The following is a 115343-nucleotide window of genomic DNA, read 5'->3' as shown; positions in this document are numbered from 1 at the left end:
ATGTCCTGCGCCATCTGACGGATGTTGTTGCCGTAGTCGAGCGTCGGAATGCCCTGCGCATGGAAATCCAGCATGGCCTGGACGTGCTCGACCATCGACGTCTTCGAGGCGCGCTCCACTGCCTTCGGATCGGAGGCGCGCTTGGCCTCCCAATCGGCCAGCGTCCAGCCTTTCGGCAAATAGCCGTTGATCGGATCATGCGCGCTGGTCTGGTCGGTGACGATGTCGGGCTTGACGCCGCGGCGCACCAGCTCCGGGAAAATCTCGGCGGCATTGCCGAGCAGGCCGACCGAGACCGCCTTCTTCGTCTTTGCGGCGTCCGCCATGATCGCAAGCGCTTCGTCGAGCGTTGCGGCCTGCCGATCGAGATAGCCGGTGCGCAGACGCATCTCGATGCGGCTCGGCTGGCATTCGACCGCGAGCATCGACGCGCCGGCCATAGTCGCGGCCAGCGGCTGCGCCCCGCCCATGCCGCCGAGACCGGCCGTCAGAATCCATTTGCCGGCAAGGCTGCCGCCATAATGGCGACGGCCGACTTCGACGAAGGTCTCGTAGGTACCCTGCACGATGCCCTGGCTGCCGATATAGATCCAGGAGCCCGCCGTCATCTGGCCGTACATCATCAGGCCCTGGCGATCGAGCTCGTTGAAATGGTCGAGCGTCGCCCAGTGCGGCACGATGTTGGAGTTTGCGATCAGAACGCGCGGCGCATCGGAGTGAGTGCGGAAGACTCCGACAGGCTTGCCGGACTGCACCAGCAGCGTCTGGTCGCCTTCGAGCTTGCGCAAGGCCGCCGTGATCCGGTCAAAGCTCTCCCAGTCGCGCGCGGCGCGGCCGATGCCGCCATAGACGACGAGCTCGCTCGGGCGCTCCGCCACATCAGGATCGAGATTGTTCATCAGCATGCGCAAGGGCGCTTCCGTCAGCCAGCTCTTGGCGCTGATCTCGCTGCCGCGGGGAGCACGGATGGTGCGGTCATTGTCCAGTCGGCGGTTCATGTGGACCTCTTAATCAAGTCGCGGAAACGGATCGGATTGAAGCGCGGAAAGCGCTGCTGCCGGCAATGCGTCGGCTTCGATCAGCGCGGCGGCCTTGGCGAGATCGCCGGCCATGTAGCGGTCCGCGCCGAGCGGGGCGACCTGCTCGCGCAGCGCGGCGATGACGCCGATCAGCGGCACGCTGGTCGCATGCGGCGCACGCAACGTGATGCCCTGTGCCGCGACCAGCAGCTCGATGCCCAAAATGGCGGCGAGATTGTCCGCCATGTCGGAGAGGCGCCGCGCGGCATGCGCGGCCATCGAGACGTGGTCTTCCTGATTGGCGCTGGTCGGCGTCGAGTCGATCGAGCAGGCGAGCGCGCGCTGCTTGTTCTCGGCATAGAGCGCGGCTGCCGTCACTTCGGCGATCATGAAGCCGGAATTGATGCCGGGATCGGGGGTGAGGAACGGCGGCAGGCCGAAATTGAGCGCAGGATCGACCAGCGTCGCAATGCGCCGCTCGCTGATCGCGCCAATCTCCGACAGCGCCAGCGCGAGCGCATCGGCGGCGAAGGCGACCGGCTCGGCGTGGAAATTGCCGCCGGAGACGATCTCGCCGGTCTCGACCAGCACCAGCGGATTGTCGGTGACGGCATTGGCCTCGACGATCAGCGTGCGCGCGGCCTGCGTGATCAGGTCGAGCGCGGCGCCTGCGACCTGCGGCTGACAGCGCAGGCAATAAGGATCCTGCACCCGCTCGTCACCTTCGAGATGCGACAGGCGGATGTCGCTGCCGTCGAGCAGCGCCGTCAGGGTCGCGGCCGCGGCGATCTGGCCGACATGGCCACGCAACGCCTGGATTTCGGGACGGAACGGCGCCGTCGACGCCATCGCCGCATCGACCGACAGCGCGCCGGTCACGAGCGCGGCACGGGCGAGGCGAAATGCACGCAGCACGCCCGATATGGCGTAGGCGGTCGAGAACTGCGTGCCGTTGATCAGCGCGAGGCCTTCCTTGGGCCCGAGGGTCAGCGGCGCGAGACCGGCCGCAGTGAGCGCCTCGCTGCCGGACACAGTTTCCCCGCCAACGATCGCCTGCCCCTCGCCGATCATCACCGCGGTCATATGCGCGAGCGGCGCGAGATCGCCGGAGGCGCCGACCGAGCCCTGCTGCGGCACCAGCGGATAGACGCCCCGCGCCAACATTCCCTGCAACTGCTCGATCACGTCGCGCCGGACACCGGAGGCGCCGCGCCCGAGCGAGACGATCTTCAACGCCATCATCAGCCGCACGATCGGCTCGGGCGTCGCCGGGCCGACGCCGCAGCAATGCGAGACGATGAGGTTGCGCTGGAGCAGCGTGGTCTGATCGGGCGGAATGCGCTTCGATGCGAGCTTCCCGAAGCCGGTGTTGATGCCATAGACGGGGACGTCGGCCTGCGCGGCCTGCGCAACGATCTGCGCAGCCGCCTCGACGCGCGGCCAGAATGACGGATCGAGGACGACAGGGGTGCCTTCGAGCACGCGCACGAGATCGTCGAGGCTCACTGCTCCCGGCTTGACGACGATCGCTGTACCCTGCTCCGTCACTGTGCCCTCCACACCCGCCGATGCAGCGGATTGAAGCCGATGCGGTAGACGAGCTCGGCGGGCCGCTCGATGTCCCAGATCGCGAGGTCGCACCACTTGCCGGCTTCCACCGTACCGGTCTCGGCCAGCACACCAAGCGCCCGCGCGCCTTCACGGGTGACGCCGGCAAGGCACTCGGCCACATTCATCCGGAACAGTGTCGCCCCCATGTTCATCGCGAGCAGGAGCGAGGTCAGCGGCGAGCTGCCGGGATTGCAGTCGGTCGCGAGCGCCATGGGAACGCCATGCTTGCGGAACGCCTCGACCGGCGGCTTCTGCGTCTCGCGAATGAAGTAGAACGCGCCGGGCAGCAGCACGGCCACCGTTCCGGCTTTCGCCATCGCCGCCGCACCGGCTTCATCCGTATGCTCGAGGTGATCGGCCGACAATGCGGAGTATTTTGCGGCAAGCGCGGCACCGCCGAGGTTCGACAGCTGGTCGGCATGCAGCTTCACCCGCAGGCCAAGCCCTCTCGCGGCCTCGAACACAAGCGCGGTCTGCTCAGCCGAGAACGCGATCCCTTCCATGAAGGCATCGACGGCATCGGCAAGGCCCGCCTTGGCGACGGCGGGCAACATCTCCTTGCAGACGCGATCGATGTAACGGTCCTTGTCGCCGTCGGCCTCCACCGGCAACGCATGCGCGCCGAGAAAGGAGGTGCGGATCGCGACCGGCCGCTGACGGCCGAGGCTGCGCGCGGCCGCGAGCTGACGCATCTCGGTCTCGGTATCGAGGCCGTAGCCGGACTTGATCTCCACCGTAGTAGCGCCCTCGCCAATCAGTGCATCGAGCCGCGGTAGCGCACTCGCAACGAGCTCGGCTTCGCTCGCCTTGCGCGTTGCCGCCACCGTCGAGACGATCCCGCCGCCGGCGCGGGCGATCTCTTCGTAGCTTGCACCCTTCAGGCGCAGCTCGAATTCATGCGCGCGATTGCCGCCATAGACGAGATGGGTGTGGCAGTCGACGAGGCCCGGAGTGATCCAGCGCCCCTCGCAATCGATCCGATCGATCGCGTCCGCATCGACAGGAAAATCCGCCTTCACGCCTGCATAGACGATGTGGCCGCCGCGCGCGGCGATGAGCCCGTCCTCGATCTCGCCGAGATCGGGACGGTCGGCGCGCATCGTGGCGAGCCGGGCATTGTGCCAGATCCGGTCGAAGCGCTCTGCCATGCGGGTATCCATTCGCCCTGGGATGCTTGACTTATATGTCTAGACATATAATCGTAAGGCGGTTCTGTCCAGCCGGCGTGTCATCATGTCCCGACTGCATTTCGCTTCCGCGCTCCTGCCTTCGGGCTGGGCCAATGACGTGCAGGTGGTCGTCACCGCCGGCGCGATCGCGGAGGTGACGCCGGGCGTGGCGCCGGCCGCCGGCGACGAGCGTCACGAAATCGCGCTTCCGGGACTTGCGAGCCTGCACAGCCACGCCTTCCAGCGCGCCATGGCCGGGCTCGCGGAACTTCGCGGCGATTCCACCGACACGTTCTGGACCTGGCGCGAGACGATGTATCGCTTTGCGCTGGCGATGACGCCGGACGATGTCGCGGCCGTTGCGACGCTCCTTTATGTCGAGATGCTGGAGCAGGGTTTTACCCGCGTCGGCGAATTCCATTACCTCCACCACGACCGCGACGGTTCGCCCTATGCCGATGTCGCTGAGATGGCCGCGCGGATCGCGCAGGCTGCCGAGGCCTCCGGCATTGCGCTCACGTTGCTGCCGAGTTTTTATGCGCATGGCTCATTTGGAGGCGCTGCACCCCATGCCGGACAGCGCCGCTTCATCTGCTCGGTCGATCAGTTCGCCGCGTTGATGACTGCCTCGCGCAAGGCCATCGCAACATTGCCGGACGCCAATATCGGCATCGCGCCGCACAGCCTGCGCGCGGTGACACCGGACGAACTGACCGCGATCATTCCGTTCGCCGAGGGCGGGCCGGTGCATATCCATGCCGCCGAGCAGGTCAAGGAAGTCGAGGATTGCCTGGCCTGGTCGGGCCGGCGCCCAGTGCAATGGCTGCTGGAACACGCTCCCGTCGATCAACGCTGGTGTCTCATTCATGCGACCCACATGACAGATGAGGAAGCGGCGGCGTTCGCAAGGACCGGGGCAGTTGCCGGCCTCTGCCCGATCACGGAAGCAAGCCTCGGCGACGGCATTTTTGCGGCACGCGAGTTTCTCGACGCTGGCGGCCGTTTCGGCGTCGGCACGGATTCCAACGTGCTGATCGGCGCCGCCGACGAATTGCGCCAGCTCGAATACGGCCAGCGGCTGAAGCACCGCCAGCGCAACGTCCTCTCCGGCGGCGCAGGTCGCTCGACCGGACGCACGCTGTTCGACGATGCGCTTGGCGGCGGCGCGCGGGCGCTGGCGCAGCCGACGGTCGGCCTCGCGCCCGGCGCGCGTGCCGACATCGTCACGCTCGACGCCGCGCATCCGTCGCTGGCGGGGCGTATGCATGACGCTGTCATCGATGGCTGGATCTTTGCCGCGGGCGGCAGCGCGATCGATTGCGTCTGGGCGGGCGGCAACAAAGTGGTCGAAGGCGGTCGGCACAAGCTGCGTCAGGCCGCGCGCGAGCGCTTCAACGCCGCGGTGCGGAGGCTCGTCGCATGAGCCTCACCGCAGACGCAGCCGACCAGCCGACGCTCTACAAGCGCATCCGCGCCGACATCGAGAAGCGTATCCTGACCGGCGAATGGCCGCCCGGGCATCGCATTCCGTTCGAGCACGAGCTGGTCGCGCGCTACGGCTGCTCGCGCATGACCGTCAACAAGGCGCTGTCGGAACTCGCCCAGGCCGACCTGATCGAACGGCGGCGGCGCGCCGGCTCGTTCGTGCGACGGCCGCAGCATCAATCCGCCGTGCTCAAGATCGCCGACATCCGCGCCGAGATCACCGCGCTCGGGCGCGCGTACGGCTACGAGCTGATCGGCCGCAAGCTGCGCGCGGCGACCGCTGCCGACCGCGACCGTCTCGGCGTCAAGAAGGCGGGCAAGGTGGTCGCGATCACTTGCCGGCACAGCGCCGACAACGTGCCCTTCGCGGTCGAGGACAGGCTGATCGATCTCGCCTCCGTGCCGCATGCGGCGACCGCCGATTTCTCGCGCGAGCCGCCCGGCTCCTGGCTGCTTCACCATGTCCCATGGACAGAGGCCGAGCATACGATCAGCGCCATCGTTGCGGATGATCGCACGGCGGAAGCGCTCGACATTGCCGTCGGCGCGCCCTGCCTCGTGATCGACCGCTACACCTGGCGCAGCGCGCGCACCATCACCGCAGTGCGCCTGCTCTATCCCGGTGACTCTCACCGCCTTGTCGCCCGATTCAAGGGAGGTTGAGAGAACGATGTCGGCACAATTTGTGCAACGCTTCGGGCAACGGTTCCCACAGACCGACAGAGATCAACAGGACGTCAATCCATCGATCGGCAAGAGGACGACAAACATGCGTAATTCAAAAGTATTTGCGACAATCATTGCCCTTACGGCCTCCACTCCGGTGCTCGCCGACGACGTCAAGGTCGGCGTCGGCATCTCCGGATGGACCGGCTTCGCACCGCTGACGCTGGCGAAGGAAGCCGGCATCTTCAAGAAGAACGGTCTCGACGTCACGATCAAGAAGATCCCGCAGAAGGACCGCCACCTCGCGATTGCCTCCGGCGACATCCAGTGCGCAGCGACCACGGTCGAGACCTGGATCTCCTGGAACGCCAACGGCGTCGCCACCAAGCAGATCTTCCAGCTCGACAAGAGCTACGGCGCCGACGGCATGGCCGTGCGCAACGACATCGCCGCGATCAAGGATCTGAAGGGCAAGACGGTCGCGGCGTCCGCGCCGGGCACGTCGCCCTATTTCGCGCTGGCCTGGATGCTCAAGAAGAACGGCCTCACCACGAAGGACGTCACCATCGTGAACCTCGAGCCCGCAGCGGCCGCACAGGCCTTCGTCTCCGGCCAGAACGACGCCGCGATGACCTATGAGCCGTATCTGTCGACCGTGCGCGCCGCACCGGACAAGGGCAAGATCATCGCGACCACGCTGGACTACCCGATCGTGATGGACACCTTCGGCTGCACGCCGAAATTCCTGAGCGAGAATCCGAAGGCCGCGCAGGCCCTCGCCAACAGCTATTTCGAGGCGCTCGACATGATCGCCAAGGACCAGGCCAAGGCCTATGAGATCATGGGCGCCGACGTGAAGCAGACCGGCGAGCAGTTCGGCAACTCGGCAAAGTACCTGCGCTGGCAGGACAAGGCCGCGAACCAGAAGTTCTTCGCCGGCGACTTCCTGACCTTCAACAAGGACGCCGCCGAGCTCCTGCTCGAGATCGGCATCATCAAGTCCGCGCCGAAGGTCGAAGACCTCTACGACGCCAGCTTCATCAAGTAAGCTCCGACAAGCTGCCGGTCCCGCCGCGAGGCGGGGCCGGGCCTGATCGACCACCCGGATAGATAGTTGATGCGTCCCCTGGATCCCGTGACTTCAAGGCAGCGCATTGCCTATGGCCTTGCGTTCTTCGTGCTGTTCGTTGCCCTCTGGTCGTGGGCGACCTTCGGCGGCCATGTGTCGAAGACCTTCCTCGCCAACCCGCTGACCATGGTGCAGGAAGGTTACGACCTCTTGGCCAAGCAGGGTTTCGTCTACGACATCGGTATGACGATCTGGCGCGTCGTCGGGGGCTTCGCGCTCGCGGCGATCATCGCGGTGCCGCTTGGTGTGCTGATGGGCGCCTACAAGCCGATCGAAGCGTTCCTCGAACCGTTCGTCTCCTTCGCGCGCTACCTGCCCGCCTCCGCCTTCATTCCACTGTTGATCCTGTGGGCCGGCATCGGTGAGCTGCAGAAGCTGCTCGTCATCTTCATCGGCTCGGTGTTCCAGGTCATCCTGATGGTCGCGGTGACCGTCGGCGCCACGCGGCGCGATCTGGTCGAAGCGGCCTATACGCTGGGCGCCAGGGACCGCGGCATCATCCGTCGCGTGCTGCTGCCCTCCTCCGCGCCCGAGATTGCGGAGATCCTGCGGTTGGTGCTGGGCTGGGCCTGGACCTATGTCATCGTCGCCGAGCTAATCGGCTCGTCCTCCGGCATCGGCCACATGATCACCGACAGCCAGGCCCTGCTCAACACCGGCCAGATCATCTTCGGCATCATCGTGATCGGGCTGATCGGGCTCGTCTCCGACTTCCTGTTCAAGGCGTTCAACGCCTGGCTGTTCCCGTGGAGGCTCGCATGACGATCCTCAAGGTCGAACAGGTCTCGCGCACCTTCCCCGCACGCCACGGCAACGCGCCGACCCGGGCGCTGGAGCCAACAGACCTCACCATCGGTAACAACGACTTCGTCACCATCCTCGGCCCGTCCGGCTGCGGCAAGTCCACGCTGCTGCGCATCGTCGCGGGCCTTGACCGCCCGACCGGCGGACGCGTCACGCTCGACGGGCGCGAGGTGACCGGTCCGGGCGCCGATCGCGGCATGGTGTTCCAGTCCTACACGCTGTTCCCCTGGCTGACCGTGCGCGAGAACATCGCTTTCGGCCTGCGCGAACGCGGCGTGTCCGAAGCGGAGCGGAACAAGATCGCGGATGCCTTCATCCGTCAGGTCGGGCTGTCCGGCTTCGAGAACCACTGGCCCAAGCAGCTCTCCGGCGGCATGCAGCAGCGCACGGCGATCGCGCGTGCGCTCGCCAATGATCCAAAAATCCTGCTGCTCGACGAGCCCTTCGGCGCACTCGACAATCAGACCCGCGCCCTGATGCAGGAAATGCTGCTCGGGATCTGGGAGCGCGATCAGAAGACCGTGCTGTTCGTGACCCACGACATCGAGGAGGCGATCTTCCTCGGCAGCCGCGTCATCGTCATGAGCGCCCGTCCCGGCCGCATCAAGGCCGAGATTACCGTGGACCTGCCGCATCCACGCTCGTACAAGATCAAGACGACGCCCGAATTCGTCCAGCTCAAGGAGCGGCTGGTCGAGGAGATCCGCACCGAGGCGCTGAAGGTTGCCGAACATGCCTGACACTCAATCCCACGCCAATGGCGAGCGCGTCCTCGCCGACCTCAATGCGTTGCGCGCCATCGGCGCCTACAAGACCGGCGTGCACAAGCCGACCTTCTCCGAGCCGCACCGACAATCGCTGGACTGGCTGGTTCAGAAGCTGCCCGGCGCGGGCCTCTCGGCTGCGATCGACGGCATCGGCAATGTGTTCGGGGCGAGCACGAAGCCCGGGCCGAAGCTGCTGGCAGGCTCGCATCTGGAGAGCCAGAACTACGCCGGCTGGCTTGATGGCCCGCTCGGCGTCATCTATGCGCTCGAAGCTGCCCGCGTACTCAATACCGATCCCTCGGTGAAGGGCGCTGTCGAAGTCGCCGCCTGGTGCGACGAGGAAGGACATTTTGGTAGCTTTCTCGGCTCGCGCTCCTATGTGGGGCAAGTGTCTGAGGCTGAAATCGACGCCGCGCGCGATCGCACCGGCGGTCGCGCCATGCGTGATGCCCTCGCCGAGATGGGGCTCTCGGGGCGAGCACGTGTCGCCGTCGAGCCGGGCCGGCACGTCGGGTATCTGGAGGCGCATATCGAGCAAGGCGACACACTCGAGAGCAGCCATCTTGCGGTTGGTGTCGTGACCTCGATCGTCGGCATCTGGCAATACCGGATCAATTTCAGCGGCGAGCAGAACCACGCCGGCACCACGCGGATGGCCGTGCGCAAGGACGCCGGTCTCGCGCTGGCGAAGTTCTGCGTCGCGATCGACGAACGTTTTCCGGCCGCATGCGGTCCGCGCACGGTGTGGACCACCGGCCGCATCACGCTCGAGCCGGGCGCGCCGAGCATCATCCCGGGCGGCGCCGAGATGCTGTTTCAGATCCGCGATGACAATCCCGCCGTCATCGCACGGCTGGAGGAGCTGCTGCGGACCATCGCGGATGAAGCCAATGCGAAGGGCCCCTGCACCGTCACCGTGGAGAAGATTCGCACCGGCGCGCCCGCGATGATGAACGCCGGCTTCCAGGACGCGATCGAAGCTGCGAGCAAGGCTCTTGCCGACGGACGCTCCATCCGCATGCCCAGCGGCGCCGGCCACGATGCGCAGATGCTCGCGACTGTCATGCCGGCCGGCATGCTGTTCGTGCCGTCGATCGGCGGCATCAGCCATCACTGGACCGAGAATACCGCCGATGCCGATATCGTCACCGGCGCGCAGGTCTTCGTCGACGCCTGCCGGCGCATCCTCAGCGGCTAGGCGGCCGATGCCGGCATGACCGCGGGCGAAGCTTATACCGAGACGACAACCGGCTATTGGCAGGAATTGACGCCGGACGTCCCGGCGCGCTTCTCGGCAACGGCACCCTATCGCTTCGGCTACCCTGTCACCCTGCCCTGCGGCCGCATCCTGGTCCTGCCGTTGCGCCGACTACCCGATGGCGATCACGCGGTCGCCTCGCTCATCGCCAACCAGGCCTCGCACCTCGTTGTCGCGACGCTCGCCGACCACATGGCGACACAGGCGCGCGCATTCGACGCCGAGATCATCGTGGGACTGCCGACCCTCGGTCTTGCCTTCGCGTCGCTGGTCGCCGAACGGTTCGGACAGCCGCGCTATGTCCCGCTCGGCTATTCGCGCAAGTTCTGGTACGACGACGCGCTGTCCGAGCCCGTCACTTCGATCACAAGCCCCGAGGCCGGCAAGAGGCTGCGGCTGGATCCGAACCTGCTGCCGCTGCTCGAGGGACGCCGGGTCGTGCTGGTCGATGATGCGATCTCGACCGGAACGACGGCGATCGCCGCCGTGCGGCTGCTGCAGAAGATTGGCGTCGACATCGCCGGCATGGTCGTCGCGATGAAGCAGACCAATCGCTGGCAGGCCCTGGTCGCGGCGCTTCCGGTTCGCGCCGTCTACGGCTGCCCGCTATTCCAGCGTAGCGAGGCCGGCTGGATGCCGCTCGTCGAGACGCAGCCTGCCATTCCCTGATTGGCCGGGGCGCCGATCGTAACGTTCCCGGACGCCGCAAGGCAGGTTGTCTTGAGCAGGATCGGGCAAATCCCGGCCGCTTTGGGCAAGACGCTGGTTCGCACAACACCTAGCCTGCTCGCCCCACGCGAGAAGGTTTACATGCCCGATGTCTCCGCCGCGACGCCTGTTTCGATCGTCGAAGCCCTGAAGGCGGTCGCCGGCAATCCGCCGAAGGTCCGCGCCAGCTTTGCCAAGGGCTGGTGCGTTCGCGGCACCTACACGCCGTCGGACCGCGCGGGCGAAGTCACGAGATCTCAGAGTTTTACCAAACCATCGCGCGTGCTGGCACGCTTCTCGGTCGGCGGCGGCAACCCTGCCGTCGCTGACACCAACAATCTGGTGCTGCGTGGCTTCAGCTTCAAGCTCGGCGACGACGATCACCGCTCGGATATCCTGGTGGAGAGCGCACCCGTGCATTTTGCGCGAACGCTCGACCAGATGCTGGCCTTCCTCGAGGCGCGCATGCCGGGGCCGGATGGCAAGCCGGATATGGCCAAGGTCGAGGCGTTCTCGGCGGCCAATCCGGAGACGCTCAACCAGGCGAGCTACATTGCCGCGCGTCCGCTGCCCGGCAGCCTTGCCGGCACGACCTATTGGGGCGTGCACTCCTTTCCAGCGACCAATGCGGAGAATGAGACGCGATTCATCAAGTTCAAGGTGGTCCCGGCCCGCGGCGAGATCGCGCTGAGCGCCGAGGAGGCCAGGACGAAGCCGGCCGATTTCCTGCGCGACGATCTGGGCGGCCGGATCGCTGGCGGCCATGTCCGCTTCAACGTCATGGCGCTGCTCGATCGACCCGGCGATCCCACAATGGACGTGACCATGCGCTGGCCGGATGAGGATCATCGCGAGGAAGTGCGGCTCGGCACGATCGTGATCACAGGCTTCGAACCGGATCAGGCCTGCGACGGCTCCATCTTCAATCCGGCCAACCTCGCCGACGGCATCGGCCACCCGCCGGACGAGATCTTTGCGGCGCGGCGCGCGGCCTACACCATCTCACTTGCAAAACGACGCTGAGTGCCAGCTTCGCGCGCGTCACCCCTCGCCGCCTGAGGCGTCGAGCGCCTCGCGGCGCCACGCTGCGGGGCTGAGACCGGCGATCGCGGAGAACACGCGCGTGAAGTGGCTCTGGTTGGCGAACCCGGCCGAGATCGCGATCTCCGACAGCGGCAGGTCGCGGACGCCCATCAACTGCTTGGCCGCCTTCACGCGCTGATGCAGCAGCCATTGGTGCGGCGGCATGCCGACGGAGATTCGAAATGCGCGCGAGAAATGGCTGACCGACAGATCGAGCTCGGCCGCAATCTTCTCCAGCGAAAGCTTGCCGCCGAGGTCCGATTCGAGCCGCTCGCAGGCGCGTTTCGCCTGCCACGGCGCGAGCCCTCCGCGCGCAAGTCCGGCCGGGCGCTGAAGTCCGCCATAGGTCCGGGCGACATGAGCGGTCAGCGCGAGCATCATGTGATCGACGAAGAGCTGGTTGGCCTCGTCCGGCCGACGCAGCCCGTCCTGCAGCGATGCGCCGATGTGGCGGACGATTGCATCGTCATGGCCAACACCGACCTGGCAGTCGAGCTGGTCGACCCGCGGCGCATTGCTCTGGCGGGCGATGCCGTCGAGCGCCGAGCGTGGAATATAGAAGAACAGCGAGTGGAACGGCTTGTCGATGACGTAGCGCGGATCGTGCTTGAGGTCATAGAGGTAGGTTGTGCCGGCGCGGACGTCCGCCTTCATGATGGATTTGCCGCGCTCCCAGAGCTCGCAGTCAGGATAATCGTGAAGCTTCAGGCTGACGAGAAAGGCGTCTTCAGCCGCCAGCGAGCCGGACAGACCAGGCACCGGGCGGTCATTCCGCGTCTCGGTAACGGCGAGCTCGGCGCTGTGCAGCGACCGCGCCACCAGCGCGGGCGGCGCATCCTTCAAGCGCAGGAAATGCCCGAGCCTCTGTCCGTAGGCGCCTGCCTGTGTCATCGGTCAGCCCTTCTGTGGCAGTCCAAGTGCAGGCCACAGCGTCCCGCAATTTCCACGGCGTATTATCGGACATCCGGCAACGACTGTCCACGCAGGCGCACGGGAGGCTCATCACAGATTTTCACAAATGCACGACAGATGCGGGAACTTTCCGCGGCCGGCGCGCAGCGCTAGAACGAGGTGCCCCCTCCGAACCTGAACTCCTGGACCATGTCGTATTTGCCCTTCGTGATCGGCACAGCGTAGTCGAAGCGCAGGGGTCCGAACGGCGAGGCCCAGATCAGGCCGACGCCGACCGAGGAGCGCACCACGTTGCCGTCATCATATTGCAGTCCGCAGGTCGGACAGGCCTTGGTGTTGACCTCGCCCGTGGCCGTCCACGACGTCGGCCCCTGATAGCCCCAGAGCGAACCGGCGTCGGCGTAGACCGCGCCCTTCAGGCCGACCTCCTTCGGCAGGAACCAGAACGGCATCTGCAATTCCATGGACGCGCCCCAGTATTTCGTGCCGCCGAGCGCATCACCGCTCGCGCCGTAATTGTAGTAGGTGATGTCGCGCGGGCCGATGCCGTTGGAGGCGAAGCCGCGCACGAGGTTCGGGCCCATCTGGAAGTGATCGAGCATGCGCAGATCGTTGTTGCCGATCTTGTTGAGGATGCCGCCCTGCAGGTGGATCACGTTGACGATCTCGGACACCAGCGGCGTGTAGTACTTGGTATCCACCGCGGTCTTGAGATAGGTGACGTCGCCGCCGACACCGGCGAAATCCTGGCGGAAGTCGACCAGCAATCCGTCCGTGGGGTTCTTGGTGTTGTCGAGCGTGTTGTAGTTCAGCGTGTAGCCGAGCGCCGACGTCCAGGTCGCGCCGTTCGCCAGTTCTTTCCGGACCGGCAGGCTCGACTCGCCGTCGCCGTAGCAGCCATAGCCATAGACGCCGGAATCCGTGGCATTGGTCGGGTCCACGCCGCCCAGGACATTCTTGATGTAGGCCGGCGTCGGGTTGTAGGCGAGCGAGGTATTCGACGCGTTGTTGTTGCAGTTATTGTAGGCGCTCGCGAGCGTGATGCTCTGCTGATAGAGCGAGTAGCGGAGCTGGAGCGAGAGATCCTCGCGCAGTGCAAAGCCCAGGCGCGGCGAGAAGCCCAGCGTCGTCACGCCGTAGCTCGTATAGCTGTTCGACAATTGCTGGCGCCAGTAGGTGTCGAAGCCGAGCGCCAGCCGGTAGTCGAGCAGATACGGCTCGACGAAGGACAGCGAGATGCCGCGCGAATACTGGCCGTAGCTGACGGACGCCTTGGCGTAGAGGCCCTTGCCGAGCAGGTTGCGCTCGGAGACCGAGACCTCTGCCAGCGCACCGTCGGTCGTGGAATAGCCGCCGGAGATCGAGAAGTCGCCGGTCGACTTCTCCTCCATGTCGACGACCAGGACGACGCGATCGCTGGAGGAGCCCGGCTCGGTGACGATCTTGACGCTCTTGAAATAGTCCAGGTTCTTCAGGCGCCGCTCGGCACGGTCGACCAGCGCGCGGTTGTAGGCATCGCCTTCCGAGATGTCGAACTCGCGGCGGATGACGTAGTCCCGCGTGCGGGTGTTGCCACGCAGATTGATGCGCTCGATATAGGTGCGCGGGCCCTCGTCGATGTTGAACACGACGGACACGGTGTGCGCCTCGAAGTTGCGGTCACCGCTCGGCCGCACCACGGCGAAGGCGTAGCCGCGACGAGAGGCCTCGATCTGCATCTCCTCGGTCGACTTCTCGACCGATTCTACGTTGTAGAGCGAACCGACACCGACGCGCGAATAGGAGCGCATCGAGGTCGCGTCGAAATTGGCGATGCTGGAGCGGAAATCGACCGAACCGACGCGATACTGCTGGCCCTCCTCGATCTTGAAGGTGACGTTGAAGCCCTTCTTCTCCGGATCGTATTCGGTGAGCGCGGCCACGACCTGGGCATCAGCGAAGCCGTTCTTGAGGTAGAAGCGGCGGATGAGGTCGCGATCGGCCTCGATGCGGTCGGGGTCGTAGATGTCGTTGTTGCCGAGGAAGCTGAGCAGATTGCTCTCATGAGTCTTGATCACGTCGCGCAGGCGCGCGGCCGAGTAGGCGCTGTTGCCGATGAACTCGACCGACTTCACGCCGGTCTTGACGCCCTCGACGATCGTGAAGATGAGATCGACGCGGTTGCTCGGCTGCTCGATGACCTCGGGCGTGACGCGCACGTCGTAGCGGCCGGAGCGGCGGTAGATCTCGGCGATTCGCAGCGTGTCGGACTGCACCAGCGCCCGCGAGAAGGTCCCCCGCGGCTTGGACTGGATCTCGGCCGAGAGCTGCTCGTCCTTGATCTTCTTGTTGCCCTCGAAGGCGATGCGCCCGATCACGGAATTCTCGACCACCGACACGACGATTCGGCCGCCAGCCTGGTTGATCTTCACGTCCTGGAATAAGCCTGTCGCGATCAACGCCTTGAGACCTTCATCGATCGCCGGTTGATCCAGACGCCCGCCCGGCCCGGGCCTGAAGTAGGAGCGCACGGTTTCGGCCTCGACGCGGCGATTGCCCTCGACGACGATCGTCTCCACCGCCTGCGCAGCCGCCGGCTGCGGCAGCAGCGCGACAGGGACTGAACTCGCAATCGATACACCGCACATCACCACCGCGATCAGCCAGGGCCGCAAAAACGACATTCCACACCTCAAGAGCACCTAGCCTGCTCTGAAACGAGACGGCTGTGGCCGCGGTGTGGCTTTGTGATTGCTGCATTGTTTCTGGTCGTTCAATTTGATTGGCGGATCGGCACGCAATCGTAGCAGCCATGGCGATCGGGCGTGCCGGCCGCGGTGACTGAACGGCATCGAGCCCGCTGCGAACACGGCTTGCCCATGCAGGCCTTCAGCAACATCGCGCAACGCCCGGATTCTTTACACAGACTTAAGCCGATGCGAGAGGCGGCGACATCAGGAACTCGCATGGGTATTCGTCGATGAACACGCTTGTCATGACCAGAACGGTGCTGGTCGCCTTCCTCGCCTCGACCTTGGCCGCTCACGCCGCGACCACCGGCAAGCGCGATCGACAACAGACAACACAAAATACGGTCTATGAGTACGGGCCGCACGGCCCCAACCAGTCCTATCAGTCCGGTCCGCACACGCGCATCTATGTCAGCAAGCGGTCCTGGCTGGATGGAGGGACCGAGCTGCTCCCCGGCGAGCGCAAGTTCAGCGACTACGCCTTGCCGCCCGGCACCACGTTCGCGCGCGAGAACAACAACCGGCCGCTCGATCGCCAGCCGCTCAGCCCCGACTCGGATCTGGGCGGGTTCGTGCAGAGAATCCCGATCTCGTGGTGACCGGCTTGCGGAAACTCTAGCCATCGTCTCGCTGAGCGAGACGATGGCTATGCTGTCGCATACCCTGATATTCCGCCGCTCGAAAGCCGGCAATCGCGCGTCAGCGGATATGATGTCCGCGTGTGCGCATCTGCCGCACGCGGCTCGACGTTCTCCACACTCATCTTGAACCATTCCAAATTCGCTCATCGCAACTTCAAGCAATTCTATTTTGCGCGTGTGGAATTCCGATCGCGTCACCAATAGAAGTCCGCGTCGTTCGACGTGCGCCAGCATGCAGTTGCGCGCGTTCGATCGATATCAGTTCGGCGAAATTGGGGATCATCATCGGTGGGCGTTGCTTTGTCGGAGAGGAAACATCGTTGGTTTGGAAGCGCAGCTGCGATCAACGCCACGATGTTCGGTTCGGTCGTATTCGTATCTGTTGAAATCCTGGCCTCCCAGGCGCAGGCCCAGAACAGCAACCTGCCGCCAGTCACCGTCGAAGCGCCGAGCGCGCCGAAGGCGCGCAGCAGCAGCACTGCGTCCAATCAGCGCACGCGGTCGCAACGCGCAGCCACGGCGAATCGCCGGGGCAATTTGGCAGCCAATCAGAATCGCGCGCCGCAGGCGGCTGGAGGCGCGGCTGGTGCGACGACAGGTTACGTCGCGACCAGCGGCACTGCGGGCACCAAGACCAACACGCCGTTGATCGAGACGCCGCAATCCCTCTCGGTCGTGACGAAGAAGGAGCTCGAGGATCGTAACGTCCAGACGCTGAAGGACGCCGTCAACTACACGCCCGGCGTCACGACCACGGCGTTCGGTTACGATCCGCGCTTCGACGCCTTTTCCATCCGCGGCTTCGACGTGACCTATACAGGCATCTATCGCGACGGCCTGCGTCAGGGCGGCGGCAATTTCGCCATTCCCAAGATCGAGACCTATGGGCTGGAGAGCGTGTCGATCCTCCGCGGGCCGGCGTCCGGGCTCTACGGGCTCGGCTCCCCCGGCGGCATCGTCGACGTCACGACGAAGCGGCCGCCGCAGACGGCGTTCGGCGAGGTGCAATTGCAGGCCGGCAATTACGATCGCTACCAGGGCGCCTTCGACGTCGGCGGACCGGTCCCCGGCAGCGACCAATTGTATTACCGGCTGACGGGCTTGCTGCGCGACGCCAAAACCTGGTTTCCCGGCAACGACGACGACCGCGCCTATATCGCCCCTGCCCTGACCTGGAAGCCGGACCTCGATACGACGTTCACGATCCTCGGGGAATATCAGACCAGCCGCACCGCCGCGAGCATCGGCAACGCGCGCACGGCCGATGGCAAGCTGACCAACATCTACTCGAACGATCCGGCGTTCAGCGCCATGGACCAGAAGCAGTTTCGCGTCGGCTATGCGTTCGAGCACAACGTCAATGACACCTGGACCGTCCGGCAGAATTTCCGGTTCTATCAGGTCAACACCGACGCGAAGTATACCCAGATCGATAGTCTCGACTTCGCGACACAAACCGCGACGCGTTCGGCCTGGCGAATCCTCGACAATTTCAAGACCGCCACCCTCGACAACCAGGCCGAAGCCAAGTTCATGCTCGGTGCGGTCAAGAACACCGTCCTGTTCGGCGTCGACTACAGCAATTCCCGTTACGACGACAAGATCGGGTACGGGCCGGCGCCCGATCTCAATCTTGCGACCATGAACTACGGCACGCAGGCGATCGCCACGCCGGCATTCTCGATCTTCACCAAGCAGTCGACCAACGAGATCGGAGTCTACGCGCAGGAACAGGCCAGGCTCGGTGGATTCATTCTGACGCTCAATGGCCGTCAGAGCTGGGTCTCGCAGAGCACGACGACGACGCTGGACGGAACGCCGCAGACCTCGGAGCCTTCGGCCTTCACCGGCCGCGCGGGCCTGAGCTATGTCTTCGACAATGGTGTTGCGCCCTATGTCAGCTATGCGACGTCGTTCAGCCCGCAAACCGGGGTCGACGTGACGGGTGCCACGTTCAAGCCGACCACCGGGGAGCAGACCGAAGCGGGCATCAAGTATCAGATGCCGCACGTTCCAGTGCTGCTGACCGGCGCCGTGTTCGACATCAAGCAGGACAATGTTCTGCGCACCGATCCCAGTGCGGTTGCATTCCAGGCCGCAACCGGACAGATCGAGTCCAAGGGCGTGGAGCTCGAGGCCAAGCTGTCGCTCCAGCCGGGCTTCGATCTCACGGCGGCCTACACCCACCTCAACGTTGTGATCACGCGTGGCAATACCGATACGACCGGCAACGAGTATTCCGGCATTCCGAGAGACTCGTTCGCGGCATTCGGCAAGTACACGTTCCAGTCCGGCATGCCCGTGGAAGGGCTGGGACTGGGCCTCGGCGTGCGCTATATCGGCGCGAACTTCGGCAACGACCAGAATACGTTCGAGAACGCCGCTGTCACGTTGTTCGACGCCGTGATCGACTACGATCTCGGCAAGCTCGACCGCAGCTTCCGCGGCGCCTATATGCGCGTGAATGCCACCAACCTGTTCGACAAGAAGTATGACACTTGCCAGTCGGGCTATTGCTACGCCAGCGCACGGCGTCAGGTGATCGGGACGTTGAGCTACCGGTGGTAGCTGAAGTCGGCAAGTGTCGTAGGGTGGGCAAAGCGAAGCGTGCCCACCAATCATCAGTGGTGGGCACGGCGCTTTGCGCCTTTGCCCACCCTACGATTCCGCACTTGTGGCACGCAGCCTCCTCAATCTCGTCATTGCGAGCGCAGCGAAGCAATCCAGACTGCTGCCGCGGAAAGATTCTGGATTGCTTCGCGCGCTCGCAATGACGGAGTGTGTGGCAGCACCTCAGTTCTCCGACATGCATTCGTAGGATGGGTAGAGCGAAGCGAAACCCATCACGCATCCTCCTCGCCGAAGCATGATGGGTTTCGCAAGTGCTCTAACCATCCTACGGCGTCGCAGACGCGACTTTGCATCCTCGCGGCCTAATTCGCCCGAGCTTTGCTTCATCTTTCCACCCTCTTATCCAAGAGGGCGCAGGGAAGGCCGGGTGCCGGCTGGCACCCGCGGTCCGCTGCGCAAAAATGTAGCGCAAAAGAACCGCACAGCAGCATACAGGTGAAGCCCAACACACGGCCTTCCCTGCGCGATGGTCGGACGGCTTATGCCGTGCTCTCCCGGGAGCCGAGTTCGTTCTGGCCTCCCTCACCCCAGCGAAATTCGCCGGCGCCGCGCCGGTTGACGCGATCACCGCCTCCGCCAAGGCTTGACCGTAGCAACGACGGCCAGGACCACACGGTTTTGCCGTACGCACGGTCCGCCATTTCGCCGCAGTTTTCCCAGCCCTGTCGACGGAGCCGGAAACTTACAGACGAGACGAACCTGAGAGCGCCGTTCGTCCGCACGAAGCCTTGGGGCTCACGGAGAGCAATCCGCCCTGCCCTCAAGCTCTCGCGCCCGACGCTGCCGCGTCCACCGCAAGCCCGGCTCGCGACAATGACGACCTCATGATCGCCCCTCAAGGATGAGCCGGGATGGGTAACACATACGCCATTTCCGAATTTCGGTAAAGTGGAAAGTTTTTGCTTCGTGCCCTTGACTCCGCAGCGAAACAGGGCCGATGTTGCCCCCGCCGCCGGCGCCGAGATGCCGCGCAACATCTGTTTACATTCAGCAACATTCTGGCTGCCGAAAGGCCACGATCCCTAGGCTAGTGGTTCCTGCCTCGTCCTGCCTCTCCGAGGGCCATGAGCGCCCTCCTCCTTTCGAGGCGAGGCCAGTGAACTTCAGCCGATTTGATGCCGTCACACTCGTCCGTCGAAATCCCCGCGCCTTCCGCAAAGGAGAACCGTCATCCGACGCCCCGCCCGCTGCGCAAAATCCTTTCCCGTGCCGGATCGGCGTGCCTCGCGCTGGCGCTGATCGGCTCATTGGCCGGCTGTGCCGTGGGCCCGGACTATGCAGGGCCGCCCCGGTTGGAGCTGCCGTCGCACTGGAGCGGCAACACTGCGCGGCGCGGCAGAGGCACGCTCGATCGCTGGTGGCTTCGCCTGCGCGATCCCTTGCTCAACCGGCTGATCGAACAGGCCGTCGAGGCCAATCCCGATGTAGCAAAAGCAAAAGCGGTGGTGCGCGAAGCGCGGGCCGCGGTGCAGCAGACCAGCGCCGGCCTGTTCCCGTCTGTCAGCGGTTCGGCCTCGGCGACCGACAACAAGGCGAGCTCGGGCTCCGCATCAGTCGTCGTCGACAGCGCGCCCTACGCGCTGCACCAGGCGAGCTTCGATTCGAGCTGGGAGCTCGACCTGTTCGGCGGCACACGGCGCAGCATCGATGCGGCGGTGCGCGGCGCGCAATCGGCCGAGGAGGACTTGCGCGACAACCTCGTCACCCTGATCGGCGACGTTGCCGCCTATTACGTCGAGGCACGCGGCTATCAGGCCCGGATCGCGCTGGCGCAGCGCACCGCGGTCTCGCAACGGGACACCGAAAAACTCACCCGCAGCAAATACGAGGCCGGCAGCGGCAACGCCGTCGATCTCGCCAAGGCCACCGCACAGGCCGCGAGCACCGAAGCCAACGTTCCGACCTATCAGGCCGCGCTCGCCGCCGACATCCATCGGCTCGGCATCCTGCTCGGGCGGCCGCCCGACGGAGTCGCCACGCTGATGGCGCGGTCCGCACCCGTGCCGGCGCCGCGCATGCCGCTGCCGACGGGCCTGCCCGCCGATCTTCTGATGAGCCGTCCGGACGTTGCCAGCGCCGAACGCAAGCTGGCACAGGCGACCGCCAAGATCGGCGCGGCCGAAGCCGACCGCTACCCGGCGGTGTCGTTGACCGGCTCGGTCGGCACATCTGCGTTGCGCGCCGGCGATCTCGCCAAATATTCCAGCGTGAGCTGGTCGGTCGGTCCTTCCGTCACCGTGCCGGTGTTCGACGCCGGCAAGCGGCTGGCAACGGTCAGGATCGCGGAAGCACAGCGCGACCAGGCGTTCGCGACGTTCCATTCGACGCTGCTCACCGCGCTCGAGGACGTCGAGAACGCACTGGTGTCGCTGTCGCAGGAACGCGTGCGCACAACCAAGCTGACCGAGGCGGCGAAGAACTACCGCGAGGCCGCGAAGCTGTCGCGATCGCTGTTCGAGACCGGCAGCGCCAGCTTCATCGACGTGCTGGACGCCGAACGCTCGCTCTATTCGGCCGAGGATTCGCTGATCCAGAGCAAGGTGTCGGCGGCCAAGGACTACATCGCGCTGGCCAAGGCGCTCGGCGGCGGCTGGACCGATCCGGTCGACGTGTCGACACCGATCATCGTGGACACCAACACGGGACCTCACGTCCGGGAGGCGCAGAAGTGACCGAGATCATCACCGTCAAGCGCGTGAAGATCGCCGCCGCGGTGGTTGCCGTGGTCGCGACCGGCATGGTGCTGGCGACGCGGGCCCCGGGGACATCGAGCAAGGCGCAATCCTACATCACCGCGCAGGTCGCGGTCAGCGATCTGCGCGAGGAGGTGCTCGCGAGCGGCACGCTGAAGCCCGCGCGGCTCACCGCGGTCGGCGCGCAGGTGTCCGGCCGGATCACCGCGCTCAACGTGCGCGTCGGCGACACGGTCAAGGCCGGCGACGTCATCGCCCAGATCGACCCCGTCACCAAACAGAACGATCTGCGCAACTCGGAAGCCTCGCTGAAGAATTATCGCGCGCAGAAGGTGGAGAAAGAGGCCGCCCTCGTGCTGGCCGAGGCCAACCTCGCGCGCCAGCAGGCGACGCTGGCGCAGCGCGCGACCTCGCGCAGCGATTTCGACAGCGCAGAGTCGACCGTGCGCCAGACCCGCGCCCAGATCGCAGCGCTGGAGGCGCTGATCGTCGGCGCCGAGGCCAGCGTCGAGACGTCGCGGGTGAACCTGGAATACACCCGCATCACCGCGCCGATCGACGGCACGGTGCTCGCCACCGTTGTGCAGGAGGGCCAGACGGTCAACGCGGTGCAGTCCGCGCCGACCATCGTCGTGCTCGGCCAGCTCGAGACCATGACGGTGCGGGCCGAGATCTCCGAGGCCGACATCGTCAAGGTCAGGCCGGGGCAATCGCTCTACTTCACCATCCTCGGCGACCAGGATCACCGTTACGAGGCCCGGCTGGAACAGATCGAGCCAGCGCCCGAATCGATCAAGAACGACGCCAGCTTCTCCTCGACCACCACGACCTCGAGCTCAAGCTCGAGCACGTCGAGCTCGACCAGCACGGCGATCTACTACATCGGCGTCTTCAACGTTCCGAACAAGGACTATGCGCTCCGAACCTACATGACCGCGGAGGTGCACATCATCACCGGCGAGGCCAAGCGGGTGAAGGTCATCCCGGCGCTCGCCGTGATGCGAAAATCCGACGGGCGCAGCACGGTGCGCACGCTCGGCACGTCAGGCGACGTTCGCGAGCGCGAGGTCAAGACCGGCCTCAACGACCGCACCACCGTCGAGATCAGATCCGGCCTCGACGAGGGCGAACGGGTCGTGACGGGCGAGGCCAGCGAGCAGACCGCATCGCGCGGCATGCCCGGCGGCCCGCCCGGCGGCGGAGGTCCCTGACATGACCAATCCGATCATCGATCTCCAGAATGTCCGCCGCGAGTTCGCCGCCGGCGACACCACAGTGGTGGCGCTCGACGATTTCTCGCTGAGCATCCAGCCCGGCGAGATGGTCGCGATCATCGGTCAGTCCGGGTCGGGCAAATCGACGCTGCTCAACATCCTCGGCTGCCTCGACCGCCCGACGTCGGGCGCCTATCGCGTCGCCGGCAGGAACGTCTCCGAGCTCGATGCCGACGCGCTGGCGGCGCTGCGCCGCGAGCATTTCGGCTTCATCTTCCAGCGCTACAACCTGCTCGGCGATCTCACCGCCGCCGCGAATGTCGAGATGCCCGCCGTCTATGCCGGCATCAATGCACGCGAGCGCCGGATGCGCGCGAACGCGCTGCTCGAGCGGCTCGGCGTCGGGCCAAGAGGCGGCCATCGCCCGAACCAGCTCTCCGGCGGGCAGCAGCAACGCGTCTCGATCGCGCGGGCGCTGATCAATGGCGCCGAAGTGATCCTGGCGGACGAGCCCACCGGCGCGCTCGACCGGCGCAGCGGCGAGGAGGTGCTGAAGATCCTGAGGGAGCTGCACCGCGAGGGACGGACGATCATCATCGTCACCCACGATGCCGATGTGGCTGCGCAAGCCGAGCGCATCATCGAGCTGCGCGACGGCAGGATTGTTGCCGATCGCCGTACGGAGACCGCGGGCGCATCGGAGCCGGTCGCCCGCACGGCATGGGACAGCGGTGCCGGCTGGACCGGCGCGCTGGGACGCCTGCGGGAAGCATCGCGCATGGCATTGGTGGCGATGGCCGCGCACCGGCTGCGCGCGTTCCTGACCATGCTCGGCATCATCATCGGCATCGCCGCGGTGTCGTCGGTGGTTGCGCTCGGCAATGCCTCGCAGCGCAAGGTGCTTTCGGACATTTCCAGCCTCGGCACCAACACCATCGAGGTGTTTCCGGGCAAGGATTTCGGCGATGCCCGCGCCGGCAAGATCAAGACGCTGGTGCTCGACGATGCCCGCGCGCTCGACCGGCAGGGTTTCATCGCCGGCGTCACCCCGACGGTGTCGACCAGCACCACGGTGCGCTATCGCGGCAATGAATCCAATGTGCTCGTGAACGGCGTCGGCGAGAGCTATTTCCTGGTCAAGGGCGCCAAGCTGGCGAAGGGCCGCCTGTTCGACGCGGACGCCGTCCGCAACATCGAGAGGCAGGCCGTCATCGACGACAACACCAGAAAAACCTTCTTCGCCGACGACCAGACCTCCGGCATCGGCCGCGTGATCTGGCTCGGCAAGGTGCCGTGCCGCATCGTAGGCGTGATCGCCCAGCAGCAGGGCGGCTTCGGCTCGAATCAGAATTTGGCGGTGTACCTGCCCTACACCACCGTGCAGGCGCAGTTCACCGGCGACCGGGCGCTGCGCAGCATCCTCTTGCGGATCAGCGACGAGATCTCGACCAATCTGGCGCAGGACGCGGTGACCACGCTCCTGACGCAGCGGCACAACACCCGCGACTTCGTCATCCTCAACACCGACGACATCCGCCGCACCATCACCAGCACGACGCAGACGCTGGCGTTCCTGGTCGCCGCGATCGCGGTGATCTCGCTGGTGGTCGGCGGCATCGGCGTCATGAACATCATGCTGGTGTCCGTCTCCGAGCGGATCAGCGAGATCGGCGTGCGCATGGCGGTCGGCGCGAGGCGCAGCGACATCCTGCAGCAATTCCTGGTGGAGGCGACCCTGATCTCGTCGATCGGCGGCATCGCCGGCATCCTGATCGCGGTCCTGCTCGGCGTCGCCATCAACGTCGCGGTGCCCGGCTTCCAGGTCAGCTATTCCGCATTCTCGATCGGCGCGGCGTTCCTGACCTCGACCGGAATCGGGATCGCGTTCGGCTTCTTCCCCGCCCGCCGTGCCGCCTTCCTCGACCCCGTGGTGGCGCTGAGCCGTGACTGACCGTAGGATTGCACCATGACCGTAGTTCTTCGGACGAGACAATCGTCCGCAAATCGACCAACGATCGGCGCCCCCGATGCGATCTCAACCATGACCAACGGCACGCCAAACATCCTGATCGTCGAAGACGACCAGCCGACCCGCGACCTCATCTCGCGTTATCTGCGCGAGCACGCGTTCGCGGTCGGCGCCGTCACCAACGGCAGGGAGATGGACCGGTACCTGTCGCAAAACCGCGCCGACCTGATCGTGCTCGATTTGATGCTTCCAGGCGAGGACGGCCTCAGCCTCTGCCGCCGCCTGCGGATGGAAACGGCGACGCCGATCATCATTCTCACCGCGAAAGGCGAGGATCTCGACCGCATCCTAGGCCTCGAAATGGGCGCCGACGACTATCTGCCGAAGCCGTTCAATCCGCGCGAGCTGCTCGCCCGGATCAACGCGGTGCTGCGCCGGCACGCGAGCGGCCTCACGGCGGCCTCCACGACGACGCGGCTGAAGTTCCAGGGCTGGACCATCGATCTGCGTCTGCGTGAATTGCGCGATCCTGAAGGCGCGCAGGTGCCGCTGACCAGCGCCGAGTTCGACCTGCTGCAAGCCTTCTGCGAGCGCGCCGGCCGTGTTCTCGGCCGCGACAGCCTCTTGAACATGACGCGCGGCCGACCCGGCGGAAGTTTCGGCCGCAGCATCGACGTGCTGGTCAGCCGTCTCCGCCGCAAGCTCGACCGCACCGAAGACACGTCCATGATCAAGACCATCCGGACCGGCGGCTACATCTTCACGCCAAGGGTGGAGGAAGCATGAGCCGCGCCGCCGACATCCTGGCGCTGTTCAGCTTCAGGCGGATCAGTGGCCAGATCGCCGCCCTGATCCTGGTCTCACTGCTCCTGATCCACCTCTCGATCGCCGGATATTTCCTGCTCAACCGGCCGAAGCTGCTGACCGACACGCCCGTCGAGCAGTTCGAGCTGATCGCGCGGATCATCACCAACACACCCAAGACGGAACGTGCTCTCGTCCTCGACAGCATCAGCCGGACCTTTCCGGCGCTCAAGCTGCAATTGCGGGACGGTGTTTCCACTTCCGTGACGCCGCTGCCGGCGCGGACACCCCTGCCCATCCCGTCCGCGCTCGGCGGCCGGGCCGAGCTCATTCGCGGCACCGGCGCGGAAGATAATCGCGTCTGGTTCTACCTCGCCAAAGACGACGTGCTCGAAGCGACGATGGGATCGCCCCAGATACCGGCCTTCGTCAGCGGCCTCTGGACCTCGACGCTGCTGTTCCTGGTGGCGAGCGTCACGCTGCTCGGCGTCTGGGCCGGCCGCGCGCTTTCCTCGCCGCTGTCGGCCTTCGCGCGCGCGGCGGAGAACTTCAGCCTGAACCGGACCTCGCCGCCGCTGCCGGAGAATGGGCCGGAGGAGATCAGGTCCGCGGCCAGAGCGCTGAATCGGATGCGCGAGCGCATCACTGCGCTGATGAACGACAGGACGCGCATGCTCGCGGCGATCAGCCACGACCTGCGCACGCCGATCACGCGGCTGCGGCTGCGCTCGGAATATATCGAGGATGCGGCGCAGCGCACGCAGACCGTCCGCGACCTCGACCAGATGCAGTCGATGCTGGAATCGGTGCTTTCCCTGCTGCGCAGCGAAAGCCCGGTGAAGCCGACACTGGTGGACGTCGCGGCGCTGCTGCAGATGGTCTGCGAGCAGTTTTCCGATTGCGGCCATGCAGTGACTTATTCGGGCCCCGATCGCGCCGCCTTCGTGCTGCGGCCGGACGAGATCATCCGCGCGGTCACCAACCTCGTCCAGAACGCAACGCGCTTCGGAACCAGGATCGACGTCGCGCTGTCGATATCGGGGGATCATCTCGTCATCGACGTGTCCGACGATGGACCCGGCATTCCCGACGACAGGAAGGCGGCGATGCTGGAGCCCTTCGTCCGCGGCGAGGACGCCCGCACCATGGACGAGACGACCGGATTCGGCCTCGGCCTCTCGATCGCACAGTCGATCGTGACCGCGCATGATGGAACCCTCGAGCTGCTCGACAATACGCCGAAAGGCCTGTGCGTTCGCTTACAGCTCGCCAAGACCGGCAACGCGCCGGAGGCGTCGCGGCCATAAAGTCGCGGCAATCGTCGGGCTTTTCGGCCTCGCCTCCTTCATCGCGCTTCCCCGGAGTTCCAATGTCTTCCGCCGACCGGCCGGCGACACGCCTTGCGACGCGGCTTGCCTTCCTTGTCGCGGGCTTCGGCATCGCGTGCTGGGCGCCGCTGGTGCCGTTCGCGAAGACGCGGCTCGGCGTCGACGACGGCATGCTCGGACTGCTCCTGCTCAGCCTCGGCATCGGCTCAGTCGTCGCTATGCTGCTGACCGGGATCATGAGCGCGCGCTACGGCAGCAGGCCGATCATCGTCGCCGGCGGGCTCGGTCTCGCGCTGGTGCTGCCCTTGCTCGCGATCGCGAACTCGCCCGCATCGCTGGCCCTGGCGCTGTTCGCATTCGGCGCCGCGCTCGGCTCGATCGACGTCGCCATGAACATCCATGCGGTGGAGGTGGAGCGCGCCGCAAAAATTCCGCTGATGTCCGGTTTCCACGCCCTGTTCAGCATCGGCGGTTTTGCCGGATCGGCGCTGATGACCGCGCTGCTCTCGCTGGGGCTCGGCGCGCTCGCCTGCACGCTGATCTGCTCGGTCCTGATGCTGATCGCGATGATGGTGACGTCGCCCCGGCTGCTGCGCTCCGTGCAGGTGCAGGACGGGCCGCTCCTGGTGCTTCCGCACGGCTCCGTCCTCCTGCTCGCGCTGCTCGGCGCCATCACCTTCCTCGTCGAAGGCGCGATGCTCGACTGGGGCGCGCTGCTGGTGATTGGTGCAGGCCTCGTCCCGGAGGCGCAAGGCGGGACCGGCTACATCGTGTTCTCGATCGCGATGACCGTGGGGCGGCTCGGCGGCGACGCCGTCGTCGCGCGCATCGGAGACCGCGCGACATTGTTCTGGGGCAGCCTCATTGCGATCGGAGGCTTCGTGGTGCTGCTCACAGCGCCCATCGCGGCGGTTGCGATGACCGGCTTCCTGCTGATCGGCCTCGGCGCGTCGAATCTCGTGCCGGTGCTGTTCCGCCGGGCAGCATGGCAGACGGTGATGCCCACCGGCCTCGCCGTCGCCGCGATCACGACTGCGGGCTATGCCGGCATCCTGATCGGTCCTGCCGGCGTCGGCTTCGTCGCGCGTATCGGCGGATTGCCGACGGCGTTCTGGCTTCTGGCCGCGCTGATGGGTCTGGTCACATTGTCGGCGCGCATCGTCACGCGCCCCACCGGTTGAGTCGTCTCAAAACCTGTTCAGCCCGATCGATTTGATCATGCGCGCCAGGCTCGCCGAAGTCGCCTCGACGAGACGCTGGAATTCGGCCGGATTCGAGTCGCTGTCCGGCTCCATGCCCTCGGCACGGTAATTGGCCTGCATCGCCTTGTCGGCCATGGCAATGCGCGTCGCCTGGGCGATCCGGTCGATGATCGCATCGTTGGTCTGCCGGGGCGCGAACAGGCCGAACCAGCCGTCATAGCGGAGGCCCGGCATGCCGGATTCGATGGCGGTCGGGATATCGGGGGCCACGCTCAGCCGCTTTTCGGTGGCGACCGCGATCATCCGGATCTTGCCGGCCTCGCTCCACTGCTGCAATTGCACCGACATCACGGCAATGATGAGAGGGATCTGGCCGGCGAGAAGGTCGTTGCTAGCCTGCGCGATGCCCCGATACGGGACATGGACGATGTCCAGTCCGCCCGCCTGCAGCTTGAAGGCTTCGCCGACGAGATGATTTCCGCTGCCGATACCGGGTGTCCCGTAGGACAGCTTTCCCGGATTGGCTTTCGCGTAGGCAATCAGCTCACGCAGATTCGTGACGGGGACCGACGGATGGACAACGAAAACAAGCGCGCTGGTGATGAGGCGGCAGATGGCGCGGAAATCGTCCATCGCATAGGACGGATTTTGCGATAGCAGCGGAATGGCCGCCTGCGTGCTGTCGTTTCCGAGCAGCAACGAGTAGCCGTCGGGCTTCTCGCGCGCGACTGCCGCTGTCCCGATTGCGCCGCCCGCGCCGGTGATGTTTTCGATGAAGACGGATCCGAGCAGCGACGACATCCTCTCTGCCCAGGGGCGCCCGATCTGATCGCCCGATCCGCCAGCCCCGTACGGGATCACCAGGCGAATCGGACGGGATGGATAGTCGGCGGTCTGTCCACTGCGCGGAATCGCCGCAAGCGCAGCTGCGCCCGACAATGCATGGACGATCTGTCGCCGCGAGAAGGAGGGCATATTGGAATCCGGAAGTCGATTGTCACGGCCCGAGGCAAGACCCGCTCCCGGACGATCCGCTTCGCAGCAATCGGCGACCGACGTCAATGCTCCGTCCGGACTAGCGGCGGCGTCACCGCCATGTCATGTGCTCTAAGCCGTTACTTTTAAAACAATATTTCGGAAGACGGCCGACCCACGCGGTCCACGCAGGGCTGTTGGCCCTGCCCACTGCTTTCGGCCAGTTTACTGTACGGTTCGTTCTGATAAACCACAAACGAATACCTTTTGACTCCCGTCGCGGGGGCAATGGCGCGTGCCAGATCGTAGCGAAGACTCGGCCATTTCATTTGGGCCCTTTCGACTGTTTCCAAAGTCCCGGCTCCTGGAGAAGGAGGGGTCGCCGCTCCATGTCGGCGGCCGCGCGCTCGACATCCTCATTTTCCTGGCCGAGCGGCCCGGCGAAGTCGTCGACAAGAGAGAGCTGGTCAAGCGCATCTGGGCCGACGTCAATGTCGACGAGGGCAGCCTGCGCTTCCATGTCGCAGCGCTGCGCAAAGCGCTCGGCGATACCGGCAAATCGGCGCGCTACGTCGTCAACGTGCCCGGCCGCGGCTATTGCTTCGTCGCCTCGCTCGCCCCGCCAGCCGCGCAGCCTACCATCGACATCCTGCCGCCCCGCGCCCTCCCCGCGCCGCTCTCGAAAATGGTCGGACGGGAGGAGGTCGTCGAAAAGATATCGAGTGGACTCTCGCTGCATCGCTTCATGACCCTGGTCGGCCCGGGCGGCATCGGCAAGACGGCCGTCGCCATCGCTGTCGGGCATCGCCGCTCCCAGGATTTTGGCGGACGGGTCTTCTTCGTCGACTTCGGCCCGCTACGGGATGCCGGCCACGTCGCAACCACCATCGCCTCCGCGCTCGGCCTGACCATCAGCGCCGAGAATCCGACGCCGGCCCTGTTGACGTTCCTCAAGGTCGGCCCGGCCCTGCTGATCCTCGACAGCTGCGAACATGTGCTGGACAATCTGGCCCCGCTCGTCGAGCACATCGTTCGCGAGGCGCCGCAGCTTCGCGTTCTCGCAACCACCCGCGAATCGTTCCGCAGCGAGGGCGAGCGCATCTTCCGGCTGTTCCCGCTGGATTGTCCGCCCGAGCGCGAGGGGATCGAGGTCGCCGAGGTCCTCACCTATCCCGCCGCCCAGCTCTTCGTCGAGCGCATCGCGCAGAGTTCCGGCCCGTTCCAGCTCAGTGCGGACGAAGCGCCGCTGGTCGCGAGCATTTGCCGGCGCCTCGACGGCATTGCGCTGGCGATCGAACTCGCGGCGGGGCGGGTCAACGCCTACGGCATCGCCGGCACCGCATCGCTACTCGACAGCCGCTTCTCGCTGCAATGGCGTGGCCGGCGCACGGCCGTGCCGCGGCACCAGACCCTCGCCGCCGCGCTCGACTGGAGCTACGACCTTTTGCCTGCGGCCGAGAGCGCGACCCTGCGCCGGCTCTCGGTATTCGCCGGGCCTTTCGCGCCGGAGGCGGCTGCCGCGGTTGCATCCGGTGACGGCCTCAGCGCATCGGAAACGTTGGAGGCCATCGACAGCCTGGTCACCAAGTCGCTGATCTCACCATCCGGCTCGCGGACGCTGCGCTATCGCCTGCTCGACACGACGCGGGCCTACGCTCAGGGAAAGCTCGGTGCGCTCGGCGAAACCAGGCAGTTCGCACGCCGCCATGCCGAGCATTTTCGCGACTTCTTCGCGCACGCCGAGGCCGACACATCGACGCCGCAGCCCGAATGGATCGGCATCTATGGCGCGGAGCTGGACAATGTGCGCGCGGCGCTCGACTGGGCTTTCGCGCCCGATGGCGATGCCGAGCTGGGAATCGCGCTGACGGCGGCCGCGGTCACGCTGTGGGTGCGGCTTTCCCTGTTCGCCGAATGCCGCGAACGATGCAGGACGGCACTCGCGGCGCTCGGCGACACCGGCGACGACCGTATCCGCATGCAGCTCCTGTCGGCACTCGGCTGGTCGCTGATGTATGGCGAAGGCCGCGCGCGCGAGGCGCGCCCGATCCTGGAAACGACCCTCGAACTTGCCGACCGGCTCGACGACAAGGATTTCCGGCTGCGCGCGCTGTGGGGCCTGTGCATCGACCAGTTCAACAACGGACAGTTCGGCAAGGCCCGTGCGTTCGCCGATCGTTTTGCGAACGCGGCGGCGAACTCGACCGACAAGACCGATGTGATGCTGGGCGACCGGCTGACGGCCGTCGCGCTGCACTATCTCGGCGACCAGAACGACGCACGGCTGCGCATCGACCGGGTGCATGCCTCGCTGCATGTGCTGGCGGAGAAGCCGAAGATCTTTCCGCTCGATCTCAGGATCTCTACGCAATATTTCCGCGCCCGCATCCTGTGGCTGCAGGGTCTCGCCGACCAGGCCCAGGCGCTCGCCGCCAGAAACATCGAGGAGGGCCGTGCCAACGGCCACGCCCTGACCTTCTGCAGCGTGCTGGGGCAGGCCGCCTGCCCGATCGCCTTCTGGGCCGGCGATTTCGACGCTGCGGAACGCCACGGCACCGAGCTGCTCGAGCACACCGAACGTCACGCGATCCGGCTGTGGGGATTGTGGGCGCGGGCCTTCAACGCGGCGGTCATCGCCAGGCGCGGCGACGTTGCGACCGGCCTGCCGCTGCTGCGCGAGGAGCTCAACCGCGCCGGCGATGCGCGCTTCCTGCCGCGCTTCCTTCCTTTGCTCGGCGAGCTTGCAGCGTGCTCTGGCGAGGCCGATCAGGTCGACCGCGGCCTCGACGTGATCGAGGACGCCCTGACCCGCTGCAATGACCGGCAGGAGCTGTGGTATCTGCCGGAGCTGATCCGCATCAAAGGGGAGTTGATGCTCAGGAGCGCGAGGAACTCAGAGGGCGCCGAAGCGCACTTTCGCAACGCCATGGATATGGCCGTCCGGCAGGACGCTCGCTTCTGGGAATTGCGCTGCGCGATCAGCCTCGCGCGGCTGATGGGCGGGGCCGGCCAGAGCGCCGAGGCTCTGGCCGTTCTGGAGAACGTCTCCAGATCGTTCACGGAGGGAACCGAGATCGCCGACAAGCGCACCGCGCGCGAATTGATGGCGCAACTACGGAACTGACCGCGCACCGATGCGCGCTAGCCTCCTACCGCCGTCGCGCGGCGCGGCAGCTTCCAGTCCGGCCGGATGAAGTGGCAGGTGTAGCCGTCGGGATAACGCTCGAGATAATCCTGATGCTCGGGCTCGGCTTCCCAGAACTCGCCTGCGGGCGCGACCTCGGTCACCACCTTGCCGGGCCACAGGCCGGACGCCTCGACGTCGGCGATGGTGTCTTCGGCAACCCGCTTCTGCTCGTCGCTGGTATAGAAGATCGCTGAACGATAGCTCGTGCCGAGATCATTGCCCTGGCGGTTGAGCGTGGTCGGGTCGTGGATCTGGAAGAAGAACTCCAGCATGGCCCGGAAGCCGGTCTTCGCTGGATTGAAGATGATCTCGATGGCTTCGGCGTGGCCTTCATGATTGCGGTAGGTGGCATTCTTCACGTGGCCACCGGTGTAGCCGACGCGGGTGGAGATCACGCCCGGCTGCTTGCGGATGAGATCCTGCATGCCCCAGAAACAGCCTCCGGCCAAAACTGCGCGCTCAGTCGTCATCTGTCCACTCCCACTTGACCACTCTGTCCGTTCTGCATCGGACTCATCATATGCCTTCGGCCGCCCGGCCGAAAGCCAAGCGTGTCCACCCGGTTCCCAGAACCGGATGGACCCGGAATATAAAGCGCGCCTCTAGCCCAATTTGGCGTCGAGCGTGATCGCGGCGTTGAGCACCTTCGACACCGGGCAATTCTTCTCGGCTTCGCCGGCGATGCGGGCAAAGCCGGCGTCGTCGAGGTTCGGCACTTTTGCGCGCAAGGTCAGCGCCGACTTGCTGATCTTGAAGCCCTTGCCTTCGGGCTCGAGCGTGACGGCTGCCTCCGTCGAGAGCTCGTCCGGCGTGAAACCCGCCATCTGCAGGCCGAAGGCCAGCGCCATGGTGAAACAGCCGGCATGGGCCGCAGCGATCAACTCTTCGGGATTGGTGCCCTTCTCGTTCTCGAAGCGGGTCTTGAACGAATAGGGCGTGCCGGCAAGCACGCCGGATTCGCTCGACAGATGGCCCGCGCCATCGCGACCGGTTCCCTTCCAGACTGCTGTTGCCTTGCGGATCATCTCAGTTCTCCTTGCTTGTTGTTGGCACCGACGCTCCGTACCGGCTGAAGGCGACATCAGCGTGACCGCCTGTCGCCGGCGCGCGAAGCCCAAATCATCGCGCGCCGTGGTCCGAGAATGCGGTTGCTTCAGGTTGGCAGCTCCTGACCGGCCTGCTCGCGCACGATGTAGTCGGCGTACCAGTCCGCCCAGTTCTCGTCGTGTCCCCCAGTGCGCTTCTCGTGCTCGCCATGCGCGACTGAGGCGCGACGCAGTGCCGCCGCCAGATCGGTCGTCGAAGCGAACGTCGTGCCGCCGCTCTCGATGCGTCCCGGCAGTCGCGTCGTGACCTCCTGGAACAGCCAGCCATTGCCGTCGGGATCGCTGAACGAGGCGAATGAGCTGTAGCTGCCACGCTTCGGGTCAGCGCCGCTGACCCGGACGCTGCCGAACAGATACGGCTCATCGGGGCCTGCGTGGAGATCGCCGGCACCGTGGAAGGGTTCGCTGACAGCAACGCCGCGGTCGAGCAGATCCTTCCGCGCGGCCTCCAGATCGGAGACGATCAGATACAGACCGCGTGCCGAGCCGGGCGCCGCCGCCGTGACATTCTTGCCGAAGATCACCGAGCAGGCCGACCCCGGCGGTGTGAACTGGATCACGCGCCACTCGTCGCCCGAGGCGAAATCGGCGTCCATTCGCCAGCCGAGGCGCGCGTAGAACGCCTTGGCGCGATCCACGTCGGACACCGGAATGACGACGACTTCGAGCTTCATGTCAACGCTGCGCGATGTCGAGGGCCTGGTCCCGGCGTCGCGATCGATTTCGAGTGTGGTCATGTCGAACTCCCGTGGTGTGAGTGAGGGATCCTTCAAGCGTCGGCCGGCATCACGATGCTCACCCGCGTGCCGCCCTGCCGGGCTTCGCCATGCAGCCGTGCATGAACGCTGCGGGCAAGCGCTTCGAGGATGAGGCTGCCGGTGCCCTGGAGCGGACCGATCGCACCAATGCCGTTGTCGGCCACCGTGCAGACCCAGGCGCCGTCGCGGCGCGCGACGTCGATGCGGATCAGGGCGCCGTTCTTGTTCGGGAAGGCGTGCTTTGCCGCATTCGTGACCAGCTCCGTCAGCATCAGTGCGAGGCGATGACATCGTGATGCAGACAACACGCCACCTTCGATGGCCACTTCGCAGCGGATGGCCGCCGGCTCCAGCACCGCCTCGGAGAGCGCCCCGCACAGATTTTCAAAGAAGGGCGCGACGGAGACCGCCAAGGGATCGTCGTGGTCGGACAAGAGCTGATAGAGCCTGCCAAAGGCAACGATGCGGCGCTCGAACCGATCCACCGCCAGCGACATGTCCCTGCTGCCGGCCCGCGTGAAGTCGCGGCGGACTGACGCACTCAGCAGCGTCAGCGTGTTCTTCATGCGGTGATGGAATTCCCGCAACACGAGCTCCCAATCACGCGATCGATCGTCGAGACCTGTGACAAACTGAGGTCGAACGGCGCTGCCGTGCGGCATCGAACCGATGGCGGACATGATAACCTCCCCGTTGGAACAGGATCTAACTCGAAGGCCATACTGGATGCGTCGCGCGCGTTTTGCCCGTTAGACGTTGCAAGATTCTGTTATGATCGACGGCGTCACAATCCGGCAGCGGAGACTGCCGTCGCGACGGTCAAGCACACTGACGAATTGTCGCGGGCTGCGTCATAAGCCGCTCGCGTTTAAGCAAAATTTGCCGCGGTTATTCTCCGGAGACTGCGGCGATCGCCACGCGATTCCGCCACTTTCGACCAGTTTACTCGCAACGTCGTTCTGCTAGACCAAAGTTGCAGACAGCAACCCTCCACTGGAACCATTGACTCGTGCCGGATACAAGCGACCAGGATTCGGCCATTTCCTTCGGACCATTCCGGCTGTTTGCAAAGTCGCGGCTGCTGGAGAAGGACGGCGTCCCGCTTCATCTCGGCGGCCGCGCGCTCGACATCCTGATTTTTCTTGCCGCACGCGCCGGCGAGGTCGTGGACAAGCGGGAGTTGATCAAGCAGGTGTGGTCCGACGTGAATGTCGACGAAGGCAGCCTGCGCTTCCACATCACGACGTTGCGCAAGGTGCTGGGCGATTCCGGCGAAGGCTCGCGCTACGTCGTCAACGTTCCCGGACGCGGCTATTGCTTCGCGGCCCCGCTGCTCCGCCCTGCTGCTTCTGACGGCCGGGCCAGCCCCGTCAGTTCGCGCCACGCGCTGCCGTCGCCGCTTGCAAGGATGATCGGGCGGGACGACGCCATCGCGAAAATTTCCGCCGGGCTCGCCCTGCATCGCTTTGTCACCATCGTCGGCCCCGGCGGGATCGGCAAGACCTCGGTCGCACTCGCCGTCGCCCATCGCGAGCTGGAGGCCTTCGACGGCCAGGTGTGCTTCGTCGATTTCGGCGCGCTCACCGATGCCGGCCTCGTCCCCGGAACGATCGCCGCCGCCCTCGGCCTGACGGTCAATTCCGACGACCCGATGCCGGGCCTGCTGACTTTCCTGCGCAGCCGGCGTTCGCTGCTGGTGTTCGACAGCTGCGAGCACATCCTCGACGAACTCGCCCCCGTGGCCGAGCGCCTCGTCCAGGAGGCCGGCGAGCTGCACGTTCTCGCCACCAGCCGCGAATCCTTTCGCACCGAAGGCGAACGCGTGCACCGGCTGTTTCCGCTGGATTGCCCGCCCGACCGCGACGGACTCGGCATTGCCGACATCCTTGCCTATCCTGCAAGCCAACTCTTCGTGGAACGCATTGCCGAGAGCCTGAGCGAGTTCGAGCTCAGCGAGGAGGACGCGCCGCTCGTCGCCGAAATCTGCCGGCGGCTGGACGGCATTGCGCTCGCGATCGAGCTCGCAGCCGGACGCGTCAACGCCTACGGCATCGCAGGGACCGCCTCGCTGCTCGACAGCCGCTTCTCGCTGCTGTGGCGGGGACGGCGCACCGCGATCCCGCGGCATCAGACTTTGAGCGCGGCGCTCGCCTGGAGCTACGATCTGCTGCCAGAAGCCGAGAGCGCGACGCTGCGCGGATTGTCGGTGTTCGTCGGGCCGTTCACGCTGGAGGCCGCACTTGCGGTCGCATCCAGCCAGGGCATCGGCGAAGCCGAGGCGGTCGAGGCGATCTCGAACCTGCTTTCCAAATCGCTGATCGCAACCTCGCCTGCGGAGCGGCGGCTGCGCTATCGCCTGCTCGACACCACCCGCACCTTCGTCGGCGACAAGCTCGTCGAGAAAGGGGAAGCGGACCGCATCGCGCGTGCACACGCCGAATATTTCCGCGATGTCCTGCGCGACATCGCACTCAAATCCTCGGGGCTGCGGACCGCGGGCGGTTTTCTGCCCTATGCCGACCATTTGCCCAATGTCCGGGCCGCGCTGACCTGGAGCTTCTCGGACGGCGGCGACCGGGCAATCGGCGTCGATCTCGCAGCCTCGGCCGCCCAGTTCTTCCTCGAGCTGACCTTGCTGACGGAGTGTTTTCGCTGGACGCAGCAGGCTCTCGCGTCTCTCGATACTGATACGATCGACAGCCGCCAGGAGATGACGCTGCAGGCCGCGCTCGGCGTCTCCGTGATGTTCACGCAAGGCAATACGGAGACGGTCCGCGCGGCATTCACGCGCAGCCTGCAGCTTGCCCGCGAGCTCGAGGATTTGCACTGGCAGCTCTGGCTGCTGCGCGGCTTGCACATCTACCTGACCAGGGTCGGAGATTTCCATGGCGCGCTCGGCACCGGCGAAGATAGCGAGAGTGTTGCGCGCAAGCTGAACGATCCCGCCGCAACGCTGAACGTGGAATGGATGCTCGGCGTCGCGCACCATTTGATCGGCAACCAGGACAAGGCCGTGCAGTTCTGCGAGAGCGCGATGGTGCACAATCCCGGCTCGCAGCGGCTGAACATCGGACATCTCGGCTATGACGACCGCATCGTCGCGCTGGTGGCGCTGGCGCGCGGGCTGTGGCTCACCGGCCGACCCGATCGCGCGGTCGAGGCGGCCAGATACACGGTGCGCGAGGCCGAGCTGCTCGAACAGCCGCTCACGCTCGGCATTTCCCTGGTCTGGACCATCTACGTCTTTCTCTGGGTCGGCGACTGGGCCAACGCAGAAACCTTGATAGAGCGGCTGATCGAGCATTCGGCGCGGCACTTCCTCGGTCCCTATCACGCCGTCGGGATCGGCCAGAAGGGCGAGCTGCTGCTGCGCCGCGGCGACCTTGCCGGCGGCATCGAGCATCTCCGCCGCAGCCAGGCGACGCTCTATGCGACGCGGCACCGGATCATGACGACGGTGTATGCGACGGCGCTCGCGGAGGGTCTCGCAGCGCAGAACCAGACCGGCGAGGCCCTACGCACGATCAATGAAGCGATTGCCCAGATTCCCGATCACGGCGAAGCCTTCGACATGCCGGAGATGCTCAGGGTCAAGGGCGATATTCTGGCCCACTCGGGCAACGCGGCGGAAGCCGAAAGCTGCTTACTCAAATCGCTAGATCTGTCGCGCCGGCAATGCGCTCTCGGCTGGGAGCTTCGCGGAGCGATCAGCCTCGGCCGCATCTGGCGCCAGGCAGGAAAAGCCCGCGACGCACGCGACCTGCTCGCCCCACTCGTGGCGCGCTACCAAGAGGGCCTCGCGACTCGTGATCTGGTCGCCGCAACGGGACTGCTGGACGCGCTGAATTAACAGCGTGTTCAACGGGATACCGACTAAATCCCCGCTCGCAACTCCTAACAACTTCTAACACGCCAATCCGCAAGCGCCCCGCCATGGTGGTGGCACCTCACGGTGAATATGGCGCGACATGGCTCTCCTTGACGATGTAATCGATGCCAGCGGCGGTTTGGCCCGCTGGAACAGCTTGAACCGGTTCACGCTCCATTTGTCCGTCGGCGGAACACTGTTCGCAAGCGCCGGACATGCCAGGGAGTTCAAGGATGTGACCGCGGAAGGCTCGACGCGAACGCAGTCCGTCCGTTTCACCGGCATCACTGGCGGGGAGTACTCGGGCTCCTTTCAACCGGACGCGATCACGATCGAAAGCCCCGATGGCGAGGTGCTGCGGACCTGGCGCAATCCGAGCCTTGCATTCCCCGAGGCCGGCTCTGCTGCGCTCGCGGACGAGCTGCACCTCGTGTTCTTCTGCGGCGTCGCGATCTGGAATTATCTGATCCATCCATTCCTGCTCGCCCATCCCGGTGTCGTGCTGGAAGAACTGCCGCCGTGGCGCGAGAACACCGAAACCTGGCGGCGGCTGCGCGCGCAATTCCCCCCGAGCCTGATCACGCTCGCGTCCGATCAGACCTTCTATTTCGATGAGAACGCGCTGCAGCGGCGAACGGATCACGATCTCTTCGGGATGAAGGTCGCTCATTACTCCTGGGCCCATGACAGTTTCGGCGGCATCGTGGTGCCGACGCTGCGGCGTGCACAGGCGCTGCAGCCTGACGGAACCGTGATCGCAAAACCCGTGCTCATGGATGTCGAGATTTTTGATGCCGTCTTCGAGTAGCAGCGGCGACGCGCCAACGAACGTACGGGCCCCGGCAGATGATCTGCGATCAAGCCGTCGCTCGATCAGCTATCACAGCGTCGATGTGAGCGGCCTGAAGATCTTCTACCGCGAGGCCGGGCCCGTGGACGCGCCGGCCGTGCTGTTGCTCCACGGGTTTCCCTCGTCATCGCGGATGTGGGAGCCGTTGCTGCCGCTGCTCGCCGACAGACATCACCTGATCGCGCCGGACTATCCCGGTTTTGGCCACAGCAGCGCGCCGCCGCCGTCCGAGTTCAGCTACACATTCGACAACATCGCCGACGTGATCGGCGAGCTCATCGCGAAGCTCGGCCTCACCAGCTACGTCCTGTTGATGCAGGACTATGGCGGTCCGGTCGGCTTTCGCATCGCGCTGGCACATCCCGAACGTATCCGCGGCCTCATCATCCAGAACGCCGTTTCGTATGAGCAAGGTCTGAGCCCGCTCTGGGAAGCGCGCCGCAAATACTGGGCCGATCCCGCTCATGAGCTCGAGGCGCTCAAGGCCAACTTCACGTCTCTGGAGGCGACGCGCCAGCGCCACCTCGGCTCCAGTGCGCATCCGGAGCGCTACGACCCTGACACCTGGATCGACGAATACGCGTTCCTGACGCGTCCCGGCCAGGCGGAGATCCAGACCACATTGTTCCTGGATTACCGGACCAACGTCGCGTCCTATCCGAAGTGGCAGGACTGGCTGCGCAGGACGCGGCCGCCGATGCTGGTGGTCTGGGGCAAATACGATCCCTCCTTCACCGTCGCCGGCGCCACCGCCTATCGCGACGATGTGCCGGATGCCGAGGTCCACATGCTCGAAGCCGGTCACTTCGCACTGGACGAGGCGACCGACGAGATCGCTACGCTCGTGCGCGGATTCCTCGCGCGGCTCGGCACAACGAATTGAAAAGCTTGATGAAGTCAGACCAACTGCGACGAGCTGTCACACCATGTGCGCTCGCACAAAATCTAACACATCCTAATCACCACTAACGGGCTTCTTGCCGGGCCCACGCCTATCCTCCGAGCATGGAAAGCCTTCTCGAAAGTCTGGTGAAGGCTTTGGGCTTGAAAGTTTGCCGGTCGCCAGCGACCGCGATGCGGAGAGAATGAGCGATGTTTACCGACTTGCAGGCGGCACATGCCTGGATTGATCTTCAGGCCGGCCCGCGGGATCACCAGGTGCATCAGGCCGCACAGCCGATTTCCAGCGAGAGCGGATGGCGCCGGCTCGAGCGCGGCCCGAATGCGGCGACGGAGGACATCGCGATTTCGCGATGGGAAGATTTGAGAGACAGCTCGTCGCATGTCGCGACGACCCCGGAGGATCGCTATTTCGTCGGCATCGCCCTGAAGACCACCCGCGCGAAATTGACGCGTGATCGCCAGATCATTTTCGACGGCACCATGCCCGCAGGCACGCTCTATGTCAGCGCGCCGTCAAAACCTCTCTGTGCGCAATTCCAGGCGCCCTGCGCCTTCCTGCACTTCCACATCGCGGTGGACCAATTCCCGATGCAATCGCCCGCGACCGACGGGCTTGGCGATCTCGTCCTCCTGCGCGATCCGCTCGCCGCCGAACTCGCCAAGGCGCTGATCGAGCGTGGCGATGCCGCGGACCATCAATTCGCGCGCTGTATCGGCCAGACCCTTGCGATGCATCTCACGCGGCTCGAGCCGCCACGCGCGCGGGTCAATGCGCTGCCGAAATGGCGGCTGCGACGCGTCGAGCAGCATATCGCCGAGCATTTCGACCGCAGCATCAGCCTGTCCGAACTCGCGGGCGTCGCCGGGCTTTCCAGGATGCACTTTGCGGCGCAATTCCGTGCCGCGACCGGCTATCGTCCGCGCGAATATCTGCTCAATCACCGGATCGAACATGCGAAGACGCTGCTGGCGACGACCGGGCGGCCGCTGGCCGAGATCGCGCTTGCCGTGGGCTTCTCTACGCAGGCGCATTTTTCGACCGTCTTCAAGCGCATCAGCGGCGAGTCCCCGGCACGTTGGCGCCTCGCCAGCAAAAGCGAGCGCTGTGAGATCGAAGCGCTGCCGCGGCATCGACCCGCTGCGGACAGGGACTGGATCGCCAGCGCGGCCGCTTAACTCGTCACTCGCTGCCTTTGGCGCAAGCGCCCTGCCGCTTGCGCCGGCTCACACCCTCTTCCTCCCGGGTCTGTGAGCCAGTTGGGGCCGTCCCTGCTCCCACACAGGACGGCCCCTTTTTCCTGGCCTGGTGAATCACCCATGCGCGCCGGTGCGGCCCGACTCGTACAGGAACCAGACCCGTCGCTCGGCCTCGTCGATCCAGTTCTCGATCAGGCTTGCCGTTGCGACATCGCCATATTCGTCGCAGAGCTCGTGCACGCGCCGCATCTCGCGCGTGAGCTGCTGGTTATCGCTGCGCAACTCCGCCAGCATGTCCAGGGGATCAACATAGTCAGCATCGTTGTCGAGGATGCGCTGCTCGCGCGCGATGTGGCCGATCGAGCGCAGCGTCGTGCCGCCGATCTTGCGGGCGCGTTCGGCGATGTCGTCGGTCATCGCAAAGATCTGGTCCGCCTGCTCGTCGAGCAGCAGATGATAGTCGCGAAAATGGCTGCCCGACATGTGCCAGTGGAAGTTCTTGGTCTTCAGATAGAGCGCAAAGACGTCAGCGAGCAGAGCGCGCAGCGCGGCGGGGATGTCGCGGTTCGCGTTGGCGCCGAGATCGGTCGGGCTTTGAAGGTCTGCCTTGGTCATGTTCGTTGATCCTTCGGTGAGGAGACGAACCCTTAGCAGCGCCGCGCACGTGGTTCTTTCGTCATGCGCGCGACGATTTCGAATTCGCACGGGGGATATTCCAGCGTCAAACTCGCCTCCAATTCCGTCATCCTGAGGTGCGAGCCATGGGACGCAACGCGTTCCATGGAGAGCCTCGAAGGATGAACGGCCGAGGGGATGCAACCGGGCCGTCGCCCTTCGAGGGCCGCTGAAGAGGCGGCCACCTCAGGGTGACGGGGATGGACTGGAGTTAGCTGCCCCACACCGCCATCGCGAGCGCAGCGAAGCAATCCCTACACCGGATCGAATGCCCGGATCGGCGGCAAATTGCCGGTGAACTTCTCGACCTCGACCGTCGTCAGCTGCCCGGTGCAGCCCTGCGCAAAGGAGGAGGTGCCGATGTCGCGGGTGAGCACGTTGGGATTGCCGTGAACGCAGAGCGGGGCGTCGTCCTCGGGATCCATCGGATCATACCAGGCGCCGGTCGGAAGCTGCACGACGCCGGGCGCAATGCCGTCGGTGACGTGGACGGCGGCAAGGCACGCGCCGCGGTCGTTGAACAGGCGGATGATGTCGCCGTCCTTGATGCCGCGCGCGTCGGCGTCAACCGGGTTCATGCGCGCGACCTCGCGGCCGCGGTGCTTTGCTCCAAGCGAATGGCCGCCGAAATCGAGCTGGCTGTGCAGGCGCGTCACCGGCTGGTTGGCGACGAGGAAGCACGGTGCGCCGGGCTTGGGCATGTCGGTCTTCTCCAGCCAGACCGGATGACCGGGACAATCGGCATCGCCATGGGCGGCGATCTTCGCCGAATAAATCTCGATGCGCCCGCTCGGCGTCGGCAGTGCATGATTGACCGGATCCTCGCGGAAGCGGCGCAGCCGGCCGCCGTCATCCGGCTGCTGCGGCACGACCAGGCTGCCGCGGCGCCAGAATTCGTCAAAGCTCGGCGCCTCCAGGCCGCGCTTGGCGAGCGAGGCGCGGGTCGGCTCGTAGAGATGCTGCAGCCACTGACGGGACGTGCGTCCCTCGGTGAAGGGTTCACGCGCGCCGAGACGATCAGCGAGATCGGCGAAGATGTCGTAGTCGTCGCGCGCAAGGCCGAACGGCTCGGCGATCTGATGCATCGCGACCATGAGAGGATCGTTGGTGGAATAGCCGATGTCCTCGCGCTCGAGCGTCATGGTCGAAGGCAGCACGATGTCGGCGTGCCGCGCCGTCGCGGTCCAGGCGAGCTCGTGCACGACGAAGGTGTCGAGCTGCGCAAAGGCCTTGCGCAGCCGGTTGATGTCCTGGTGGTGGTGGAAGGGATTGCCGCCGGCCCAGTAGACCAGGCGGATGCCCGGATAGGTCCGCGTCTCGCCATTGTAGCGATAGGTGGTGCCGGGATTGAGCAGCATGTCTGCGATGCGCGCCACCGGAATGAAATCGGCGACACCGTTGCGGCCCTGCCCCAGCGTCGGACCCGGCACGTCGTTGACGCGGCGGCCGTAATAACCGATCGCCCCGAGAGAATAGGCATAGCCGCCGCCAGGAAGGCCGATCTGGCCGAGGGCCGCCGCCAGCACCATGCCCATCCATACCGGCTGCTCGCCATGTTCGGCGCGCTGGAGCGAGTGCGAGACGGTGATCAGCGCGCGCTTCCCGGCAAGGCGGCGCGCCAGCTTGCGGATCGTGCTCGCATCGACGCCCGAGATCGCGGCAGCCCATTCGGCGTGCTTCGCCTGCCCGTCGCTCTCGCCGGTGAGATAGCGCAGGAAAACCGGCCAGCCCTCGGTGTAGCGATCGAGAAAGGCCTGGTCGTGGAGGTTCTCGCTCACCAAGGTATGGACGATGCCGAGCATCAAGGCGGTGTCGGTGCCGGGCACGCAGCTCATCCATTCCGCACCGGCCTCGACCGGCAGATCGTCGCGCAGCGGACTGACCAGGATGAACTCGCAGCCGCGCCGGCGCGCAGCTTCCATGGCGCCGCGCTCGACATGTTTGCTGATCGAACCGCCGGCCACCATGGAGTTCTTCAACGCCATGCCGCCGAATGCCAGCACGATGTCGGTCTTATCAGCAATCTGCTCCCAGGTGACGTTGCGCTTGGTGATGTCCTCGTAACCGCAGAGGATCTGGGGCAGCAGCACCGAGGATGCGCCGGAGGAGTAGGTGTTCACCGAACGCACATAGCCGCCCATCGCAATGTTGAGGAAGCGATGCACCTGGCTCTGGGCGTGATGGAAGCGGCCTGCGCTCGACCAGCCATAGGAGCCGCCGAACACGGCGCCGGGCCCGCGCGTGTCGCGGATGCGGCAGAGCTCGTCGCCGAGAAGGTCGAGCGCCTTGTCCCAGCTCACCGACACGAACTCGTCACGACCGCGACGGTCGTCCGGGCCCGGCCCGCGCTCGAGCCAGCCGCGGCGGATCGCCGGCTGCGCGATGCGCGCCTGGTGGCGGAGCGCGCCGGGGAAATTATCGATGATGCCGTTCGGATCGGGATCGCCCGCATAGGCCCTGACCTCGAGCCCGGCCGCGCCGTTGCGCGCCGAGAATACACCCCAATGGGAGGTGTGCGGCTTGAAGCCGTCCGAGAGGTCGAGGCCGGGGTCGGGGAAGCCAATCGTATCGTCCATCGCGAGATCCTTGTTCCGGGACATGGCACGGTTCAGCCGCGCCCCGAGTCAATTCCGGTGGCAGTATACCGATCCACCCCCTGATGTCGTCGGACTCAGGGTCGGCGGAAATGCTGGGCTCTCGTGCGCAACTGCATCTTGGTGAACATTCGGCGGGCAATCGACGACGATTCTACCGTAAATTTATCCTTTTATTTTCAAAGCCTTATCTGACCACCTTCGGAGGCCCCGGTCGAACCATTTGCAGGCACGCGAGATCTCCTGCAGCGACAACGACAAGGAAATGTGCGATATGCCCGCCCATCTCCTTAAACCAACATCGGCGTCATCATGATCCAGCGCGTCTTGCCCTACGAAGGACTCCTCCATGAAGTGGTCGAGCACAACGGTGCGCTCTACATCGGTGGAATCGTCCCCGAGGACACCAGCCTCGATATGTCGGGCCAGGCCAACGACGTCCTCGGACAATTGGCGCGCCTGTTGAAGACGCTCGGATCCGACCTCGCCAACGTCCTGCAGGTGACCATCTACATGACCGACCTGAAGGAGAAGGCGCAGTTCAATGCAGCCTGGAAGGCGCATTTCGCAGAAGCGCATCTGCCGGCGCGGGCCGCAATCGGCGTGGCCGATCTCGGTCCGGGCGTCAAGCTCGAGATGACCGCGATCGCTGCCCGGCAATAGCCGCGCGCGGGCGGTTCATCAGATGACCTTCGCCTGCGCGAGGCGAGCGATCTCGTCCTCCGACAGGCCGAGCCAGCGCTGGTAGATTTCGCGATTGTCCTGGCCGATGTCGCCGGCCGAGTTGCGGAGCTGCGCACGGTCGGCCGTGAAACGCGGCACGACATTGGACATCGCCACCGAGCCGAAATGGCGATCGGGTACGCGAGTGATCATCTCGCGCGCCAGGGATTGCGGATCGGCGGCGATCTGGTCGATCGCGTAGATCGGCGCCAATGTGCCCTCCTCGGCCGCAAAAGCGGCAAGCACCTCTTCGAGCGTATGATCGCCGCACCATTGCGCGAAGATAGCGTTCAACTCCGCCGAATGGTTGACGCGCCGTGCATTGTTGGAAAAGCGTGGGTCGTCGATCAGATCCGGCCGGCCGATCGCCCGGCAATTCGCGGCAAACAGCGCATTGGTCGAGCCCGCCAGCGTGACCCAGCGGTCATCGCGGGTCCGGTAGACCGCCGCCGGCGCGGAATAGGCGTTGCCGTTTCCGATGCGGCCGCGCACGTCCCCTAACTGGTCGAACTCGATGGCGGAACGTCGAGCAGCCGGAACACCGCCTCGGTCAGCGCGAGATCGATCTCTTCGCCCGGCGCGTCCGGATTTTTCGCCCGCTTCCACAGGGCCGCGAGCGCGCCGACCGCGCCGAACAGGCCGCCGATCGCATCGCCGAGGGGATAGCCGGGATGCATCGGCTGGCCATCGGCCTCGCCCGTGATGTAGGTGAGCCCGCCCATCGCCTCGAAGATCCGCGCGAAACCCGGCCTGTCGCGATACGGCCCATCCTGACCGAAGGCGGTGGCACGCAGGATGACGAGGCGCGGCTGGATCTGCCACAGCACCTCCTTCGACAATCCCCAGCGGTCGAGCGTCCCGGGCCGGAAATTCTCGATCAGCACGTCGAAATGCGGCAGCATCCGCTTGAACAGTTCGACGCCTTCCGGCTTGCGCAGGTCGAGCGTCGCGAACTTCTTGTTGCGGTTCACGCTCTTCCACCACAACGGCTTGCCGTCCTTGAACGGCGGAAAGGCGCGCACGCCGTCGCCCTGGCCCGGCATCTCGATCTTGAGCACATCGGCGCCGTAATCGGCCAGCAGCGTCGCGGCGAACGGCGCGGCGACGATGGTCGCGATATCCAGGACCTTCAACCCTTCGAGCGGCCCGCTCATTTCACTTCCCCGAACCCATTGAACTTGATTGACGGCTCACACCGCATCCCGCAGCAGCAGGCGCGCGATGTTGAGCTGATGGATCTGGCTGGTGCCCTCGTAAAGCCGGAACAGCCGGACGTCCCTGTACCAGCGCTCGATCGACGAGTGATCGGCGATGTAGCCGGCACCGCCGAACATCTGCACGCAGCGATCAGCCACGCGGCCGCACATCTCGGTCGCAAAGTATTTGCACATCGACGCTTCGAGCGCGACGTCCTCGCCGCGGTCGCGCTTGCGCGCAGTCTCGAGGATCATCGACTGCGCCGCGAAGATCTCGGTCCGGCAGTCGGCGATCATCGCCTGGACCAGCTGGTAGTTCGCGACCGGCTCGCCGAACTGAACGCGGTTGCTGGTATGGCGGATCGCCATATCGAGCATCCGGATCGCCGGTCCGGTCGACAGCGCGGCGAGGTGAATGCGCTGCTTGTTCAGCACCTTCACGATGATCTTGAAGCCCACGCCTTCGCGGCCGCCGATCAGATTGGCCGCGGGCACACGGCACTGGTTGAAATAGACCGCGCTCACGGGCGAGCCGGCCTGCCCCATCTTGCGATAAGGCGCACCGGTCGCAAGGCCTGCGCTGCCGCGATCGACGATGAAGGCCGAGACACCCGTCGCGCCTTTCGACTGCGGATCGGTTCGCGCCGTGACCGTGAAGACATCGGCGACGGGCGCGTTGGTGATGAAGCACTTCTCGCCGTCGAGAACATAGTAATCGCCTTCGCGGCGAGCGGTGGTCCGCACATTCGAGGCTTCCGAGCCGGCGTCGGGCTCGGTCACGGCGAGACAGCCAGTCCATTCGCCGCTGGCAAGGCGCGGCAGATAGGCCTGCTTCTGCTGCTCGGTCCCATCGGCGACGATGCCCTCCGAACCGATGCCGGTGTTGGTGCCGACGCGGGCGCGAAAGGCGACCGAGCATTGCGACAGTTCGAACGCCGCCAGCACGAGTTCTTCCGTGGTGAGCCCGGTCCCGCCATAGGCCTCGGGGATGCTCCAGCCGAAGAAGCCCTCTTCGCGCATGGTGGAGACGATGTCCGCCGGGACCTCATCGCCGTCTTCGACGCGCGCCTCGGCCGGAATGGCGATGTCGCGGACAAAGCGCCGGACGCGTTCCAGCAGGGCCTCGAAGGCGGCAGGTTCACGGATCATGGCACGGGCCTTCCGATGTCACTCATTCCTGGAGCGCTTCCTCGCGCCGCGCGCGGATCGTCGGCAGCATGATCAGGATGATCGCAATGACGGCCGCGGCCAAGAGGCTCGCCGAGATCGGCGACGTCAGCAACACGGTGGCATCGCCCCGCGACAGCACCATGGCGCGGCGGAAGTTCTCCTCGATGGCCGGGCCCAGGACCAGGCCCAAGAGCAGCGGCGCCGCCGGCAATTGCAGCTTGATCAGGACGTAGCCGAACACGCAGAACATGGCCGCCTCATAGACCTCGAACGTTCCGCTGTTGATGGAATAGACGCCGATCGAGCAGAACACCATGATCGCGGGGAAGAGATAGCGATAGGGAATGGTGAGCAGCTTCACCCACAGCCCAACCAGCGGAAGGTTGAGGATCAACAGCATGAGATTGCCGACCCACATCGAGGCGATCAGGCCCCAGAACAGGGTCGGGTTCTTCGTCATCACCTCCGGGCCCGGATGGATGTTGTGGATGTTCATGGCGCCGACCATCAACGCCATCACGACGTTGGAGGGAACACCTAGGGTCAGCAATGGGATGAACGAGGTCTGGGCGCCGGCATTGTTCGCGGACTCCGGGCCCGCAACGCCTTCGATCGCGCCCTTGCCGAACTGCTCGGGATGCCGCGACAGCTTCTTCTCCAGCGTGTAGGACGCAAAGGACGACAGCACCGCGCCGCCGCCGGGCAGCACACCCAGCAACGTACCCAGCGTCGTGCCGCGCAGCATTGCCGGCACCATGCGACGGAAGTCGTCGCGGGTCGGGAACAGATTGGTGATCTTCTGGGTGACCAGCGACAGCTTGTCGTCCTGCTCGAGATTCTTGACGATCTCGGCGAAGCCGAAGATGCCCATCGCCAGCGGCACGAAATCGAGACCATCGAACAGCTGGGGGATGCCGAAGGCAAAACGCTGGCTGCCGCTGTTCAGGTCAGTCCCGACGAGGCTCAAGAGCATGCCGAGCACGACCATGCCGATGCCCTCGATGAACGGGCCGCTCGACAGCACCGAAGCCAGGATCAGGCCGAGGATCATCAGCGCGAAGAATTCCTTCGGGCCAAACAGCAGCGCGGTCGCAGTCAACGGCCCCGCGAGCGCTGCAAGAGCGAGCGTCGCCACGCATCCGGCGAAGAACGAGCCGATGGCAGCGGTCGAAAGCGCGACGCCGGCGCGGCCCTGCTTGGCCATCTGGTAGCCGTCGATCGTGGTCACGACGGATGAGGACTCGCCGGGCAAATTGACGACGATGGCCGTGGTCGAGCCGCCATACTGCGCGCCGTAATAGATGCCGGCGAGCATGATCAGCGCGGCGTCCGGTTGCAGCGCATAGGTGATCGGCAGCAGCATCGCGATGGTCGCGAGCGGACCGAGCCCTGGAAGCACGCCGATCAGGGTGCCGAGCAGGCAACCGAAGAAGGCGTAGAGCAGATTGGCGGGCTGGGCGGCCGTGGCAAAGCCGATTGCCAGGTTGTGGAAGAGATCCATCGGCCGGCTCGCTCAGTTGAGAAGGGACGGCCGGACGGGCAATGGCAGCCCGAGACCATAGACGAAGACGGCAAGGCACAGCACGATGAGCACCGCCGCGTTGGTCAGCGCGCCGGTCCAGGTGAATTCGTGACTGGCCCTGCTCGACACCATGATCAGCACGAACAGCGCACCGATCAGGCCGAGCGGAAACAAGAGGGCGCCGAACAGGACCACGGATCCGGTGATCCAGGCGAGGCCCTTGAGGTCCCATGCGCGCAGCGCCTCCCGGCCCGCAGCCGGCTTCATCGCACCGAGGATCACGACAAGACCGATGGCGGCGAGCACGATCGCGAGCAGGCGCGGGAAATAGCCCGGCCCCATCTTCGCGGCCGTACCTGCGGGATACTGCAGCGCCGTCACGAAGAAGAAGATGGCAAAGGCGAGGAACAGGGCGCCGGACGCAAAGGCCCTGTGATTGCGGATCGCCAATCCCTTCATGTCCGTCCTCCCTCACCCGGTCCCTTGCTACCGTTCGCGGAGCGCTCCTCGAGTGCCTCCATCAGAACCGGCACGCCGATGGCGCAGGCATGCACGCCGAGATGCGCAGTCATCTGGAGGACCTGACGGATCTCCCGCTGACCGATGCCGAGCCGCAGCGCCCGCTTGATCTGCACCCGCAGCCCTTGCGGATTGAGCGCGGTGAAGCAGGCGTTCAACGCAAGCGAGATCAGACACTGCGATCGCCGGTCGAGACCGTCGCCTGCGGACCTGTCTGCGAGGAGATCGAGCAGGACGGCGAAATAGCCGGGATCTGACCGCAGCCATTGCTCGCAGAAGTCCGGCCAGTCTCCGAATTGCGCGACATAGGCATCGCGCAACGCCTGCTGCTCTTTGGTGAGTTCGGAACGATCGGCCTGGATTCCGGCGCTCGCCAATTCCTCGGCAAGGATGCCGATGCCGACGTTGCAGCCGTCCAGCCCCTGCATCGTCGCGAGGCGAAACACGCCGATGATCTCCCGCGCGGTGGCACCCTCCTGAAGCGCGAGGCGCAGGTGAAGCGCGAGGCCAGAGCGGAACAGATGCGTCGACGAGCCGTCGAGGGCGACGTAGATCAGCTCGCACATCTTGCGAGACAGCGGTCCGTTCTCTGCGGCATAGCCGCCGTATTTGCCGTAGGCTTCCAGAAACGCCGGATCGAGCCGCAGCAGGCCCTCGGTCCAGGGCCGCCAATAGCCGCGCGCCTTGACATAGGCTTCCTTCAGCACCTGCTGTTCCGGCGTCAGGTCGGACATCGCGCTTGTCCCGTCAGGCAATGTTGGTCAGGGTGATGCCGCCATCGACGGTGAGCACCTGCGCCGAGATGAAGCCGGCCTCGTCGCCGGCGAGGAAGCAGATCGCCTTGGCGATGTCATCGACCGTGCCGAGCCGTCCCAGCGGCGTTCGTGCGACCCGGCGCGCGTCGAGCTCGGCATTGCGGTTGCGCATCGTTCCTTCGGTCGGAATTGCTGAAGGGGCGACAGCATTGACGCGGACGTTGCGCGCGCCGAGCTCGGCGGCGGCAGCCCGCGTGATACCCATGACGCCGGCCTTGATGCCGCTGTAGACGATGCTGTTCTTGGCCGAGATCAGGCCGGCGACCGAGGCAACGTTGACGATGGCGCCGCCGCGTTCCGCATCCATGACCTCCGCGGCGGCCTGGATTCCCCAGATGATCGCCTTGAAGCCGATGTTGAGCATGCGATCGACGGTCTCCGGAGCGATGTCCGGAACGGATTGATAACGCACCCACGCCGCGTTGTTGACGAGGATGTCGAAACGCCTCTGCTGCTCCGCCAATCCAAGCACCGCCTGCCGCATGCCGTCGCGGCTGGAGACGTCCTGCGTAACGGCGACCGCATTGCCGCCGGATGCCTTGATCGCCTCCACGGTGTTATCGACGAATTCGGGCTTCAAATCATTGACGCCGACGATCGCGCCGCGCGCGGCGAGCTTGAGCGCGGTTGCGCGCCCGATGCCGTTTCCGGCGCCGGTGACGAGTGCGACGCGGCCTGCGAGCGTCTGATCCCTGGTTTCGGTCATGGCTGTCTCCCTCACGCTCCTGTCCTTCAAGCTCCTGCCTCGGCAAACGGAGCAATTTCCGATACGTAACGGCGGCCGAACGTGCTGATCAGGCCGCTGGCGTCACCCTGGGCCTGGAGCGTGCGGATGCGGCGCAGATGGCGATGCACCGGCACGTCCCAGGTGAAACCCATGCCGCCATGGATCTGCAGCGCGCCTTCGCTGATCGAACTGCCATAGGTCACCGCGGCCAAGAACGCGGCATCGCGCTGCACGGGACCACCATCCTCGGACAGGCTGCGCGTGATCGCGTGACGAATGCTCTCGAGGCCGAGCTTCTGGCGCGCCAAAGCATGGCGGATGGCCTGGTTGTAGGACAAGGCGTGGCCGAACTGGCGGCGCGTCGATGCATGCTCCTGCGCGAGCGCCAGACACGCTTCGGCCGATCCCAGGATGGCCGCGGCGCGGAGCACATTGGCGTCCGAGCTGAGCAGATCCCAGGTGCCGGCCGGCAGGATGGAGCCGATGGGAACCTCGACCTTTTCCAGCCGCACCACGTGCTCCGGCACCGTCAGATCGAGCCCGGCCGCGTCCTCCACCACAACGCCTTTGGCATTGGCCGGAATCAGCGCCGCGGCACCGCCACTCATCCGCACCAGGATATGGTCAACCGACGCCGCGCAAGGGGCGCGCGCGAGCGAACCATTCAGCAGCGACAACCCGCCGTCCCGCTCGGGAACAGCCTCACCCTGCCACGCGATCGTTGCCAACTTCTCGCCGGACACGATCGCAGCGGCAAGACGCGTCAGCGATGACTGGAGCAGCCGGCCGACGAGAATGGTCTCCAGCAGTGGAAAGCCGAGCAAACCCGAGTGAGCGGCAGCGATCACCGGCACCGCGAAACCGAGCGGCAGGGCTAGTCCCCCCACCTCTTCATCCGCGATGATCCCGAGCAGACCATCGCTGGCGAGATTTTGCGCCTGTTCGCGCACGCCCAGACCGGCACATGCGGTCACAGCGCGTGAAGCGGTTGCCGCGAACTCGTCGGGCTGAAGTCCTTCGGCCATGCTCATCATCGTCCTCTTCGAATAGCTTGCGACTACGTTCGTTCACTAGGCGAGATAACCGCCGTCGACCGGCAGGATGACGCCGTTGACATAGGATGCCATCGCCGATGCCAGAAAGATCACCGGCCCCGCGATCTCGTCGGGCTGTCCCACACGCTTCATCGGCGTGCGCGCCATCAGCCCGGACAGCCGCGCCGGATTGTCGCGCGTGATCTCGCTCATCTCGGTCGCGATGATGCCGGGCGCGACGGCGTTGACCCGGATGCCATCAGGCGCGAGATCGCGGGCGAGCGCCTGCGTGAACAGCCTCACCGCCCCCTTGGACGGCGAATAGCCGAGCGCACCATTCATGCCGCCAAAGGCCGCGACCGAGGCGACATTGATGATGGCCCCGTGTGTCTTGCGCAGCGCTGGGATGAAGGCATGCACCACGTTGAAGGTGCCGTTGACATTGACGTCGAAGACCTGGCGCCAGTTCTCGTGGGCGCGCGGGCTATCGATCGGCTCGCGGATGATGATGCCGGCATTGTTGACGATCACGTCGGCGGGGCCGATCTCCTCGTCGACACGCTTCGCCACATCACGACAGGCCTCCGCATCCGTCACATCGAGGGAATAGGCGGCCGCCTCTGTGCCTCCGTCCCTTATCTCGCGAGCGGCGGACTCTGCGCGGTCCTGGCGCAGATCGGTCAGGACCACCCTCGCCCCGGCGGCCGCGACGCCGAGCGCGATGGCACGTCCGATCCCCTGGCCCGCCCCAGTCACCACGATCAGACGATCGTGCAGCAGGCCCCCGACCTTGCCCTGGGAGGCCACTATTTGCCTCGCGACAGCTGGAGGATGCGGTCGGCGATGATGCCGAGCTGGATCTCGGTCGTGCCGGCATAGATCGTCTCAGCGCGCGCCTGCAGGTAGATGGCTTCGAACCGTCGCCGCGCCACCTTGACCGCGGGATTCTGCGGCAGCGATGACTGCGACAGCAATTCGATCGCGAGCGCGGCAAAGCGTTGATGCGACTCGCTCCAATAGAGCTTCGCAAGACTGCCGCGCGCCCCGATCTTGTCGCCGCTCGCGAGCGCCTCGACGGCGGTCTCGACATGCGCCTTCAGCACCTCGATCTCGACGGCGACCTCGCCGAGCCTGACCGCGTAGTGCCGGTCCGCAACCATCGCCGACAGCGCCGTGTCGGCCTTGCAGGCCGAGATCAGATGGCGCAGCTCGTTCTCGAAGCGCCAGGCGCGATACATGCGGTTGGTCGCCCGCTCGATCTCCAGCACGCGGATGGCCGCGGCCCAGCCCTCGTCGGGCGCGCCGATCGCGTCTTGCTGGGCGACCTCGACCTCGTCGAAGAAGACCTCGCAAAAGCTTTCGCGACCGTCGATCGACTTGATGGTACGCACGCGCACGCCCTTGGCATCGAGCGGCACCGCGAACATGGCAAGGCCGCGATGGCGATCCTCCAGCGGTCCGGTGCGAGCGAGCACGAGACAGCGCTGCGCGCGATAGGCGCCGCTGGTCCAGATCTTCTGGCCGTTGATGCGCCAGCCGTCACCGTCCCGCGTCGCACGCGTGCGCAGGCCCGCAAGATCGGAGCCGGCCTCGGGTTCGGAAAAACCCTGGCACCAGATGTTGCGCATCTCGAGGATCGCGGGCAGGAAGCGCCGCTTCTGCTCTTCGGTGCCGACCGCCAGGATGATCGGGCCGGCGAGCTCCTTGCCGATCGAATTGACGCTCTCCGGCATCGCCAGCCGGCCGATCTCCTGATTGGCGATGAGATGTTCGCGCAAGGAGCGACCATGCCCGCCATAGGCCTGCGGCCAAGTGATGCCGGTGAGGCCGGCGCGGTACATCGCGGCCTCCCAGGCCGCCGACTGCTGCAGCGTGGGCGACGCGAACGCGGCGCTGTCGCTGCGGAAGCTGGCAGGCAGATTGGCATGCAGCCAGCGACGCATCGCATCGCGATAGGCTTCGCCCGTCAGGTTCTCGCCCGCGATGGATTTGGTCGATACCGCTTCAAGTACACTCATCGCCTGCTTCCCGCTTTCGCCATACGTGCCGTCATGTCCTGCCGGCTATTCGTTCTTCACTGCGACTTTGAGAAGGTCGCAGGCGCTCTCCGAGGCCGGCCGCCACGCATCCTCGGGTGCGATCGTGCCGGTGATCTCGTAATAATCGTAGGTGTATTTGGATTCCGCCGGCGTCTTGATCCGCGCGACGTAGAGCGGACGCATCACCTGGCCGTCGGCCCTGATCGCGACGTTCTTCATCTCGAAATCATTGACCGGCGTGTTCTTCATCTGCCGCATCACGGCATCGCCATCATCGGAACCGGTGGCGGCGACCGCCTTGAGGTAATGCGTGATGGCACTGTAAGTCGCCGATTTGCCCTCGTTGAGCAGCTGACCATTGGTCGCCTCGGCATATCGCTTGGCGAAGGCCCGGCTCTCCGGCGTCATGTCCCAGTAGAACGGCGTCGTCAGCCGCACGTTCTGGAGATCCTTCAGACCGATCCCGTGGGTCTGGCTGATCATGAGACCGAGCGGGACGAGCAGTTGCGACTTGGTCAGCCCGAACTCCTGCGCCTGCTTGATCGTATTGGCGAAATCAGAGCCGGAGTTGGCGAGTGCGATCGCCTTGGCGCCGCTGGCCTGTGCCGTCAGCAGGAACGAGGACAGATCCGACGCATTCAGCGGATGCAGCACCGAGCCGACCACCTTGCCGCCGCCGGCCTTGATGAAGTTGGTCGCATCGGCCTGCCAGGCCTTGCCGAAGGCGTAGTCGACGGTCAGGAAGAACCAGCTGTCGACGCCCTGCGCGAGCAGCGCTTTCACCGTGGCCTTTGGCTGCGCGTAGGTATCGACCACCCATTGCGTGGTCATCGGCGAGCATTTGTCGTTGGTGAAGAACGAGCCCGCCGTGCCGGCCAGCATGTAGGGCTTCTTGCGGTTCTTCATGATCTCCTGCACCGCAAGCGCGATCGAGGAGGCCGAGCAGCCGACGATGGCATCGACACCTTCATTGTCGACCCAACGCATGGCAATGGCAACGCCCACATCGGGCTTGTTCTGGTCGTCGGCAATGACGAGCTCGATCTTCTTGCCGCCAACGGTTCCGCCGAAATCGGCGACCGCGAGCTTGGCGGCCGCGACCGAACCGAGACCGCAATTGTCGGCGTAGGGACCGTTCTGGTCGTTCATGATGCCGATTCTGACGACGTCGCCCGAGACGCCCTGTGCCGACAGCGGCGCGTGTGCGAACAGCAAGGCCATCATGCCGAGCGCCGCAATCGTCCATCCCCTCATGTCATCCTCCTTTTTCTACGCGTTTCCTCTGGGCCTGCTTCTGCAGCCTCTTGTCATTGAGTTCAGTGACCCTGGACCTGCCGCTGTCCGTGCGGGATCAGCAGCGCATCGAGCGCCACGGCGCCCTCGCCCCTGACACGGAGCAGCAGCGGGTTGACGTCGATTTCGGCGATCGTGTCGGCATGCGCGGCGGCAAATCGCGACAACGCAGCGACGGCCTGCGCCGCGGCGTCGAGGTCGGCGCGCGGCCGCCCGCGCGCGCCATCGAGCACGGCGAAGGCCTTCAGCGACTTCAGCATCGCCATGGCCTGCGTCTCGCTGACCGGCGCCATCTGCACCGCGGAGTCCTGCAGGATCTCCGCGAAGATGCCGCCGAGACCGACCATCACCACCGGCCCGAACACGGGGTCGATGCGGCTGCCGAGGATCAGCTCGGCGACACCCTTGGCCATCGGCGCCACGATTACACCATCGATCGCAGCGTTTGGTGCCTTGGTGGCGACGCGGTCGCGCATCTGCGCATAAGCGCGCCGGACGTCGGCTTCCGAGCTGAGGCCCACGACCACGCCACCCGCTTCCGTCTTGTGCGGCAGATCGGGTGAGGCGATTTTCAGCACCACGGGATAGCCGATCTCGGTGGCGGCACGCGCGGCGGCGTCCGCATCCTGGACCAGACGTTCGGCCAGCACCGGAACGCCGGCGTCAGCAAGCGCGTGCTTGGCGCCAAGCTCGTGGCGGAAGGCGGCGGCGGCAAGCGGCGTTGCTTGCGCCACCGCAGCGGGCTTGTCCTGCGGTCGCTGCGCCGCGGCCTGCAACCGCACCAATGCGGCAACGGTCGCACAACAGCCGTCGAAGCTTTCGATCGTCGGGAATCCCAGCGCGTGCAGCTCAGTCAGCGCGTCCTCCGGACCGTCGACACACAGGACGATCGGACGGTGCGGAAATTGCGCGCGCATGTTGCGCAGCGTGTCCATGTAGATCGAGCGCAAGCGCGGCAGATGCAGCGAGAACGGCAGCGGCAGGATCACCGTGTCGGTGCGCTCGTCCGCGACGACGGCGGTCATGATCTTCTCCAGGAGATCAGGACGGCTCGACATCTGCGCGGTGGCATCGACCGGGTTGCGGGCCGACGCAAAGGGCACCAGCTCCAGGATTTGGCGCTGAGTCTCCTGTCCGAGCTCCGGCAAGGTCAGCCCGACCGACTGCGCGGCGTCCGCGAGCAGCACGCCGAAGCCGCCCGACGCCGTGAGAATTGCGATGCCCGGCCCCTTCGGCAACCGGTCCGGCAGCAGGATCGATGCGGCATGACCGAGATCGATCAGCTCGTCGATGCTGCGCACACGCACCGCGCCGCAACGGGCAAACAGCGCGTCGAACACGGCATCCGATCCCGCCATCGCGCCGGTGTGCGAGGCGGCTGCGGCCTGGCCTGCCGCGGATGTGCCGATCTTCATGGCGATGACGGGCTTGCCGGCATCGCGCGCCTCTTCCAGCGCGGCGATCAGGCGGCCGGCGTCGCGGCAGGCCTCGAGGCAGCACAGGATCACCTTGGTGGCGGGATCGCGCGCCATCCAGGCAATGCCGTCGGCAACGTCGATGTCGCACTCGTTGCCGGTGGTGATGAAGCGGCTGACGCCGACGCCGCGCTCGCTGGCAAGGCGCATGGTGTAGCTGCCGAGATTGCCGCTCTGCGACACGATGCCGAGCGAACCGGCGGCCGGCATGCCGTGCTCGAGCACGATCGAGAACGTCGCGATGCTCTTCTCGGCGATGCTGACCGCGCCGAGGCAGTTCGGCCCCAGCAGGCGCATGCCGCTGCTCCGCGCGGCAACGCGGAGCCGGTCCTGCATGGCGCGGCCCTGCTCGCCGAGCTCGGCGAAGCCCGACGAGAAGACGACGACGCTGCGGACGCCGCGGGCAGCGCACTGCTCCACGGCCTCGCCCGCGCGCTCCGCATCGACCGCGATGATGGCGAGGTCAGGCGCCTCCGGCAGGTCAGCGACGGAGGCGTAGGCCTGCAGCCCCTGCACCGTCGCGGCCTTGGGATTGACCGGATAGATGCGGCCGGCATAGCCGTGCCGGCGCAGCAGATCGACGGGCCGCCCGCCGATCTTGGTCGCCTCCTGCGAGGCGCCGATCACCGCGATCGATTGCGGCGACATCAGCGCGTCGAGACCTTCTCCCGGCCGCATCTCAGCGCCCCTTGAACACCGGCGCGCGCTTCTCCAGGAACGCCATGCGCGCTTCCTTGGCGTCCTCGGTCTTGGACAATGCCATCGTGATGTTCTGCTCGAAGCGGTAGGCATCGCGCGGCGGCATCAGTTCGACCATGTTCGCCGCGTTCTTGGCGTATTCCATCGCGATCGGGCTCTTCGAGGCGATCTCGCGGGCGAGCTTCATCGCTTCGGGAAGCAGGTTTTCCTTGGTCGTGCAGGCCTCGATGATGCCGAGACGATAGAGCTCGGCGGCCGGCACGCGGTAGCCGGTGAAGAACATCCGGCGCATCAGGGAACGGCCGAACAGCGTGTTCAGCATGGCCGCACCGCCGGCGAGACCCACGTTGATCTCGGGCATGCCGAAGACGGCTTCCTCGCAGGCGTAGAAGATGTCGCAGGAGGCCATCAGGCCGACACCCGCGCCCAGCGCAACGCCGTTGATCGCCGCGATGACCGGCTTGGCGCATTCGCGGATGCAGTTGCCGGTCTCGCGCGTGATCCGGTTGTGGCTGTGAAACGCGCCGATCTTGGTCGGATCCGGCCGGTCCTTCAGATCTGCGCCGCTGCAGAACACCTTTCCGGCGCCGGTCAGGATCGCAACCCTGACATCCTGGCGCTCGGAAATCTCGTCGAACACCGCCACGATGCGGTCGCGCATGGCGCGATCGAGCGCGTTCACCGGAGGCCGGTTCAGCGTCACCAGCGCGATGTTGTCGGACACTTCGAGGGTGACGATATCTCCTGACATGGCTTCCTCCTTGAGCTTCTGTTCGTCTTGCTTGTGGTCGTATCGCTACGCCTGACCGATCGGTCAGCTTTCGGTGCTGATAACACCAACCGCTGTCGCTTGCAATATCCTCTCGCCGTCCTATTGACCGACCGATCGGTCAGCCATTAGATTTCGCCGCAAGCAAGAACGACCTTGAGGAGGATTTCCATGCCCAGGATCAGCCGACGCCGGGCGACAGCTCTGATCGCCGGCGCCCTCGCCGCGCCGCTTGGCGCGCCTGCAATCGTCCGGGCGCGCGCGTCGCAGATCTTCATCATCGTGCCCTATGCACCGGGCGGCTCGATCGACAGCCTGATGCGCTCGATCGCAAAAGCCATGGCGGAAAGCCTGGACCAGCCGGTCCTGGTCGACAACAAGCCGGGCGCCAACGGCATCGTCGGATCACAATACGTCGCGCGGGCGCCGAAGGACGGATCGGTCCTGCTCGCCGGCGGCACCGGGCCGATCTCGCTGAACGTACTGTTGCGCAAGAACCTGCCCTATAAGCTCGAGGACTTTGCCTCCGTCGCCATGCTCTGCAACGGGCCGCTGTCGCTCACCGTGAACGCGCGCACGCCAGCCACCGACGTCAAGAGCTTCGTCGCCTACGCCAAGGGCCGCGACAAGCCGCTGTTCTACGCCACGCTCGGTCCGGGCAGCGTCACGCATTTGTTCGGGATCATGATGGGCAAGTCGATGGGGTTTGCCGTCACCGAGGTTGCCTATCGCAACAATCCGGCCTCCATCATGGAGACGCTGTCGGGAGAATGCGACCTCAATTTCGCAACGCCCGCTGCCGTGATCGAGCATGCGCGCGGCGGTCAGCTCCGCATCCTCGCGGTCTCATCGGAAAAGCGCATGGCGACTCTCCCGGAGATCCCGACGCTGGCGGAATCCGGCTATCCCGACCTCACGGCCTCGTTCTGGACCGCGCTGCACGCGCCGGCCGGCACGCCGCGCGACGTTGTCGCACGGCTGAACGCGGCGGCCAACGCTGCGATGCAGAAGCCGGAGATCGCAAAGCAGCTCGAGACCGACGGCCTGATGGTGGATACCGGCGCGCCGGAACGGCTCGACGCCCAATTGACCAAGGACGCGGCGCTCTGGGGGCCGGTGATCAAGGCGCAAAACATCGTTCTGGAATGAGGCGTGGCTGCCGCCCGCCGGTCAGCGCGATTTGCGCCGACCTGCCTTGGGCGGCTCCGCCGTCGGAAGCTCGACCAGCTCGCCGCTGCGCAGGCCGTTGAAGATCATGTCGAAGAAGATGTCCGCGATCTGCTCGGGCGTTGCGGACTTGTTGGGATTGTACCAGCGATGCATCCAGTTGAGCGAGGACAGGATCAACCGGCCGGTCATGGGAACATCGACCTTGCGGATCTCGCCGGCATCGATCGCCTCCTGGATCAGGCCGCGCAGAAAATTCTCGAAGCGGTCGCGCCGCGTCAGCCGTTCCTTGTGCCTGTGACGGTCGGGATCGTTCCAGAACGCGGTCGTCGAGGCGATCCAGGCCCAGCGGTAACGCCGGAAATATTCCGCCGTGGCGACCATGAAAGCGCGGATCTTCTGCGACGGCGGCCCGTCAGGGATGCGATCGCGCACGAACAAATAGAGTTCGAGGGTCGAGCCGACCGCGACACGCGCGTAGATCTCGTCCTTGTTGGAGAAGTGATGATAGAGCAGCGACTTGGAGATGCCGCAGGCGAGCGCGATGTCGCGCATCGATGTACCCTCGAAGCCCTTGCTGGCGAACAGCCGCCCGGCCTCGGCAAGGATCTGCAGCACGCGGTCCGAGGCCTCGGCCTGGTTCGCAACGCCATCCTTCATCGTTGACAGTTCAGTCATAAACTCCGCAATCCATTCGTCAGCCAGAAGAGTCTTTAGAATGAAACTAGGTTTTCACCGACCGATCGGTCAAGCCCGGCGATTCCCGCGGAAGGAACCATGAGCACAATCCGCATCAGGCGCATCGGCACGACCAGGGACCGGCTTGGCGAGAGTCCGGTGTGGGACGAGCGCCGGCAGCGCCTCTACTGGATCGATTCTCTGGCCGGATCGATCCATGCGCTCGATCCCGTCAGCGCTGCAGCCGAGCAGTTCACTGTGCCCGCGCCGATCGGCTCGCTGGCACTGCGAGGCGACGGCGGCGCGGTCCTGGCCTTGCGCAACGGATTTGCGGCTTACGATTTCGACAAGCGCGCACTGACCGAAGGCCCGTCGATCGGGCTCGACCACCCGAAGGTGCGGCTCAACGACGGCAAGGCCGATCCCCATGGCAACTTCCTGGCGGGCACGATGCATGGCGACCGCGCGCCGGATGAGGCACCGCTCGGCGGCCTCTATCGGCTGGACGCATCGGGCTCCCTGCAACTGCTGGAGACGGACCTTGCCGTGAGCAACGGACCGTGCTTCAGCCCGGACGGCCGCACCTTCTACATCGCCGACAGCGCAAGGCGGATCATCTGGGCCTATGACTACCGGGCGGATGGCCCCCTCGCGAACAAGCGCGCCTTCGTCGATACGGAGGCGCAAGGATCCGGCTGCGACGGCGCAACAGTCGATGCGGACGGTCATCTCTGGTCCGTGCTCGTGCGCATCGGCAAGATCGCGAGGTTTGCGCCGGACGGACGGATCGTGCGGACCATCGACGTGCCGGTTCGTCATCCGACCAGCGTGAGCTTCGGCGGCCCCGATCTCGACATTCTCTACGTGACGTCGATTTCACGCAGCCACGCTCTCAGGGACGACCACCCCGATGCCGGCGGCCTGTTCGCCATCGAGGGCCTCGGCGTTCGCGGCCTGCCGGCGCACAGATTTGGCGCGGACTGACGGGGCTCTCCACTACCGCGTCGATCTCTTGACCTGCTTCGGCACGTTCTCCGCCATGTAGTCCACGAACACCCTGATCTTTTCCGGCAGATAGCTGCTCTGGAGAAACGTCGCGTACATGCCCTCGTCAAAGGTGGAATTCGTCACCCGGAAGCCCGGCAGCAGACGTATCAAGCGGCCACGCTTCAAATCCTCTGCTACGGTGTAATCATCCAGCAGGGCGATGCCGTGCCCGCCGGCGGCGAGATCGCAAAGCACCACCCCGTTGTTGCTGCTGAACGACGACGGCACGACGATCTCGCGTAGCCTGTTTCTGTGCATGAACTTCCAGACCACGTCGTCCGGCCCCATCCAGTAGGTCAGGCAATTGTGGCGGGTAATGTCCTCCGGCTCGCGCAATTTCGGCATCCGGGCGACATAGTCCGGTGAAGCCACGAGAATCCGCTCGCTCCTCAGCAGTCTTCGCTGCATGAGGGCCGGGTCCTTCGCCGCCTGGATCTGGAAGTCGACGTCGAATTCATCTTCGCGAAGCTGGGGACGCCGCTCGGACAGGCGCAGCTCCACCTTCAATTCCGGATAGAGCTTCTGAAAGCCCGGGATCAGCGGCGACAGCACCTTGATGCCGAACAGCGTCCGCGAATGCACCCGCAGCGTTCCGCGCGGCGCGGTCTGGAGGGCGAGCGCGGCGGCTTCGGCATCCTCGATGCCGTGCAGCACCTGCTCGGTCCGCTGGAAGAAGATCTTGCCGGCATCGGTCAACCCGAGATGGCGCGTGCTGCGGTTCAGAAGCTGCACGCCGAGTTGCGCCTCGAGCTCGCCGATATAGCGCGACACCGACGCCGGCGAGAGCCCGACGCGGCGCCCGGCAGCCGAGAAGCTGCCCTCGCGGACGGCGCTGACGAACAATTCCATGGCCTGGAGGCGATTCATCGATCTTTTCAAATTCTGCAAAGGACATGATCAGATTACGTCAATTGTTCGAAAATGCTCAAGCCCCTAACGTCATGAGAACGCGTCGCAAGAGCGACCAAGGTGGAGGAAGCAATCGATGGAATTCGGCGTATTCATTCTGGCGCAGCAGCGCGGCTATCATCAGAGCTCGCAGCAGGTCATCAACAACGCCGTCGAGCAGACCGTCACCGCCGAGCAGGCCGGCTTCGATACGGCCTGGTACGCCGAACATCACTTCAACAATTACAGCCTCTGCCCCTCGCCGCTGATGATGGTCGCGCATTGCGCCGGCCTGACCAGGCGCATCCGCCTCGGCACTGCGGTCTGTGTGCTGCCGCTGTACAATCCGGCGCGACTGCTCGGCGAGATCGGCTTTGCCGACACCGTCTCGAACGGCCGCCTCGATCTCGGCATCGGCTCGGGCTACCAGAAATTCGAGTTCGACCGTTTCGGCGTCGATCTCGACCATTCGCATGCGCTGTTCGCCGAATTCTACGACGTGCTCGAGGCCGGCATGCGCGAGCGCATCTTCTCCTATGACGGCGAGCATCTGAAGATGCCGCCGACCGCGATCGCCGTACGCACGGTGCAGAAACCGATGCCGCCGATCTGGGTCACGTCCGGCCACGGCGAGACCCTCGGCCGCGCCATTCGCGACAACCACAACCTGTTCGTCACCGCGCTGCTCAACGGCCTCGACGCAATCAAGGCCTTGCGTGAACGTCTCGAAGGGATCGCGGCCAAGGAAGGCCGGTCGATCGACGACACGCATTTCGGTTTCCTGCGCTGCGCCTATGCCAGCGACAATGACAGCGAGATCCAGTCGTATCTGGATAACGCGCGCTTCCAGCGCCGGCTGTCCGAGAGCCTGAAGTTCCGGCGCGCCCAGAGCGACGACGGTTACCTGATCAAGGAAGAAGCCGGGCCGAACGACATGAGCCTTGAGACGATGCGGAGCAACCTGCCCGTCGGCAGCGTCAACCAGGTGATCGACCGCATGCTGGAAGAGATCAGCATCCTCAAGCCGACCCACATCGCGCTGCAGACCCAGCTCGGCGATTTCGATCAGCGCACGATGCTGCGCCAGATCGAATTGTGGGGCAGCAGGATCATCCCCGCGATCCGGAAAGAACTGAAATCCGGCCGCGGCAAGGTCGCAAGCGAAGCGGTTTCGGCGTAAGCGCAACCGGCGAGGCGCGAGGTTCGGAGGCACGCCATGGGATGCCAGATGTCTCAAATGACCGATTTCCGCTCGGTCGAAGCCGCCGAATTCCGGCTGGCCATGCGCAACCTCGCGAGCGGCGTCGCCATCGTGGCGACGGGAACGGAAACTACACGGCGGGGGCTGACGGTCAGCTCCGTCACCTCGCTGTGCATGGACCCGCCCTGCATTCTCGTCGGCGTCAATTCAAGCTCCGAGACGCATACCGCCATCCTCGCCAACGGCGGCTTCGGGATCAGTCTCCTCGGCAGCGGGCAGGAGGATCTGGCGCTGCGCTTCGCTGGCGGCGCCAAGGGCATCGATCGCTTCGCCACGGCGCCGTGGGAGCAAGGCATTCTCGACGTGCCGCTTCTGGAGCCGGCGATCGGCGCGCTGGAATGCGTGCTGCATCATCACCAGGTGGTCGGCACGCACGGTCTCTTCATCGGCCGGATCGTGGCTACCCGCGGCGGCAACGGCGATCCGCTCGTCAATTTCCAGGGCGCATTGCGCGCGCTGCCGCAAGCCTAAAGCGCGATGAGATCTGGATGAATCGTCATCGCGCTTCAGGTTGTTGTCTACGCATGATCTTTCCGGAAAACCGCTTCGCACTTTTCCGGATCATGCTTTAGCCGCTTCCCTGGTGGCGATCCTGGCATCGTCACCAACCAGGTCGAGAGCGCAAGAAGGAGCCGCGTCGTGATCATCGAATGCCTGGACGGCGGCGCCGTCCGTCTGACCGAGCCATCCGACTTCAGAAAGTTCAAGCTGGTGCTGCGCGCCGAAGTCCGCACCGACACACAGAGCTGGAACGGCATCACGCTTCTCGACGATCGCAATGCGCTCGTCTCGATCGATCTGGTCCCGACCCTGCCGGGCCGTCCCGACGATGCAAGCTGGGATCAGGGCTACGCGGTGATGGTGGCCAAGGCCCGCGAGCATGGCTGGATCGATGCCGAGCGGCAGGCGATCCGCGCCCATGTCGAACGAGTGCCCTAGCCGCAGTTGCCCCGAGTCAGTCCAGCTTAATCCACACACCCTTCGTCTGCAGATATTCGTCGAGCTGTTCGGTGCCGCCCTCGCGGCCATATCCGCTCATCTTGTAGCCGCCGAACGGCATGGCGGGATCGATTGCGTGATAGGTGTTCACCCACACCGACCCTGCACGGAGGCTGCGCGAGATCACGTGCGCCTTGCTGACGTCGCGCGTGAAGACACCTGCCGCGAGCCCGTAGGGCGTCGCATTGGCTCTTTCCACGGCCTCGTCGAGCGTGTCGAACGGCAGAGCGGAAATGACCGGGCCGAAAATCTCGTCGCGGGCGATCTGCATCTCATCGGAGACACCGGCGAACACGGTCGGCTCGACGAAGTTGCCCTTGGCAAGACTGCCCTCCTTTGCGCGCCGTCCGCCGGCCACCACCTTCGCGCCCTCGTCGCGACCGCTTTGCAGGAAGCCCTCGACCTTGTCGAGCTGTCGCTGGGAAACGAGAGGCCCGATCTCCGTCGTTGGATCCGCGCCATCGCCGATCTTCAGCGCAGACGCGAACTTGCCGAGCCGCTCGACCAGTTCATCATGGATTTTACGCTCCACAAACAGGCGCGAGCCGGCAATGCAGATCTGGCCTGAATTGGCGAACGCGGCCATCGCGGCGATCGGCACGGCCTTGTCGAGATCAGCGTCGGCGCAGACGATGACCGGTGACTTGCCGCCAAGCTCGAGAGAGACCCGCTTGAGGTTGCCGGCCGACGCCCGGATGATCGCCTGGCCGGTCGCGGTGGAGCCGGTAAAGACGATCTTGTCGACACCGGGATGTTCGGCCAGAGGCGCGCCGGCCTCCGGCCCGGTTCCGGTCACCACGTTGACGACGCCGGGCGGCACACCAGCCTCGTTCATCAGATCCGCGATCAGCAGCGGCGTCAGCGGCGCCTCTTCCGACGGCTTGAGCACGATGGTGCAGCCGGTCGCGAGCGCGGGTCCGATCTTCCACACCGATGCCGCCGTCGGCGCATTCCACGGAATGATGGCGCCGACGACGCCGATGGGCTCCTTCCGGGTGAACGAGACGATATCCCCTGGCAGCGAATTATCGATGGTCTGCCCGTGGAGCGCGGTCGCCATGCCGGCGTAGTATCGCAGCATGCCGATCACGCGGAGCTTGTTCGCCCGCGTCCGGACGATCGGCATTCCCATATCGGCCGTATCGGATTGGCTGATCTCTTCCCAGTGCTGCTCGAACAGGTCGGCGATACGCAGCAGCAGCGCCTGCCGCTCGAACGGCTTGAAACGGCTCCACGGTCCGACGAAGGCGCGACGGGCCGCGGCAACCGCTGCGTTGATGTCGGCCGCTTCGCCACGCGGCACGCGACCGATGACTTCGCCGGTCGCGGGGTTGCGCGTCTCGAAGACCTTGCCCGAGCGGGCTTCCACCCAGGCGCCGTCGACGAACATCTTTCGGGTTCGGCCGTCGACCGGAAATCGGATGTCAGCTTTCGTCATCGGTGTACTCCTGTGTCGACGGAGGCGAGGGACGGATGCCCGCCACCGTTTGCTTTCGCGCTTTCATAGCGGTGATTCTGCGCCTCGGGCAGGCGTCAAACCGAATGTCAGGGCTGACCGGCCTTGGAAGGGTCGATCGAGATCTGGCGCTTCAGGGTGCGCAAGCCGAACGTCGTTCGCGACTGCCGGATGCCCGGTATCCTGTACAAAGCCTGTCGCAGGAAGCGCTCGTAGTGATCGGTATCCCGCACCACGACCTTAATGAGGTAGTCGTATTCACCGGTCACCAGATAGGCTTCCATCACCTCCGGAATACGCGACAGGGCGGCGCCGAAGCGCTCGAGTACCTTCTCGTCATGCTTGTCCAGCGTGATCTCGACAAAGGCGATATTGTTGTAGCCGAGATGGGCGTGATTGAGCACCGCGACATATTTCTCGATGGCGCCGTTTTCCTCCAGGCGCTTCACCCTGGTCCAGCACGGCGAGCTCGAGAGCCCGACCTGCTCCGCCAGCGCACTCGTCGTCAACCGGCCGTCCTCGCAAAGCGCCGAGAGAATCCGGCGATCCAGTTGATCAAGCTCCTCGACAGAGCTGCGCTTGGAGGGCATCGGTAAATCCTTCTGTCATTTGGTATTTTGCCGGGAAGACCTTCCGCCATTTTGGCACACCTGCCTGAATTTTGGGAAATTTTCTTGAAACAGGAGATTATCATGGGCCGCGAGAGAACGTGACATGCAACCTCAGCAGCCCCGGCGCGTCAGCGTGATGGCCACCACGCCCGACCCCTTTGACGGGATCGTCCGGCTTGTGCTCGACGCGGCGCGTTTCGGCTTCGGCCTCGACCAGGTCGCGATGACGACGCGATCCGATGGGAACCGAACGATACGGATGGTTCTTGAAGTCCAGCCGTCGGCCGACTGCGCGGACCTGACGGAACGGCTGTCACGCCATCCGGCGATCACGGACCTTCAAGTCGTGGAGCTCGCGTGCGAGGGCGCAGATCGGCCTGTCTCTCCAGGACCTGCAAACGAGCGGATGCTGCCATGACCAGCCCCACCCCCCTTCATTTTCACGTTCCTGAGCCTGCAAGCCGACCGGGAGGCAAGCCGGATTTCTCTGGCGTCTCGATTCCGAAGGCAGGCTCGGTCCGGCGTCCGCCGGTCGACGTGCTCCCTGAGGAGGTTCGTGACCTCGCCTACTCGATCATCCGCGTGCTCAATCACGAGGGCCGGGCAATCGGGCCATGGGTGCCGGACCTCTCCCAGGACGAGCTGGTCGCCGGCCTGCGCCACATGATGACCCTGCGCACGTTCGACGCGCGCATGCAGATGGCGCAACGGCAGGGCAAGACATCCTTCTACATGCAGCACACCGGCGAGGAAGCGGTGAGCTGCGCGTTCCGCATCGCCCTCGGCCCCGACGACATGAACTTCCCGACCTACCGTCAGGCCGGCCTGCTGATCGCGCATGACTATCCGCTCGTCGACATGATGTGCCAGATTTATTCCAACGAGCATGATCCGCTAAAGGGCCGGCAATTGCCCGTGATGTACTCTTCGAAAAAACACGGCTTCTTTTCGATTTCGGGCAACCTCGCCACGCAGTTCGTCCAGGCGGTCGGCTGGGCCATGGCGTCGGCGATCAAGCGCGACAACCGCATTGCCGCCGCCTGGATCGGCGACGGCTCGACGGCGGAGTCGGATTTCCATGCGGCGCTTGTCTTCGCCTCGACGTACAAGGCGCCGGTCGTCCTCAACGTGGTCAACAACCAGTGGGCCATCTCGACCTTCCAGGGCATCGCGCGTGGCGGCTCCGGCACCTTCGCGGCGCGTGGCCTCGGCTTCGGCATCCCTGCGCTCAGGGTTGACGGCAACGACTATCTCGCAACCTATGCCGTCGCAAAATGGGCGATCGAGCGGGCGCGGCTCAACCTCGGGCCGACACTGATCGAATACGTCACTTACCGCGCCGGCGCGCATTCGACGTCGGATGATCCTTCCGCCTACCGGCCGAAGCACGAATCCGAGGAGTGGCCGCTGGGCGATCCCGTGATCCGGCTCAAGCAGCATCTCATCGCAGCCGGCGCCTGGTCGGAAGAACGCCACAAGCAGACCGAGGCCGAGATTCTTGCCACCGTCATCGCCGCGCAGAAGGAAGCCGAGGCCTTCGGCACCCTGCATTCCGGCGGCAAGCCCTCGGCGCGCGATATCTTCGAGGATGTCTATGCCGAGCTGCCGCCGCATCTGCGGCGCCAGCGCCAGCAGATCGGAGTTTGATGCGATGCCGCGCATGACGATGATCGAGGCAATCCGTTCGGCGCTCGACGTCTCGATGGCTCGCAACGACGACGTCGTGGTCTATGGCGAGGACGTCGGTTTCTTCGGCGGAGTGTTCCGCTGCACGCAGGGCCTGCAGCAGAAGTACGGCGTCTCGCGCTGTTTCGACGCGCCGATCAGCGAATGCGGCATCGTCGGCACCGCGATCGGCATGGCCGCCTACGGCTTACGCCCCTGCGTCGAGCTTCAGTTCGCCGACTACATGTATCCGGCTTACGACCAGATCGTCTCGGAGGCAGCTCGCTTGCGTTATCGTTCGGCCGGCGACTTCACCTGTCCCCTGGTCATTCGCATGCCGACCGGCGGCGGCATTTTCGGCGGACAAACCCACAGCCAGAGTCCCGAGGCGCTGTTCACGCATGTCGCGGGACTGAAGACCGTAGTGCCGTCCAATCCCTATGATGCGAAGGGCCTCCTGATCGCGGCCATCGAGGATCCGGACCCCGTCATTTTTCTGGAGCCCAAGCGGCTCTACAACGGCCCGTTCGACGGTCATCACGATCGCCCGGTCACCGCATGGGCGAGGCACGAGCTCTCCGAAGTGCCGGACGGACATTACACCACGCCCCTCGGCAAGGCCGTGACGCGTCGGGCCGGCGAGGCTGTCACCATCCTTGCCTACGGCACCATGGTTCACGTCGCTCTCGCCGCCGTCGAGGAGACGGGAGTCGATGCCGATGTCATCGACTTGCGCACCCTGCTTCCGCTCGATCTCGAGACGATCGTGGCTTCGGTCGCCAAGACCGGCCGCTGCATCGTACTGCATGAGGCCACCCTGACTTCCGGCTTCGGCGCGGAGCTGACGGCGCTGGTGCAGGAGCACTGCTTCTATCATCTCGAAGCGCCGGTGATGCGCGTCACCGGCTGGGACACGCCCTACCCGCATGCGCAGGAATGGGACTATTTCCCCGGCCCAATCAGACTCGGGCAGGCGCTGCGCGACATCGCGGAGGCACGCTGATGGGCGAGCGCAGCGTCAAGCTTCCGGACATCGGGGAAGGCATTGCCGAAGCCGAGCTGGTCGAATGGCACGTCAAGCTGGGCGATCTCGTCCGCGAGGACGATTTGCTTGCCACCGTGATGACCGACAAGGCTTCGGTCGAAATTCCCTCGCCGCTCGCTGGCGAGATCAGCTGGATCGGCGCCCAGATCGGCGAAGCCGTGGCGATCGGCTCGACGCTCGTGAAGCTCAAGGTCGCCGGCGACGACGCCGCAGAGCCCAAAGACGAGGCGCCGGCGAAGGACGCCCCAGCGCCACCGGCCGCGACGAAAGCCGAAGCCCCGGATGCTCGGCCGGAGCCCGCCGCCCGCGTTCACCCCGCGGCGATCGAGACCCCGCCATCACCCACATCTGCGGTCCGCCGCGCGCCGGGCGAGAAGCCGCTGGCCTCGCCCGCGATACGCCTCAAGGCGCGCGAAGCCGGCATCGACCTGCGTCAGGTTCACGGCACGGGCCCCGCCGGACGCATCACCCACGAGGACATCGACGGCTTCCTGTCGCGCGGACCGGCGCCGGTCCACGGTCGCGGCCTGAGCCCGAAGACCGCCATCACCGACGTCAAGGTGGTGGGCTTGCGCCGCCGCATTGCCGAGAAGATGGCGCTGTCGAAGTCACGCATTCCGCACATCACCATCATCGAGGAAGTCAACGTCTCGCCGCTGGAGGATCTTCGCGCGTCGCTGAACAGGAAGCCGACGCCGGAGCATCCCAAGCTGACGCTGCTGCCGTTCCTGATGCGTGCCATGGCCAAGGCGCTTGCCGAACAGCCCGCGCTCAACGCGCTCTATGACGACGAGGCCGGCATCGTGCATCAGCATGCCGGCATCCATATCGGCATCGCGACCCAGACCCCGTCGGGCCTCGTCGTGCCCGTGGTGAAGCATGTGGAGGCGCGAGACCTCCGCGATTGCAGCATCGAGCTGAATCGCCTCGCGCAGCGCGCCCGCGAGGGCACCGCGACGCGCGAGGAACTGACCGGCTCGACCATCACCATCACCTCGCTCGGCGCGCTCGGCGGCCTTGCGACCACGCCGGTGATCAACCATCCCGAAGTTGCCATCGTCGGCGTCAACAAGATCGCGGTGCGTCCGCTCTGGGACGGCACGCAGTTCGTGCCCTGCAAGATGATGAACCTCTCCTCCAGCTTCGATCACCGCGTCATCGACGGATGGGACGCGGCCGTCTTCGTGCAGAGGCTCAAGGAGCTGCTGGAGAATCCGGCGACGATCTTCGTCGATCCCTGAGACGGAAGAAGCAATGACCGAGATCACCTGTCAGCTTGTCGTTATCGGTGGCGGCCCCGGCGGCTATGTGTGCGCGATCCGCGCCGGCCAGCTCGGCCTCGACACCGTCCTCGTCGAACGCGGCAAGCTGGGCGGAAGCTGCCTGAACGTCGGCTGCATTCCCTCCAAGGCGATGATTCACGTTGCCGAGGAATTCGAGAAGCTGACGGAGGCCGCCAGCGGCAAGACACCGTTCGGCCTGACGGCCGCGCAACCAGCACTGGACTTCAAGCAGGCGATCGCCTGGAAGGACGGCATCGTCCAACGCCTGAACAACGGCGTCGCCGCGCTGCTCCGCAAGGCCAAGGTCAAGATCGTGCAGGGCCATGCACGCTTCCGCGACGGCAAGACGATCGTCGTCGAGACCGAGACCGGCCCGAAGACGATCAAGGCCGAGACGGTCGTGATCGCGACCGGCTCGGCGCCCGTCGAGTTGCCGTCGCTGCCGTTCGGCGGCAGGGTCATCTCCTCGACCGGCGCTCTCTCGCTCGCAGAAGTGCCAAAGTCCCTTGTCGTCGTCGGCGGCGGCTATATCGGGCTCGAACTCGGGACCGCCTTCGCCAAGCTGGGGAGCAAGGTGACCGTGGTGGAGGCGCAGGACAACGTCCTGCCGCTCTACGATGCCGAGCTGACCGCTCCGATCACAAGACGCCTGAGCGCGCTCGGCGTCGAAGTGATGTCCGGCGCCAAGGCGCTCGGCCTCACCGCTAAGAGCGACGGATTGCGCGTCGAGACGGCCGACGGCCGCGAGCGCAGCCTGAAGGCTGACAAGATTCTCGTCACGGTCGGGCGCGCGCCGGTCACTGCCGCATTGGGGCTGGAGCAGCTCGTGCTCGACATGGACGGCGGCTTCATTCGGATCGGCCAGCATTGCGAGACCTCGATGCGCGGCATCTACGCGATCGGCGATGTCACGGGAGAACCGATGCTGGCCCATCGCGCCATGGCGCAGGGCGAGATGGTGGCGGAAATCGCCGCCGGCATGCCGCGCGCATGGGACAAGCAGTGCATCCCGGCGATCTGCTTCACCGATCCCGAGATCGTCTCGGCGGGCCTGTCACCGGAAGAGGCTCGCCGAGCAGGCATCGACATCAAGGTTGGGCAATTTCCCTTTGCAGCCAACGGCCGCGCGATGACGCGCCATGGCGAGCCCGGCTTTGTGCGCGTCGTCGCCAGGGCCGACAATCAGCGCGTCCTTGGTATCCAGGCGGTCGGCCAGGGCGTATCGGAGCTTTCTGCCGCGTTTGGCCTCGCGATCGAGATGGGCGCGGTCTTGCAGGACATCGCCGGCACGATCCACGCGCATCCCACGCTGGGCGAAGCGATCCAGGAAGCCGCCTTCAAGGCGCTCGGCCACGCCATCCACGTCTAGCTTCGTTACCGCTCCGATCAGGAGAACCGCCGGTCGATGCCGTCACGCAGGTGATACCAGGCGCTGACGATCGGGAGGAACCATGGTCGACCGCCATAGTAGAACTCGGTCGGAAACTCGGGCGCATCGAACGCAACGCGCCTGTTCGCCTTGCCGAGAATCTTGAGCGCGGTCTGATGGCCTAGATAGGTCATCAGCGCGACGCCGTTGCCGTTGCAGCCCATCGCGAAATGGACGCCTTCGTCGGTCCCCATATGCGCGACCTTGTCGAAGGTCATCGCGACCTTGCCGCGCCAGGAATGCGTGATCCGGAACTTGGAGAGCTGCGGCCAGACCTCCTCGAGCCGGGCGGCGAGCGTCGTCGCCGCCGTGCGCTCGTCGACATCGACGAAGCTCGGACGGCTGCCGAACAGGATCCGCGTGCCATCGGGCGAAGGCCGTGTATAGTACAGCTCACGCTGGCTGTCGGAGATCATGCGCCGGCCGGGATTGATCGCATCCATCAATTCGGGCGGGAGCGGTTCGGTCGCGATCTGGTAGCTGTAGACCGGAATGACCCGCTTGCGCAGCCGCGGCGTCGCCTGGCCGGTATAGCCGTTGGTCGCCACCACCACCTCGCGCGCACGCACTTCACCCCGCCCGGTGACAACGCGAAAGCCGCCCTCCTCGCGCTCGATCGCCTTGACCGGCGCGTGCGAGAACAGGCGGGCACCGCAGCGGCGCGCGAGGTCACGCAGTGAGCGCGCATAGAGTCCCGGATGCAGCCCGCCATAGTCGTCGACCACGATGCCGCCGTGATAGAACTCGGTCGCCGTGATGCGCTGCTGCTCGCTGCGGGGGATGGTGTGCACGGTCACGCCCGTCATCTGGTGCAGCAGTTCGCCCTGCCTGCGCAGGCGATCGAAATGCTTCGGCACAAAGGCAGCGAAGTAGCGGCCGCTCTTGTGATAGCCCGCGTCGAGCTTCTCCTGGGCGATCAGGTTCTCGATGTGCTCGAACGATGCGACGGAGTCGGCCAGCAGATCCGACACGCGCTCGCGCGCCTTGCCGCGCACGGCGCCCGTCATCACCATCTTCTGACCGCTGGAGACCATGCCGCCGCTACGCGTGCTCGCGCCGGCGCCCAGCGCTTCGGCATCCAGCACCACCGTGTCGGTACCGTTCCTGGCGAGCTCGGCCGCGGCTGACAACCCGCTATAGCCGCTGCCGACGACGACGACGTCGGCTTTGGCCGGAAGCGGATCCCTGGCGTCCTCGGGAGGCGCGGCGTCCCACCAATAGGGGTCCGTGATGAGCTGCGAAACGTCCATCTTCATCTCCTAGATCAAGGGGCCCTGCGGCGCGCAGAGCGCGTCGAAGCATCGGGCCGCATCGGCAAGCGCATCGGCGCCAAGCAAGGTTTCGAAGGTCGAAGCCGCCGCCGCGCCAAGCACGCTGCCGGCATTCGCGAGGAACTTTTCGCGCAACCGTGCGCGGCTGAGCCGATGCCGGCGGCTGCCACTCGGCTGCTCCGTGTAGCGCTCGACGATCGAGCCGTCCTCAAAAATGATCCGCAGGCGACTCGCCAGCGAGATGCCGCCGCCGGCCTTCGGCAGGCTGGCGTCGGGCTTCATCACGATGCGCGCCATCAATGCACGCACGCGATCGTCGGCGGCGAGCGCGTCGTCGAATTCGGCAAGGCCGAGCCGGCCGCGCATCAGCCCGACGGCAAGGCAATAGGGCATGCTGAACTTGCCCTCCAGCGCGGTCCTCGCGCCGTCATGGATCAGGATGCCCGGCGCCGCCTCGTCGACGTCGACCTCGATGGAGCGGATCGCGGCCGGATCGAGGTTGCGCTCCGACATCAGGGCGAAGAGCGAATCGAGCGCGGTGTGCGCGCAGGTGCAGCAGGGATAGGCCTTGATCGTCACGCCGGGAGAATCGAGCAGCCAGGGACGACCGAAATCGGCGGGCTCCATCTGCAAGGCCTGGCCGCCGAAGACCTTCACAAAACCCGTCGGGCCGAACAGGCTGCCGGGCGTCGACGAGAAGCCGCCGCGGGCCAGTTCTGCCGCCATGACTCCGCTCCGCGCGGCGTTGCCGGTCTGGAGCGATTTCGTGTCGCTGCCGAAATTGCTGCGTAGGCCGCCAGCGAGTGAGGCCGCAATTCCGAGCGCATGCCGCATGCGCTCGGGGGCCAGATCGAAAACGAGGCCCGCGGCCGCGGCGGCGCCAAGCGCACCCAGCGTCGCGGTCGCGTGGAAACCGCGCGTGTAGTGCGAGGGGTTGAGCAACGGTCCGAGGCGCATGATCAACTCGACGCCCGCGACATAGGCCTCGACGAGCCTGGCTCCGGAGACGGACGCGAGCTCGACTGCGGCCGCCGCCGCAGTCAGCACCGTGACCGTCGGATGCGACAGCGACAGTTCCGCCTCGTCGTCGTCGAAATCATCGATATGGCCTGCGACCGCGTTGAGCAGCGCAGCGTCGCGCGCCGGCAGAAAGCCCGCTCCGCCCCAAATTCTGGTGTGCCCGGGCGCAGCCGACGGCCGCGGCGCAAGTACGTGTGAAACGCGCAGAAAGGTCTCGGAGCGCAGGCCGGCCGCAGCCACGCCAACGAAATCGGCAATATGCTCCCAGGCGAGGGTTCGGATCGCGGGCGGCAACTCAGGCGCTCGCGCAACGATCGCGGCGGCGAGACTGGCTTCGAGAGTTGCGGCGTCAACGGTCATGGCACATTCGCTGGATACGAGTGGAAGGAGATGCTCAGCCGCGCGGGACCTGCGAGAGGCGGGTGAGAGACGGCTTATCGGCCTGCGCGCGCTCATGCCGGCCGAGCCCGGCCTCGAGACGTCCGCTGGCGAACGACAGGGTAGAGCAAAGCAAGAAATAGATGACGAGCACGACGCCATACAGCGTGAAGGGCGAGAGACCGCCATCCATGATAGTGGTGCGCTCGATGACGATCTGGGCGGTCTTCAGCAGTTCGCGCACACCGATCAACGCGCCGATCGAGGTCCCCTGCACGAGTTGCGTGACGAGGCCGAGATAGGGCGGCAGAATCGGCCGCAAGGCCTGCGGCAGGATGACGAACCGCATCGCCTTGAGCGGATGCAGCCCCAGGGCCGCGCTGGCATCGAATTGCCCTCTCGGAATCGCCTTGATGCCGGCACGGATGATGATCGCGCCGTTGGCGCCGCCCCATGCACCGAGACCCGCGACCGTTGCGCCGAACGGATTGAGGCCGATGCCGACGGCGGGCGCCACGAAGTAGACCATCATGATGGTGACGAAGAGAGGAATGTCGCGCATCACTTCAACGAGAATCCGGGACGGCCATTGCAGCCAGACCGACCTCGACAGCATCCCCGCGGCGAGCAGGACGGCAACCGTCGTCGCAGCGACGATGACTGCGAGCGTCAGCGCCAGGGTCAGGGCGAGCCCCTGCGCCAAGATCTCCTGGTTGATGAGGATGGTCTGCATCGCTATCGCGCCAGGAACGGTCGTTGCAGGTAGGATTCGAGCCTGGTCGCTCCGGCCGACATCGCCAGCACGAGGACGAGATAGAAGATGCAGATCGCGGCGAAGAGCTCGATGGTGCGGAATTCGAGCGAGTTGCGGTCAATCGCCACGAAGGTCAGCTCGGCGAGCCCTATGGCCTGCAGATAAGACGAGTTCTTCAGCATCGCGATGCTGGTATTGGCCATCGATGGAACGGCGGTGCGCAAGGCGATGGGAAGCGCGACCAGGAGCGCGTATTGCCAGGTCTTGAGCCCGAGCGCGCGCGCGGCATCGCGCGTGCCCTGGGATACCCCGACATAACCGGCGCGAAAGCTCTCGAGGTGATAGCAGCCACCCCAGACGGAGAGGCAGAGGACACCCGACCAGAACGCCGACAGCCTGACACCGATCACAGGCAGCCCGTAGAAGATGAAGAAGAGCTGGACCAGGAGCGGCGTGTTCCGGATGAAGGCAACATAGCCGCGGGCCGGCCAAACGAGGAAAGGACGGCCCGAGAGGCGCATGACGGCCCCGATCGCGCCGATCGCGAGCGAAAGCAGGATCGCGATCACGCTGACGATCAATGTCGTGCGCAACCCACGCAGCAGCGCCGGAAGCGTATCGTAGAGGTAGGCCCAATCGAAGCCGTCGATCATGCTGCGTCACCTCGAGGACGGCCGCGCGAGGCGGCCGTCATCCAGCAGGGCTGGCTCACTTCTTCGGTGCGTCGCTCTCGTAGAACTTGATCGTCTCGTCGCGAACCATGACATCGGAGACGACGGTCGGCACGACCTTGGAATAGAATTTTTCGTCGCGCAGCTTGCCGAGTTGCGCATCCAGCCAGGCTTTCCATTCCGGCTCGTTCTTGCGCACGCCCGCACCGATGAACGCGACGTCGAAGACTTCCTGTTCCGGCAGGATCGCCAGATCCTTGTTGGCCGAGAGGATCGGAAACAGCACCGAGGTGTCGCCTGCGTAACCGTCCGCCCTTCCCTGGCGCATCGCCTGAAGCGCTTCGGCGACTGTGTTCAGCCGCAGCGTCTGGACATCAGGCATGTTTTTCTCGAGCCAGACCGCCTGCGATGCGCCCTTGAGCACGGAGATGGTCTTGCCCTTGAAGTCCACGAGCGACTTCGCAGCGCCGCTCTTGAGCTGGATGACGCCGCTTGCGCCCCAGCAATAGGGAGTGGTGAAGTCGATCACCTTCTGCCGCTCGGGGTAGATGCCGAGCGTTGCGATGATCAGATCGACCTTCTTGGCGTTGAGCGTCGGAATGCGTGCCTCGGAGGTGACGCATTGCAATTCGGCCTTGTCGGGCGAACCGAACGCAATCTCGGCGATGCGCTTCGCCATCTCGACCTCGATGCCAGCGAACTTGCCCTTCTCGTCCAGGAAACCGGAGGGTGGGTAGTCGCATTTGACGCCGACCTTCAGGACACCCTGGCTCTTGATGAAATCCGGAAGCGACGGTTCAGCGGCGCGCGCGGCACCGAGGCCGGCCATGAGAACCCATACGCAGGCAGCGATCAGGCGGCCCGCGCCGCCGATGGTGGAAAGACGCATGACGATCCTTTCGATCGGTGTAGGCGCCGCCCCGGCATCGCAGCGTGACCGAAAGATTGACCGCCTCCCGGAACCGCGTCAACAAAAATTCGTATAGTGATTGAAATTTATAATTACTTCCATAATATGGATTTATTGGAGGCCAAATGAAAAAACAAAGCGGAGCACAGGCGCTGGAACGAGGGCTCGCCGTGCTCGAAGCCGTTGCCGCTGCGCCACCGGAAGGAATGCGGCTCACCGAAATCGCCGAGACCTGCGGACTGGAGCAGCCGACGGCGCATCGTCTCGTCGCGGCCCTCGAACGCGGCGGCTATCTCACCCGCGTCGGCGATACCAAGCGTCTCCGCCTCGGGCTCAAGCTATTTCAACTCGGCGCGACGGGGGCCGATGCCGGAGGTCTTGCCGCCGCGGCGCGCCCCGCACTGGTCCGACTTGCGGCAGCCTCGGGCGACTGCATGTTCCTGATGGCGCGTTCCGGCTTCGACGCCGTCTGTCTCGACCGCCAGGATGCGAACTACACGATACGCAGCCTCACCGGTCATGTCGGCGGGGCGACCCCACTGGGATTGGGTCCGGGCAGCACGACGATCCTTGCGCATCTGCCGGAGGCCGAGCGAGCGGAGGTGCTCGCCGCAAACCGCGACCGCATCCTCGCTCTGGGTCACGACGTGCCGTCGAAGGCGGATCTGGCGGCAATCTGCAAGCGCGGCTTCTGCCATGAGGTCAATCGCTCGGTCGCCGGCATCGTCGGAGCGGCCGTTCCGATCATGACCCCAAAGGGCCATCCGATCGCGGCGATCGCGATCGGCGCGACGGAAGCCCGGCTGCCGGAGACGCGATTGATCGACGTCATCGCCACGATGAAGGAGGAAGCGCGCAGGGTCGAGGCGATCATCGCTTCATCGCGAGACGGGCTTCTCTCGTGAGGGAGCGGCCGGCAGACGATCAGGCGCCGATGACCTCAGCCATTGGCGCCAGCGTCACTCCCGCTGCGGCAAGGCGCGCCTTCAGGCGCTGCGCCATCGCAACCGCGCCGGGCGTATCGCCGTGGACACAGACACTGTCGATGCGGGTCGGCAACCGCGCGCCCGACAGGCACGTAATCGCGCGGTCCTCGATCATGCGAATGACCCGTTCGGACGCGACCTCAGCATCATGAATGACGGATCCGGCGAGGCGGCGCGACACCAGATTGCCGTTGTCGGCATAGGCACGATCGGCATAGATCTCGCGCACCAGCGGCAGGCCGAATTTCTCGCCGGCCCGCTCGGTTTCCTGGCCGGGCATCACCACGAAGATCAGGTTGCGGTCGATGGTGCGGATCGCACGCGCCACGGCTTCGGCGAGGTCGCGATCCTCCGCGGCGATGTTGCCGAGCGCGCCGTGGGTCTTGACGTGGCGGACGGGGTGACCGGCGTCGGAGGCCAGCGCCATCAGCGCGCCCACCTGGTAGAGCACGATCTTCTCGATGTCGGCGGGGCGCTCGCCCTGGATGGGCCGGCGGCCGAAACCCCAGAGATCGAGAAAGCCGGGATGCGCACCGGCCTGCACGCCATTGGCCTTCGCCTCGCTCAAGGTGCGATGCATGACCAGCGGATCGCCGGCATGAAAGCCGCAGGCGATGTTGGCGGAGGTGACGGTCCGCAGCATCTCGGCGTCATCGCCGAGGCTATAGACGCCGAAACCTTCGCCCATGTCGCAGTTCATATCGATCAGAGTCATCGTCGTCCTCATTAGGCGTGCAGGTTCGATATACCCATGATACGGGGTGTGCGTCACGAAAAATCCGGCGCGCCGCTTGCATGGGGCGGTGACGCTTTTCGAAGGGCATGCGTAGCTCCAACACCTTTGCGACGGCATGAACGAGCATGTTGAATGATGCACTCTACGCGGTGCCGCGATTCCGCCGATCCGGCGACGCTGCGCTGACGGTCGAAGTCGGCGACGGCATCCACGCCGATGTCAACGCGCGCGTCGTCGACCTCGACCGTGCGCTGACTGAGCGTGCGCTGCCCGGCATCGTCGAGATCGTGCCGACCTACCGCACGCTGCTGGTCTGCTTCGATCCGGTCATGCTGTCACGGCGCGACATCGAGACCGAGATCATGGCACTGTGGCCGCCGGTCGCCCCGAAGGGACAGGCCCGCCGCCGCTGGACCGTTCCAGTCGCCTATGGCGGCGACAACGGCATGGACCTGGACTGGCTCGCACAGCGGCTCGACACCACCACGGACGAGATCGTCGCGCGGCACAGCGCAGCCGAATACCGTGTCTACATGATCGGCTTCATGCCGGGATTTGCCTATCTCGGCGGGCTCGATCCCGCACTTCATGTCGATCGGCGTCCGGAGCCCAGGCTCGTGACGCCGCCGTGCAGCGTCTCCGTCGGAGGCCAGCAGGCCGCGGTTGCGCCACCACTCGCCGCGCCCAGCGGCTGGCACATGCTCGGCCGCACGCCGGTGCGCTCCTATGACCCGCGACGCACGCAAGAACCCTTCCTGTTCCGCGCAGGCGATCTGCTGCGGTTTCATCCCATCGCCGCTACCGAATTTGCCGCGCTGGAGCGCGCGGCTGAAACGGGCGCGATCATCGCCGAGAGAGAAGAGTTGAAGGTCTGAGCGGCGCAATGTCTGTTGATCTCGAAATCATCGAGCCCGGTCTCGCAACGACCCTCCAGGATCTTGGCCGCAGCGGCTTCCAACGCTTTGGCATCTCGGCGTCGGGCGTGATGGATCCGATTGCGCTCGCAACCGCCAACGCTTTGGTCGGCAATAAGCTTGAGACGGCCGCCCTCGAAATCACCCTCGCAGGACCCACGCTCACCTGCGCCGGTGCCGATATCCGCTTCGCGCTTGCAGGTGCGGACTTCGCTATCGCCATCGACGGCCGGCCGGTCTCATCCCACGAAACGCACGATCTGAAGGCAGGCCAGCGCCTCTCGATCGGGACCGCGCGGGATGGCGCGCGCGCCGTGCTCGCCGTCTCCGGTGGATTTCAGATCGCGCCGATGCTCGGCAGCGTCTCGACGCATTCGCGCAGCCAGCTCGGCGGGCTCGACGGTGGTCCGCTGCGTGCGGGCGATCGGTTGCCGCTGGCAGCTCCCGGACTGCCGCCGCGGCCGCATCTGATGGTGTCCCCGGCGCACCGCCGCCGCACGCAAGGCCCCATTCGCGTCCTCCTCGGCCCGCAGGACGATGCCTTCAGCGCCGGAGGAATCGCAACGTTCTTTGCCTCCGACTACACCGTCACGCCCCTGTCCGACCGCATGGGATGCCGGCTCGAAGGGCCGCGGGTTCAGCACGCGGGCGCGGTCGGTATCGTTTCCGACGGCACAGTGTTCGGCAGCATCCAGATTCCGGGAAATGGCCAGCCGATCATCCTGCTCGCCGATCGCCAGACCACCGGAGGATATCCAAAGATCGCAACCGTGATCTCGGCGGACCTGCCGCGGCTCGCTCAGCTCCGCCCCGGCGAACGCATCCGCTTTCAGGCGATCGAGGAAGACGTTGCCGTGCAGCTCGCCCGCGACATGCGCGAACGGATCAGGCGCATCGATGCATCCCTGGTCGAGATCCAGCGTACCGCCGCACCGACGAGCGACCATTTGCTGGCGTGCAATCTCATTGGCGGCGTGATTTCCGCGTTCGATTGAACAGAGGCGAGCGCTGAACGGCCTCGCATCACTTCGGGTTTGGCTCCTCCAAACCCGCGCCCGGCTCATCGAACCGGCCGCCCCTCGCGAGCCGGACCGCATTTCCGAGCGCGCGCGCCACGTTCAGCACCTCCTGCTGAAATTCGCGGTCTTCGTCCAGCTCCTGATGCGACGTCGCATATTTCTCCATATAGCCGACATAGCCGTCGAGCTCACCGAAGCGACCCGCCGAGATCAGGTGCATGTCCGTCAGCCAGTCAGAGAGGGTTCTACGCACCCCCTCGGCGCCGACGCTGTCGCCGTGAACCACGAGGCCAAAATGGCGGCCGGCGAGATGACGCGGATAGGGCCAGCCTTTCAGCTCGATCGCCTTGGCCTCGTCCGCCTTCTTGCCGTGCGTCGAGGTCGGATCGGGATTTCCCCCATCGGCGCACACGAGCCGGTCCATCATCGCCTTGAATCCGGCCGGGACATGGTACCAGTTCACGGGCGTCACGATCAGGATGCCGTGGGCCGCGACCCAGAGCGGATAGATCTCGTTCATCCAGTCACTGGTCTGGCCCAGCGCGTAGTTCGGATAGCAGCTGCACGGCCAGTGGCAGAGCGGCATGGCGGTGGAAACGCAGGCTTTGCAGGGATGGATGTTCTTGCCGAACTCCGAGGTCAGGCGGGAAAGATCGAGGATGTCCACGGCAAAGCCCATCTCTATGAAGACCGGCTCGGCCATCTCGACCATGCGCCAGGTCTTGGACATTTCGCCAGGACAGGTGTGCTCGCTCCGGGCTGATCCGTTGATGATGAGGACGCGGAGAGGCGCACTGGCGTCATCATGCCGCCGCTGAGCCTCGATGACTGCAGAGCGGGCATTCAGCCAGTCGACCGCGAGATCGTAATCCGGATCGGAGAAGCCTGCCCCTGCCTTTCGGGTCACCGGCGCCTTGCGCGAATGACTGTAGGCATCCCAGGCCGCTCCGATCACAGCATCCAGCTCGTGCTGCAGGGGCGCAAACGAGGGATCAACGAACTGGTCCCTGTAGCGGCGCTCAAACTCCTGGCGCGACAGTTTGACGGGCGGCATTCCCTTGCGAACGTCCGGTTGCGTCATGCTGTCTCCTCTGGATATCGGTGCGATCCAATCAACCGGAGAGTGCTGCGTGCGGTTCCTAAGGCAGGAGGCGTCGCTGCTATAGGCCGCGCAGTACCATCTTGCTATTCAGGCCAGAATTCCGCGAGCTCCTCGGCGGTCACCAGATCGACCTGACCATGGAAGCGCGTGCGATACATCGTCATGAGCGCGTCATGGCCAACGTCGGATGAGCTGCACAGGGCGTCCTCCACGATGACGACCCTGAAGCCGAGATCGACCGCGCTCAAGACCGTCGACAGGACGCAAACATCGGTTTCGGCGCCGGTGATGACCACCGTGCCGATTCCTTTTTCGATCAACGAGGCAGCCAGCGCCGGATTGCTGAACGCCGAATAGGCCGGCTTGTCGATGATGCGAGCGGGCGGAACGTGGCGTGCCAGGGCCGGGACCAGGTCAAGCGCCGATGCCGGGAGATGGTTGCGGGTGGCCTGCTCCCAACGCCGGAAATAGCTGCGCCATTGCCCGGGACGGTCCTCCGGGTGTTGCGGCGTGATGAAGCGCGAAAACGCGGTTCGCGCCTCGTGGCGCGACACGATCGTGACGATCGCTGGCAGGACGCGCTCCATCCATGGAGTCTCCCAGAGACCGCCGGGCGCAAAGATGTTTTGCATGTCGATGCAGAGATGAACGGCATCGCGAATCTCCGCGACCTCCGACTTGCTATCCCTCATTGTCTGTCACCGACGGCCTGTATGACCCGTAGTCACGAGTCCGATCGATCCGTTTGCAACGCTCACGCCTGAGGTGCGTTGCGGCGCGCGGACTAGTTTCCGGCCACTGCAGGCCTGCCCAAGAAACCTGAAACAAGAACGCTGGTTCCAAGACGCGTCCGCGAGGAACAAGCAGGAGCCTGCCTTCTTAACCGGACAGAACGACGTCGGAGGTCAGCATGGGCGACACCACGATCAAGAAAGTTTCGGCGAGCCACTCCCCGATCGGGGAGATGGGACAGACGTACCTCGTCTCCGGAAAGCACGTTTCAATGCGCTTGTGGCAGAACGAGGCGCCGCAACAGGGCGCCACGACGCAGCGAGAGTACGAGACTGTTGGCTATGTCATTGCGGGGCAGGCCGAGCTCACGCTTGAAGGGCAAACGATCAATCTGAAACCCGGCGATTCCTGGCTTGTTCCAGCGCAGGCAAAGCACGCCTACCGGATTCAGAAGACCTTCACCGCGGTCGAGGCGACAGCACCGCCGGCCCAGGTGCACGGGCGCGACGATTGAACGGCCGCGCCGACCGGCGCGAAAGAGCACCGACCAAGCTGTCAGCGACGCTCCTCGCGCCGATCGTTTGGCGTTGGATGTAGCCGGCAGGCCGCCTCCTCTGCTCGAAGGTACGTAACCTTGACCGCTCCATGAGACGACCGTACCGCCACGGGGCGTGACGTCGTGTGGGCAGCGTCCTGGATCACCCACGGTCCTGAATAGGAACCCCCGCGACGACACCGAATTGGTACCGCACAATTCGGAGGACTTCGCATGGATGGGATCATTTATCTCGTTGGGTTGATCGTAATCATCATGTTCATCCTGTCTCTGTTCGGCTTGCGGTGATCATCATGGAAACGCTGGTGAGAGCCGAAGACGCGACGGTGCGCGAGCAAGGCCGATTGCGACCATGGAGCCTGCAATGGACGCCTGTCATCGCCGGCGCCTTGGCAGCATCGGCGCTTTCGCTGATCCTGATCTCGTTTGCAGCCGCCCTCGGGCTTGGCGTGGCCTCGGCGGCACCGACGTGGCGAGACGCATCGTTTGCACTTTGGCTGCTCTCGGGCGTTTTTCTGATCTTTCAAGCCCTCATCAGCTTCGGCTGTGGCGGCTATTTTGCCGGACGCATCCGGGCGCCCTATTCTTCCGTCAACGAGGACGTCGCGACCCGTGACGGGATGCATGGTGTCGCCTCCTGGGCACTCGCCGTCGTGATTGGCGCCGTCCTGACCGCATTGGTTGCCGGGGCGGCCAGCAAGCCATCATCATCGATGATGCAGGCGCCTTCGTCTTCCGAACCATCGGTTCTGAGTTACGAGGTCGATCGCCTGTTCCGCGCGCCGCGTCGGCCGCCGAACGTCGATTTGAGCGCCGAAAGAGCTGAGGCCGCGCGCATCCTGATGACGTCGTCCAGCCACAACGGCGTTGCCACCGACGATCGCGCCTACCTCGTCCAGCAGGTCACCGCGCTGACCGGCCTGACAGGCCCGGATTCGGAAAAGCGGGTCGATGCGACGATTGTGAACGCCAAGCAGGCGATTTCCAGGGCGCGCGCGGCCAGCATCATCCTGGCTTTTTCGGCGGCCGCTGCACTGCTGTTTGGAGCCGTTGCCGCCTGGGCCGGCGCCGCGGCGGGCGGACGGCACAGGGACGGCGCACCACTTTCCACCTGGATGACGCATTCGAACCGCTGGTCAAGCCGGCCGGCGGAGACGCCGCAGTCCATGCCTTAGAACGAAGAGGACGATCGCATAAACGGGCGCCCCGGTAACGGGGCGCCCTCGTTCATCAGAACCACAACGACCCCAGTCAGCAGCCCTCGTCGTCGGCAGCGGTCGACTTGCTGGCGTCGGCCGCAGTGGACTTGGTCGATTGCTCGGCAGCCGTCGGCTGGCTCTGCATCTGACGCTGGGCATCCTGCGACGAAGCCGCGGTGCCCTCGGTCGCCTTATTCATGGCCGAGGTCGGCGGATGCTCCTTGGCATTCGATGAAGCAACTCCCGTCGTCTCACCGGCTTTCCCTGTCGTCACCGGCCCGGAGCCGGCATCGCGGCTGGCCGTATTGCAGGGCCCGCCGAGCGCAATGGTCGAACTGAGCACGAGCAGAGTGCCGGCCAGCATTGATTTTCCAAGCATGACAATCTCCTTCCTCGCATTCACCGGCTAGTGCTTGGCGGAGCCGGGTCCCGCCATCTTGCGATGCGACCTCAACGTCGTCCCGCACCCCACGTTCCAGGCGCGGACGAGCGCCGCTATCGCTCATCCGGCTTTACGCCCCTTGCCTTACGGATTCGACTTGCATCGGCTCCATGGTCAACACTCGCAAAACGCCTCGATCAGCGAGACGTTGTTCGTCCCCGTTCAAACAGGTTTGGCAGGATGTGCCGTACCGTACGCGGATGACGGTCGTGAAGCAGTCGCGCGAGCGCTTCCCGCTCCGAAGCATGCCCCTTCATCGCCGTCTCGAACAGCGCCTCCTGGACATCGCGCGGCATATCACCCCACACGTCCATGGCAGCCTGACCCAGCAGATAGGCAAAGCGTTCGTCGGCCATGTCGACCCTCCCTCTCACGCCTGAGGATAGGAACTGCAGGCGCCTGCCCGCGTTCCAAACCCATTATTTCGAGGCGGGGGAATTGCGGACACGGGACTGTTCACTGAGGACATCCAATTGATGGATGACCCGCCGATCCACGGTTTGGACGATCTCTATCGCGGCCACCAATTCAGTCGGCGAACTCGGCGATGCAACCGGCCTTCAAGGCGCCCGAGCCGTCGGTGACGATCCGTGCCAACCCAAAGCTTTGAACCGCCAGGTTCTCGGCGAAATAGCGGGCTGTCGCGATCGTGTCATGCAGGAACCTATCGTCCGGATGCTGCTTCAGGCTGTCCGCGGCAGCCAGCGCTGCCTTGGCAAGATAGGCGGCACCGGCAGTGACGGCGAACAGACGCAGATAGGGCGTAGCGGCCGCCAACCGCTCTTCCATGGAAGTTCCGCCGTGCAGGAGATGGGCCGAGGCTCGCCGGAGATCGGCTACGGCGTCGCATAGCGAAAGGCCTGTCCGCCCGAAGAGAGCGTCTGCACGCTTCTCGATCGTGCGTCCGTAGCTCTCGTATTCGTCGAACAGCTTCGCCGCGGTCGCCCCGCGGGGAAGCTTGCGCGTCACGAGGTCGATGGCCTGGATTCCATTAGTCCCTTCGTAGATCGGCGTGATCCGGGCATCACGATAGAGCTGCGCCGCTCCGGTTTCCTCCACATAGCCCATGCCGCCGTGAACTTGCAGGCCGATCGACGCGACTTCGACGCCGACCTCGCTGCAGAACGCCTTGGTGATCGGCGTGAGCAGGCCGGCAAGGGCGGCAGCGTCTTCGCGCGCCGCGGCCGAGCCGTGTTCGGCCTGATCAATGGCCGCCGCGGCGGCATAGGCGATCGCGCGGCCCGCGGCGGTGAGCGCCTTCATCGTCATCAGGTTCCGGCGAACATCCGGATGCGCGATGATCGCGCAGGGCTGCGAGCTTCCCGGCGCGCGTCCCTGGCGTCGGATCTTCGCGAAGGCGAGCGCATGCTGATAGGCCCTCTCGGCGACTGCCACGCCCTGGATTCCCGTAAAGAGGCGCGCCTTGTTCATCATGGTGAACATGCAGGCCAAGCCCTCGTTCTCCTTCCCGACGAGCCAACCCAACGCGCCGCCATCCTCGCCGAAAGACATCGCGCAGGTCGGGCTCGCGTGGATGCCGAGCTTCTCCTCGAGCCGCGTGCATTTCACATCGTTGCGCCGGCCGATGCGCCCCGCCGCGTCGAGCAGAAATTTGGGTACGAGAAAGAGGGAGATGCCCTTCGACCCTTCAGGCGCATCGGGCAGGCGCGCGAGCACCAGGTGCACGATGTTCTCCGTCAGATCGTGCTCACCATAGGTGATGAAGATCTTCTGGCCCGTGATGCGGTAGGTCCCATCGCCTGCGGGTACGGCCTTGGCCTTGAGCGCACCGACATCGGAGCCGGCTTGAGGCTCCGTCAGATTCATGGTCGCCGTCCATTCGCCGCTGACCAACTCGGGGAGATAGGCCGCCTTGAGCGCCTCATCCGCGTGAAGGAACAACGCTTCGCTCGCACCCTGGGTCAGAACCGGCCCGAGCGCGAACGACATGCAGGCGCTCGTCCACATCTCCATGCAGGCCGCGGCGAGACGGGTCGGAAGCCCCATGCCGCCCCACTGCTCCGGCAGGTCGATCGCGTTCCAGCCCGCCCGGCTCCAGGCGGAGTAGGCTTCGCGCCAGCCATCCGGCAGAGTGACCCGGCCATCGGCGAAACGGGCGCCGATGAGATCGCCTTGCCGATTGAGCGGGCCGAGAACTTCGCTCGCGAACGTGCCGGCTTCGTTCAGCACGCTGTCGATGGTGTCGGCGCCGGCGTTCCCGTGCATGCCCGCGCGGATATGCTCGCCGAGATCGGCGACCGCATCCAATGCAAACGCGATCGATCGTACCGGCGCAGCATAGTCCATGTCTTCCTCCTTACGCCGTCGAGACGACCTGCCTGCGGCACTTCGCGCCGGTCGATTTAGTTATTAAATATAACTATTACGTGTCAATTGCATTTGTGGACGGGTTGGCCGGGAGAGCCTCGCGGACGTCGACGTGTGCAGAGACGAGCTGCACAACTCGCGCGCATGTCTTCCTCGCGAACGCCCCTCGCCGGCCGGAGGCGTCGCGCAGCCGCGTCGGCGTCACCTCCAGGTGCTCGGAGCGATCCAGCGGCTCAGAATTCGGTGTAGCCTTCGGCGCCCCGCGAATACCAGGTCGCCGGATCGGACGACGAAGGTGGGAGACCTCGTGCAAGTCGGTCCGGCAAGTCGGGATTGGCAATAAAGAGACGCCCGAACGCGATTGCATCGGCCTGGCCCGCATCGAGCGCGGCCTGCCCCTTCTCCGCGTCGTAGTCGGAGTTGAGCACCAACGGGCCGTTGAAGGCCCTGCGCATCAGCGGCGCGACGGGCAGCCGATCCGCCTTGCCGTTGGTCCCGTTGAAATCCGGTTCGCGCACCTCCAGAAACGCGATTCCAAGCGTGGAGAGCATTTTCGCCGCGACGACGAAGAGCCCCTCCGGATCATCGTCGTTCACGCCCTTGATCTCACCGTTTGGCGAAAGACGTACCGCCGTCCGGTCGGCGCCGATACTTTGGATAACCGCAGCCGTCACCTCCTGAAGAAGCCGAATACGGTTCTCGGCGCTTCCGCCATACCCGTCGCGCCGCAAGTTGGAACTGCTGCGGAGGAATTGATCGAGGAGATAGCCGTTCGCCGCATGGATCTGGACGCCGTCGAAGCCCGCGCGCACTGCGTTGCGGGCCGCGCTTGCGAACTGATCGACCAAGGCGGGAATCTCGGCGACGTCCAGCGCCTTCGCCTCCTCGTAAGGCAGCTTGCCGTCGTAGGTTTGAGCGAGACCCGGGGCCGTCGTTGCGGATGCGGACACCGGGCGACCGCGTCCCGGGAAGCTCGAATGCGTCAGCCTGCCCATGTGCCAGAGCTGAGCGACGATGCGCCCACCGGCTTGATGCACCGCGTCGGTGACGGCGCTCCATCCGTCGATCTGCTCCTCGCTCCAGATTCCCGGCGCGTAGGGCCAAGCCAACCCCTCGAGGCTTATGCCGATCGCTTCGGTGAGAATGAGCCCCGCCGATGCCCGCTGTCCGTAGTACTGCGCCATGATCGGCGTCGGCACGTGGTCGGGCGTGGCGCGGCCTCTCGTCATCGGCGCCATGAATATCCGGTTGGCGGCTTCGATGGAGCCGAGCCGGATCCGGTCAAACAGACTTGCCATTCGTCATCAACGCTTCAGCAAAGGACACTTCGATTCCGAGATCGGCCTGAAGGCATCTTCACCCTTCACCGTCTTGACGATCTCGAGATAGTCCCATGGTTCCTTGGACTGCTCCGGTTTCTTCACCCGGGCAAGGTACATGTCGCGGATGACGCGTCCATCCTCACGCAGCTTGCCTTGATGCACGAACGCGTCCTCGATCGGCAGTTCGCGCATCTTCGGCATAACTTTGGCCGGATCATCACCGCCCGCCGCACTGATGGCCTTGAGATAATGAAGCACGGCGCCATAGACGCCGGTCTGGATCATCGAAGGCATGACGCCGGTCCGGGCGTAGAACTTCTTCGACCAGGCACGGGTCTTCTCGTCCATGTTCCAGTAGGACGCCGTCGTCATGTAGGTGCCCTGCGCCTCGCGCAGGCCGATCGCGTGAACATCGGCATCGAACATCAGAAGCCCGACCAGTTTTTGACCTCCGCCGACGAGGCCGAACTCGTGCGCCTGCTTGATCGCGTTCTGCGTGTCCTGGCCGGCATTGGCGAAGGCAACGACGTTCGCTTTGGAATTCTGCGCCTGCAGGGCAAAGGATGAGAAGTCGGATGTGTTAGACGGATGACGCACGCTGCCAAGTACGTCGCCGCCGGCCTGCTTGATGAAACGCGTCGCGTCCTGCTCGAGCTGGTGTCCAAACGTATAATCCGCGGTGACGAAGAACCAGGACTTGCCTCCCTCCGCCACCATTGCCGACGCCGTCACCTTCGAAAGGGCATAGGTATCGTAGGTGAACTGCACGGTGTTGGCGCTGCACAGCTCGTCTGTCAGCGAGCTCGCGCCGGCGCCCGACAGCAACAGGACCTTGTTGCGCTCCCGCGCCATGTTGTGAAGCGCGATCGCGATCGCCGAGTTGGGAACGTCGACGATCGCGTCGATCTTGCCGTTGTCGAACCAGCCGCGCGCGAGCTGGGTGCCCACATCCACCTTCATCTGGTGGTCGGCGCTGATCAGCTCGATTGGCTTGCCGAGCACGGTGGATCCGAACTCCTCGATGGCCGTCTTGGCCGCTTCCACAGATCCCGGCCCGGTGTTGTCCCGGCCCCAGCTCGACAGATCGGTCATGACGCCGATCCTGACGGCATCGTCGGAGACCTGCGAAAGCGCCGGCGCGCATGCCCCTGACGAGATCGCCAGAGCACAAAGCAACCGTTTCATCATCCCAGCCATGCCCCTCCCCACTCTCCCGCACTTGCTGCGCGGCTTCTGATATTGTTCATAACATGAACAGTTATTGTCAAGAACAAATGAGAAAGCATTTGCACCACAGGACGAACCAAGCGAAGAACAAGTCCAACAGATGGAGCAAAGGAAAAGCGTGTCCGACCAAAAGCTTCGTCCGGCGCCGATGCGGGTCCGAGAGCAGGTCGCGGGGTCGGGAGCAGCGCCCCGACATGCAAATCCCGGGAACGAGTCGTCTGCACCGGTCAGCCTGAAGAAGCTGAACGGCCTTGCCGGCTACCTGATCCGGCAGGCTCAGCTATGGGTCTTCGAGGACTTCAATGCGACACTCGGCCCCCTCGAATTGCGGCCCGTGCACTTTTCGATCCTGACGATCGTTGGGGAAAACCCCGGCTTGTCACAGATGGCGCTATCACATGTTCTGGGCGTGGTGCGATCCGCCCTCGTCCCGATGCTGGATGGCCTGGAATCACGAGGCCTGCTGAAGCGCACCCCCTCGAAGACAGACCGTCGATCCCATGCCCTTTATCTGACCGCCGAAGGAAGGATGCTGCTTGAGCGTGCCGAGGTTCTCGTTCAGGAGCACGAGAAGAGGCTCATGAAGAAAGTCGGCGTCGCCGGCCACAAGCAGTTGCTGCAGATTCTTGCGACGTTTGGCAGGCAGAAATAGCCGCACCATGTCCGATCGGCCGATATCCGGCGGCCAGGACGAGACTTCAACAATCTCAGCCAAGCGCCTGGCTTGCAAGCGCGTAGGTTACGGGCGTCTGTCCAGAGCGATCATTCGGATCATGAAACTCTCCCCCCAGCGACATCGTCGTGACGGTGTCGAAAAAGACGAGCCCACACCTAGCCAGGAAGGAGCAGAACTCACCGTCGGCCAGATGCGTGTCGATCCTCAGAAACTGCCCGTCATGAGCGGCGACATGCGGCGCGACGACTAGGATCGCATCTTCGTCGCTTGACGCGACGACAGGCCCCACGACGTGCCCTCGCCCAAACGGACGACACAATGCGAACGCTTCGAGACGACCATGCCGATAGAGTCCGAACCCGGCGGATTGTCCGAGGAGCGCCGCAAGCAAATCGGGCCGCGCGGCGCCAAATGCCTGCGCATCCAGTTGAGCGATGGCCCGTAGATCCTTCCGAGCCAGCTTCCGGAGCTCACCCCCTTCGGAAGGACTCGGCACCTCACCGGATCGCTGCACCTCGGCTTGCCGCTGGAACACCGTTCGTTCGCGATGAAAGCCGAGCGAAAGATAGAGCTTGCGCGCTGCATGCGTTGCATTGAGGCGGAGATTGCGCCCCTTGGAGGCGGACAGAATGCGCTTCATGAGCCACTGGGCTGTGCCAAGCGCCTGAAGACGGGGCGAGGTGATGACCATGCCGACAGTTGCAAAATCCGCCCCATGAGGAAACCACATGGCCGATCCCAGCACCCGTCCGATTTCATCATGAACGGCGATGCCGTGGCCGGTGTCACGCAGAAACTGCCAGTCCTCCGGGCGGTGCGGCCAGCCGACGCCGATCGAGAGGGTGTAAAGTTGATCGAGCTCGACCGTGTCGATGTCGACCGCACGCGCATCGAATGCGTCGATGGTCAGCGAACGGGTCGTGCGGGACTTCATGTCTTCCCCTGATCGGCCTGACATTGGTCGCAGTAACTTCTTCTAAGTTCGCTCCAGAGCCGCGGTAGCGCTCAGCATAAACCGAGCCTCGCCGCAGATTACGTTTCAGAACAGCCATCTGGCGAAACAATCCACCAAATCGCGATTGCATTCGGCACCGGATGGAACACCGCTCCGATAGCATAGCGCAATCGGGTGAACCCGCCATGCCCTGCGTGTCCAAAGCCCCTGCGGACAGCGCCGCTCGCGCGGTCATCGACAACATCAAGCGATATGAAGCGGGCCTCGACCTCGTCGGGCTCTTGGATCGGACTTGTGGTTACTGAGAGGAGCCCAACTTGCTGCTGAAACGGATTGATCCCAACCCGACTTTCGCCCCGAAGGAATCCGGCCCGATCCCGGAGCGGCTCATTGCCGGCGCGCCGCATTTCAAGACCTGGGCGCAGGACGAGGCCAAGGGTGAGCTGGTGCATACCGGCGTGTGGGAAGCGACGCCGGGCGAGACGCGCTCCATCAAGGGTGAGACCTTCGAATTCTGTCACATCCTCGCCGGCAGGATCGAGATCACGCCGGATGGCGGTGAGCCGATCACGTTCAAGGCCGGCGACAGCTTCGTCATGAAGCCCGGCTTTACCGGCGTTTGGAAGACCCTCGAGACCGTCCGCAAGATCTACGTCACGGTGTCATGAGCCTGAGCTTCGATCCCGACCGGATTCCGCTGCCGATCGGCCATTTCATCGGTGATCGATTGCTGGAGACGTCCGGTCAGCTTCCGCTGCACCGGCCTTCGGATGGCGCGCTCTACGCCGAGTGTCCGGTTGCCTCGGCGGAGACCGTGGACGAGGCGGTCCAAACCGCCAGGAGGGCGTTGAAGACCAGCAACTGGGGCGGCGTGCGCCCGCGCGAACGAGCCAACGTCCTCAAGCGCTGGGCCGACCTCATCGAGAGCGAAGCCCAGATGCTCGCCAAGGTCGAGGCGATTTCGTCCACTCGTCCGGTCGGTCAACTCGTCGCGGGAGACATCGCGATCACCGCGGAGCAGATCCGCTTCTTCGCCGAATTCGCCGACAAGGAGGGCAGCGACCTCGTGCCCACCGACGACGAGCACCTCGGCATGGTCATGACCGAGCCATATGGGGTTGTCGGCGCGATCACGCCCTGGAATTTTCCGGTGAACATGGCGGGATGGAAACTCGGGCCGGCCCTCGCCGCGGGCAATGCGGTCGTGCTGAAGCCGTCCGAGATGACGCCGTTCTCGTCCATCCTTCTCGCCCAACTGGCCGTTAAGGCAGGCATGCCTGCGGGGCTCATCAACATCGTGCTCGGCGACGGGCCGACCACCGGCGCAGCCATCACCGGACATCCCGACATCGCCAAGGTGAGCTTCACCGGATCGACCCGCGCGGGCGCTGCCATCATGGCCAATATCGCGCAGACGGGCATCAAACCCATGACTCTCGAGCTCGGCGGCAAGAGCCCACAGCTCGTCTTCGCCGATGCCGATCTCGACCAGGCCGCCACTGCGATTGCGGGCAGCATCCTCGCAAATGCCGGCCAAGCCTGTGTCGCGGGATCTCGGCTCATCGCCCACAGCCTCGTGGCCGAGCCGCTGGTGGAAGCCATCATCGCCCGTATGCAAGCTGTCCAGGCCGGCCCCACTTGGGAGGCCGCATCGACCTATTCCCCGATCATCTCCGAGAAGCAGCGATCGCGGATTGACGCGATCGTGCAGGCGGCCCGCGCAAAGGGCGCCGAATGCCGCACGGGCGGCGGACCGATGGAGGGCAAGGGCTATTTCTATACGCCGACGCTGCTTGCAAAGGTGGATCAATCTTCTCCCGCAATCACCGAGGAGATCTTCGGACCGGTGCTGACGCTTCAGACATTCACGACCGAGGAGGAAGCCCTGGCACTCGCCGACCACCCTACCTACGGCCTTGCCGCCGGGCTCTTCACCCGTGACGTCGCGCGCGTCATGCGGATCACGCGCGCCCTCCCGGCAGGCACCGTCTGGGTCAACCGCTACGGCCGCTCGCGTGATCACATCCTGCCGACGGGCGGCTACAAGCACTCCGGCATCGGCAAGGATCTCGGGCGCGAAGCCTATCACGCCAATCGTCGCTCCAAGAGCGTGCTCATCCACGTCGAGAGGCATTCATGAAAGCTTATACGATCGCACTCATTCCCGGCGACGGCATCGGCCGCGACGTCACCGACACCGCGTGGACGGTGCTCGAAGCCGCCGCCAGGCATTCGGGCTTTGCACTCAGCGGAAAGACGTTTCCGTGGTCCTGTGCGTTCTACAAGGAGACGGGCGCCATGATGCCTGCCGACGGCATCAAGACGCTCGCGACGTTCGACGCGATTCTGCTTGGCGCGGTCGGCTGGCCGGCGGAGGTGCCCGATGCCGTGTCCCTGCACGGCCTGCTGCTGCCGATCCGGAAAGGGTTCACGCAATATGCCAATGTCAGGCCACACCGCCTGCTTCCGGGCGTCAACGGCCCGTTGAAGACCACCGAGTTCGACATTCTCTGCATCCGCGAGAACACCGAAGGCGAATATTCGGGCGCCGGCGGACGCGTGCATCAGGGCACCCCCGCGGAGATCGCGGTCGAGACCTCGGTGTTCACGCGCGCCGGCGTCGAACGGATCCTGCGGTTCGGCTTCGAACAGGCCCGCAAGCGGCGCAAGAAGCTTGCCTCAGTCACCAAGTCGAATGCGCAGAAATACTCGATGGTCTTCTGGGACGAAGTAACGCGACTGGTTGCTGCCGACTATCCGGACGTCGAATGCACGAGCTACCATGTAGACGCGCTCTCGGCGCGCATGGTCATGGCGCCGGAGAGCCTCGACGTCGTCGTCGCGTCCAATCTGTTCGGCGACATCCTGACCGATCTCGGTGCAGCCATCCAGGGCGGGCTCGGCTTCGCCGCCTCCGCCAACATCAATCCGGAGCGTAGTGCTCCGTCGATGTTCGAGCCCGTTCACGGCTCGGCGCCCGACATCGCCCATCTCGGGACGGCCAATCCGATCGCAGCCATCTGGTCCGGGGCCATGATGCTCGAACATCTTGGCGAGGCCAAAGCCGCTGTCCGCATCATGTCCGCCCTGGAGGCCACGACGTCCAGCGGCATCGGTACGGTTCCAGGCAAGGAGCGCACCGAGGCCATCACGACAGCCGTACTTTCCCGTCTCTCCTGAAACGACAAGGCGCAACAGATGCAGAACCTGAGTGACCAGCAGCTCTTCCGCCAGCAGGGCTTGATCGGCGGCCAATGGCAAGCCGCGCTTTCGGGCGCGACGATCGACGTGATCGACCCGGCGACGCAAGCCGTGCTGGGGACCGTGCCGGATATGGGACGGGACGACACACGCGCCGCCATTGCTGCTGCCGCGAAGGCCTACACCGCCTGGCGCGCGAAAACCAATGCCGAGCGCGCCGCGCTTCTGGAAGCCTGGCATGGTCTCATGATCGCGCATCTCGACGATCTCGCGCGCATCCTGACGCTCGAGCAGGGCAAGCCGCTGGAGGAGTCCAAGGGCGAGATTCGCTACGGCGCCTCCTTCGTCAAATGGTTCGCGGAGGAAGCCCGGCGGATCGGCGGCACCACGATCCCCTCGCCCACGCCGGACCGGCGCATCGTCGTTCTCAAGGAACCGGTGGGCGTGTGTGCGATCATCACGCCCTGGAATTTCCCGAACGCGATGATCACCCGCAAGGTGGCACCGGCACTCGCGGCGGGATGCACCGTCGTGATCAAGCCATCGGACTTCACGCCCTATTCGGCGCTGGCTCTCGGCGTGCTGGCCGAGCGCGCCGGCATTCCCGCCGGTGTCATCAACATCGTCACCGGCCTGCCGATGGAGATCGGCGCCGAGATCATGGCCAACGAGACGGTGCGCAAGATCTCGTTCACCGGCTCGACCCGCGTCGGCTCCCTGCTCATGCGCGGTGCTGCCGAGAGCGTCAAGCGCGTGAGCCTCGAGCTCGGCGGAAATGCGCCCTTCATCGTCTTCGACGACGCCGATCTCGACCTCGCTGTCGACGGTGCAATCATGTCGAAGTTCCGTAACGGCGGCCAGACCTGCGTCTGCGCCAACAGGATCCTCGTGCAGTCGGGCGTCTATGACGCCTTCGCGGCCAAGCTCGTCGCCCGCGTCAACTCAATGAAGGTGGGATCGGGCCTCGAGCCGGGCGTGGCGATCGGGCCGATGATCAACGAAGCGGCGATCAGCAAGATCAACCGCCATGTCGCCGATGCGCTGTCCAAGGGCGCCCGTATTGCCGCGCAACCGGCGAGCCTGCCCAGGGGTCCGCAATTCACTGCGCCGATCGTCCTGACCGGGGCCACCACCGACATGGTGCTGGCGCATGAGGAGACATTTGGTCCCGTTGCGCCTCTCTTCCGCTTCGAGACCGACGAGGAGGCGATCACCATCGCCAATGCGACGCCCTTCGGCCTCGCCGCCTATTTCTATACGCGAGACCTGAAGCGGTCCTGGCGCGTTGCGGAGGCGCTCGAAGCCGGAATGGTCGGCCTCAACACGGGCATGGTGTCGACCGAGGTGGCGCCGTTCGGGGGTGTGAAGCAATCCGGCCTGGGGCGCGAAGGCGCGCAGATCGGAATCGAGGAATACCTCGAGATGAAGGCCTTCCACATCGGCGGATTGGGCTAGGCCGCAATGGAGAGGGCGCGGGTGCGCGCCCTCTCGCGCATCTGATTGACGGCCCGCGACGGGGCCCAGTGTCCGACGCTACTGAACGCGATCCAGCATCTTGTAGTACATCCCCACCAGCGGCAGGAACCACGGCTTGCCGAAATGACCGGGCACCGCAGGCCAGTCGAGACCTTTCATGGGATTTCGGTCTTCGCGTCCGAGCATCGCATCGGCGATGATCATGCCGAGATGGGTCGACAGTTGCGCGCCGTGACCGGCATAGCCCATCGCATACCACAACCCGTCCTGATAGCCGGCGCGCGGGAAACGGTCGCTGGTCATGTCGACCAGCCCGCCCCAGCAATAGTCGATCTCGATGCCGGCGAGCTGCGGGAAGAGTCGCGTGAGACCGTCGACGAGAATGGCGCCGCTCTTGCCGTCGGAACGCTGGTCCGACGTCGCCGAGAAACGCGCCCGTCCGCCGAAGATCAGACGATTGTCGGGTGCCAGGCGGAAATAGTTACCGACGTTCATCGAGGTGACGCAAGTGCGATTGCCGGGCATGGTGGCCGCGATTTCGGTTGCATCCAGCGGCCGTGTCGCAATGATGAAGCTGCCGACGGCGACGAGGCGTCGCCGGAAGTAGCCGAAATTGGGCGTGGTGTAGGCGCCCGTCGCCAGCAGCACCTGATCGGCGGTGACGCTGCCGCGCGGCGTGGTCAGGCGATGGCGCGATCCTTCGCGCGCCTGCGCGGTGACCGGTGCCTGCTCGAAGACGATCGCGCCGCGGCGCTTGGCGGCCTCGGCCAGCCCGACGCCATAGCGTCCCATATGCATCATCGCGCTCTTCTTCGAGAGCATCGCGCCAAAGAAGGGTGAGCCGATCTCTGCGCCGAGATCCCGGGCGGACAGCAATGCGGTGTCCGGGTCAACCTCGCGATGGACCGCTTCGAAATTGCGCGCGATGGCGTCGAGATGCTTCGGCTTGGAGGCGAGCTTCAGCTTGCCGGCACGGCGAAAATCGCATGCGATACCCTCCTCCGCGATCAGCGCCTCGAGCGTGTCGATCGAGGAATCGAGCGCGTGGTAGAGCGCGACGGCTCGCTCCTTGCCCAATTCCGCCTTGGCGGCGAGATAGCTGTGGGCAAGACCATTGTTGAGATGCCCGCCATTCCGACCCGATGCGCCGCCGATCACCCGGTCCGCCTCGAGCACGACGACCTTCGTTCCCGCCTTGGCGAGCTGGCGCGCAGCTCCGAGGCCGGTGAAGCCACCGCCGATCACCGCAACATCATAATGTCCTTCGACGGGACCTTCGGCGCCGCCGGAAAAGCGCGGTGCGGTATCGTGCCAGTAGGAGACGTATTTCACCGCAGATCCCGCCGGCTCAAAGTCCGAACACACCGGGCAGGCCGCCGATGTCCTTGATCTCGACATAGCCATAATAGGGATTGGCGGGCTCGTGCCCCCGATTGACCCATACCTTGTTCTTGATGCCGAGGTCGTGCGCGGTCATCAGGTCGTAGCGGAAGGACGAGGAGCAGTGCACGACGTCCTCAGGCCCGCAACCCAGCGTATCGAACATGAATTCGAAGCCCTTCATGCGGGGCTTGTAGGATCGGGCCTGTTCGGCCGTGAGCGCAGCGTGAAACGGCGCCCCGAGCTTGGCAACGTTGGACGGCAGCTGCGCATTCATGGCGTTGGAGAGGATGACGAGCGGAATCTCCTTGGCGACCTTGGCGAGCCCGGCAGGAACGTCGGGATGCGGCCCCCAGCTCGGCACGCGGTCATAGACCATCTGCCCATGCTCGGACTTGAAGGCTACGCCGTTGCGCTTGCACGCACGCTCCAGCGCATTGTGGATCACGTCGGCATAGGGCTTCCAGTCGCCGAGAATCTCGTCGAGCCGATACGCCGCGAAATCCCGCACGAGCGCGGCCATTTGCGCTTCAGGAAGATGCGCGCGATAGATGTCCTGCGCCGCTTCCGCCATCTGGAAATTCGTCAGCGTGCCGTAGCAGTCGAAGGTCACGTATTTCGGGCGAAACTGGCTCATCATCCTATCCTGGTGCGCTCGCGCAATGTCAGGGCTGCAACAATAGAACGTCAACGCGGCATAAGATGCGGCTTTTGCGCCGGCTGCGGTGGAAGATATCGTTCCCGCCGGGCGCTTCAGACGATCTGCACGTCACCAAGATAAGAAACTGGTGCCGGACAGGAACACGAGTCGATGACCCAGAGCACCATATCGCTCACGGCCTTTCGCCCCGATCATCTCGAGGGCGCGTTACGTCTTTCGCGCCAAGCCGGATGGCCGCACCGCCGCGAGGACTGGCAACTGGCGCTCGATCTCAGCGCGGGGTTCGTCGCCCTGGATGCGGATGCTTCAACCGTCGTCGGAACGATCCTGATGACGCCCTACAAGCGGGATGTCGCGACCGTCAACATGGTCATCGTCGATGAAGCCGCCCGCGGCCGCGGATTGGGACGCCGGCTCATGGAAGCAATCATCGAGCAGGCAGGATTGCGCGCGCTGAGGCTGGTTGCGACCGGCGAGGGCCTGCCGCTCTATCAAAAGCTCGGCTTTCACCGGACCGGAACGATCATCCAACACCAGGGCATGGCATTGCCCGTCGCCGCGCCCGCCAATGTCCGGCCGGCCGAGTCACACGACATCTTCGGCATCCTCGAGCTCGACCGAACCGCGTTCGGTGCCGACCGCAGATGCCTGCTGCGCACGCTCGCGGAGGTCGGCCAACTCGCCGTGCTCGATCGTGGCCACGGGATCGCCGGATTTGCGGCGTCGCGCGCCTTCGGCAGAGGTGAAGTGATCGGACCCATCGTTGCAGCGAATGTCGATGACGGAAAGGCTCTGCTCAGCTTTTTCATGACCCGAAGCGAGGGACGTTTCGTTCGCGTCGATACTGCCGAAGCCTCGCAATTGAGCGCCTGGCTCTCCGAGCACGGGTTGGGCCAGGTGGGCGACGGCATCGCCATGCAGCGCCCCGTCGCGGTGGGGTCCAGTCCCTCCACATTCACCACATTCGCCCTCGCCAGCCAGGCCTTTGGATAAGCGGAGACTTTCTTGCTTAGCAATTCGCTCATCGAGCTCGACCGGGCTCACCTCATCCATCCGGTCGCATCCTATCGGGGTCACGAAGCGGCCGGCGTCAAGGTGCTGAAGTCGGCCAGGGGAGCGACCGTGACGGACGCTTCCGGACATCAGCTGATCGACGGCTTCGCCGGCCTCTGGTGCGTCAATGCCGGCTACGGGCACGAGAGCATCGTTGCGGCCGCTACCAGCCAGATGCGGGAGCTTCCCTACGCGACGGGCTATTTCAGCCTCGGCTCGGAGCCCGCGATCCGGCTTGCGGCCGAATTGGCACAGCGCGCGCCCGGCGATCTCAACCATGTCTATTTCACGCTCGGCGGCTCGGATGCCGTCGACAGCACGGTCCGCTTCGTCCGCTATTACTGGCACGCGCGGCGCGAGCCACAGCGCGAGCATTTCATCTCGGTCGAACAGGGTTATCACGGGTCTTCGACCGTCGGTGCCGGGCTGACGGCCCTGCCCGCCTTCCATGCCGGCTTCGGCGTGCCGCTCAGCTGGCAGCACAGGATCCCCTCGCACTATGTCTATCGCAATCCGGCCGGCGAGGACGACGACGCCATCATCGCAGCCTCGCTGGTCGCGCTCGACGCGAAGATCGAGGAGATCGGCGGCGCGCAACGCGTCGCTGCGTTCTATGCCGAACCGATCCAGGGCTCGGGCGGCGTGCTCGTACCACCGAAGGGCTGGATGAAGGCCATGCGCGCGCGGTGCAAGGCGCATGGCATCCTCTTCGTCGCGGACGAGGTCATCACCGGGTTCGGCAGAACCGGGCCGCTGTTCGCATGCAGCGAGGATGACATCATCCCCGACCTCATGACGGTCGCCAAGGGATTGACCTCGGGATACGTCCCAATGGGCGCGGTCTTCATGTCTGATCACGTCTACGACACGATCGCCGATGCGGCGGGCGCCAGCGCCGTCGGCCACGGTTACACCTATTCCGCGCATCCGGTCAGCGCCGCCGTCGCCCTGGAAGTGTTGCGCCTCTACGAAAACGGCCTGCTCGAGAACGGCGCGAAGGCGGGCGCACGTCTGATGGCGGGCCTACAATCGCTCAGGGATCATCCCCTGGTTGGAGACGTGCGCGGCCGCGGCATGCTGGCCGCCGTCGAACTCGTCACCGACAAGCAACGCAAGACGCCGCTTCCTGCCGCGGCCGAGCCAGCGAAACGCATCTTCGACCGCGCCTGGAAGAACGGCCTCGTCATCCGCGCTTTCCCAACAGGCGTGCTGGGTTACGCCCCGCCGCTCTGCTGCTCCGAGTCGGAGATCGACGCCATCATCGAGCGCACGGCGAGGACGCTCGACGATACGCTGGCTGATGCCGAAGTTCGCGCCGCACTGCGATAATAATAGGCATGCACAACGAGCCGGCTGCAAGCAGGTCCGAAACACTGGAAACAGAGACATCTTCGCAATTTTGTGCCGCCGCTCGCCGTTTTTTCGGCCAAAGCCGCGGAACTATCCTGCGAGACTTTGATCGCAGGAAAGAAGTGCAGTTCTGAGTGGAAACACGGCACCGTCGTTACGACGGACCGCGCCGGCATCCACCACAACGGCGCGGCAGAACAATCTGCCGCTCACCGCAACACGAGTCGTAGCCTTAATCAGCGAGGGGATTGACATGAGCGACACGACGAACTGGTCCTGTTCAGACGATGCCACGATCGAGAACGCCATTCGGCGCGGGGCTTCGCGCCGTGATCTTCTGAAGTTGATGCTCGCCAATGGCGTGGCCATGGCTGCAGCCGGCACGATCTTCGGCCGCGCGTCGGACGCGGTGGCGGCGACGCCTGTGAAAGGCGGCGCCCTGAAAGCCGCGGCCTGGTCCTCGTCGACCGCCGACACGCTGGATCCGGCCAAGGCCTCGCTCTCGACCGACTATGTTCGCTGCTGCTCCTTCTACAATCGCCTGACCTTCCTCGACCAGACCGGCGTGCCCCAGATGGAGCTCGCCGAATCGATCGAGAGCGGCGATGCCAAGACCTGGACAATCAAGCTCAAGAAGGGCGTCACCTTCCACAACGGCAAGGAGCTGAGCGCCGACGACGTCATCTTCTCGCTGAAGCGCCATCTGGACAAGGCGACCGGATCGAAGGTCGCTGCGATCGCGTCCCAGATGACCGACTTCAAGGCCGTAGACAAGACGACCGTCGAGGTCACGCTGGCGAGCCCCAACGCGGACCTGCCGACGATCCTGTCCATGCATCACTTCATGATCGTGGCCGACGGCACCACCGATTTCTCCTCGGGCAACGGCACCGGCGCGTTCAAGTGCAAGCAGTTCACCCCCGGCGAGCGCTCGATCGGCGTGCAGAATCCCAACTACTTCAAGGCCGGCCCGAACGTCGATTCATTCGAGTTCTTCGCGATCCCCGATGAAAACGCCCGGATCAATGCCCTGCTGTCCGGAGACATTCATCTCGGTGCCTCGATCAACCCGCGATCGGTCCGCCTCCTCGACGGTAAGGAAGGCTTTGCGCTGTCCACGACCACGTCGGGCACCTACACCGACCTGAACATCCGCATGGACATGGCGCCCGGCAACAACCGGGATTTCGTCGAGGGCATGAAATACGTGGTCAACCGCGAGCAGATCGTCAAATCGGCCCTGCGCGGCTTCGGTGTCGTCGGCAACGACCAACCCGTGTCACCCGCCAACACCTACCACAACGCGGCCCTCAAGCCGAAATCGTTCGACCCGGACAAGGCCAAATTCCATTTCCAGAAGGCCGGCGTCCTCGGCCAGACCATCGAGGTCATCACGTCAGAGGCACCCGGCTCGGCGATCGACATGGCCATGATCATCCAGGCCAGCGCCGCCCAGATCGGCATGAAGCTCGATATGAAGCGCGTGCCCTCCGACGGCTACTGGAGCAATTACTGGCTGAAGGCGCCGATCCATTTCGGCAACATCAACCCGCGTCCGACGCCCGACATCCTGTTCTCCCTGCTCTACAAGTCGGATGCGCCGTGGAACGAGAGCCGTTTCGTCTCGGAGAAATTCGACAAGATGCTGGTCGAGGCCCGCGGCTCGCTCGATCAGGCCAAGCGTCGCGAGATGTACAACGAGATGCAGGTCCTCGTGTCGGAGCAAGCCGGCACCATCATTCCGGCCTACATCTCCAACGTGGACGCCATCTCTGCCAAGCTGAAGGGATTGGAGCCAAATCCGCTCGGCGGCATGATGGGCTACGCCTTCGCCGAATACGTCTGGCTGACCGCCTGACCGGTGCAAGGCGAGGTCGCGGCTCGGGGCCCCGGGACCGGAACCCGAGCTGACCCAAACGAGCGGCGTGGCGTGGGAGGACGAATGTGAGAGGACAAGTTTCGTCGCTTGTGGTGAGGCGTCTTCTCATCGCCTTGATCACACTCGTGATCGTTTCCTTCGCCGTCTTCTTTGCCACGACGCTCCTGCCGGGCGATACGGCCACGATTCTGCTCGGGCAGTCCGCGACACCTGAAGCCGTCGAGGGGCTGCGCAAGGCCATGCATCTCGACGATCCCGCGATCATCCGCTTCCTGAGATGGATCGCCGGCCTGTTCCAGGGCGATTTCGGCAAGTCCTACGCGAACAACGTCCCGGTCGCCACGCTGATCAGCGGACGGTTCGTCAACACGATGAAGCTTGCAGGATTGACCGCTGCGATCGCCGTGCCGCTCGCGCTGACCCTCGGCATCACCGCTGCGATGTGGCGCGGCACGCTGTACGACCGCATCGTGACCGTCGGGACCATCGGCATCATCTCGGTGCCGGAGTTCATGATCGCAACGCTGGCGGTGCTGCTCTTCGCGGTTTACCTCAAATGGCTGCCGGCCCTGTCCCTCACCAACGAGGTCAAGTCGCTCCATGATCTGGTACGGATCTACGCGATGCCCGTCATGACGCTCACATTCGGCGTTTCGGCGCAAATGATCCGCATGACCCGCGCCGCCGTCGTCGAAACGTTGAATACGCCCTATGTCGAGATGGCACTGCTCAAGGGCGCCTCGCGCCCCCGGCTCGTGCTGCGACACGCACTGCCGAATGCGCTCGGTCCGATCATCAATGCGGTCGCGCTCTCGCTGTCGTACCTGCTCGGCGGCGTCATCATCGTGGAGACCATCTTCAATTATCCCGGCGTCGCAAAGCTGATGGTCGATGCCGTTTCGACCCGTGACCTGCCGCTGATCCAGACCTGCGCGATGATCTTCTGCCTCGGCTATTTGGCGCTGATCACGGCCGCCGACATCATCGCCGTCCTGTCCAATCCGAGGCTCCGATGACGAATCCGACCTCGTCAGGCCGGCTCAGCATGCGATTGGGCTATCGCTTCAATCTCGTGGGCATGTCGGCCCTTGGCATCATCCTCCTCTGGGCCGGCATCGCCCTGTTCGCTCCACAGATCATTCCGCATTCCGTGGGCGAGATCGTCGATACCGACTATTTTGGCCCGATGAGCCGGGAGCTCTGGTTCGGCTCCGACTATCTCGGCCGCGATATCTTCTCGCGCATCCTGATGGGCGCGCGTTATACGCTCGGCATCTCGCTTGCAGCCGTCTCCATTGCCTGCTTCAGCGGCGTCGCGCTCGGCATGACTGCGGCAGTCGCCGGAGGGTGGTTCGACAGCATGCTGAGCCGGTTTCTCGATGCGCTCAACTCTATACCCAGCAAGCTGTTCGGCCTCGTCGTGGTCGCCGCGGTCGGCTCGTCGATCCCGGCACTCATTGCGACGCTCTCGGTGATCTACACGCCCGGCGCCTATCGCTTCGCGCGCGCTCTCGCCGTCAACGTCAATACGATGGACTTCATGGTGGTCGCCCGTATCAGGGGCGAACGCCTGCCCTATCTCATCGCCTCAGAGATTCTACCAAACATTCTCGGCCCCGTGCTCGCCGATCTCGGCCTGCGCTTCGTCTTCATCGTGCTGCTGCTCTCCGGCCTGTCCTTTCTCGGGCTCGGCGTGCAACCGCCCTACGCGGACTGGGGCGCACTGGTTCGCGAGAACATCGGCGGGCTGCCCTTTGGCGCGCCGGCGGTGATCTTCCCCTCGCTCGCGATCGCAAGTCTCACCATCAGCGTCAACCTTCTGATCGATAACCTGCCGAGCAGGATCCGCGACCGGAGCGCCGAATGACGGGAAACCTCGTCGAAATCCGCAATCTGAGGGTTGAGGCAACGACCGACGCCGGCCGGCGGGTCGAGATCATCAAAGGCGTCAGCCTCGACATTGCCGAAGGCGAGATCGTCGCCCTCATCGGCGAGAGCGGCTCGGGCAAGACCACGATCGCCATGACGCTGATGGGCTACGCCCGGCAGGGCTGCGCGATCACCGGCGGCGAGGTACGGGTGGGCGGCGTCGACATGGTGAAGCTTTCGGAAGCGGAACGCGCCGGCATCCGCGGGACGAGCGTCGCCTATGTGCCGCAGAGCGCTGCCGCCGCCTTCAACCCTGCGCTCACCATCATGGATCAGGTCATCGAGGTGGCGCGCATCCACAGGCTCATGTCGGCCGCCGAAGCGCAGGCGAAAGCCCTCTTGCTGTTCAAGGCCCTGTCGCTGCCGGAGCCCGAAACGATCGGCAACCGCTACCCGCACCAGGTCTCGGGCGGTCAGTTGCAGCGTCTCGCCGCCGCGATGGCCCTAATCGGCCAGCCGAAGGTGGTCATCTTCGACGAGCCCACCACGGCGCTCGATGTCACGACGCAGGTGGAGGTGCTGCGGGCGTTCAAGTCCGTCACGGCGCAGCACAACATCGCCGGCGTCTACGTCTCGCACGATCTGGCCGTGGTCGCCCAGATCGCCGACAGGATCGTCGTGCTCAAGGACGGTACGGTCCAGGAAGTGGGGACGACCAACGATATCCTCGAGGAGGCCCGGCATCCCTACACCAGGGAGTTGCTGGCCGCGTTCAGGCCGAAGACCCAGCAGCGGCAGCCTGACGGCGAGGGCGTGACGAAGCGCCCGTTGCTCGAGGTCGACAATCTCACGGTCGGCTACGGGCCTCGCTCGCGCGATGGACAGCCGCTGATCAATGCCGTGCAGGCGGTCAGCCTCAAGCTGGATCAGGGGCGGAATCTCGGCATCATAGGCGAGTCCGGCTGCGGCAAGTCAACGCTTGCCCGGGCGATTGCCGGTATCCTGCCGGCTCATGCGGGCGACATCGTCTTCAACGGGCGCGAATTGGGAAAGGCCGGCCGCAACCGCACCCGCAACGAGCTCCGCCAGATCCAGATCGTGTTCCAGCACGCGGACACCGCACTCAACCCGGCAAAGTCGGTGGAAGATATCCTGAGGCGTCCCCTCACTTTCTATCATGGCATGAGGAGCAAGGCCCGCGACGCGCGGGTCAGCGAGCTGCTCGATCTGGTCCGCCTCCCCAAATCCGTGCGGCATCGATTGCCGGGAGAACTTTCGGGCGGCCAAAAGCAGCGGGTGAATTTTGCCCGGGCGCTCGCGGCCGAGCCGATGCTCATCCTGTGCGACGAGATCACGTCGGCCCTCGATACGGTCGTGGCGGCCGCGGTGGTCGAGTTGCTGAAGGAGTTGCAACGCGAGCTCGGCATCTCCTACATTTTCATCAGCCATGACCTGTCGGTGGTCGAGGCGATCTGCGACGAGATCATCGTGATGTATCGCGGTCAGAAGGTCGAACAGATCGCGTCGACCCGCCTGGCTGCACCGGAGCACCCTTATACGCGGCTACTGTTCTCTTCGGTGCCCAAGCTCGATACCGGCTGGCTCGACAATCTGGAACAGGACGCCGAACAGGTGCGGGCCTATTGCCATCCGTAGGCGCAGCCGGCAATCAAGCCGGAAACAGGCTGGTCAGCGGCATCTGCGAACGGACGATGGGCGACTTGAGGACGACGAAGCTGAAATACTTGTCGATGCCGATATCCATGTCCGTCAACCGCTCCATGATGGTCTGGTACTCGCCGATGCTGGCGGTGACGAATTTCAGCATGTAGTCGTACCCTCCCGAGACCAGATGGCATTCAATCAGCTGGTCGACTTTGTCGACGGCCGACAGGAAACGAGCGAAGTCGATCTGCCGATGGTTCTTCAAGGTCACTTCGGTGAACACCGTCAGCGTCTGTCCCAGCTTGCGCACGTTGATCTGGGCGGAATACCCCTCGATGTAGCCCTCGGCCTGCAGTCTCTTCACGCGCATGAGACACGGGCTGGGCGACAGATTCACCAGCTCGGCAAGTTCGACATTGGTGATGCGACCGTTCTTCTGGAGTTCGTGGAGGATCTTGATGTCGATCCGGTCCAGCTTCATGGGTGACTCTCCATTGAGCACGCGCCGGGAGGCGCAGCAGAAAATTGGGCACAACGAGCCAGAAGCTCACTTATCCTGCATCCATTGTCCACCACAGACATCATACCGCTCTGCTAGAACACAGTTTTGCAGCCGCCCGAGGATGCAGCATAAAGTGCTGAGCTTCCATCGAATCCGGCGCCGCGCGGGGCGATCCGCGGCTTACGATGCGCCCAGCGAAATCTAGGAAGCCAGGATGCCCGCACCACTCAGCCACATCGAGACCTCGCCGGAGCTCCCCCGCAGCGCCGACGTGGTGGTCATCGGAGGCGGCATCATCGGGGTGTTCGCGGCTTACTATCTCACCCTGCGAGGGCTCGGCGTCGCACTCGTGGAGAAGGGGCGGATCGGAGCCGAGCAGTCCAGCCGCAACTGGGGCTGGTGCCGGCAACAGAATCGCGATGCCCGCGAGTTGCCGATGGCCACGAAGAGCCTGGACCTGTGGGAAAAGTTCGGCACTGAAAGCGGCGAGAGCACCGGCTTCTCCCGCTGCGGCCTTCTGTATCTCAGCAACGACGAGGTCGAGCTCGAGGGCTGGGCGCGCTGGCGCGACTTCGCTCGGACGGTCGGCGTTACCACGCACATGCTCGATGCAGCCGCAGCAACGCAGCGCGGCGCGGCGACGGGACGCGCCTGGAAGGGTGGCGTCTTCTCGCCGACCGACGGCATCGCCGATCCCGCCAGGGCTGCGCCCGCGGTGGCGCGGGCGATGCTCAGGCGCGGGGGCACCGTGCATCAGATGTGCGCGGCACGCGGACTGGAGACCGAGGGCGGCCGCGTGAGCGCGGTCGTGACGGAGCGCGGCACGATTCGCACGCGTGTGGCTATATTGGCGGGCGGCGCGTGGTCCTCGTCCTTCTGCCATCAGGCCGGCATCCGACTTCCGCTCGCCTCGATCCGCGCGTCCATCCTGTCGGTGTCGCAAGGCGCGAAAGGCCTGCCGGACGCGCTCCACACCTCCGCCGTTTCGGTGACGAGGCGTGGCGATGGCGGATACACGCTCGCCATCAGTGGCCGCGGCCGCGTCGATCCGACTGCGCAGCAGCTGCGCTTCTCCCCGCAATTCCTGCCGATGTTTCGGCGGCGCTGGCGCAGCCTGCTTCCGGGCGGCCTCGAAGGCATCAAGTCCGGACATGAAACGCTCCAGCGTTGGCGCGTGAGCGAGCCGACACCGATGGAGCGCATGCGCATTCTGGATCCCACGCCCGATCAGAACACGATCGCGCTCACGCATCGGCGCGCGCTCGAGCTGTTGCCTGCCCTGAAGGACACCAAGATCACCGCCGCGTGGGGCGGCTACATCGACTCGACGCCAGATGGCGTGCCGGCCATCGGAGAGACGTCCGGCCTGCCTGGGCTGATATTGGCCGCAGGCTTCAGCGGCCACGGCTTCGGTATCGGTCCCGGAGCCGGGCATCTCATCGCGGATCTCGTGACCGGCGCCGCGCCGATCGTCGATCCCCAACCCTATCGACCAGATCGCTTTGCCGGACTTGCTGTCGGAAAAGTCTCTGACTTCTAGGGATCGCAACCGAGCGGCGCGTTGCTGCGGGGACATGCAACGCAGGCTCAGCCGATACTGATCTTGCGCGCCGTCGCATTGACCATGTCGCCCCAGACCTTCTCGTTCTGCTCGACGTAGCGGGAAGCCGGCATGGAGATGCAGAGGCCGCCGACCGGCCGGCCCTGCGAATCGAGAATGGCGGCGCCGATGGCGCAGACGGCCGGACGATAGCAGCGAAGATTCAGCGAATAGCCGCGCTTGCGCACACGTTCGAGCTCCGCGTGCAATGCCTCGGGGTCCGTGATCGTGTTCTCGGTATAGCGCTTCAGACCGCGCTGGATGATGGCTTCGATTTCCTCCGGCAAGAGGTGCGCCATCACAGCCGTGCCGATGGCGGTCGCATGAATGGGCGATCGATCGCCAATCGGACTGAAGGTCCTCACACTCTGGGTACAATCCGCGCGATCGATCAGAAGCATCACATCGAGCCCATCCAGGATCGACAGATGCACGGTCTCGTTCACCTGGTCGCGCAATTCCTGCATCGGCTTGCGAGCCACGGCGTACAGCTGTCCAGCCTGGAGCTCGGGCACCTGAAGGTGGAGCACGCGATGGCCGATCTGCCAGCGGGTCGCCTCGCCGCCGACCGGGCGCAGCCAGCCTGTCGTCGCGAATGTCTGCAGAATGCGCTGCGTGGTGGATTTGGGCAGATCGAGGCGGCGCGCAAGCTCGCTCACGCCGACCGGCTGCATCTCCGCGACGGCCTCCAGAACTTCCAGGCTCTTCAACAGACTCTTCATCACCCTGACCGCGATTTCTGCGGAGCTGTCCAGCCGCGTTCGCCATCCCGCGGGAATGGCCCCGAGCGCGGCCCATAGCACAGAGCCGGCTTTCCTCGACAGCGCTTGCCATCCCTCCAGGTCCTTGCTAGCTTCATAAATGGAACGACGTTCCGTATTGTGGCACAGCTGCTCGGCCGGGGCAAGACGTGCATGCGGCGCTCGTCCTCGACGGTCCGCGCAAGCGGACGGGTCCAACAAACAAAAGGAGTACTGGCCTTGACCCGAGACGGAGCGACTGCCCCCGGCCCAATCACCCGCCGCCTTCAGCTGAAGGCGATTTCCGGCGCCGTGGCCGGAAATCTCATCGACTTCCTGGATTTCGCGATTTTCGGCCTGCTGGCGAAGGTGATCTCCACGACATTCTTCCCGCCCGGCGATCCGACCGTGGCCTTGCTGCAGACAATGATGATCTATGCGTCGAGCTTCCTGATCCGGCCGCTTGGCGGGATCGTCATGGGGCGCGTAGGTGATCGCCTGGGACGCCGCTCTGCTCTTTTCATCTCGGTAAGCGGCATGTGCGTCGTGACCGCTCTCACGGCATTCCTGCCGAGCTACGCCGTGGCCGGCAGCTTTGCGACCGCGGGTCTCGTGTTCTGCCGACTAGCGCAGGGCTTCTTCGCCGGTGGCGAGTACACGGCCGCGACCGCCTATATCGTCGAACAGGGAAGCAGCCAGCACCGGGCGCTGCGCGCCTCTTTCTCTCCTGCTGCCGCCTATTCCGGCACCGCAATCGCAGTCGGCATCTTCACGCTCGTCTCGGCCGTCATCGGCGCGGAGAGCATGGCCAGTTGGGGCTGGCGCCTGATGTTCGGGCTTGGCGTGCCGCTTGGGCTGCTGGGTCTCTGGATCCGCACCCAGATCGATGAATCGCCGGAATTTCTGGCGATCGAGGAAGAGCGCCGTCGTCTTCGCAGAGAAGCGCCGCCGCTCTCGGCCGTGGTCCGCAGCCAGTGGCGGCGCATGCTGTTCTTCATCAGCATTCTCATGAGCCACACACTGTCGAACTATCTCGTGCTCGGCTTCCTTGCGACCTATCTCACCAACTTCGTGAAGATCAACGAGACGCATGCATCCCTGGCGATCTTCATTGCGCAGCTGGTGCTGATGGCGAGCACCATCTTCTATGGCTGGGTCAACGACACCGTAGGGCGGCGGCCAACCCTGCTGGCCGGCTGCGTGCTCGTGATCCCCGCGATGTTCCTTTCCTTCTATGTCGCAGGCTTCGCCACGCCGGCGAGCGCGATTGCCGCCGCCGTCATTCCGGTGCTGGTCTATCCGCTGATCACCAGCGGCATGACGATCGGGCTCGTCGACATGTTCCCGCGCGAGATGCGCGTGACCGCGAGCGGCATCGCCTACAACACGGGCACCGCGCTGTTCGGCGGGACTGCACCTCTGGTCGCGTCATTTCTCATCGAGCGGACCGGAACGCCCTACGCCGTTCCCTGCTATGTCGCAGTGATCGCGAGCATCTCCTTCATCAGCGTCCTTCTCTACTACGACCAGAGACGCTCCGCGCCCTATGTCGTCCCGGCCGCGGCCGTTGCCGATCCTGTGTCGTAAGCGCGGGAAAGATGCAACGATGACAGCTCGGTCCTCCATCTTCGCTTCGGACTTTTCCGAGACTCCCTATTGGTGGGACGACTGGCGTCCGAACGACGCCGGCGACGGCGGCGTGCCGCGCGAGGCCGATGTCGCAATCATCGGTGCCGGCTATGCAGGCATCTCCTGCGCCCTCGAACTCGCCGCTCACGGCACCGAGGTCGTCGTGCTCGAGGCCGAGCTACCCGGCATCGGCGCCAGCACGCTGAGCGGCGGCCAGGTCACCGGCGGCGTGAATGTCGGCAAGAGCATGTCCAAACGCGTCAGTGCGGCGGCCGCGGCCGCCGGCAAGGCCACCGTGGAGGACAGGCTACGCGAGGCCGCAGCCGGCTATCGCTTCCTCGAGACATTGATCGCACGACACGGCATCGACTGCGACTACCGCCGTGCGGGCCGCATCGCCGCCGCATGGACGGCCGCGCAGGTCCGCACCTGGGAAGGACGGATCGCCAGGCTCAACGCGCATACCGACAGCGACGTGCGAATGCTGGAGCGCAGTGAACTGCGCAGCGAGCTCGCGAGCGACGTCTATGTCGGCGGCGCATTGATCAACGGCGCGGGACATCTGCATCCCGCAAAGTTCTTTGGCGGGCTGCTCGCAGCCTCCCTCGCTGCCGGCGCGAAGCTAGCCTGCCATGCGCCCGTCACGTCGATCGAGCGCGCCGGCGCCGGCTACCGGATCGTGACCGGCCGCGGCGAGATTCGCGCAAGACGCGTCGTCATCGCGACCAACGGGTACACGGGCGCGGCCACGCCCTGGCTCAAGCGGCGTCTCGTCCCGGTCACCTCGCATCAGATCGCGACCGAGATCCTGCCCGCAGAGCTGCACACGTCGCTCATCCCCAGGGATCGCGGCGTGGCCGAAGCGAACCGGGTGACGGCCTACTACCGCTATTCGCCCGACGGACAGCGCTTCCTGTTCGGCGGTCGCGCGCGCTTCTATCCGCTCGACCGCAAGGCGAGCGCAAGGATCCTGTTCGCACAGATGACGGAACGCTTCCCGCAACTGCGCGATGTGAAGGTGAGCCATAGCTGGGGCGGCAAGGTCGCGGTGACGCTGGATGCCCTGCCTCATCTCGGGCGCGATCCGCAAGGCTGCTACTACGCCGCCGGCTGCAACGGCAGCGGCGTCACCACGATGACCTGGCTCGGCCATCGGCTCGCGCGCCATCTGCTGGGCGAACACGACCTGGCGCTCGACGCCTTCGGCACGCCGCTGCCATCCCATCCGCTCTACCACGGCCAGACGTGGTTCATGCCGATTCTCGGCAGTTATTTCCAGCTGCGCGATCACATGGAGAAGCGCCGCTGAAGCCTTGCCCGACCGCGGGCATGGTTCGACACGACTTTAAAGGAGAGACCTGAACTATGGGTTTGAGAATAGGCGTCGATATCGGCGGCTCTTTCACCGATTTCGCGGTGCTCGATGAGCGCAATGGCACCGTACGCAGCCTCAAGGTGTTCTCGCGCCCGGACGCGCCGGGCCGCGAGGTCGCCGACGGCATGCGCATGCTCGGCGAGCGCTACGGGATTGATCCCGCCGAGGTCGTGCATTTCACTCATGGCACCACGGTCGGCGTCAACGCGGTGGTGCAACGCAAAGGCATCCGCCTCGGGCTGATCACCAACCGCTATTTCGAGGATGTCCTGGTGCTGGCGCGTCTCAAGACGCCCGACATGTACCATCTGATGTCGGCGCGGCCGGAGCCGCTCGTGCCGCGCTATCGCACCTTCGGCATCGACGGACGGCTGGACGCCGAGGGCAAGGAGCTCGAGCCCATCGATGCGGCAAGCGTGCGCGAAGCGGTGGCCGGGCTGAAGCGGACCGGCTGCGAGGGCGTGGTGATCTCACTGCTGCACGCCTACCGCAATCCCGAGCACGAACGACAGGTGCGCGCGATCATCGCCGAGACAGCGCCGGAGCTCTTCGTCTCCTGTGCGAGCGAAGTGTGGCCGATCATCCGCGAATACGAGCGGACCAACACGGCAGTGATCGGCGGCTATGTGCAGCCAGTGGTCTCGAACTACCTGACGTCCTTGCAGGCAGCATTGCGCAGCTCCGGCGTGACCGCGGATCTCAAGGTCACCAAATCGAATGGCGGCGTGATGAGCGCCGAGCGCGGCAAGACGGACTGCGTCCAGATCGTGCTTTCAGGCACGGCATCCGGCGTGATCGGCGCCGCCTGGGTCGCGCAGCTTTGCGAGTTGAAGAACGTCATGAGCCTCGATATCGGCGGAACCACCGCAGACGTCGCGCTGATCGTCGGAGGCGAGCCGCAATACGCGACCGGCGAATATATCGGCGACCATCAGATCCACATCCCGTCCGTCTCCGTGACCTCGATCGGCGACGGCGGCGGTTCGATCGCGCGCGTGGATCCGTTCGGCGTGCTCAAGGTGGGACCGGAGAGCGCAGGCTCGACCCCGGGCCCAGTCTGCTACGGGCGCGGCGGACGCGAGCCAACCATCACCGATGCCTTCGCCGCGATCGGCGTGCTCGGCCAGACGGCGCTCGGCTACGATTCGGTCAGGCTCGACGTCGCCTCCGCGCGCGAAGCGATCGCTCCACTCGCGGCACGGCTCGGCGAATCGATGGAAGCCGTCGCCGAGGCGATCATCAATGTGTCAATCTCGGGTATGTATTCGGGGATCAGCCGGCTGATCTCGCGTTTCGGGATCGATCCCAGGGAGTTCGCGCTGATGGCCTTCGGCGGCGCGGGTCCGATGCTCGCCTGTCATCTCGCCCGTGCGCTCAATATGGAACGGATCACCGTGCCCCTGACGCCTGGTGTGCTGAGCGCGCTCGGCGGCCTGATCGCCGACACGCGCAACGATTTCGTCGCGGTCGCTTGGTGCACACTCGGAGACGACGATTGGGAATCGCTCGAGCGCACGCGGCTGACACTCGAGCAGGAAGCGCTCGATTGGGTGCACGCCGAGGTCGGCGCCGGACCGGTACCGGAACTGACTTACACCGCCGAGATGCGCTACCAGGGCCAGTCCTTCGAGATCGAAACCGCATTCGATGCGGAGGCCATGCGCACGAAGGATATCGCCGCCCTTCGCGAGGCCTTCCATCAGGCCCACGAGCGTCTCTATCGCTACCGCGACGAGAAAGCCGTCATCCAGGTGGTGGCGTTGCGCGTCGTGGCCAAGGTCCGCACGCCGCGTCCTGCGATCACCGCCATTCCGGACTCGACTGGGCCAGCGAAGCCCGCCGCGACCGTACCTTGCTGGATGGACGGCGCCATGCAGCGGATGCCGCTCTATCGGCGCGAGACGCTGCGCGCCGGCGACCGCTTCGCGGGTCCCGCGATCATCGCGCAGGACGACACCACCACCTGCGTGCTCCCCGACTTCGAGGTGAACGTCGACCGCTGGGGCAATCTTCACATCATCAATCTCGCCGCGAAGGCCTAAAGGATTTTGAATCATGCCACTCAGTGGTTCCGCTCTTCAGATCTTCGCCAATTACTGTGTGGCCGCCGCGGAGAGCATGGCCTACACGCTAATCCGCACGGCACATTCGACCTTCGTGAAGGAGACCGAGGATTTCTCCTGCGCGCTGATCACGCCGGAAGGACTGGCCTTCGCGTCCCCGAAGACGCTGGGGGCGACGTGGTACATCGGCCTCGACTACGGTCCAGTGCTGGGGTTGATCAAGGAGTATCGCCCCGGCGACATCTGCATGACCAACGACGCCTACAGCGGCAGCGTGGCGACGCATACGCCCGATATCCTGATGTGGAAGCCGGTGTTCTACCGCGACGAGATCGTCTGCTATGTCGGCGGCCACATCCACAACACCGACATGGGCGGCGCGGTCCCCGCATCGCTATCGCGCAGGCTGACCGAGATCCAGCAGGAAGGCATCCGCTTTCCGCCATGCAGGATCGTCGACCAGGGCGAGCTCGACGAAGGCCTGCTCGACATCATGACCATGAACGTGCGCGCGCCGTCGCAAAATCGCGGCGACCTGCAGGCGCAGATTGCCATGCTGGTGAACGGCGAGAAGCGCGTGCTGGAGATCATCGAACGCTTCGGCATCGACGACTTCAAGGCCGGCATGTACCAGGTGATGGATTACGCCGAGAAGCAGGCCGAGGCCGTCCTGAAGACGATCCCCGACGGCGAGTACTTCTTCGCCGAATATGCCGACGAGGACAGCGAGGGCGGCAAGCCGATGCGCGTGGCGCTGACGCTGACGATCGACAACGGCCGGGCCGTCATGGACTATACCGGCAGCGATCCGCAGCTCGCCTCTTCGCTGAACATGCCGACCGGCGGCATGCCGCGCCATGCGCTCGCGCTGGTCGGATTCCATTACGTTCTCTACACGCTGAACAGCGATATCCTGCTCAATTCCGGGCTCGACCGCGTGGTTCGCTGCATCCTGCCGGAAGGCACCGTCGTCAATGCGACGGCGCCGGCGGCCGTCGGCATGCGCAGCCTGACCTGCAAGATCACGCACATGCTAACCTTCGGCGTGTTCTCCCGCGCGATACCCGAGCGCCTGCCCGCCTGCTCGGCCGGCGGCATGGCGATCGTCACGGTGAAGACGATGGACCAGGCCGGGCGCGGCGTCATGGCTTCGCTCGGGCCGGTCGGCGGCGGCGCGGGCGGCATGGCGAACGGTGACGGCAGCGACGGCTCGGGCGCCAACAACGCCTTCCTGCGCAACACGCCGGTCGAGATCAACGAGCTGGAAGTGCCGATCCGCATGCGGCGCTATTGCCTCGCGCCGGACTCCGGTGGCGCCGGAGCCTATCGCGGCGGCCTCGGCCTCACCATGGAGTTCGAGGTATTCACGCCGGGCACCACCGTCACCGCACGCAATCGCGACCGCACCTATTTCGCCTCCTGGGGCGTGCTGGGTGGCGGCGCCGGCGCCAACGCGATCTTCACCAGGAATCCCGACGGGCCGGATACCGAAGCGCTCGGCAATACCGACGTGGTGCCCTGCAAGCCCGGCGACCGGATCCGCCTCGTGGGTGCCGGTGCCGGAGGATTTGGCGACCCGCTCCTGCGTGAGCCACGCCGTGTGCTGGTCGATGTTCTCTCGGGCTACGTCTCGGTCGAAGCCGCGCGCCGGCAATACGGCGTCGTCATCGAGGGCAACCGCGTCGATGAGGACGCAACGCGTAGGCTACGCGAGGAGATGCAGAAGGCGCGGCCGGAGCAAAAGGACGTGTTCGATTTCGGGATCTATCGCACCGCCTTCGAGGCCCACTGGACCGAGGCCCGCTATCGCGAGCTCACCGACATCCTGGCGCGGCTGCCGGTGGCATGGCGGTTCTTCGTCAAACATCAGCTGTTCGAGGCACTCGACGCGCGGCTCAAAGCCGGCAGACACGAAGAGCATGCCGGGCTGGTGCGAGAGCTCTTCGAACAATTGGCGGCGCGCTATCCCACGCTTCGCACGGAGCGCCAGGCGGCCGGCTAGATGGAATCACACCCCACCGACCGAAGGAACCCCAATGATTTCTCGCCGACTTCTTCTTTCAATGATGGCAGCTGCACCCGCAGCATCGCTGAACGGCATCGGCAAGGCCGAAACCTTGATGCAAGTCGGTTCGACGCCCACCGGCGTGCCTTTCACGTTCCTGGACACCGCATCGGGGACCATCCAGGGCATGATGGTCGACCTCATTCATGCCGTCGGCGACGATCTGAATTTCAAGGTCCAGATCCAGCCGAT

Annotated in this window: 101 protein-coding genes and 1 pseudogene (2 of these 102 only partly in view); 55 read left to right on the top strand and 47 right to left on the bottom strand. The window is 65.0% G+C overall.

From position 1 onward, the window contains the following. The 3 genes in view from hutU to hutI are tightly spaced (at most 9 nt apart) and all read right to left on the bottom strand, a layout consistent with a single transcriptional unit that may run on beyond the window. On the bottom strand, positions 1–998 hold the 5' portion of the coding sequence (gene hutU, locus JQ603_RS08280) for a urocanate hydratase (RefSeq protein ID WP_212337975.1). It extends 673 nt beyond the left edge of the window; 998 of the gene's 1671 nt are visible here — the first part of the coding sequence; the start codon lies at positions 996–998; its stop codon lies beyond the left edge, outside the window. A gap of 9 nt (positions 999–1007) precedes the next feature. Then, the gene (hutH, locus tag JQ603_RS08275) at positions 1008–2567 is read right to left on the bottom strand and encodes a histidine ammonia-lyase (protein WP_212337974.1); all 1560 of its coding nucleotides are present in this window, start codon (positions 2565–2567) and stop codon (positions 1008–1010) included. Then, positions 2564–3778, bottom strand: coding sequence for an imidazolonepropionase (hutI, locus tag JQ603_RS08270; protein WP_212337973.1), 1215 nt, complete (start codon positions 3776–3778; stop codon positions 2564–2566). The genes hutH and hutI overlap by 4 nt, the downstream gene beginning before the upstream one ends. A gap of 85 nt (positions 3779–3863) precedes the next feature. Between hutI and JQ603_RS08265 the strand changes: the two genes are divergently transcribed. The 8 genes from JQ603_RS08265 to JQ603_RS08230 all read left to right on the top strand — a co-directional run bounded on the left by JQ603_RS08265 (position 3864) and on the right by JQ603_RS08230 (position 11639). Further along, positions 3864–5222 carry a formimidoylglutamate deiminase gene (locus JQ603_RS08265; RefSeq protein ID WP_212337971.1) on the top strand — a complete coding sequence of 453 codons (1359 nt, stop codon included), beginning with the start codon at positions 3864–3866 and terminating at the stop codon, positions 5220–5222. Beyond that, a complete protein-coding gene (gene hutC, locus JQ603_RS08260; RefSeq protein WP_212337969.1) occupies positions 5219–5947 on the top strand; it encodes a histidine utilization repressor in 729 nt (242 codons plus the stop codon). Before JQ603_RS08265 ends, hutC begins: the two co-directional genes overlap by 4 nt. Before the next feature lie 106 nt (positions 5948–6053). Continuing rightward, a complete protein-coding gene (locus JQ603_RS08255; protein ID WP_212337967.1) occupies positions 6054–6998 on the top strand; it encodes an ABC transporter substrate-binding protein in 945 nt (314 codons plus the stop codon). 69 nt (positions 6999–7067) lie between these two features. Continuing rightward, entirely contained in the window at positions 7068–7841 is a 774-nt protein-coding gene (locus JQ603_RS08250; RefSeq protein WP_212338265.1) for an ABC transporter permease, read from the top strand. Beyond that, positions 7838–8623, top strand: a complete 786-nt coding sequence (locus JQ603_RS08245; RefSeq protein WP_212337965.1) for an ABC transporter ATP-binding protein — start codon at positions 7838–7840, stop codon at positions 8621–8623. The genes JQ603_RS08250 and JQ603_RS08245 overlap by 4 nt, the downstream gene beginning before the upstream one ends. Further along, positions 8616–9848 (top strand): Zn-dependent hydrolase, encoded by a 1233-nt coding sequence (locus tag JQ603_RS08240; protein WP_212337964.1) that lies wholly within the window; start codon positions 8616–8618, stop codon positions 9846–9848. The genes JQ603_RS08245 and JQ603_RS08240 overlap by 8 nt, the downstream gene beginning before the upstream one ends. Before the next feature lie 15 nt (positions 9849–9863). Then, the gene (locus JQ603_RS08235; protein ID WP_212337963.1) at positions 9864–10577 is read left to right on the top strand and encodes a phosphoribosyltransferase; all 714 of its coding nucleotides are present in this window, start codon (positions 9864–9866) and stop codon (positions 10575–10577) included. Positions 10578–10718: 141 nt separating this feature from the next. Then, entirely contained in the window at positions 10719–11639 is a 921-nt protein-coding gene (locus tag JQ603_RS08230) for a catalase family peroxidase (RefSeq protein WP_212337962.1), read from the top strand. 18 nt (positions 11640–11657) lie between these two features. Here the strand turns inward: JQ603_RS08230 and JQ603_RS08225 are convergent, their stop codons facing one another. Together JQ603_RS08225 and bamA are read right to left on the bottom strand one after the other, a co-directional pair. Beyond that, positions 11658–12590 carry a helix-turn-helix domain-containing protein gene (locus tag JQ603_RS08225; protein ID WP_212337961.1) on the bottom strand — a complete coding sequence of 311 codons (933 nt, stop codon included), beginning with the start codon at positions 12588–12590 and terminating at the stop codon, positions 11658–11660. A 170-nt stretch (positions 12591–12760) separates the two neighbouring features. Then, positions 12761–15274 (bottom strand): outer membrane protein assembly factor BamA, encoded by a 2514-nt coding sequence (bamA, locus tag JQ603_RS08220; protein ID WP_212337960.1) that lies wholly within the window; start codon positions 15272–15274, stop codon positions 12761–12763. Between the two features lie 296 nt (positions 15275–15570). Here bamA and JQ603_RS08215 point away from each other — a divergent pair, with 296 nt between their 5' ends. After that, the gene (locus JQ603_RS08215; RefSeq protein WP_212337959.1) at positions 15571–15939 is read left to right on the top strand and encodes a hypothetical protein; all 369 of its coding nucleotides are present in this window, start codon (positions 15571–15573) and stop codon (positions 15937–15939) included. A 236-nt stretch (positions 15940–16175) separates the two neighbouring features. Here the strand turns inward: JQ603_RS08215 and JQ603_RS37995 are convergent, their stop codons facing one another. After that, positions 16176–16469 carry a hypothetical protein gene (locus JQ603_RS37995; protein ID WP_245003418.1) on the bottom strand — a complete coding sequence of 98 codons (294 nt, stop codon included), beginning with the start codon at positions 16467–16469 and terminating at the stop codon, positions 16176–16178. A gap of 49 nt (positions 16470–16518) precedes the next feature. Here JQ603_RS37995 and JQ603_RS08210 point away from each other — a divergent pair, with 49 nt between their 5' ends. The 7 genes from JQ603_RS08210 (at position 16519) to JQ603_RS08180 (ending at position 27801) form a co-directional block, all read left to right on the top strand. Further along, positions 16519–18549: a TonB-dependent siderophore receptor gene (locus tag JQ603_RS08210; protein WP_245003417.1), complete on the top strand. Its 2031-nt coding sequence runs from the start codon at positions 16519–16521 to the stop codon at positions 18547–18549. A gap of 1178 nt (positions 18550–19727) precedes the next feature. Further along, positions 19728–21284: an efflux transporter outer membrane subunit gene (locus tag JQ603_RS08205; protein ID WP_245003416.1), complete on the top strand. Its 1557-nt coding sequence runs from the start codon at positions 19728–19730 to the stop codon at positions 21282–21284. Next, positions 21281–22516: an efflux RND transporter periplasmic adaptor subunit gene (locus JQ603_RS08200; RefSeq protein ID WP_212337956.1), complete on the top strand. Its 1236-nt coding sequence runs from the start codon at positions 21281–21283 to the stop codon at positions 22514–22516. The genes JQ603_RS08205 and JQ603_RS08200 overlap by 4 nt, the downstream gene beginning before the upstream one ends. A 1-nt stretch (position 22517) precedes the next feature. Then, positions 22518–24470: a MacB family efflux pump subunit gene (locus JQ603_RS08195; protein ID WP_212337954.1), complete on the top strand. Its 1953-nt coding sequence runs from the start codon at positions 22518–22520 to the stop codon at positions 24468–24470. Between the two features lie 90 nt (positions 24471–24560). Continuing rightward, the gene (locus tag JQ603_RS08190) at positions 24561–25274 is read left to right on the top strand and encodes a response regulator (RefSeq protein WP_212337953.1); all 714 of its coding nucleotides are present in this window, start codon (positions 24561–24563) and stop codon (positions 25272–25274) included. Beyond that, positions 25271–26599 (top strand): ATP-binding protein, encoded by a 1329-nt coding sequence (locus tag JQ603_RS08185; protein ID WP_212337952.1) that lies wholly within the window; start codon positions 25271–25273, stop codon positions 26597–26599. The genes JQ603_RS08190 and JQ603_RS08185 overlap by 4 nt, the downstream gene beginning before the upstream one ends. A 62-nt stretch (positions 26600–26661) precedes the next feature. Continuing rightward, positions 26662–27801 (top strand): MFS transporter, encoded by a 1140-nt coding sequence (locus JQ603_RS08180; protein WP_212337951.1) that lies wholly within the window; start codon positions 26662–26664, stop codon positions 27799–27801. Positions 27802–27807: 6 nt separating this feature from the next. Here the strand turns inward: JQ603_RS08180 and JQ603_RS08175 are convergent, their stop codons facing one another. Next, complete coding sequence (locus JQ603_RS08175) at positions 27808–28797, bottom strand: Bug family tripartite tricarboxylate transporter substrate binding protein (protein ID WP_212337950.1); 990 nt, start codon at positions 28795–28797, stop codon at positions 27808–27810. A 295-nt stretch (positions 28798–29092) separates the two neighbouring features. Here JQ603_RS08175 and JQ603_RS08170 point away from each other — a divergent pair, with 295 nt between their 5' ends. Beyond that, a complete protein-coding gene (locus JQ603_RS08170) occupies positions 29093–31921 on the top strand; it encodes an ATP-binding protein (RefSeq protein ID WP_212337949.1) in 2829 nt (942 codons plus the stop codon). A gap of 17 nt (positions 31922–31938) precedes the next feature. Here JQ603_RS08170 and msrA read toward each other — a convergent pair whose 3' ends face one another. From msrA to JQ603_RS08150, 4 genes are all read right to left on the bottom strand, one after another. After that, a complete protein-coding gene (gene msrA / locus JQ603_RS08165; RefSeq protein WP_212337948.1) occupies positions 31939–32454 on the bottom strand; it encodes a peptide-methionine (S)-S-oxide reductase MsrA in 516 nt (171 codons plus the stop codon). Positions 32455–32586: 132 nt separating this feature from the next. Next, positions 32587–33009: an OsmC family protein gene (locus JQ603_RS08160; RefSeq protein ID WP_212337947.1), complete on the bottom strand. Its 423-nt coding sequence runs from the start codon at positions 33007–33009 to the stop codon at positions 32587–32589. Positions 33010–33137: 128 nt separating this feature from the next. Beyond that, positions 33138–33827, bottom strand: a complete 690-nt coding sequence (locus JQ603_RS08155; RefSeq protein WP_212337945.1) for a VOC family protein — start codon at positions 33825–33827, stop codon at positions 33138–33140. A 32-nt stretch (positions 33828–33859) separates the two neighbouring features. Beyond that, on the bottom strand, positions 33860–34528 hold the full coding sequence (locus JQ603_RS08150; RefSeq protein ID WP_212337944.1) for a sensor histidine kinase: 669 nt from the start codon (positions 34526–34528) through the stop codon (positions 33860–33862). A gap of 329 nt (positions 34529–34857) precedes the next feature. Here JQ603_RS08150 and JQ603_RS08145 point away from each other — a divergent pair, with 329 nt between their 5' ends. The 4 genes from JQ603_RS08145 (at position 34858) to JQ603_RS08130 (ending at position 40645) form a co-directional block, all read left to right on the top strand. Next, positions 34858–37698, top strand: coding sequence for an ATP-binding protein (locus tag JQ603_RS08145; RefSeq protein WP_212337943.1), 2841 nt, complete (start codon positions 34858–34860; stop codon positions 37696–37698). Positions 37699–37816: 118 nt separating this feature from the next. Continuing rightward, complete coding sequence (locus tag JQ603_RS08140; RefSeq protein ID WP_212337942.1) at positions 37817–38524, top strand: hypothetical protein; 708 nt, start codon at positions 37817–37819, stop codon at positions 38522–38524. After that, positions 38508–39449, top strand: a complete 942-nt coding sequence (locus JQ603_RS08135) for an alpha/beta fold hydrolase (RefSeq protein WP_212337941.1) — start codon at positions 38508–38510, stop codon at positions 39447–39449. Before JQ603_RS08140 ends, JQ603_RS08135 begins: the two co-directional genes overlap by 17 nt. 209 nt (positions 39450–39658) lie before the next feature. Beyond that, complete coding sequence (locus JQ603_RS08130; protein WP_212337940.1) at positions 39659–40645, top strand: helix-turn-helix domain-containing protein; 987 nt, start codon at positions 39659–39661, stop codon at positions 40643–40645. Positions 40646–40780: 135 nt separating this feature from the next. On the opposite strand, the gene JQ603_RS08125 is transcribed toward JQ603_RS08130, so the two are convergent. Together JQ603_RS08125 and JQ603_RS08120 are read right to left on the bottom strand one after the other, a co-directional pair. Continuing rightward, the gene (locus JQ603_RS08125; RefSeq protein WP_212337939.1) at positions 40781–41281 is read right to left on the bottom strand and encodes a Dps family protein; all 501 of its coding nucleotides are present in this window, start codon (positions 41279–41281) and stop codon (positions 40781–40783) included. A 314-nt stretch (positions 41282–41595) separates the two neighbouring features. After that, a complete protein-coding gene (locus JQ603_RS08120; RefSeq protein ID WP_212337938.1) occupies positions 41596–43917 on the bottom strand; it encodes a molybdopterin guanine dinucleotide-containing S/N-oxide reductase in 2322 nt (773 codons plus the stop codon). A gap of 330 nt (positions 43918–44247) precedes the next feature. Here JQ603_RS08120 and JQ603_RS08115 point away from each other — a divergent pair, with 330 nt between their 5' ends. Then, positions 44248–44598 carry a RidA family protein gene (locus JQ603_RS08115; protein ID WP_212337937.1) on the top strand — a complete coding sequence of 117 codons (351 nt, stop codon included), beginning with the start codon at positions 44248–44250 and terminating at the stop codon, positions 44596–44598. Between the two features lie 18 nt (positions 44599–44616). Here the strand turns inward: JQ603_RS08115 and JQ603_RS38405 are convergent. The 12 genes and pseudogenes from JQ603_RS38405 to JQ603_RS08055 all read right to left on the bottom strand — a co-directional run bounded on the left by JQ603_RS38405 (position 44617) and on the right by JQ603_RS08055 (position 57898). Continuing rightward, positions 44617–45812: pseudogene (locus JQ603_RS38405) on the bottom strand (CaiB/BaiF CoA transferase family protein). 36 nt (positions 45813–45848) lie between these two features. Beyond that, complete coding sequence (locus JQ603_RS08105) at positions 45849–47003, bottom strand: acyl-CoA dehydrogenase family protein (protein ID WP_212337936.1); 1155 nt, start codon at positions 47001–47003, stop codon at positions 45849–45851. 22 nt (positions 47004–47025) lie between these two features. Further along, positions 47026–48525, bottom strand: a complete 1500-nt coding sequence (locus JQ603_RS08100; protein ID WP_212337935.1) for a tripartite tricarboxylate transporter permease — start codon at positions 48523–48525, stop codon at positions 47026–47028. 12 nt (positions 48526–48537) lie between these two features. After that, positions 48538–49005 carry a tripartite tricarboxylate transporter TctB family protein gene (locus tag JQ603_RS08095; RefSeq protein ID WP_212337934.1) on the bottom strand — a complete coding sequence of 156 codons (468 nt, stop codon included), beginning with the start codon at positions 49003–49005 and terminating at the stop codon, positions 48538–48540. Next, the gene (locus JQ603_RS08090) at positions 49002–49799 is read right to left on the bottom strand and encodes a carboxymuconolactone decarboxylase family protein (RefSeq protein WP_212337933.1); all 798 of its coding nucleotides are present in this window, start codon (positions 49797–49799) and stop codon (positions 49002–49004) included. The genes JQ603_RS08095 and JQ603_RS08090 overlap by 4 nt, the downstream gene beginning before the upstream one ends. A gap of 13 nt (positions 49800–49812) precedes the next feature. After that, a complete protein-coding gene (locus tag JQ603_RS08085) occupies positions 49813–50586 on the bottom strand; it encodes an SDR family NAD(P)-dependent oxidoreductase (RefSeq protein WP_212337932.1) in 774 nt (257 codons plus the stop codon). A gap of 26 nt (positions 50587–50612) precedes the next feature. Beyond that, positions 50613–51641 carry an acyl-CoA dehydrogenase family protein gene (locus tag JQ603_RS08080; RefSeq protein ID WP_212337930.1) on the bottom strand — a complete coding sequence of 343 codons (1029 nt, stop codon included), beginning with the start codon at positions 51639–51641 and terminating at the stop codon, positions 50613–50615. Positions 51642–51677: 36 nt separating this feature from the next. Continuing rightward, complete coding sequence (locus JQ603_RS08075; RefSeq protein ID WP_433996626.1) at positions 51678–52448, bottom strand: SDR family NAD(P)-dependent oxidoreductase; 771 nt, start codon at positions 52446–52448, stop codon at positions 51678–51680. Continuing rightward, on the bottom strand, positions 52448–53659 hold the full coding sequence (locus tag JQ603_RS08070; protein WP_212337928.1) for an acyl-CoA dehydrogenase: 1212 nt from the start codon (positions 53657–53659) through the stop codon (positions 52448–52450). The genes JQ603_RS08075 and JQ603_RS08070 overlap by 1 nt, the downstream gene beginning before the upstream one ends. Before the next feature lie 45 nt (positions 53660–53704). Then, on the bottom strand, positions 53705–54934 hold the full coding sequence (locus JQ603_RS08065) for an ABC transporter substrate-binding protein (protein WP_212337926.1): 1230 nt from the start codon (positions 54932–54934) through the stop codon (positions 53705–53707). Positions 54935–54996: 62 nt separating this feature from the next. After that, positions 54997–57126, bottom strand: a complete 2130-nt coding sequence (locus tag JQ603_RS08060) for an acetate--CoA ligase family protein (RefSeq protein ID WP_212337924.1) — start codon at positions 57124–57126, stop codon at positions 54997–54999. 1 nt (position 57127) lies between these two features. After that, complete coding sequence (locus tag JQ603_RS08055) at positions 57128–57898, bottom strand: enoyl-CoA hydratase/isomerase family protein (RefSeq protein WP_211405885.1); 771 nt, start codon at positions 57896–57898, stop codon at positions 57128–57130. A 189-nt stretch (positions 57899–58087) separates the two neighbouring features. Here JQ603_RS08055 and JQ603_RS08050 point away from each other — a divergent pair, with 189 nt between their 5' ends. Continuing rightward, positions 58088–59065: a tripartite tricarboxylate transporter substrate binding protein gene (locus JQ603_RS08050; RefSeq protein WP_212337922.1), complete on the top strand. Its 978-nt coding sequence runs from the start codon at positions 58088–58090 to the stop codon at positions 59063–59065. A gap of 21 nt (positions 59066–59086) precedes the next feature. Here JQ603_RS08050 and JQ603_RS08045 read toward each other — a convergent pair whose 3' ends face one another. Further along, positions 59087–59761 (bottom strand): TetR/AcrR family transcriptional regulator, encoded by a 675-nt coding sequence (locus JQ603_RS08045; RefSeq protein ID WP_245003415.1) that lies wholly within the window; start codon positions 59759–59761, stop codon positions 59087–59089. A 99-nt stretch (positions 59762–59860) separates the two neighbouring features. Here JQ603_RS08045 and JQ603_RS08040 point away from each other — a divergent pair, with 99 nt between their 5' ends. Then, a complete protein-coding gene (locus tag JQ603_RS08040) occupies positions 59861–60745 on the top strand; it encodes an SMP-30/gluconolactonase/LRE family protein (RefSeq protein WP_212337921.1) in 885 nt (294 codons plus the stop codon). Positions 60746–60757: 12 nt separating this feature from the next. On the opposite strand, the gene JQ603_RS08035 is transcribed toward JQ603_RS08040, so the two are convergent. After that, a complete protein-coding gene (locus tag JQ603_RS08035; RefSeq protein ID WP_212337919.1) occupies positions 60758–61675 on the bottom strand; it encodes a LysR family transcriptional regulator in 918 nt (305 codons plus the stop codon). A 118-nt stretch (positions 61676–61793) separates the two neighbouring features. Here JQ603_RS08035 and JQ603_RS08030 point away from each other — a divergent pair, with 118 nt between their 5' ends. From JQ603_RS08030 to JQ603_RS08020, 3 genes are all read left to right on the top strand, one after another. Next, positions 61794–62876, top strand: coding sequence for an LLM class flavin-dependent oxidoreductase (locus JQ603_RS08030; protein ID WP_212337917.1), 1083 nt, complete (start codon positions 61794–61796; stop codon positions 62874–62876). A 48-nt stretch (positions 62877–62924) separates the two neighbouring features. Beyond that, positions 62925–63428 (top strand): flavin reductase family protein, encoded by a 504-nt coding sequence (locus tag JQ603_RS08025; RefSeq protein ID WP_245003414.1) that lies wholly within the window; start codon positions 62925–62927, stop codon positions 63426–63428. A 168-nt stretch (positions 63429–63596) separates the two neighbouring features. Continuing rightward, positions 63597–63896, top strand: a complete 300-nt coding sequence (locus JQ603_RS08020) for a hypothetical protein (protein ID WP_212337915.1) — start codon at positions 63597–63599, stop codon at positions 63894–63896. Between the two features lie 16 nt (positions 63897–63912). On the opposite strand, the gene JQ603_RS08015 is transcribed toward JQ603_RS08020, so the two are convergent. Both JQ603_RS08015 and JQ603_RS08010 read right to left on the bottom strand, forming a co-directional pair. Further along, positions 63913–65394: an aldehyde dehydrogenase family protein gene (locus tag JQ603_RS08015; RefSeq protein ID WP_212337913.1), complete on the bottom strand. Its 1482-nt coding sequence runs from the start codon at positions 65392–65394 to the stop codon at positions 63913–63915. A 107-nt stretch (positions 65395–65501) separates the two neighbouring features. Then, positions 65502–66002 carry an Lrp/AsnC family transcriptional regulator gene (locus tag JQ603_RS08010; RefSeq protein ID WP_212337911.1) on the bottom strand — a complete coding sequence of 167 codons (501 nt, stop codon included), beginning with the start codon at positions 66000–66002 and terminating at the stop codon, positions 65502–65504. A 124-nt stretch (positions 66003–66126) separates the two neighbouring features. Here JQ603_RS08010 and JQ603_RS08005 point away from each other — a divergent pair, with 124 nt between their 5' ends. Genes JQ603_RS08005 through lpdA form a run of 5 tightly spaced genes read left to right on the top strand, consistent with a single transcriptional unit; the run spans position 66127 to position 71385 of the window. Further along, positions 66127–66441 carry a hypothetical protein gene (locus JQ603_RS08005; protein ID WP_212337910.1) on the top strand — a complete coding sequence of 105 codons (315 nt, stop codon included), beginning with the start codon at positions 66127–66129 and terminating at the stop codon, positions 66439–66441. Beyond that, a complete protein-coding gene (locus JQ603_RS08000; RefSeq protein WP_212337909.1) occupies positions 66438–67670 on the top strand; it encodes a 3-methyl-2-oxobutanoate dehydrogenase (2-methylpropanoyl-transferring) subunit alpha in 1233 nt (410 codons plus the stop codon). The genes JQ603_RS08005 and JQ603_RS08000 overlap by 4 nt, the downstream gene beginning before the upstream one ends. 4 nt (positions 67671–67674) lie before the next feature. Beyond that, on the top strand, positions 67675–68691 hold the full coding sequence (locus JQ603_RS07995; RefSeq protein WP_212337908.1) for an alpha-ketoacid dehydrogenase subunit beta: 1017 nt from the start codon (positions 67675–67677) through the stop codon (positions 68689–68691). Then, positions 68691–69974 carry a dihydrolipoamide acetyltransferase family protein gene (locus JQ603_RS07990; protein WP_212337907.1) on the top strand — a complete coding sequence of 428 codons (1284 nt, stop codon included), beginning with the start codon at positions 68691–68693 and terminating at the stop codon, positions 69972–69974. Before JQ603_RS07995 ends, JQ603_RS07990 begins: the two co-directional genes overlap by 1 nt. Positions 69975–69987: 13 nt before the next feature. Further along, positions 69988–71385 (top strand): dihydrolipoyl dehydrogenase, encoded by a 1398-nt coding sequence (lpdA, locus tag JQ603_RS07985; RefSeq protein ID WP_212337906.1) that lies wholly within the window; start codon positions 69988–69990, stop codon positions 71383–71385. A gap of 17 nt (positions 71386–71402) precedes the next feature. Here lpdA and JQ603_RS07980 read toward each other — a convergent pair whose 3' ends face one another. The 5 genes from JQ603_RS07980 to JQ603_RS07960 are packed head-to-tail and all read right to left on the bottom strand — an operon-like array spanning position 71403 to position 76428. Beyond that, on the bottom strand, positions 71403–72695 hold the full coding sequence (locus tag JQ603_RS07980; protein ID WP_245003413.1) for an NAD(P)/FAD-dependent oxidoreductase: 1293 nt from the start codon (positions 72693–72695) through the stop codon (positions 71403–71405). Positions 72696–72704: 9 nt separating this feature from the next. Beyond that, on the bottom strand, positions 72705–74096 hold the full coding sequence (locus JQ603_RS07975; protein ID WP_212337904.1) for an MmgE/PrpD family protein: 1392 nt from the start codon (positions 74094–74096) through the stop codon (positions 72705–72707). Between the two features lie 34 nt (positions 74097–74130). Next, positions 74131–74847: an amino acid ABC transporter permease gene (locus JQ603_RS07970; RefSeq protein ID WP_212337902.1), complete on the bottom strand. Its 717-nt coding sequence runs from the start codon at positions 74845–74847 to the stop codon at positions 74131–74133. A gap of 2 nt (positions 74848–74849) precedes the next feature. Further along, complete coding sequence (locus tag JQ603_RS07965) at positions 74850–75521, bottom strand: amino acid ABC transporter permease (protein WP_212337901.1); 672 nt, start codon at positions 75519–75521, stop codon at positions 74850–74852. Positions 75522–75576: 55 nt separating this feature from the next. Further along, positions 75577–76428 carry a transporter substrate-binding domain-containing protein gene (locus JQ603_RS07960; RefSeq protein WP_212337900.1) on the bottom strand — a complete coding sequence of 284 codons (852 nt, stop codon included), beginning with the start codon at positions 76426–76428 and terminating at the stop codon, positions 75577–75579. Positions 76429–76574: 146 nt separating this feature from the next. On the opposite strand from JQ603_RS07960, the gene JQ603_RS07955 reads away from it, so the two are divergent. After that, positions 76575–77354: an IclR family transcriptional regulator gene (locus JQ603_RS07955; RefSeq protein WP_212337899.1), complete on the top strand. Its 780-nt coding sequence runs from the start codon at positions 76575–76577 to the stop codon at positions 77352–77354. Between the two features lie 19 nt (positions 77355–77373). Here the strand turns inward: JQ603_RS07955 and JQ603_RS07950 are convergent, their stop codons facing one another. Further along, positions 77374–78150, bottom strand: a complete 777-nt coding sequence (locus JQ603_RS07950) for a LamB/YcsF family protein (protein ID WP_212337898.1) — start codon at positions 78148–78150, stop codon at positions 77374–77376. Between the two features lie 146 nt (positions 78151–78296). Between JQ603_RS07950 and pxpB the strand changes: the two genes are divergently transcribed. Together pxpB and JQ603_RS07940 are read left to right on the top strand one after the other, a co-directional pair. After that, positions 78297–79046, top strand: coding sequence for a 5-oxoprolinase subunit PxpB (gene pxpB / locus JQ603_RS07945; protein ID WP_212337897.1), 750 nt, complete (start codon positions 78297–78299; stop codon positions 79044–79046). Between the two features lie 8 nt (positions 79047–79054). After that, entirely contained in the window at positions 79055–80080 is a 1026-nt protein-coding gene (locus JQ603_RS07940) for a biotin-dependent carboxyltransferase family protein (RefSeq protein WP_212337896.1), read from the top strand. Between the two features lie 28 nt (positions 80081–80108). Here the strand turns inward: JQ603_RS07940 and JQ603_RS07935 are convergent, their stop codons facing one another. Both JQ603_RS07935 and JQ603_RS07930 read right to left on the bottom strand, forming a co-directional pair. Continuing rightward, complete coding sequence (locus JQ603_RS07935; RefSeq protein WP_212337894.1) at positions 80109–81185, bottom strand: flavodoxin family protein; 1077 nt, start codon at positions 81183–81185, stop codon at positions 80109–80111. Positions 81186–81289: 104 nt separating this feature from the next. Continuing rightward, entirely contained in the window at positions 81290–81898 is a 609-nt protein-coding gene (locus JQ603_RS07930; RefSeq protein WP_212337893.1) for a cysteine hydrolase family protein, read from the bottom strand. Positions 81899–82116: 218 nt separating this feature from the next. On the opposite strand from JQ603_RS07930, the gene JQ603_RS07925 reads away from it, so the two are divergent. Then, positions 82117–82452 (top strand): cupin domain-containing protein, encoded by a 336-nt coding sequence (locus JQ603_RS07925; protein ID WP_212337892.1) that lies wholly within the window; start codon positions 82117–82119, stop codon positions 82450–82452. 335 nt (positions 82453–82787) lie between these two features. Next, a complete protein-coding gene (locus JQ603_RS07920) occupies positions 82788–83669 on the top strand; it encodes a hypothetical protein (protein WP_212337891.1) in 882 nt (293 codons plus the stop codon). A 76-nt stretch (positions 83670–83745) separates the two neighbouring features. On the opposite strand, the gene JQ603_RS07915 is transcribed toward JQ603_RS07920, so the two are convergent. From JQ603_RS07915 to JQ603_RS07895, 5 genes are all read right to left on the bottom strand, one after another. Then, positions 83746–84072 (bottom strand): hypothetical protein, encoded by a 327-nt coding sequence (locus JQ603_RS07915; protein ID WP_212337890.1) that lies wholly within the window; start codon positions 84070–84072, stop codon positions 83746–83748. Positions 84073–84272: 200 nt separating this feature from the next. Next, positions 84273–84491 (bottom strand): hypothetical protein, encoded by a 219-nt coding sequence (locus JQ603_RS07910; RefSeq protein ID WP_212337889.1) that lies wholly within the window; start codon positions 84489–84491, stop codon positions 84273–84275. 172 nt (positions 84492–84663) lie between these two features. After that, positions 84664–86403, bottom strand: coding sequence for an acyl-CoA dehydrogenase (locus tag JQ603_RS07905; RefSeq protein ID WP_349630706.1), 1740 nt, complete (start codon positions 86401–86403; stop codon positions 84664–84666). A 293-nt stretch (positions 86404–86696) separates the two neighbouring features. Further along, positions 86697–87761, bottom strand: coding sequence for an alkene reductase (locus tag JQ603_RS07900; RefSeq protein WP_212337887.1), 1065 nt, complete (start codon positions 87759–87761; stop codon positions 86697–86699). Positions 87762–87767: 6 nt separating this feature from the next. Further along, positions 87768–88943 (bottom strand): ABC transporter substrate-binding protein, encoded by a 1176-nt coding sequence (locus JQ603_RS07895; protein ID WP_349630710.1) that lies wholly within the window; start codon positions 88941–88943, stop codon positions 87768–87770. Here JQ603_RS07895 and JQ603_RS38400 point away from each other — a divergent pair. Continuing rightward, positions 88876–89022: a hypothetical protein gene (locus JQ603_RS38400; RefSeq protein ID WP_349630713.1), complete on the top strand. Its 147-nt coding sequence runs from the start codon at positions 88876–88878 to the stop codon at positions 89020–89022. The genes JQ603_RS07895 and JQ603_RS38400 overlap by 68 nt on opposite strands. A gap of 108 nt (positions 89023–89130) precedes the next feature. Further along, positions 89131–89664, top strand: a complete 534-nt coding sequence (locus JQ603_RS07890; RefSeq protein ID WP_349630705.1) for a MarR family winged helix-turn-helix transcriptional regulator — start codon at positions 89131–89133, stop codon at positions 89662–89664. A gap of 55 nt (positions 89665–89719) precedes the next feature. On the opposite strand, the gene JQ603_RS07885 is transcribed toward JQ603_RS07890, so the two are convergent. Further along, positions 89720–90622, bottom strand: coding sequence for a GNAT family N-acetyltransferase (locus JQ603_RS07885; RefSeq protein ID WP_212337884.1), 903 nt, complete (start codon positions 90620–90622; stop codon positions 89720–89722). Positions 90623–90960: 338 nt separating this feature from the next. Between JQ603_RS07885 and JQ603_RS07880 the strand changes: the two genes are divergently transcribed. Genes JQ603_RS07880 through JQ603_RS07865 form a run of 4 tightly spaced genes read left to right on the top strand, consistent with a single transcriptional unit; the run spans position 90961 to position 95299 of the window. Continuing rightward, the gene (locus tag JQ603_RS07880) at positions 90961–91311 is read left to right on the top strand and encodes a cupin domain-containing protein (protein WP_212337883.1); all 351 of its coding nucleotides are present in this window, start codon (positions 90961–90963) and stop codon (positions 91309–91311) included. Further along, positions 91308–92783, top strand: a complete 1476-nt coding sequence (locus JQ603_RS07875) for an aldehyde dehydrogenase family protein (RefSeq protein WP_212337882.1) — start codon at positions 91308–91310, stop codon at positions 92781–92783. Before JQ603_RS07880 ends, JQ603_RS07875 begins: the two co-directional genes overlap by 4 nt. Further along, the gene (locus JQ603_RS07870) at positions 92780–93823 is read left to right on the top strand and encodes a tartrate dehydrogenase (RefSeq protein ID WP_212337881.1); all 1044 of its coding nucleotides are present in this window, start codon (positions 92780–92782) and stop codon (positions 93821–93823) included. Before JQ603_RS07875 ends, JQ603_RS07870 begins: the two co-directional genes overlap by 4 nt. 18 nt (positions 93824–93841) lie before the next feature. Beyond that, a complete protein-coding gene (locus tag JQ603_RS07865; protein ID WP_212337880.1) occupies positions 93842–95299 on the top strand; it encodes an NAD-dependent succinate-semialdehyde dehydrogenase in 1458 nt (485 codons plus the stop codon). 78 nt (positions 95300–95377) lie between these two features. On the opposite strand, the gene JQ603_RS07860 is transcribed toward JQ603_RS07865, so the two are convergent. Next, entirely contained in the window at positions 95378–96652 is a 1275-nt protein-coding gene (locus JQ603_RS07860; RefSeq protein ID WP_212337879.1) for an NAD(P)/FAD-dependent oxidoreductase, read from the bottom strand. 16 nt (positions 96653–96668) lie between these two features. Next, positions 96669–97337: a haloacid dehalogenase type II gene (locus tag JQ603_RS07855; protein ID WP_212337878.1), complete on the bottom strand. Its 669-nt coding sequence runs from the start codon at positions 97335–97337 to the stop codon at positions 96669–96671. A 174-nt stretch (positions 97338–97511) separates the two neighbouring features. Here JQ603_RS07855 and JQ603_RS07850 point away from each other — a divergent pair, with 174 nt between their 5' ends. From JQ603_RS07850 to JQ603_RS07825, 6 genes are all read left to right on the top strand, one after another. Beyond that, positions 97512–98354 (top strand): GNAT family N-acetyltransferase, encoded by an 843-nt coding sequence (locus tag JQ603_RS07850; protein ID WP_212337876.1) that lies wholly within the window; start codon positions 97512–97514, stop codon positions 98352–98354. A 12-nt stretch (positions 98355–98366) separates the two neighbouring features. Beyond that, positions 98367–99743: an aspartate aminotransferase family protein gene (locus tag JQ603_RS07845; protein ID WP_212337875.1), complete on the top strand. Its 1377-nt coding sequence runs from the start codon at positions 98367–98369 to the stop codon at positions 99741–99743. Between the two features lie 274 nt (positions 99744–100017). Next, positions 100018–101622: an ABC transporter substrate-binding protein gene (locus JQ603_RS07840; protein WP_212337873.1), complete on the top strand. Its 1605-nt coding sequence runs from the start codon at positions 100018–100020 to the stop codon at positions 101620–101622. Between the two features lie 86 nt (positions 101623–101708). Continuing rightward, entirely contained in the window at positions 101709–102659 is a 951-nt protein-coding gene (locus tag JQ603_RS07835; protein WP_212337871.1) for an ABC transporter permease, read from the top strand. Next, positions 102656–103510: an ABC transporter permease gene (locus tag JQ603_RS07830; protein WP_212337869.1), complete on the top strand. Its 855-nt coding sequence runs from the start codon at positions 102656–102658 to the stop codon at positions 103508–103510. The genes JQ603_RS07835 and JQ603_RS07830 overlap by 4 nt, the downstream gene beginning before the upstream one ends. Further along, complete coding sequence (locus tag JQ603_RS07825) at positions 103507–105168, top strand: ABC transporter ATP-binding protein (protein WP_212337867.1); 1662 nt, start codon at positions 103507–103509, stop codon at positions 105166–105168. Before JQ603_RS07830 ends, JQ603_RS07825 begins: the two co-directional genes overlap by 4 nt. Positions 105169–105181: 13 nt before the next feature. Here the strand turns inward: JQ603_RS07825 and JQ603_RS07820 are convergent, their stop codons facing one another. Next, positions 105182–105658, bottom strand: a complete 477-nt coding sequence (locus JQ603_RS07820; protein ID WP_211405921.1) for an Lrp/AsnC family transcriptional regulator — start codon at positions 105656–105658, stop codon at positions 105182–105184. Between the two features lie 235 nt (positions 105659–105893). On the opposite strand from JQ603_RS07820, the gene JQ603_RS07815 reads away from it, so the two are divergent. Beyond that, positions 105894–107219 (top strand): NAD(P)/FAD-dependent oxidoreductase, encoded by a 1326-nt coding sequence (locus JQ603_RS07815; protein WP_212337865.1) that lies wholly within the window; start codon positions 105894–105896, stop codon positions 107217–107219. Between the two features lie 47 nt (positions 107220–107266). On the opposite strand, the gene JQ603_RS07810 is transcribed toward JQ603_RS07815, so the two are convergent. Then, positions 107267–108001, bottom strand: coding sequence for an IclR family transcriptional regulator (locus JQ603_RS07810; protein ID WP_212337864.1), 735 nt, complete (start codon positions 107999–108001; stop codon positions 107267–107269). Positions 108002–108259: 258 nt separating this feature from the next. Between JQ603_RS07810 and JQ603_RS07805 the strand changes: the two genes are divergently transcribed. The 5 genes from JQ603_RS07805 to JQ603_RS07785 all read left to right on the top strand — a co-directional run. Continuing rightward, positions 108260–109606, top strand: coding sequence for an MFS transporter (locus JQ603_RS07805; RefSeq protein ID WP_212337862.1), 1347 nt, complete (start codon positions 108260–108262; stop codon positions 109604–109606). A gap of 19 nt (positions 109607–109625) precedes the next feature. Further along, positions 109626–110957: an NAD(P)/FAD-dependent oxidoreductase gene (locus tag JQ603_RS07800; protein WP_245003411.1), complete on the top strand. Its 1332-nt coding sequence runs from the start codon at positions 109626–109628 to the stop codon at positions 110955–110957. A 56-nt stretch (positions 110958–111013) separates the two neighbouring features. Continuing rightward, positions 111014–113065 (top strand): hydantoinase/oxoprolinase family protein, encoded by a 2052-nt coding sequence (locus JQ603_RS07795; protein ID WP_212337858.1) that lies wholly within the window; start codon positions 111014–111016, stop codon positions 113063–113065. A 13-nt stretch (positions 113066–113078) separates the two neighbouring features. Continuing rightward, positions 113079–115088, top strand: a complete 2010-nt coding sequence (locus JQ603_RS07790; protein ID WP_212337856.1) for a hydantoinase B/oxoprolinase family protein — start codon at positions 113079–113081, stop codon at positions 115086–115088. A gap of 61 nt (positions 115089–115149) precedes the next feature. Continuing rightward, positions 115150–115343 carry the 5' portion of an ABC transporter substrate-binding protein gene (locus JQ603_RS07785; RefSeq protein WP_245003410.1) on the top strand. The gene runs 550 nt beyond the window's last position, so 194 of the gene's 744 nt are visible here — the first part of the coding sequence; the start codon lies at positions 115150–115152; its stop codon lies beyond the right edge, outside the window.

Source organism: Bradyrhizobium liaoningense (genome assembly GCF_018130825.1).
GTDB classification, from domain to species: Bacteria; Pseudomonadota; Alphaproteobacteria; order Rhizobiales; family Xanthobacteraceae; genus Bradyrhizobium; species Bradyrhizobium liaoningense_B.
The sequence above is the reverse complement of the archived record's forward strand: the minus strand, read 5'-3'. Positions and strand labels throughout refer to the sequence as shown.

What these genes read in the sequence shown, in the direction of transcription:
- hutI (WP_212337973.1), bottom strand. Translation starts at nt 3,778, where the DNA reads ATGGCAGAGCGCTTCGACCGGATCTGGCACAATGCCCGGCTCGCCACG.
- JQ603_RS08265 (WP_212337971.1), top strand. Translation starts at nt 3,864, where the DNA reads ATGTCCCGACTGCATTTCGCTTCCGCGCTCCTGCCTTCGGGCTGGGCC.
- hutC (WP_212337969.1), top strand. Translation starts at nt 5,219, where the DNA reads ATGAGCCTCACCGCAGACGCAGCCGACCAGCCGACGCTCTACAAGCGC.
- JQ603_RS08255 (WP_212337967.1), top strand. Translation starts at nt 6,054, where the DNA reads ATGCGTAATTCAAAAGTATTTGCGACAATCATTGCCCTTACGGCCTCC.
- JQ603_RS08250 (WP_212338265.1), top strand. Translation starts at nt 7,068, where the DNA reads ATGCGTCCCCTGGATCCCGTGACTTCAAGGCAGCGCATTGCCTATGGC.
- JQ603_RS08245 (WP_212337965.1), top strand. Translation starts at nt 7,838, where the DNA reads ATGACGATCCTCAAGGTCGAACAGGTCTCGCGCACCTTCCCCGCACGC.
- JQ603_RS08240 (WP_212337964.1), top strand. Translation starts at nt 8,616, where the DNA reads ATGCCTGACACTCAATCCCACGCCAATGGCGAGCGCGTCCTCGCCGAC.
- JQ603_RS08235 (WP_212337963.1), top strand. Translation starts at nt 9,864, where the DNA reads ATGACCGCGGGCGAAGCTTATACCGAGACGACAACCGGCTATTGGCAG.
- JQ603_RS08230 (WP_212337962.1), top strand. Translation starts at nt 10,719, where the DNA reads ATGCCCGATGTCTCCGCCGCGACGCCTGTTTCGATCGTCGAAGCCCTG.
- JQ603_RS08225 (WP_212337961.1), bottom strand. Translation starts at nt 12,590, where the DNA reads ATGACACAGGCAGGCGCCTACGGACAGAGGCTCGGGCATTTCCTGCGC.
- bamA (WP_212337960.1), bottom strand. Translation starts at nt 15,274, where the DNA reads ATGTCGTTTTTGCGGCCCTGGCTGATCGCGGTGGTGATGTGCGGTGTA.
- JQ603_RS08215 (WP_212337959.1), top strand. Translation starts at nt 15,571, where the DNA reads ATGAACACGCTTGTCATGACCAGAACGGTGCTGGTCGCCTTCCTCGCC.
- JQ603_RS08205 (WP_245003416.1), top strand. Translation starts at nt 19,728, where the DNA reads ATGCCGTCACACTCGTCCGTCGAAATCCCCGCGCCTTCCGCAAAGGAG.
- JQ603_RS08195 (WP_212337954.1), top strand. Translation starts at nt 22,518, where the DNA reads ATGACCAATCCGATCATCGATCTCCAGAATGTCCGCCGCGAGTTCGCC.
- JQ603_RS08190 (WP_212337953.1), top strand. Translation starts at nt 24,561, where the DNA reads ATGACCAACGGCACGCCAAACATCCTGATCGTCGAAGACGACCAGCCG.
- JQ603_RS08185 (WP_212337952.1), top strand. Translation starts at nt 25,271, where the DNA reads ATGAGCCGCGCCGCCGACATCCTGGCGCTGTTCAGCTTCAGGCGGATC.
- JQ603_RS08180 (WP_212337951.1), top strand. Translation starts at nt 26,662, where the DNA reads ATGTCTTCCGCCGACCGGCCGGCGACACGCCTTGCGACGCGGCTTGCC.
- JQ603_RS08175 (WP_212337950.1), bottom strand. Translation starts at nt 28,797, where the DNA reads ATGCCCTCCTTCTCGCGGCGACAGATCGTCCATGCATTGTCGGGCGCA.
- msrA (WP_212337948.1), bottom strand. Translation starts at nt 32,454, where the DNA reads ATGACGACTGAGCGCGCAGTTTTGGCCGGAGGCTGTTTCTGGGGCATG.
- JQ603_RS08160 (WP_212337947.1), bottom strand. Translation starts at nt 33,009, where the DNA reads ATGATCCGCAAGGCAACAGCAGTCTGGAAGGGAACCGGTCGCGATGGC.
- JQ603_RS08155 (WP_212337945.1), bottom strand. Translation starts at nt 33,827, where the DNA reads ATGACCACACTCGAAATCGATCGCGACGCCGGGACCAGGCCCTCGACA.
- JQ603_RS08150 (WP_212337944.1), bottom strand. Translation starts at nt 34,528, where the DNA reads ATGTCCGCCATCGGTTCGATGCCGCACGGCAGCGCCGTTCGACCTCAG.
- JQ603_RS08140 (WP_212337942.1), top strand. Translation starts at nt 37,817, where the DNA reads ATGGCTCTCCTTGACGATGTAATCGATGCCAGCGGCGGTTTGGCCCGC.
- JQ603_RS08135 (WP_212337941.1), top strand. Translation starts at nt 38,508, where the DNA reads ATGCCGTCTTCGAGTAGCAGCGGCGACGCGCCAACGAACGTACGGGCC.
- JQ603_RS08130 (WP_212337940.1), top strand. Translation starts at nt 39,659, where the DNA reads ATGTTTACCGACTTGCAGGCGGCACATGCCTGGATTGATCTTCAGGCC.
- JQ603_RS08125 (WP_212337939.1), bottom strand. Translation starts at nt 41,281, where the DNA reads ATGACCAAGGCAGACCTTCAAAGCCCGACCGATCTCGGCGCCAACGCG.
- JQ603_RS08120 (WP_212337938.1), bottom strand. Translation starts at nt 43,917, where the DNA reads ATGGACGATACGATTGGCTTCCCCGACCCCGGCCTCGACCTCTCGGAC.
- JQ603_RS08115 (WP_212337937.1), top strand. Translation starts at nt 44,248, where the DNA reads ATGATCCAGCGCGTCTTGCCCTACGAAGGACTCCTCCATGAAGTGGTC.
- JQ603_RS08105 (WP_212337936.1), bottom strand. Translation starts at nt 47,003, where the DNA reads ATGATCCGTGAACCTGCCGCCTTCGAGGCCCTGCTGGAACGCGTCCGG.
- JQ603_RS08100 (WP_212337935.1), bottom strand. Translation starts at nt 48,525, where the DNA reads ATGGATCTCTTCCACAACCTGGCAATCGGCTTTGCCACGGCCGCCCAG.
- JQ603_RS08095 (WP_212337934.1), bottom strand. Translation starts at nt 49,005, where the DNA reads ATGAAGGGATTGGCGATCCGCAATCACAGGGCCTTTGCGTCCGGCGCC.
- JQ603_RS08090 (WP_212337933.1), bottom strand. Translation starts at nt 49,799, where the DNA reads ATGTCCGACCTGACGCCGGAACAGCAGGTGCTGAAGGAAGCCTATGTC.
- JQ603_RS08085 (WP_212337932.1), bottom strand. Translation starts at nt 50,586, where the DNA reads ATGACCGAAACCAGGGATCAGACGCTCGCAGGCCGCGTCGCACTCGTC.
- JQ603_RS08080 (WP_212337930.1), bottom strand. Translation starts at nt 51,641, where the DNA reads ATGATGAGCATGGCCGAAGGACTTCAGCCCGACGAGTTCGCGGCAACC.
- JQ603_RS08070 (WP_212337928.1), bottom strand. Translation starts at nt 53,659, where the DNA reads ATGAGTGTACTTGAAGCGGTATCGACCAAATCCATCGCGGGCGAGAAC.
- JQ603_RS08065 (WP_212337926.1), bottom strand. Translation starts at nt 54,934, where the DNA reads ATGAGGGGATGGACGATTGCGGCGCTCGGCATGATGGCCTTGCTGTTC.
- JQ603_RS08060 (WP_212337924.1), bottom strand. Translation starts at nt 57,126, where the DNA reads ATGCGGCCGGGAGAAGGTCTCGACGCGCTGATGTCGCCGCAATCGATC.
- JQ603_RS08055 (WP_211405885.1), bottom strand. Translation starts at nt 57,898, where the DNA reads ATGTCAGGAGATATCGTCACCCTCGAAGTGTCCGACAACATCGCGCTG.
- JQ603_RS08050 (WP_212337922.1), top strand. Translation starts at nt 58,088, where the DNA reads ATGCCCAGGATCAGCCGACGCCGGGCGACAGCTCTGATCGCCGGCGCC.
- JQ603_RS08045 (WP_245003415.1), bottom strand. Translation starts at nt 59,761, where the DNA reads ATGACTGAACTGTCAACGATGAAGGATGGCGTTGCGAACCAGGCCGAG.
- JQ603_RS08040 (WP_212337921.1), top strand. Translation starts at nt 59,861, where the DNA reads ATGAGCACAATCCGCATCAGGCGCATCGGCACGACCAGGGACCGGCTT.
- JQ603_RS08035 (WP_212337919.1), bottom strand. Translation starts at nt 61,675, where the DNA reads ATGAATCGCCTCCAGGCCATGGAATTGTTCGTCAGCGCCGTCCGCGAG.
- JQ603_RS08030 (WP_212337917.1), top strand. Translation starts at nt 61,794, where the DNA reads ATGGAATTCGGCGTATTCATTCTGGCGCAGCAGCGCGGCTATCATCAG.
- JQ603_RS08025 (WP_245003414.1), top strand. Translation starts at nt 62,925, where the DNA reads ATGTCTCAAATGACCGATTTCCGCTCGGTCGAAGCCGCCGAATTCCGG.
- JQ603_RS08015 (WP_212337913.1), bottom strand. Translation starts at nt 65,394, where the DNA reads ATGACGAAAGCTGACATCCGATTTCCGGTCGACGGCCGAACCCGAAAG.
- JQ603_RS08010 (WP_212337911.1), bottom strand. Translation starts at nt 66,002, where the DNA reads ATGCCCTCCAAGCGCAGCTCTGTCGAGGAGCTTGATCAACTGGATCGC.
- JQ603_RS08005 (WP_212337910.1), top strand. Translation starts at nt 66,127, where the DNA reads ATGCAACCTCAGCAGCCCCGGCGCGTCAGCGTGATGGCCACCACGCCC.
- JQ603_RS08000 (WP_212337909.1), top strand. Translation starts at nt 66,438, where the DNA reads ATGACCAGCCCCACCCCCCTTCATTTTCACGTTCCTGAGCCTGCAAGC.
- JQ603_RS07995 (WP_212337908.1), top strand. Translation starts at nt 67,675, where the DNA reads ATGCCGCGCATGACGATGATCGAGGCAATCCGTTCGGCGCTCGACGTC.
- JQ603_RS07990 (WP_212337907.1), top strand. Translation starts at nt 68,691, where the DNA reads ATGGGCGAGCGCAGCGTCAAGCTTCCGGACATCGGGGAAGGCATTGCC.
- lpdA (WP_212337906.1), top strand. Translation starts at nt 69,988, where the DNA reads ATGACCGAGATCACCTGTCAGCTTGTCGTTATCGGTGGCGGCCCCGGC.
- JQ603_RS07980 (WP_245003413.1), bottom strand. Translation starts at nt 72,695, where the DNA reads ATGGACGTTTCGCAGCTCATCACGGACCCCTATTGGTGGGACGCCGCG.
- JQ603_RS07975 (WP_212337904.1), bottom strand. Translation starts at nt 74,096, where the DNA reads ATGACCGTTGACGCCGCAACTCTCGAAGCCAGTCTCGCCGCCGCGATC.
- JQ603_RS07970 (WP_212337902.1), bottom strand. Translation starts at nt 74,847, where the DNA reads ATGCAGACCATCCTCATCAACCAGGAGATCTTGGCGCAGGGGCTCGCC.
- JQ603_RS07965 (WP_212337901.1), bottom strand. Translation starts at nt 75,521, where the DNA reads ATGATCGACGGCTTCGATTGGGCCTACCTCTACGATACGCTTCCGGCG.
- JQ603_RS07960 (WP_212337900.1), bottom strand. Translation starts at nt 76,428, where the DNA reads ATGCGTCTTTCCACCATCGGCGGCGCGGGCCGCCTGATCGCTGCCTGC.
- JQ603_RS07955 (WP_212337899.1), top strand. Translation starts at nt 76,575, where the DNA reads ATGAAAAAACAAAGCGGAGCACAGGCGCTGGAACGAGGGCTCGCCGTG.
- JQ603_RS07950 (WP_212337898.1), bottom strand. Translation starts at nt 78,150, where the DNA reads ATGACTCTGATCGATATGAACTGCGACATGGGCGAAGGTTTCGGCGTC.
- pxpB (WP_212337897.1), top strand. Translation starts at nt 78,297, where the DNA reads ATGTTGAATGATGCACTCTACGCGGTGCCGCGATTCCGCCGATCCGGC.
- JQ603_RS07940 (WP_212337896.1), top strand. Translation starts at nt 79,055, where the DNA reads ATGTCTGTTGATCTCGAAATCATCGAGCCCGGTCTCGCAACGACCCTC.
- JQ603_RS07935 (WP_212337894.1), bottom strand. Translation starts at nt 81,185, where the DNA reads ATGACGCAACCGGACGTTCGCAAGGGAATGCCGCCCGTCAAACTGTCG.
- JQ603_RS07930 (WP_212337893.1), bottom strand. Translation starts at nt 81,898, where the DNA reads ATGAGGGATAGCAAGTCGGAGGTCGCGGAGATTCGCGATGCCGTTCAT.
- JQ603_RS07925 (WP_212337892.1), top strand. Translation starts at nt 82,117, where the DNA reads ATGGGCGACACCACGATCAAGAAAGTTTCGGCGAGCCACTCCCCGATC.
- JQ603_RS07920 (WP_212337891.1), top strand. Translation starts at nt 82,788, where the DNA reads ATGGAAACGCTGGTGAGAGCCGAAGACGCGACGGTGCGCGAGCAAGGC.
- JQ603_RS07915 (WP_212337890.1), bottom strand. Translation starts at nt 84,072, where the DNA reads ATGCTTGGAAAATCAATGCTGGCCGGCACTCTGCTCGTGCTCAGTTCG.
- JQ603_RS07910 (WP_212337889.1), bottom strand. Translation starts at nt 84,491, where the DNA reads ATGGCCGACGAACGCTTTGCCTATCTGCTGGGTCAGGCTGCCATGGAC.
- JQ603_RS07900 (WP_212337887.1), bottom strand. Translation starts at nt 87,761, where the DNA reads ATGGCAAGTCTGTTTGACCGGATCCGGCTCGGCTCCATCGAAGCCGCC.
- JQ603_RS38400 (WP_349630713.1), top strand. Translation starts at nt 88,876, where the DNA reads ATGACGCCGATCCTGACGGCATCGTCGGAGACCTGCGAAAGCGCCGGC.
- JQ603_RS07885 (WP_212337884.1), bottom strand. Translation starts at nt 90,622, where the DNA reads ATGAAGTCCCGCACGACCCGTTCGCTGACCATCGACGCATTCGATGCG.
- JQ603_RS07875 (WP_212337882.1), top strand. Translation starts at nt 91,308, where the DNA reads ATGAGCCTGAGCTTCGATCCCGACCGGATTCCGCTGCCGATCGGCCAT.
- JQ603_RS07870 (WP_212337881.1), top strand. Translation starts at nt 92,780, where the DNA reads ATGAAAGCTTATACGATCGCACTCATTCCCGGCGACGGCATCGGCCGC.
- JQ603_RS07865 (WP_212337880.1), top strand. Translation starts at nt 93,842, where the DNA reads ATGCAGAACCTGAGTGACCAGCAGCTCTTCCGCCAGCAGGGCTTGATC.
- JQ603_RS07855 (WP_212337878.1), bottom strand. Translation starts at nt 97,337, where the DNA reads ATGAGCCAGTTTCGCCCGAAATACGTGACCTTCGACTGCTACGGCACG.
- JQ603_RS07850 (WP_212337876.1), top strand. Translation starts at nt 97,512, where the DNA reads ATGACCCAGAGCACCATATCGCTCACGGCCTTTCGCCCCGATCATCTC.
- JQ603_RS07840 (WP_212337873.1), top strand. Translation starts at nt 100,018, where the DNA reads ATGAGCGACACGACGAACTGGTCCTGTTCAGACGATGCCACGATCGAG.
- JQ603_RS07830 (WP_212337869.1), top strand. Translation starts at nt 102,656, where the DNA reads ATGACGAATCCGACCTCGTCAGGCCGGCTCAGCATGCGATTGGGCTAT.
- JQ603_RS07825 (WP_212337867.1), top strand. Translation starts at nt 103,507, where the DNA reads ATGACGGGAAACCTCGTCGAAATCCGCAATCTGAGGGTTGAGGCAACG.
- JQ603_RS07820 (WP_211405921.1), bottom strand. Translation starts at nt 105,658, where the DNA reads ATGAAGCTGGACCGGATCGACATCAAGATCCTCCACGAACTCCAGAAG.
- JQ603_RS07815 (WP_212337865.1), top strand. Translation starts at nt 105,894, where the DNA reads ATGCCCGCACCACTCAGCCACATCGAGACCTCGCCGGAGCTCCCCCGC.
- JQ603_RS07810 (WP_212337864.1), bottom strand. Translation starts at nt 108,001, where the DNA reads ATGAAGAGTCTGTTGAAGAGCCTGGAAGTTCTGGAGGCCGTCGCGGAG.
- JQ603_RS07800 (WP_245003411.1), top strand. Translation starts at nt 109,626, where the DNA reads ATGACAGCTCGGTCCTCCATCTTCGCTTCGGACTTTTCCGAGACTCCC.
- JQ603_RS07795 (WP_212337858.1), top strand. Translation starts at nt 111,014, where the DNA reads ATGGGTTTGAGAATAGGCGTCGATATCGGCGGCTCTTTCACCGATTTC.
- JQ603_RS07790 (WP_212337856.1), top strand. Translation starts at nt 113,079, where the DNA reads ATGCCACTCAGTGGTTCCGCTCTTCAGATCTTCGCCAATTACTGTGTG.